The sequence below is a fragment of the Alphaproteobacteria bacterium genome (genome assembly GCA_016124955.1).
GTDB lineage: Bacteria > Pseudomonadota > Alphaproteobacteria > UBA9219 > RFNS01 > RI-461.
This window is the reverse complement of sequence record WGMR01000008.1, coordinates 1-115,343: the sequence shown is the minus strand read 5'-3', so window position 1 is coordinate 115,343 and position 115,343 is coordinate 1. Positions and strand designations below refer to the sequence as shown.

General features: G+C 59.2%; 102 protein-coding genes, 1 tRNA gene and 3 pseudogenes (1 of these 106 running past the window's edge). 57 read left to right on the top strand and 49 right to left on the bottom strand.

The annotated features are described in order from the left end of the window. Positions 1–1,288: the 5' portion of a M24 family metallopeptidase gene (locus GC131_08180; protein MBI1274045.1), read on the bottom strand. 539 nt of this gene lie to the left of the window's left edge; only the first 1,288 of its 1,827 coding nucleotides appear in the window; its start codon is at positions 1,286–1,288; the stop codon falls past the left edge of the window. A 7-nt stretch (positions 1,289–1,295) separates the two neighbouring features. Continuing rightward, a complete protein-coding gene (locus GC131_08175; GenBank protein ID MBI1274044.1) occupies positions 1,296–2,189 on the bottom strand; it encodes a methyltransferase in 894 nt (297 codons plus the stop codon). Positions 2,190–2,454: 265 nt separating this feature from the next. Here GC131_08175 and GC131_08170 point away from each other — a divergent pair, with 265 nt between their 5' ends. Then, a complete protein-coding gene (locus tag GC131_08170) occupies positions 2,455–3,174 on the top strand; it encodes a hypothetical protein (GenBank protein ID MBI1274043.1) in 720 nt (239 codons plus the stop codon). Continuing rightward, a complete protein-coding gene (locus tag GC131_08165) occupies positions 3,155–4,837 on the top strand; it encodes a hypothetical protein (GenBank protein MBI1274042.1) in 1,683 nt (560 codons plus the stop codon). The genes GC131_08170 and GC131_08165 overlap by 20 nt, the downstream gene beginning before the upstream one ends. Positions 4,838–4,862: 25 nt before the next feature. Here GC131_08165 and GC131_08160 read toward each other — a convergent pair whose 3' ends face one another. The 6 genes and pseudogenes from GC131_08160 to GC131_08135 all read right to left on the bottom strand — a co-directional run bounded on the left by GC131_08160 (position 4,863) and on the right by GC131_08135 (position 11,457). After that, complete coding sequence (locus GC131_08160) at positions 4,863–7,133, bottom strand: AAA family ATPase (GenBank protein MBI1274041.1); 2,271 nt, start codon at positions 7,131–7,133, stop codon at positions 4,863–4,865. Positions 7,134–7,181: 48 nt separating this feature from the next. Then, positions 7,182–8,267, bottom strand: a complete 1,086-nt coding sequence (locus GC131_08155; GenBank protein ID MBI1274040.1) for a diguanylate cyclase — start codon at positions 8,265–8,267, stop codon at positions 7,182–7,184. Positions 8,268–8,417: 150 nt separating this feature from the next. Continuing rightward, the gene (locus tag GC131_08150) at positions 8,418–10,001 is read right to left on the bottom strand and encodes a 2-isopropylmalate synthase (GenBank protein ID MBI1274039.1); all 1,584 of its coding nucleotides are present in this window, start codon (positions 9,999–10,001) and stop codon (positions 8,418–8,420) included. Between the two features lie 136 nt (positions 10,002–10,137). After that, the gene (locus GC131_08145; protein MBI1274038.1) at positions 10,138–10,320 is read right to left on the bottom strand and encodes a hypothetical protein; all 183 of its coding nucleotides are present in this window, start codon (positions 10,318–10,320) and stop codon (positions 10,138–10,140) included. Between the two features lie 197 nt (positions 10,321–10,517). After that, positions 10,518–10,751 carry a hypothetical protein gene (locus GC131_08140; GenBank protein ID MBI1274037.1) on the bottom strand — a complete coding sequence of 78 codons (234 nt, stop codon included), beginning with the start codon at positions 10,749–10,751 and terminating at the stop codon, positions 10,518–10,520. A gap of 334 nt (positions 10,752–11,085) precedes the next feature. Next, positions 11,086–11,457: pseudogene (locus GC131_08135) on the bottom strand (IS1595 family transposase). Positions 11,458–11,685: 228 nt separating this feature from the next. Between GC131_08135 and recA the strand changes: the two are divergent. From recA to GC131_08115, 4 genes are all read left to right on the top strand, one after another. Next, entirely contained in the window at positions 11,686–12,759 is a 1,074-nt protein-coding gene (recA, locus tag GC131_08130) for a recombinase RecA (protein MBI1274036.1), read from the top strand. Positions 12,760–12,867: 108 nt separating this feature from the next. Continuing rightward, the gene (locus GC131_08125) at positions 12,868–13,740 is read left to right on the top strand and encodes a branched-chain amino acid aminotransferase (GenBank protein MBI1274035.1); all 873 of its coding nucleotides are present in this window, start codon (positions 12,868–12,870) and stop codon (positions 13,738–13,740) included. Between the two features lie 191 nt (positions 13,741–13,931). Then, entirely contained in the window at positions 13,932–16,826 is a 2,895-nt protein-coding gene (locus GC131_08120; protein ID MBI1274034.1) for a DotA/TraY family protein, read from the top strand. A gap of 147 nt (positions 16,827–16,973) precedes the next feature. Further along, positions 16,974–18,650: a hypothetical protein gene (locus GC131_08115; protein MBI1274033.1), complete on the top strand. Its 1,677-nt coding sequence runs from the start codon at positions 16,974–16,976 to the stop codon at positions 18,648–18,650. On the opposite strand, the gene GC131_08110 is transcribed toward GC131_08115, so the two are convergent. The 16 genes from GC131_08110 to GC131_08035 form a co-directional block, all read right to left on the bottom strand. Then, complete coding sequence (locus GC131_08110) at positions 18,647–19,882, bottom strand: insulinase family protein (protein ID MBI1274032.1); 1,236 nt, start codon at positions 19,880–19,882, stop codon at positions 18,647–18,649. The genes GC131_08115 and GC131_08110 overlap by 4 nt on opposite strands. Further along, entirely contained in the window at positions 19,883–21,274 is a 1,392-nt protein-coding gene (locus GC131_08105) for a threonine synthase (protein ID MBI1274031.1), read from the bottom strand. It abuts the gene before it with no gap. A gap of 4 nt (positions 21,275–21,278) precedes the next feature. After that, entirely contained in the window at positions 21,279–22,001 is a 723-nt protein-coding gene (locus tag GC131_08100; protein ID MBI1274030.1) for an SURF1 family protein, read from the bottom strand. Between the two features lie 2 nt (positions 22,002–22,003). Then, entirely contained in the window at positions 22,004–22,369 is a 366-nt protein-coding gene (locus tag GC131_08095) for a DUF983 domain-containing protein (protein ID MBI1274029.1), read from the bottom strand. 3 nt (positions 22,370–22,372) lie between these two features. After that, the gene (locus GC131_08090) at positions 22,373–23,218 is read right to left on the bottom strand and encodes a cytochrome c oxidase subunit 3 (protein MBI1274028.1); all 846 of its coding nucleotides are present in this window, start codon (positions 23,216–23,218) and stop codon (positions 22,373–22,375) included. Between the two features lie 6 nt (positions 23,219–23,224). Continuing rightward, positions 23,225–23,836, bottom strand: coding sequence for a cytochrome c oxidase assembly protein (locus tag GC131_08085; protein MBI1274027.1), 612 nt, complete (start codon positions 23,834–23,836; stop codon positions 23,225–23,227). A gap of 121 nt (positions 23,837–23,957) precedes the next feature. Further along, on the bottom strand, positions 23,958–24,833 hold the full coding sequence (locus GC131_08080) for a protoheme IX farnesyltransferase (GenBank protein MBI1274026.1): 876 nt from the start codon (positions 24,831–24,833) through the stop codon (positions 23,958–23,960). 57 nt (positions 24,834–24,890) lie between these two features. Continuing rightward, positions 24,891–26,477: a cytochrome c oxidase subunit I gene (ctaD, locus tag GC131_08075; GenBank protein ID MBI1274025.1), complete on the bottom strand. Its 1,587-nt coding sequence runs from the start codon at positions 26,475–26,477 to the stop codon at positions 24,891–24,893. A 23-nt stretch (positions 26,478–26,500) separates the two neighbouring features. After that, the gene (coxB, locus tag GC131_08070) at positions 26,501–27,406 is read right to left on the bottom strand and encodes a cytochrome c oxidase subunit II (protein ID MBI1274024.1); all 906 of its coding nucleotides are present in this window, start codon (positions 27,404–27,406) and stop codon (positions 26,501–26,503) included. Between the two features lie 264 nt (positions 27,407–27,670). Then, positions 27,671–28,315 carry a hypothetical protein gene (locus GC131_08065; GenBank protein MBI1274023.1) on the bottom strand — a complete coding sequence of 215 codons (645 nt, stop codon included), beginning with the start codon at positions 28,313–28,315 and terminating at the stop codon, positions 27,671–27,673. A 292-nt stretch (positions 28,316–28,607) separates the two neighbouring features. After that, positions 28,608–29,183: a hypothetical protein gene (locus GC131_08060; protein ID MBI1274022.1), complete on the bottom strand. Its 576-nt coding sequence runs from the start codon at positions 29,181–29,183 to the stop codon at positions 28,608–28,610. Further along, a complete protein-coding gene (locus tag GC131_08055) occupies positions 29,180–30,235 on the bottom strand; it encodes a hypothetical protein (protein MBI1274021.1) in 1,056 nt (351 codons plus the stop codon). The genes GC131_08060 and GC131_08055 overlap by 4 nt, the downstream gene beginning before the upstream one ends. Position 30,236: 1 nt before the next feature. After that, positions 30,237–31,466, bottom strand: coding sequence for a hypothetical protein (locus tag GC131_08050; protein MBI1274020.1), 1,230 nt, complete (start codon positions 31,464–31,466; stop codon positions 30,237–30,239). A gap of 29 nt (positions 31,467–31,495) precedes the next feature. Then, positions 31,496–33,244 (bottom strand): type II/IV secretion system family protein, encoded by a 1,749-nt coding sequence (locus GC131_08045; GenBank protein MBI1274019.1) that lies wholly within the window; start codon positions 33,242–33,244, stop codon positions 31,496–31,498. Then, complete coding sequence (locus tag GC131_08040; protein ID MBI1274018.1) at positions 33,241–34,530, bottom strand: hypothetical protein; 1,290 nt, start codon at positions 34,528–34,530, stop codon at positions 33,241–33,243. Before GC131_08040 ends, GC131_08045 begins: the two co-directional genes overlap by 4 nt. Positions 34,531–34,556: 26 nt before the next feature. Beyond that, the gene (locus tag GC131_08035) at positions 34,557–36,395 is read right to left on the bottom strand and encodes a hypothetical protein (protein ID MBI1274017.1); all 1,839 of its coding nucleotides are present in this window, start codon (positions 36,393–36,395) and stop codon (positions 34,557–34,559) included. A gap of 397 nt (positions 36,396–36,792) precedes the next feature. On the opposite strand from GC131_08035, the gene GC131_08030 reads away from it, so the two are divergent. The 6 genes from GC131_08030 to GC131_08005 all read left to right on the top strand — a co-directional run bounded on the left by GC131_08030 (position 36,793) and on the right by GC131_08005 (position 43,231). Then, positions 36,793–37,830, top strand: coding sequence for an NAD-dependent epimerase/dehydratase family protein (locus tag GC131_08030; GenBank protein MBI1274016.1), 1,038 nt, complete (start codon positions 36,793–36,795; stop codon positions 37,828–37,830). Between the two features lie 27 nt (positions 37,831–37,857). Further along, the gene (locus tag GC131_08025) at positions 37,858–39,000 is read left to right on the top strand and encodes a glycosyltransferase (protein ID MBI1274015.1); all 1,143 of its coding nucleotides are present in this window, start codon (positions 37,858–37,860) and stop codon (positions 38,998–39,000) included. Positions 39,001–39,018: 18 nt separating this feature from the next. After that, positions 39,019–39,879 carry a squalene synthase HpnC gene (gene hpnC, locus GC131_08020; protein ID MBI1274014.1) on the top strand — a complete coding sequence of 287 codons (861 nt, stop codon included), beginning with the start codon at positions 39,019–39,021 and terminating at the stop codon, positions 39,877–39,879. Further along, entirely contained in the window at positions 39,876–40,730 is an 855-nt protein-coding gene (hpnD, locus tag GC131_08015) for a presqualene diphosphate synthase HpnD (GenBank protein ID MBI1274013.1), read from the top strand. Before hpnC ends, hpnD begins: the two co-directional genes overlap by 4 nt. Positions 40,731–40,745: 15 nt before the next feature. Then, positions 40,746–42,005, top strand: coding sequence for an NAD(P)-binding protein (locus GC131_08010; GenBank protein MBI1274012.1), 1,260 nt, complete (start codon positions 40,746–40,748; stop codon positions 42,003–42,005). Positions 42,006–42,106: 101 nt separating this feature from the next. Beyond that, entirely contained in the window at positions 42,107–43,231 is a 1,125-nt protein-coding gene (locus GC131_08005) for a TIGR03118 family protein (GenBank protein MBI1274011.1), read from the top strand. Between the two features lie 297 nt (positions 43,232–43,528). On the opposite strand, the gene GC131_08000 is transcribed toward GC131_08005, so the two are convergent. The 4 genes from GC131_08000 to GC131_07985 are packed head-to-tail and all read right to left on the bottom strand — an operon-like array spanning position 43,529 to position 47,423. After that, entirely contained in the window at positions 43,529–44,491 is a 963-nt protein-coding gene (locus GC131_08000; protein MBI1274010.1) for a ribonucleotide-diphosphate reductase subunit beta, read from the bottom strand. A 24-nt stretch (positions 44,492–44,515) separates the two neighbouring features. Next, positions 44,516–45,253 carry a hypothetical protein gene (locus tag GC131_07995; protein ID MBI1274009.1) on the bottom strand — a complete coding sequence of 246 codons (738 nt, stop codon included), beginning with the start codon at positions 45,251–45,253 and terminating at the stop codon, positions 44,516–44,518. A 9-nt stretch (positions 45,254–45,262) separates the two neighbouring features. Further along, entirely contained in the window at positions 45,263–45,571 is a 309-nt protein-coding gene (locus GC131_07990; GenBank protein ID MBI1274008.1) for a hypothetical protein, read from the bottom strand. Positions 45,572–45,584: 13 nt separating this feature from the next. After that, a complete protein-coding gene (locus tag GC131_07985; protein MBI1274007.1) occupies positions 45,585–47,423 on the bottom strand; it encodes a ribonucleoside-diphosphate reductase subunit alpha in 1,839 nt (612 codons plus the stop codon). 579 nt (positions 47,424–48,002) lie between these two features. Here GC131_07985 and ispH point away from each other — a divergent pair. The 5 genes and pseudogenes from ispH to GC131_07960 all read left to right on the top strand — a co-directional run bounded on the left by ispH (position 48,003) and on the right by GC131_07960 (position 51,892). Then, positions 48,003–48,953, top strand: a complete 951-nt coding sequence (ispH, locus tag GC131_07980) for a 4-hydroxy-3-methylbut-2-enyl diphosphate reductase (protein MBI1274006.1) — start codon at positions 48,003–48,005, stop codon at positions 48,951–48,953. Between the two features lie 202 nt (positions 48,954–49,155). After that, positions 49,156–50,352, top strand: a complete 1,197-nt coding sequence (gene hpnH / locus GC131_07975) for an adenosyl-hopene transferase HpnH (protein ID MBI1274005.1) — start codon at positions 49,156–49,158, stop codon at positions 50,350–50,352. 105 nt (positions 50,353–50,457) lie between these two features. Beyond that, the gene (locus GC131_07970; protein MBI1274004.1) at positions 50,458–50,910 is read left to right on the top strand and encodes a hypothetical protein; all 453 of its coding nucleotides are present in this window, start codon (positions 50,458–50,460) and stop codon (positions 50,908–50,910) included. 33 nt (positions 50,911–50,943) lie between these two features. Next, positions 50,944–51,456, top strand: a complete 513-nt coding sequence (locus tag GC131_07965; protein ID MBI1274003.1) for a hypothetical protein — start codon at positions 50,944–50,946, stop codon at positions 51,454–51,456. Positions 51,457–51,466: 10 nt separating this feature from the next. Beyond that, positions 51,467–51,892, top strand: a pseudogene (locus tag GC131_07960) (hypothetical protein). Here GC131_07960 and GC131_07955 read toward each other — a convergent pair. Next, positions 51,889–52,504 (bottom strand): annotated as a pseudogene (locus GC131_07955) (amino acid transporter). The pseudogenes GC131_07960 and GC131_07955 sit on opposite strands and share 4 nt — an antisense overlap. Before the next feature lie 183 nt (positions 52,505–52,687). On the opposite strand from GC131_07955, the gene GC131_07950 reads away from it, so the two are divergent. After that, positions 52,688–53,137 carry a hypothetical protein gene (locus GC131_07950; GenBank protein MBI1274002.1) on the top strand — a complete coding sequence of 150 codons (450 nt, stop codon included), beginning with the start codon at positions 52,688–52,690 and terminating at the stop codon, positions 53,135–53,137. Here the strand turns inward: GC131_07950 and GC131_07945 are convergent. Next, on the bottom strand, positions 53,134–53,826 hold the full coding sequence (locus tag GC131_07945; protein MBI1274001.1) for a phosphorylase: 693 nt from the start codon (positions 53,824–53,826) through the stop codon (positions 53,134–53,136). The two genes, GC131_07950 and GC131_07945, sit on opposite strands and share 4 nt — an antisense overlap. After that, positions 53,823–55,787 carry a squalene--hopene cyclase gene (gene shc / locus GC131_07940; protein MBI1274000.1) on the bottom strand — a complete coding sequence of 655 codons (1,965 nt, stop codon included), beginning with the start codon at positions 55,785–55,787 and terminating at the stop codon, positions 53,823–53,825. Before shc ends, GC131_07945 begins: the two co-directional genes overlap by 4 nt. A gap of 158 nt (positions 55,788–55,945) precedes the next feature. Here shc and GC131_07935 point away from each other — a divergent pair, with 158 nt between their 5' ends. After that, on the top strand, positions 55,946–57,013 hold the full coding sequence (locus tag GC131_07935; GenBank protein MBI1273999.1) for a hypothetical protein: 1,068 nt from the start codon (positions 55,946–55,948) through the stop codon (positions 57,011–57,013). Here GC131_07935 and ubiG read toward each other — a convergent pair. Further along, on the bottom strand, positions 57,010–57,771 hold the full coding sequence (gene ubiG / locus GC131_07930; protein ID MBI1273998.1) for a bifunctional 2-polyprenyl-6-hydroxyphenol methylase/3-demethylubiquinol 3-O-methyltransferase UbiG: 762 nt from the start codon (positions 57,769–57,771) through the stop codon (positions 57,010–57,012). The two genes, GC131_07935 and ubiG, sit on opposite strands and share 4 nt — an antisense overlap. A gap of 114 nt (positions 57,772–57,885) precedes the next feature. Between ubiG and GC131_07925 the strand changes: the two genes are divergently transcribed. The 7 genes from GC131_07925 (at position 57,886) to prmC (ending at position 66,832) form a co-directional block, all read left to right on the top strand. Beyond that, positions 57,886–59,121 (top strand): aspartate kinase, encoded by a 1,236-nt coding sequence (locus tag GC131_07925; GenBank protein MBI1273997.1) that lies wholly within the window; start codon positions 57,886–57,888, stop codon positions 59,119–59,121. After that, on the top strand, positions 59,066–60,169 hold the full coding sequence (locus tag GC131_07920) for a 2-nitropropane dioxygenase (GenBank protein ID MBI1273996.1): 1,104 nt from the start codon (positions 59,066–59,068) through the stop codon (positions 60,167–60,169). The genes GC131_07925 and GC131_07920 overlap by 56 nt, the downstream gene beginning before the upstream one ends. 71 nt (positions 60,170–60,240) lie before the next feature. After that, positions 60,241–62,451 (top strand): phosphoenolpyruvate--protein phosphotransferase, encoded by a 2,211-nt coding sequence (gene ptsP / locus GC131_07915; GenBank protein ID MBI1273995.1) that lies wholly within the window; start codon positions 60,241–60,243, stop codon positions 62,449–62,451. 101 nt (positions 62,452–62,552) lie between these two features. Further along, a complete protein-coding gene (locus GC131_07910; protein MBI1273994.1) occupies positions 62,553–63,623 on the top strand; it encodes a DUF4115 domain-containing protein in 1,071 nt (356 codons plus the stop codon). A gap of 87 nt (positions 63,624–63,710) precedes the next feature. Then, a complete protein-coding gene (gene ispG, locus GC131_07905) occupies positions 63,711–64,886 on the top strand; it encodes a flavodoxin-dependent (E)-4-hydroxy-3-methylbut-2-enyl-diphosphate synthase (GenBank protein ID MBI1273993.1) in 1,176 nt (391 codons plus the stop codon). A 39-nt stretch (positions 64,887–64,925) separates the two neighbouring features. After that, entirely contained in the window at positions 64,926–65,987 is a 1,062-nt protein-coding gene (prfA, locus tag GC131_07900; protein MBI1273992.1) for a peptide chain release factor 1, read from the top strand. After that, positions 65,987–66,832 carry a peptide chain release factor N(5)-glutamine methyltransferase gene (gene prmC / locus GC131_07895; GenBank protein MBI1273991.1) on the top strand — a complete coding sequence of 282 codons (846 nt, stop codon included), beginning with the start codon at positions 65,987–65,989 and terminating at the stop codon, positions 66,830–66,832. Before prfA ends, prmC begins: the two co-directional genes overlap by 1 nt. A gap of 252 nt (positions 66,833–67,084) precedes the next feature. Here prmC and GC131_07890 read toward each other — a convergent pair whose 3' ends face one another. Further along, complete coding sequence (locus tag GC131_07890; GenBank protein ID MBI1273990.1) at positions 67,085–68,698, bottom strand: FAD-binding protein; 1,614 nt, start codon at positions 68,696–68,698, stop codon at positions 67,085–67,087. Between the two features lie 113 nt (positions 68,699–68,811). Here GC131_07890 and GC131_07885 point away from each other — a divergent pair, with 113 nt between their 5' ends. The 7 genes from GC131_07885 (at position 68,812) to gyrB (ending at position 77,782) form a co-directional block, all read left to right on the top strand. Then, positions 68,812–69,615, top strand: a complete 804-nt coding sequence (locus GC131_07885) for a uracil-DNA glycosylase (protein ID MBI1273989.1) — start codon at positions 68,812–68,814, stop codon at positions 69,613–69,615. An 80-nt stretch (positions 69,616–69,695) separates the two neighbouring features. Beyond that, a complete protein-coding gene (locus tag GC131_07880) occupies positions 69,696–71,651 on the top strand; it encodes a transglycosylase SLT domain-containing protein (protein MBI1273988.1) in 1,956 nt (651 codons plus the stop codon). A gap of 203 nt (positions 71,652–71,854) precedes the next feature. Further along, positions 71,855–72,508, top strand: a complete 654-nt coding sequence (locus tag GC131_07875) for a hypothetical protein (protein MBI1273987.1) — start codon at positions 71,855–71,857, stop codon at positions 72,506–72,508. A 68-nt stretch (positions 72,509–72,576) separates the two neighbouring features. After that, positions 72,577–73,653 carry an EF-P lysine aminoacylase GenX gene (gene genX, locus GC131_07870; GenBank protein ID MBI1273986.1) on the top strand — a complete coding sequence of 359 codons (1,077 nt, stop codon included), beginning with the start codon at positions 72,577–72,579 and terminating at the stop codon, positions 73,651–73,653. A 15-nt stretch (positions 73,654–73,668) separates the two neighbouring features. Continuing rightward, positions 73,669–74,184, top strand: a complete 516-nt coding sequence (locus tag GC131_07865; GenBank protein ID MBI1273985.1) for a prolyl-tRNA synthetase associated domain-containing protein — start codon at positions 73,669–73,671, stop codon at positions 74,182–74,184. A 26-nt stretch (positions 74,185–74,210) separates the two neighbouring features. After that, positions 74,211–75,164: a hypothetical protein gene (locus GC131_07860; GenBank protein ID MBI1273984.1), complete on the top strand. Its 954-nt coding sequence runs from the start codon at positions 74,211–74,213 to the stop codon at positions 75,162–75,164. Positions 75,165–75,331: 167 nt separating this feature from the next. Further along, entirely contained in the window at positions 75,332–77,782 is a 2,451-nt protein-coding gene (gyrB, locus tag GC131_07855; GenBank protein MBI1273983.1) for a DNA topoisomerase (ATP-hydrolyzing) subunit B, read from the top strand. On the opposite strand, the gene apaG is transcribed toward gyrB, so the two are convergent. Continuing rightward, on the bottom strand, positions 77,783–78,175 hold the full coding sequence (apaG, locus tag GC131_07850; GenBank protein ID MBI1273982.1) for a Co2+/Mg2+ efflux protein ApaG: 393 nt from the start codon (positions 78,173–78,175) through the stop codon (positions 77,783–77,785). It abuts the gene before it with no gap. A 53-nt stretch (positions 78,176–78,228) separates the two neighbouring features. Between apaG and GC131_07845 the strand changes: the two genes are divergently transcribed. Continuing rightward, positions 78,229–78,302, top strand: a tRNA-Gly gene (locus GC131_07845). 1 nt (position 78,303) lies between these two features. Here the strand turns inward: GC131_07845 and GC131_07840 are convergent. Then, a complete protein-coding gene (locus tag GC131_07840) occupies positions 78,304–79,050 on the bottom strand; it encodes a helix-turn-helix domain-containing protein (GenBank protein MBI1273981.1) in 747 nt (248 codons plus the stop codon). 186 nt (positions 79,051–79,236) lie between these two features. Between GC131_07840 and GC131_07835 the strand changes: the two genes are divergently transcribed. Next, a complete protein-coding gene (locus GC131_07835) occupies positions 79,237–79,440 on the top strand; it encodes a hypothetical protein (protein MBI1273980.1) in 204 nt (67 codons plus the stop codon). A gap of 192 nt (positions 79,441–79,632) precedes the next feature. On the opposite strand, the gene GC131_07830 is transcribed toward GC131_07835, so the two are convergent. Next, complete coding sequence (locus GC131_07830; GenBank protein MBI1273979.1) at positions 79,633–79,971, bottom strand: hypothetical protein; 339 nt, start codon at positions 79,969–79,971, stop codon at positions 79,633–79,635. A 292-nt stretch (positions 79,972–80,263) separates the two neighbouring features. On the opposite strand from GC131_07830, the gene GC131_07825 reads away from it, so the two are divergent. Then, entirely contained in the window at positions 80,264–80,905 is a 642-nt protein-coding gene (locus GC131_07825) for a helix-turn-helix domain-containing protein (protein MBI1273978.1), read from the top strand. Positions 80,906–80,917: 12 nt separating this feature from the next. Here GC131_07825 and GC131_07820 read toward each other — a convergent pair whose 3' ends face one another. The 10 genes from GC131_07820 to GC131_07775 form a co-directional block, all read right to left on the bottom strand. Further along, entirely contained in the window at positions 80,918–82,012 is a 1,095-nt protein-coding gene (locus GC131_07820; protein MBI1273977.1) for a hypothetical protein, read from the bottom strand. A 249-nt stretch (positions 82,013–82,261) separates the two neighbouring features. Beyond that, positions 82,262–83,578: a nucleotide sugar dehydrogenase gene (locus tag GC131_07815; protein MBI1273976.1), complete on the bottom strand. Its 1,317-nt coding sequence runs from the start codon at positions 83,576–83,578 to the stop codon at positions 82,262–82,264. A 14-nt stretch (positions 83,579–83,592) separates the two neighbouring features. Further along, positions 83,593–84,060: a dUTP diphosphatase gene (locus GC131_07810; GenBank protein ID MBI1273975.1), complete on the bottom strand. Its 468-nt coding sequence runs from the start codon at positions 84,058–84,060 to the stop codon at positions 83,593–83,595. Between the two features lie 12 nt (positions 84,061–84,072). Further along, positions 84,073–85,302: a bifunctional phosphopantothenoylcysteine decarboxylase/phosphopantothenate--cysteine ligase CoaBC gene (coaBC, locus tag GC131_07805; protein MBI1273974.1), complete on the bottom strand. Its 1,230-nt coding sequence runs from the start codon at positions 85,300–85,302 to the stop codon at positions 84,073–84,075. A gap of 85 nt (positions 85,303–85,387) precedes the next feature. Beyond that, entirely contained in the window at positions 85,388–87,151 is a 1,764-nt protein-coding gene (locus tag GC131_07800) for an SLC13 family permease (protein ID MBI1273973.1), read from the bottom strand. A gap of 114 nt (positions 87,152–87,265) precedes the next feature. After that, positions 87,266–88,150 (bottom strand): transporter substrate-binding domain-containing protein, encoded by an 885-nt coding sequence (locus tag GC131_07795; protein MBI1273972.1) that lies wholly within the window; start codon positions 88,148–88,150, stop codon positions 87,266–87,268. 112 nt (positions 88,151–88,262) lie between these two features. Beyond that, positions 88,263–88,778, bottom strand: coding sequence for a hypothetical protein (locus GC131_07790; protein MBI1273971.1), 516 nt, complete (start codon positions 88,776–88,778; stop codon positions 88,263–88,265). Between the two features lie 35 nt (positions 88,779–88,813). Further along, entirely contained in the window at positions 88,814–89,965 is a 1,152-nt protein-coding gene (gene tgt, locus GC131_07785; protein MBI1273970.1) for a tRNA guanosine(34) transglycosylase Tgt, read from the bottom strand. Beyond that, the gene (queA, locus tag GC131_07780; GenBank protein ID MBI1273969.1) at positions 89,962–90,999 is read right to left on the bottom strand and encodes a tRNA preQ1(34) S-adenosylmethionine ribosyltransferase-isomerase QueA; all 1,038 of its coding nucleotides are present in this window, start codon (positions 90,997–90,999) and stop codon (positions 89,962–89,964) included. The genes tgt and queA overlap by 4 nt, the downstream gene beginning before the upstream one ends. A 170-nt stretch (positions 91,000–91,169) precedes the next feature. Next, a complete protein-coding gene (locus tag GC131_07775) occupies positions 91,170–91,697 on the bottom strand; it encodes a glycine zipper 2TM domain-containing protein (GenBank protein ID MBI1273968.1) in 528 nt (175 codons plus the stop codon). Between the two features lie 199 nt (positions 91,698–91,896). Between GC131_07775 and GC131_07770 the strand changes: the two genes are divergently transcribed. The 18 genes from GC131_07770 to GC131_07685 all read left to right on the top strand — a co-directional run bounded on the left by GC131_07770 (position 91,897) and on the right by GC131_07685 (position 110,741). Further along, positions 91,897–92,316: a YjbQ family protein gene (locus GC131_07770; GenBank protein MBI1273967.1), complete on the top strand. Its 420-nt coding sequence runs from the start codon at positions 91,897–91,899 to the stop codon at positions 92,314–92,316. Positions 92,317–92,334: 18 nt separating this feature from the next. After that, positions 92,335–92,580 carry an acyl carrier protein gene (locus GC131_07765; GenBank protein MBI1273966.1) on the top strand — a complete coding sequence of 82 codons (246 nt, stop codon included), beginning with the start codon at positions 92,335–92,337 and terminating at the stop codon, positions 92,578–92,580. Positions 92,581–92,586: 6 nt separating this feature from the next. Then, positions 92,587–94,023 carry an AMP-binding protein gene (locus GC131_07760; protein ID MBI1273965.1) on the top strand — a complete coding sequence of 479 codons (1,437 nt, stop codon included), beginning with the start codon at positions 92,587–92,589 and terminating at the stop codon, positions 94,021–94,023. Positions 94,024–94,025: 2 nt separating this feature from the next. Next, positions 94,026–95,096 carry an acyl-protein synthetase gene (locus tag GC131_07755; GenBank protein ID MBI1273964.1) on the top strand — a complete coding sequence of 357 codons (1,071 nt, stop codon included), beginning with the start codon at positions 94,026–94,028 and terminating at the stop codon, positions 95,094–95,096. After that, on the top strand, positions 95,093–96,352 hold the full coding sequence (locus GC131_07750) for a gamma-glutamyl phosphate reductase (protein ID MBI1273963.1): 1,260 nt from the start codon (positions 95,093–95,095) through the stop codon (positions 96,350–96,352). Before GC131_07755 ends, GC131_07750 begins: the two co-directional genes overlap by 4 nt. Beyond that, on the top strand, positions 96,349–96,987 hold the full coding sequence (locus tag GC131_07745; protein ID MBI1273962.1) for an acetyltransferase: 639 nt from the start codon (positions 96,349–96,351) through the stop codon (positions 96,985–96,987). Before GC131_07750 ends, GC131_07745 begins: the two co-directional genes overlap by 4 nt. Before the next feature lie 187 nt (positions 96,988–97,174). Continuing rightward, entirely contained in the window at positions 97,175–97,777 is a 603-nt protein-coding gene (locus GC131_07740; protein ID MBI1273961.1) for a pilus assembly protein, read from the top strand. Next, positions 97,764–98,348, top strand: a complete 585-nt coding sequence (locus GC131_07735; GenBank protein ID MBI1273960.1) for a hypothetical protein — start codon at positions 97,764–97,766, stop codon at positions 98,346–98,348. Before GC131_07740 ends, GC131_07735 begins: the two co-directional genes overlap by 14 nt. An 87-nt stretch (positions 98,349–98,435) precedes the next feature. Continuing rightward, the gene (locus tag GC131_07730; GenBank protein MBI1273959.1) at positions 98,436–99,737 is read left to right on the top strand and encodes a pilus assembly protein; all 1,302 of its coding nucleotides are present in this window, start codon (positions 98,436–98,438) and stop codon (positions 99,735–99,737) included. A 335-nt stretch (positions 99,738–100,072) separates the two neighbouring features. Beyond that, entirely contained in the window at positions 100,073–101,185 is a 1,113-nt protein-coding gene (locus GC131_07725) for a hypothetical protein (protein MBI1273958.1), read from the top strand. A gap of 86 nt (positions 101,186–101,271) precedes the next feature. Further along, positions 101,272–101,628 carry a hypothetical protein gene (locus GC131_07720; protein ID MBI1273957.1) on the top strand — a complete coding sequence of 119 codons (357 nt, stop codon included), beginning with the start codon at positions 101,272–101,274 and terminating at the stop codon, positions 101,626–101,628. Between the two features lie 30 nt (positions 101,629–101,658). Next, positions 101,659–102,471: a peptidase C39 gene (locus GC131_07715; GenBank protein ID MBI1273956.1), complete on the top strand. Its 813-nt coding sequence runs from the start codon at positions 101,659–101,661 to the stop codon at positions 102,469–102,471. Continuing rightward, the gene (locus GC131_07710) at positions 102,468–103,046 is read left to right on the top strand and encodes a hypothetical protein (protein MBI1273955.1); all 579 of its coding nucleotides are present in this window, start codon (positions 102,468–102,470) and stop codon (positions 103,044–103,046) included. The genes GC131_07715 and GC131_07710 overlap by 4 nt, the downstream gene beginning before the upstream one ends. Before the next feature lie 145 nt (positions 103,047–103,191). Beyond that, the gene (locus GC131_07705) at positions 103,192–104,574 is read left to right on the top strand and encodes a hypothetical protein (GenBank protein MBI1273954.1); all 1,383 of its coding nucleotides are present in this window, start codon (positions 103,192–103,194) and stop codon (positions 104,572–104,574) included. Between the two features lies 1 nt (position 104,575). Further along, positions 104,576–105,421 carry a 5'-methylthioadenosine phosphorylase gene (locus tag GC131_07700; GenBank protein ID MBI1273953.1) on the top strand — a complete coding sequence of 282 codons (846 nt, stop codon included), beginning with the start codon at positions 104,576–104,578 and terminating at the stop codon, positions 105,419–105,421. Between the two features lie 53 nt (positions 105,422–105,474). Beyond that, entirely contained in the window at positions 105,475–106,137 is a 663-nt protein-coding gene (locus GC131_07695; GenBank protein ID MBI1273952.1) for a TetR family transcriptional regulator, read from the top strand. Positions 106,138–106,150: 13 nt separating this feature from the next. Then, a complete protein-coding gene (locus GC131_07690) occupies positions 106,151–107,572 on the top strand; it encodes an efflux RND transporter periplasmic adaptor subunit (GenBank protein ID MBI1273951.1) in 1,422 nt (473 codons plus the stop codon). 13 nt (positions 107,573–107,585) lie between these two features. After that, positions 107,586–110,741 (top strand): multidrug efflux RND transporter permease subunit, encoded by a 3,156-nt coding sequence (locus GC131_07685; protein MBI1273950.1) that lies wholly within the window; start codon positions 107,586–107,588, stop codon positions 110,739–110,741. Here the strand turns inward: GC131_07685 and GC131_07680 are convergent. Next, the gene (locus GC131_07680; GenBank protein MBI1273949.1) at positions 110,738–111,655 is read right to left on the bottom strand and encodes a metal ABC transporter substrate-binding protein; all 918 of its coding nucleotides are present in this window, start codon (positions 111,653–111,655) and stop codon (positions 110,738–110,740) included. The genes GC131_07685 and GC131_07680 overlap by 4 nt on opposite strands. 156 nt (positions 111,656–111,811) lie before the next feature. Here GC131_07680 and GC131_07675 point away from each other — a divergent pair, with 156 nt between their 5' ends. The 3 genes from GC131_07675 (at position 111,812) to GC131_07665 (ending at position 113,945) form a co-directional block, all read left to right on the top strand. Further along, positions 111,812–112,234 carry a transcriptional repressor gene (locus GC131_07675; protein ID MBI1273948.1) on the top strand — a complete coding sequence of 141 codons (423 nt, stop codon included), beginning with the start codon at positions 111,812–111,814 and terminating at the stop codon, positions 112,232–112,234. Between the two features lie 90 nt (positions 112,235–112,324). Continuing rightward, positions 112,325–113,104, top strand: coding sequence for an ATP-binding cassette domain-containing protein (locus GC131_07670; GenBank protein ID MBI1273947.1), 780 nt, complete (start codon positions 112,325–112,327; stop codon positions 113,102–113,104). Further along, on the top strand, positions 113,091–113,945 hold the full coding sequence (locus tag GC131_07665) for a metal ABC transporter permease (protein ID MBI1273946.1): 855 nt from the start codon (positions 113,091–113,093) through the stop codon (positions 113,943–113,945). The genes GC131_07670 and GC131_07665 overlap by 14 nt, the downstream gene beginning before the upstream one ends. Here the strand turns inward: GC131_07665 and GC131_07660 are convergent. Next, a complete protein-coding gene (locus GC131_07660; GenBank protein MBI1273945.1) occupies positions 113,942–114,886 on the bottom strand; it encodes a hypothetical protein in 945 nt (314 codons plus the stop codon). The two genes, GC131_07665 and GC131_07660, sit on opposite strands and share 4 nt — an antisense overlap. Before the next feature lie 13 nt (positions 114,887–114,899). Then, a partial coding sequence (locus GC131_07655) for a DUF1007 family protein (protein ID MBI1273944.1) occupies positions 114,900–115,343 on the bottom strand: 444 nt, incomplete at its 5' end.

Sequence of the window (115,343 nt, the reverse complement as noted above, 5' to 3'; positions counted from 1 at the left end):
CCGGCTCGTCGCCCGGCGCAGCGATAAAAACCGTGCGCGTTACGTCCGTGGTGCCGTCAAGATATTGCCCGCCGCTATCCACCAGATAAAGTGTGCCCGGCTCCAGCTTGCGCGCGGTTTCGGCGGTGGTGCGATAATGCACAATCGCGCCGTTCGGCCCCGCGCCCGAAATGGTATCAAAGCTTGTGCCGCGGAAATGTTCGCCGTTTGCGCGAAAATCCAGCAGCGTTTTCTCGGCGTCAAGCTCGCTGATCTGCCCGGCAGCGGCATTCGTATCGATCCAGTGCAGGAATTTGCAAAGCGCCGCGCCGTCACGCCGGTGCGCCGCGCGCATGCCCGCGATCTCGGTTTCGTTCTTGCAGGCGCGCGGCAGTTCGCATAAATCCGGACCGCGATCGATACGCGCGCCCGCGGCGCGCAGGCGCTCCACGATCCAGCTCGCGCTGCCCTGCGGGTCGATCCGCACCGCCGCCTTCTGCGCGCCCAGCTCATCGAGCTTGGCGGCGAAGCTTTCGGGCGCATTGATCCGCACCTCCGCGCCCAGCGCGGTGTTCACGCCATCCGCCAGCTTGCGGGGGCTGACGAACCAATCCACGCTGGCGTCCCTGTGCAAAATAGCGAAACTGAGCGGCAGCGGCGTGTGCGGCACATCGGCGCCGCGCACGTTCAAAAGCCAGGCGACCGAGGCCGGGTCGGTGATCACGGCAGCGGCAAGCCGGCCGCGCTCCATTTCCGCCGCAAGCATGCTGCGTTTTTCGGCCGGGGCCACGCCCGCGAACTGCTGCGGGTGCACGGCAATCGGCGCGGCGGTCGGCGGCGGGCGGTCCTTCCAGATGGCATCGACCGGGTTTTTCTCGGTCGCCGCAAGATAGGCGTCGGCCTTCACCGCCGCCATGCGATAACGCTCGACCGTCGCGGCGGTATGCAACCAAGGGTCATAGCCCAGCTTGTTGCCTTCTTTTAAATTCTGCCGGATCCAGTCCGACGGCGGCGTCTGCAAGCTATCATGCTGCTCGAACAGCCCATGCGGCAATTGCCGCGCGGCCTGCAACGTATAGCGCCCGTCGGTAAAAAAAGCGGCCTTCTGTTTCATGACAATCAGCATCCCGGCCGAGCCGGTGAAACCCGTCATAAATTCGATGCGCCGGGCCGAAGGCGGCACATATTCGTTCATATATTCGTCCGTCATCGGCACGATAAAGCCGTCAAGTCCGCCTTCCGCCAGAACGGCGCGCAGCGCCTGCAAACGGGCAGCGTAATCGGAAGTGCCGGGTTTCTTTTCGCTCATGCGCGCATTATGCCCGGCTTGCCCGCCGCAGCACAAGCACCGCCCAGTCACCGCCTATGCCGGCGGAACGCCAGCGCGCAGCGCAGGCAAGCCCCTGCGCCCGGTGCGCCGCCAGCACCATGTTTTCCTGCGCCGTCAACAGGCCGGAAAGAATGGCCGTGCCGCCGGGCACGAGGTTTGCGCGCAAATCCTTCGCCATCAACGCCAGCGGGCGGGCAAATATGTTGGCGAGGATAAGGTCATATGGCCCGCCCGCCCGCACGCCCGGCGCGCGGTAGCCATCGCCGTGCGCCACACGCACATAACCTTGCAGATGATTGGCGCGCGCATTATGCCGCGCCATGCGGACGGATTCGCGCTCGCAATCGACCGCCAGCACAGGCCGCCGTGCCAGCCGCGCGACCGCCAGCGCAAGAATGCCGGAGCCGCACCCGATATCGAGCGTACGGCGCGGCTTGCCGCGCTTCAGAACGTTTTGCAAAGCCAGAAGGCAACCGAATGTCGTCGGGTGTTCGCCGGTGCCGAAGGCAGTCGCGGCTTCGATCAAAAGCGCGGGCCGGTGAGGCGGCACGCGCGCGCGGTCAGCGCCGCAATGGATCGTCAACCGCCCGGCGGGCAGCGGCGGGTGTTCGCGCGCCACCTTCGCCAGCCAATCGGTTTGCGGCACGCGCTCGATCACGATCGGCGGCGCCTTCGCGCCGCACGTGGCCGCGATCACCGAAAGCCTTGCGGCAAAATCCGCTTTTGCGGGCAGGTAATCGAACAGCGCTTCAAGCATGGCAATATGCGTGCGCGGTTCATGCACGCTGGTGGTCGCAAGCGCCTCGTCCGCCAGCGCCGCTTCAATTGCTGTTGCGGCGGCTGGCGTGGTGCGAACGGCAAGGCGGTAAAGCGGGGGCATAAGGTTTTCTCTGGAAAAAGCGCGGATTCGGGCTGCTCGAACCAAAAACAGCCCTTTCCCTCACACGCTCATTTCAGCACAAAAATACAAACAAAAACAGTATGTTATGATCATGCTTTTATGGTTAGCAACTATTGAAAATAATGAAATAGAAATCTTATATGGTATAATTCCCAAGCAGTTAACGTTATTTATGGCAGTCAGCGGCGCCCGGGCCGGGCTAGGCGCTGGCTGTATTTTTTATTGATAGAACAGAAGCGATTTTATGAGCGCAGTAGCTTTTGATGAAACGAGAGAAACGGGCAGCGAACCGCGCACCGGTTGGGGCACGCTGTTTCGCGGCGCCGGCGCATGGCTGACCGCGCATCGTGGAACCATCATCAAGGTTGCACTATTGGCAGCCGCTATCACGCTTTTGATGTTGACCGGCGGCGCGCTGGCGGCGGTGCATAGTGCTGGCGTCGCAGCGGTCATGAGCAACGCGCCAGCGGCCTTAATGCTTGGCATGTTTGGTACACTAATTCTCGGATCAGGCCTCATGGCCGTTCGTCAGGGGCGGGAAAACCATCTGGCCACCGCTGGAAGCGCCCCGCTACGCAGGTTCCACGCAGAACCCGCAGTTACCATCAAAGCGACCCCGGATCCGCAAATACAGCCCATCGTTGAACAAGAACCTCAGCGGTCGCTTGCATGGCGAAACGGCTGGACGTGGATGATGGGCCCTGCTGAACGCGCCACATACAACAATGACGCCCGGGTCGCGGACATGGTGCGCGAACTCAAGGTTAGATATTACGAAGAACAAATTCTTCCCAGAGCCGCCGCCGCGGGAACCATGGATAGTTCTGCATTCGGCAGCCTGCATGAAGATGTGCTTGCCGCTCCGCCTGCATCAGGAAACCTCGTTGTTGCGCCCGTAGCATTGACGAATGACGCAGGAAAACCGTTGAAGGGCATGGCGCTGCTTGAAGCGCGCGCGCAATGAATTTGCGGCATGGCAGCAGGAACGCTTCGCGCGCGGCCAAGAAACCAGGGCTATGGTCGATCAAGCTGCCGTAACCGCAGGCGACAGAGTTGTGGATTACAGCGCCGCTGCCGCAACGCCCGACGAAAAACCCGGGAGCGCGCCGCCAACAGAACTCGCCGCCGGCTTCGCGGCCTTTGGCGATCCGCTTGTCACAGAAGCAGCAAAACCGCCGGCTGATGCGCAGGTCGAACAAACCGCGATACCGGATATGGCCAAGCCCATCCCGCGCGACCGCGCGCTGGTCGTGCTTGATGGCCGCCGTGCGCTCGCGCCATTCCGTGCGCAAGATCCGCAAGCCATCGGCGCGGCGGAACAAGTCGCGGGCGATAAAGTTGTTGCGCAAGGCCACGATGCGCCGGTGCAGGGCATCGACATAACCGCAGGCAGCCCGCCCCCCATTCCGGAAGCGGCCGAACATCCAACAGGCGGCCTGCCCGCGCTTGTCGGCGTTCCGGTGCTGAAAGCCCAGCTAGCCGAGCCCAACAGCGATGGCGTTAGCGTCCGGGTCATTGATGCAGACGTAAAAGTGATCAAGGGCCGCAATCTCGGCGCCCGGCTTGGCACGTTCGCGATGGACAGCACCCCCTATCTCCGCGCCGTGCTACCCACTATGGCCGTCAGCATGGCTGTCGGCATGGGCATCAGAACGGCGTTCCACCTTGGGGCTCTCGCCATGCTTGGCACCACGCTCACCAGCCTGCCTGCGCTTATGGCGGTTGGCGCCGTGGCCGGCGTGGGCATCGCGCTGGTCAAACACTTTATTTTCGATAAGCGTCAGGGCAATTTGCTGGCCAAGCTTGGCGTGGGCGCCCTGTCTGGCGCCGCGGGCGGCGCAATTGGTTTTGGCATTGCCGAAACGCTCGATAGCGTCATCCATCATAGCGCGCAAATCGCGGTCGATCAGGTTGGCGCGCAGGTTTCCGGCCCCGATGTTCCGTTGCACGCCAATGTGGCGCCGGGCGATCTCACGGGCGGCGTCAATGATGCTTTACCTCCGGCCGATCTGCAGGCGGGCGCGCAGGGCGTTGGACCGCAAATTGATGCGGCAGCGCCCGTTGATGCAACAACATCGCTTGGCGCTGAAACGCTGGCACAGGGCGCTTCCGGCTTCAGCCCCGAAGCGCTGGCGCACATTAACGCCTTGCCGGAAGGATCGGTCCGTGATGCGCTGCTGGCTGGCCCCGGCACCACGCCCGATGAAGCTCTGCGCTTCATGGCGGCGGCGAAGGAAGCTTCGTTCTCGCTGATCAACCACCCGGCGGTCACGGCCAGCGGCGCTGAATACTTTACCTTCGGCAGCCCCGAAGATCTGCGCGCCGGCAACAGCCTGATCGACCAGGCATTGCAAGCCGCGCGGGATGCCGGTGTCCCCGCCGACAATCCCGTGCTGCAGCAGCTGCAAGCCGACAAGGCTTACATCCTTTCGCTGAACAATGTCGGCGAAACCGGCGTGAACCGCTTCGGCGTGGCACAGAATATTTCCGGCACGGGCGGCACGCCCGCCGCCCCGGCGGAAGGCAGCGCGCTGTGGTACGCGGCGCCTGAACGTTCGGGCAACGCCATCAACGATTTCGGCAGCCGCCTGCTCCGGTTGTTCGGCATCACCCCGGCACCGCGCTAACGGGCACAGCCACCGGCGGGCAACTTTAGCTTGCGCCCCTGACGAATTCGGCCAAAACTTTCTTCACGCCCGCCTTGTCGAAAGCGATTTCCAGCTTGCCGTGGTCATAGCGCTTGATGGTGCCGTGGCCGAATTTTTCATGGAACACGCGCGCGCCGGGCTGGAAGGCGAAATCGGCGTCTTCCTGCACCACATCGTAATCCACATCAATGATATCGCGCGGCGCGCGGACGGGCGGGCGTGAAAGCCGTGCGGGCTTGCCGCCCATCTGTTTCTGCATCTGCTGCCATAGCGGTGCGGCGCGTTCGCGCCGCCCGTAATTTTCGCCGCCGCCAAAAGCGGCACGGCCCGCAAGCGCATGCATCTGCACATGATCCGAAGGCAATTCGGCGATAAAGCGCGAAGGAATGGCATTGATCCAGCTGCCGAACATGTTGCGGCTGGCAACGAAGCTGATGCAGGCCCGCTGCCGCGCGCGCGTGATGCCGACGTAAGCGAGCCGCCGCTCTTCTTCCAGCCCGGCATTACCGTTTTCTTCAAGCGTTCTGCGGCTCGGGAAAATTTCTTCCTCCCAGCCGGGTAGAAACACGTGATCGAATTCGAGCCCCTTGGCACCATGCAAGGTCATAATGCTGACCTGGTCCGCGCCCGCCTGCTCGGTTTGTTCAAGCACAAGGCTGACATGCTCAAGGAATGCGGGCAGCGTATCGAATTCCGCCATCGCGCTCACAAGTTCCTTCAGATTCTCGAGCCGCCCGGGCGCTTCGGGCGATTTATCGGCTTGCCACATCGCCGTATAGCCGCTTTCATCGAGCGCGATTTGCGCCACTTCGGTATGCGGCAGCGTTTCCAGCAAGCCGCGCCAGCGTGCAAAACCGGCCAGAAGCTCGCGCAGGCTGGCACGCAATTTGGGCTTCAGCTCGTCGGTTTCGCAAAGGCGCAAAGCGGCTTCAGCCAGCGGGATGCGCGCTTCGCGCGACGCCATATGCAGCTGCTGCATCGCGGCGGGGCCGATGCCGCGCTTGGGCACGTTGATGATGCGCTCGAACGCGAGATCGTCCGCGGGGCTGTTGATCAGGCGCATATAAGCCATCGCGTCACGGATTTCGGCGCGTTCATAGAAACGCGCGCCCACCAGCACGCGGTAAGGGATACCGAGCGTCATAAAGCGTTCTTCGAACGATCGCGTCTGGAAACCGGCGCGCACCATCACGGCCATGTCGGCCAGCGCGACGCGGCGGCGTTGCAACGTTTCGATTTCCTCCGCCACCCAGCGCGCTTCTTCCTCGCCGTCCCACAGGCCGCGCACCAGAACCTTGTCGCCCTGTTCGGCCGCCGTCCACAGCGTTTTACCGAGCCGGGCGCGGTTATGCGTGATCAGCCCGGCGGCGGCGCCAAGGATATGGCCGGTAGAACGGTAGTTTTCCTCAAGCCGCACCACCTTGGCGCCCGGGAAATCCTCCTCGAACCGTAAAATATTGCCGATCTCGGCGCCGCGCCACCCATAGATGGATTGGTCTTCGTCGCCCACCACGCAAATATTGTTGTGCCCCTGCGCCAGCAACCGCAGCCACAGATATTGCGCCACGTTGGTATCCTGATATTCGTCAACCAGAAGGTAGCGAAAACGGTTGTGATAGCCTAGCAGAATATCCGGGTTTTCCTGCAGCAAGGTAAGCTGGTGCATCATCAGATCGCCGAAGTCGCAAGCGTTCAGCGTCCGCAACCTTTCCTGATACAAATGATAAATCTTCAAAATCTTGCCGTTCGCCATCTCGCCCGGCTTCTCGTTCACGCGCTCCGGCGGCAAGCCCCGGTCTTTCCAGCGCTCGATCACACTCAGCACCATGCGCGCGGGCGATTTCTTTTCATCGATATTCTCGGCCTGCAGCAATTGCTTGATCAGCCGCAGCTGATCGTCGGTATCCAGAATGGTGAAATCGGGCCGAAGGCCGACACGTTCGGCATGCGGGCGCAGTAGCCGCGCCGCCAGCGCATGAAAGGTGCCCAGATACCAACCCTCGGTCGAACGGCCGAGCATGGCCGAAACCCGCTCCCGCACTTCGCGCGCCGCCTTGTTGGTGAAAGTGACGGCCATGATCTGCCCCGGCACCGCGCGGCCTGTATATAAAAGCCATGCCAGCCGCGCGGTCAGCACACGCGTCTTTCCGGTGCCCGCGCCGGCCAGTACAAGCACGGGCCCATCCTGCGCCAGCACGGCATCGCGCTGCGCGGCGTTGAGCGTGCGCATGAAATCGGGTTCGCTGGCTTGAACGGGTAGAGCCGCTTCGGTCATAGGATTAAATAAACCGGGAAGCGCAAAAGGGCAAGAACGAAAGGGGAACTATTCCTTTGTTTCGGTCAGTCCCGGCGTCGCAACTTCCTCATGTTCCGCCTGGGGCTCATCCGCGCCGCGGGGCAACGGTGCAATCATCACCTTGTTGCGGCCGGTTTGCTTGGCCTTGTACAGCGCGCCGTCGGCGCGCTCGACCATCACGGTCGCCGGCTCGCCGCCCACATACTGCGTCACGCCGATCGAAAGCGTGATGGTTCCGAGCGATTCGTTGCTTGGTTTGCGGGTGATCTTCTTGGTGCCCACGGTCACGCGCAGCTGGTCGGCCACGCGCCCGGCCGCTTCAAGCGGCGTGGCGGGTAACATGATCGCGAATTCCTCTCCGCCATAACGGCAGATCACGTCGCGGCCCTTCACGTTTTCCGTCAACGTATGGCCGACAAGGCGCAAGACCTGGTCGCCCACAAGATGTCCGTGCGTATCGTTGAACTTCTTGAAGTAATCGATATCGATCATCAGCAGGCAAAGCGATTCGTGCGTTTCGGTCGCTTCGGCGGTCAGGCGGGCGATTTCGTCCTGGAAGAATTTGCGATTGCCGACCTTGGTCAGCGCGTCGATCAGCGATTCCTGCCGCACCTTGTCAAGGTTGGTGCGCATCTCCGCCATTTGCTCGGTCGATTCCGAAAGCTGTTTTTGCAGCTTCACATTCTGGTCGGAAATCACCTTGGTTTCCGTGGCGACGCGCTTCACCACCGCACGCAGCTGGTCGATGCTGCGCGGCGCCTGCAGTTCGCCGGAAAAGTTGGTCAGGGTTTTGTCGAAACTTCTGGTGCCGGTATTGGCCTGGTCCAGAAGGCTCATGACCTTGCGCAGCTCAACGTCCAGCGCGGTATTGGTTTCTTCCAGCACCTGCTGTTCTTTTTCCATACCCAGATGGGCGGTGTACAAATCGCCGCACTGTTCCTGGCTGAGACTGCCGTGGCGGGCCGTCAGCTTGTCGATCGCCTGGTTCAGCCCGGGCATCCGCCCGCTGTAATAGGCAAAAAACAGCGAATAGTTTTCGGGTGTCGGTTGCAGCTCTTCCTGCTCCAATCGCGCGACGGTCGCGCGCGCCCATTCAAACTGTTTTTCTTTCATGTGTTCAACCGGTTGATTCACGTGAAGGCCTGACAGAAATTAAAAACAGCGATGGATTGGCTGGATGGATGAGGAATCCCGACCCCAACATTAACGCGCGCACGTTAACGAAGTGTTATCAAGGCGTTAATACTGCGATAAAGATGGTGTTCAGGCGCTCGCGGCCGCCATGGCGGGCGGCTCGGTGCGCTGGCGCTTGACCGAAAGCTTGTTGACCGCATGCACATAGGCGCGTGCCGATGCCACCAGCGTATCGTGGTCGGCGCCCTGCCCGTTCACGGTGCGACCGCCTTCTTCAAGCCGCACGGAAACTTCCGCCTGCGCATCGGTGCCTTCTGTCACGGCACCGACTTGATAAAGCAAAAGCTTGCCTTTGTGCGGCATCAACTCGGTGATGGCGTTGAAGATCGCGTCCACCGGGCCGTTGCCGGTCGCCTTCGCGGTCTTCAGCGTGCCTTCGACCTCAAGCTCGATTGTAGCCTGCTGCGGGCCCTTGCTGCCCGCACGCACTTCAAGCCCGACAAATTTTACCTTGTCATATTCGCGCGCGACTTCGTCGTCCACCAGCGCGATAATATCTTCGTCCCAGATATCGCGCTTGCCGTCCGCGAGCGCCTTGAAGCGCCGGAACGCTTCTTCAAGCGCGTTGTCGCCAAGATCGTAGCCAAGATCCTTCAACTTGGTGCGGAAAGCGTTGCGGCCGGAAAGCTTGCCGAGCTTGAGCGAAGAACGGCTGAGCCCGACCGATTCCGGCGTCATGATTTCATAGGTCTGGCTGTTCTTGATCATGCCGTCCTGATGAATTCCGCTTTCATGGGCGAAAGCATTGGTGCCCACGATCGCCTTGTTCGGCTGCACCACGAAACCGGTGATCGAGGAAACGAGCCGCGATGTTTTGGTGATCAGCTCGGTCTTGATGCCGGTGGTATAAGGCATGGCGTCGCTGCGCGTGCGCAGCGCCATCACAACCTCCTCAAGCGCGGTGTTGCCTGCGCGCTCGCCAAGCCCGTTGATGGTGCATTCGATCTGCCGCGCGCCGGAAATCACCGCCGAAAGCGCGTTGGCAACCGCGAGCCCGAGATCGTTGTGGCAATGCGTCGATATCACGGCCTTGTCGATGTTCGGCACGCGATCGACCAGCATCTTGATCAAGGCGGCATATTCCTGCGGCACGGTGTAGCCTACCGTGTCGGGAATGTTGATGGTGGTGGCGCCGGCCTTGATCGCGGCCTCGACGCAGCGGCACAGAAAATCATGCTCGGTGCGCGTGCCGTCTTCGGGCGACCATTCCACGTCATCGGTAAAGCGGCGGGCATAGGTGACGCTTTCCCACACCTTTTCCAGGACCTTGTCCGGCTCCATCTGCAACTTATGCTTCATATGCAGCGGCGAGGTGCTGATGAAGGTATGAATGCGGCCGCTGGCGGCAGGCTTGATCGCCTCGGCGGCGCGTTCGATATCGGTGCGGTTGGCGCGCGCAAGCCCGCAAACGGTCGCTTGCTTCGTCTGCTTGGCGATAGCGTTCACGGCTTCGAAATCGCCGGGGCTGGCGATGGGAAAACCGGCTTCAATCACATCCACGCCCAGATCTTCGAGCGCGGCGGCAATGCGCAGCTTTTCATCAAGGTTCATGGAAGCGCCGGGGGATTGTTCCCCGTCGCGCAAGGTGGTGTCGAAAATAATAACGCGGTTGCCGTCCTGTGCCGCCGTAATCTCCGGTTCCTTGTCGTTCATGGCCACCCGATCTTTCATGAAAATACGCCGCTCTGCCCGGGGCTTTTGCCGTCGGGTAGAGCTATGCTCGTTATTTGTAATTATTCCAGATAGGGGCCCGCGAAAGCAACCGCCAAAAACGGTTGTTTTTCATAGACTAATTGGCCGCACGCGCGCCGAAGCTGGCGTCGTTGAGGCGCGTGATCGCAAGTTGCAACCGCTCGTCCTCCGTCATCGTTGCACCTATTTCGCCCTTCAGGCGCGCGAGTTTCTCGATAATGACCAGCATGTCAAAGGCGCCTTCCGGCCCATAGCGCTGGACAAGGTAATCATACGTCATTGGTGCCCCTCCCCCGTAATCACAGGCCCTACCGCAGTTAATTACTTACTAAAATATGTACTTTCCCGAACCTTGCCTCAGATTGATTAACAGGCCGTTAAGACGAAATACCCATGTGCCTCCAATACAACAAATAATCCTGCGGAAGAAAAAGAACAAAAATCCCAATTATATACTTGACAAACCACAGTCTGTATTTAGGGGGTTTTGCTGGTCTTAACCTTTTTAAGCCCTCGATCTATTACGAACCACAGAATTAAGGGGATTATGGCCCTTCCCATCAGTCTAGACGGGTCATCAAATGGGCCGAACTGTAATAGCTGCCTGCCTTTTTCCGCCCAGAAATCGGAGCCATCTACAACAGGCATCATAACCTGACTAAGCCAGAGATATAACCAAACGGCAGCATTGATGATGCGGGCTGTTTTCATTTTTTCACCTTTTTTGGTTTGGGCTTCGGCTTGGCTTTGGCCACACGATTGAGCTGCATGGCGAACACGGCTTCGGATTCATCGCAGCCAGATTTCTGGGCTGCCTCAATAAACTTTCTGCCCTGCGCTTTAAGCTTCTTCATTTTGTGACAAGGCGAAGCTTGGGCTGCGCCACGCTCGGCTTTTCAATGATAAGTGGAGGGTTGCCGATCTTACCGCTTTTATTCAGCAGTCCGACATCGAAAGTGTGAAAGCGCACCAATCCGGCTTCTAAAGCCGAGGCAACGTGCAAAGAGTCTTTGGCCTCGATGCCGCTATCCCAAACCAAATCTCTGGCTAAGCGGATACGATGCGCTAAAAACCACGCGCTCTTGTAAGTGATTTCCAAAACACGGTGCAGTTGATGGGCGCTAAAGCCCTTCTTGCTGGACGTAAGCAAGAAAACCGCTTGCAACATTTTATGCAGCGGAATATGAGCACTCTCGAACACGGTATTTACGCGCACAGTGAATTGCTTGCGGCAATGACCGCACTTCTTGAGGCCCGGACGTACCCGGCCCTTCTTGTCCTTAACACCCTCTAGGACGTAGATACGCTCGTGCTGGCCGCAGTGCGGGCAGACGGGGCCATTAGGCCACAAAATGCTTTCCAAGTGCTGGAAGGCCGCTTTTTCTTTGTGGAAAAAGTCCTTATTTAACAGGCTCATAGTGGTAACTCCGTTGTTTCTACCCCCATACTACCAGTAGCGTTGGGTTTGTCAAGTATATAATTGGGACAAAAATAGAACTTGCATACGGTACGAATCCGGCATAAAAGAACAAAACAGAAACACTTCCATGCTGTCGCAGCCGCGCCGGCCCTGCTAAAGACAAAGGAGGAACCAATGCCCGCCCCCGCCCGTAGCCCCAAACTGCAAGTGGTCAAGGAACAAGCCATGCAATCTTCCCCCCGCGATAACGCAGAACGCCAAAAGGCGCTCGATGCCGCGCTGGGGCAGATCGAGCGTGCCTTCGGCAAGGGCTCTGTCATGAAGCTGGGCGATGACCGCGCGACGGAAACCGAAACCATCTCCACCGGCTCGCTCGGGCTTGATATCGGCCTTGGCATCGGCGGCCTGCCGCGCGGACGCATCATTGAAATCTACGGCCCGGAAAGCTCCGGTAAAACCACTCTCGCCTTGCATGTTCTGGCACAAGCCCAAAAAGCTGGCGGCACCTGCGCCTTCATCGATGCCGAACACGCGCTCGACCCGGCCTATGCCCGCAAGCTTGGTGTCAATGTCGATGAGCTGCTGATCTCGCAGCCCGATGCCGGCGAACAGGCGCTCGAAATTACCGATACGCTGGTCCGCTCCGGCGCGATCGATGTTCTGGTGGTAGATTCGGTCGCCGCGCTGGTGCCGCGCGCCGAACTTGAAGGCGAAATGGGCGACAGCCACATGGGCCTGCACGCCCGGCTCATGAGCCAGGCGCTGCGCAAACTCACGGGCTCGATCTCCCGCTCGCGCTGCATGGTCATTTTCATCAATCAGATACGCATGAAAATCGGCGTCATGTTTGGCAACCCCGAAACCACGACCGGCGGCAACGCGCTTAAGTTCTACGCCTCGGTCCGCATGGATATCCGCCGTATTGGCGCCATCAAGAACGGTGATACCGTCGTCGGCAACCAGACGCGGGTGAAGATCGTCAAAAACAAAATGGCGCCTCCCTTCCGCGTGGTCGAATTCGATATCATGTACGGCGAAGGCATATCCAAGCTCGGCGAACTGCTCGATCTCGGCCTGCAAGCCGGCGTGGTCGAAAAATCGGGCGCCTGGTTTTCCTATGACGGCACCCGCATAGGTCAGGGCCGCGAAAACGCCAAGCAGTATTTGCGCGAAAATACGGAAGCCGCCGAAGCGATTGAGGCCAAGGTGCGCGAAAATGCCGGGCTCGTCGCCAACGTCATGATGGTCGGCCCCGAAAACGGAGAAGAAGGCGGCGAACAGGGCGGCGGCGAAGAGTAATCCGCCGCTCCGTCCCCTCGCCCAGGCACCGACAGCGGCGCTGGCATTTCCCGGCAGGCCTTGGCATAATCCCCCGAAAGACAGGGAAAAACGGGGGGACGATAAGAAATGGCTTTGCAACCTTTCGGCGATCGCGACGGCTATATCTGGTACAATGGCAGCCTGATGCCGTGGCGGGAAGCCAACTTCCACGTCCTTTCTCACGGCCTGCATTACGCTTCCTGCGTTTTTGAAGGCGAGCGCGCCTATGGCGGCAAAATCTTCAAGATGCGCGAACACAGCGACCGGTTGATCAATTCCGGTAAAATTCTTGGCTTCGATATCCCCTATACCGCCGATCAGCTCGATGCCGCCAAGATGGAAGTTGTGAAAGCCAACAATCTTGTCGATTGCTATGTCCGCCCCGTGTCATGGCGCGGGGGCGAACAGATGGGCGTTTCGGCCCCCCTCACCAAGATCCACACCGCCATCGCTGCGTGGGAATGGCCTTCCTATTTTTCGCCCGAAATCAAGGCGAACGGCATTAAGCTGACGCAGGGCCGCTGGGCACGCCCTGCCCCCAACACCGCGCCGGTCCATGCCAAGGCTTCCGGCCTCTATATGATCTGCACCGTCGGCAAATCGGAAGCGGAAGCCAAAGGCTTCCATGATTGCCTGATGCTCGATTACCGCGGCAATGTGGCCGAGGCCACGGGCGCGAACTTCTTTATGCTGCAGGCGGGCAAACTGCACACACCCACGCCCGATTGTTTCCTGAACGGCATCACCCGCCAAACCGTGATCGAACTTGCGGGCCTGCGCCAGATCCCGGTCGTCGAGCGCTTTATCAAACCGGATGAGCTGAAGGATGCGGAAGAAATCTTCGTCACCGGCACGGCGGCCGAAATCACGCCGGTCGGCCAGATAGACGATCTGAGCTTCAAAGTCGGCCCCACGACCCGGCAACTGATGGAAGATTACGCAAAATTGGTAAGGGCCTAGGTATTTTTCCCGCACACCGGAAGCCGCATCGCGCTAACGCCCGCCAATGCTTAAAACTTTCTTAAAATACTCCTAAAGCACTATTAAACGCTTGTTAACCGCCCTCTGTTCCAATGGATATATAGGTAGAAGAAGGATTCGCAGGCGTTCAATGGTTCCGGGCTGGCCCACAGGGCGCTCAGGCACCTGATATGCATGCGGTTTTTGGTTTTCGGATGACGATAACTAAGGTGCGGGTGATGGGATCTCAAGGCTGGCAGCGCGACGACGAAAATCGGCAAAACGCCGCCACGAACGATTCCGGCCATGAGCACGCCCACAAGAAGCCGGGCGTGAAGCAGACGTTGAATTTTCTTTTCAACCCCGAATTTGGGAAAAGCGTAACCCCGCTCAAGGGCGCGGGCAACATGTTCACGCATATGCTCGCGCTTGTGTTCTCTCAGCACGGGTTGTTTCCACGTAATCATCCCGGCCTTGCGATCGATGCACGCCTGAGCCTCTCCGAAGTTATCGGCACCGCATGGCAAAGCCTGCGCTGGAGCAAGGATAATGTTCCGCAAATATTCCTGTTTTTCTCGATCACCGGCTTTCTCGTATTCGCCACGCTGACCCTTATCTTTATGCTGCTTGGCATGCTGACAGGCACGGCGCACGCCGCCGAGGGCGATGGTGGTGGCGGCTTCTTCGAATTCGCATCCGACGATATCAGCAAACAGATGATCGATTATCTGTTCTTTGCACAAGGCAGCAGCGCATTCCCCGCCAACCCCGCCCTGCAAACGGCGGTGCGCAGCATGTTCGGCTTTTATTCCAGCGCTATGCTGGTTTTTGCTGCCTTTATCCTGCTCTACATCCTCGTATCCATGGTCGCGGAAACGGCGCATCATGGCGTCGTCATGGGCAAACGCGCCAGCCAAATATGGGCGCCCGTTCGTCTTGTCATAGCCGTCGGCATGTTGGTCCCGCTTGGCGGCACACTCAGTTCCGGCCAATTAATCGTACTCCAGGTCGCCAGCTGGGGTGCGGGGCTCGGCAGCCAGGTATGGAATATAGCCATCGAAGGCTTGCGCTCGATGCAATTTCAGATAAGAGGCCCCGACCAGATCAGAGGCTACGGCGCGCTAGTGCGCGGTATGGTTGAAAACTATGCCTGTTGGCACGCATATGACGTAGCGCTGGAAGCAGGCGCGGCGGGTGGCGGACTTGACGCATCGTTCTTTGAAACTTCCGCAATCACCGAACAACCAACCTTAAACGGCAATGGTATGATGTTCGGGAACCGTCAGGCGCGCGGGTTCCAGATGTGCGGCGGCTATGAATTGCCTGCGACGCCCGCTGGTGCGGGCAGTGAGAACGCAGGCGGGAATGCCGTCCGCGCATTCATTGACAGCAGCCGCTCGACCTTCACGGAGTCTCTCGGACTTCAAGGGGATTTTGGCACGCTGGCCGAGAAAATAGTCAAGGCATACCATCCTGATATCCCGGCCGATGAGCGAGGTGAGGTTCCGGGCAATGGGCAAGATGGTGAGAATGAATTTATGGATCTGGTTGTTTCGTACCAGCAAAAGGTTAATCAGGCCACGACACAAGCCTTTCAGGCTCAGCAGGCCGATATCATGAGCACTCTGCTCGATGAAGCCAGTGCCAAAGGCTGGGCAGGCGCAGGGCGTTTCCTTTACGACCTATCGGTAACACAAAACACCATCCTCGATGTCAGCAGCCAGGCCTTACCAAAGGCAATCAAGGCATCTCTTATGTACACGCCAAGCGATGGGTGGGTGGAAAGCAGCGCTCGTGGCTTTGCCCACTGGTGGGAAAGACTTACAGGCGATGATGCGGCAGACAGCCGCGCTGATAGCCGCGACGCCATATTCAGACAAGTAACCACGATAAACGGGGATGTACAGCAATGGCTGACGGCCGCCTCCACCCTTGGCCCAACAAGGACGGCCGGGGAAATATTGGCTAATGCAGGACAAGGTGTTTCTGATTTTGTAACAGGCTCTATTGATTATTTGAATGAACACGGCAGTCAGGTCGTTGACGGCATCCTCAACGAAATGGGTGATATGGTTGGTGACTTTGGTGGCTATGTCACCAGCAAGGGCATTGCCACCGGCTTCTGGGCATTTGATACGATACTTTGGATAGCGGAAAAGGCTTTCTCCTATGCCGGCGTATGGGATGGAAACGGCAACCTGGGCCTCAGCATCGAACAAGGAAACACAAATCCCTTTATGGAGCTGATTGCGCTTGGCCAAAAGTGGATCCATGCCAATATGGGCATCGCTGGCCTTGGCATAATGTGTAACCTTATTCCTTATTGCCCGAACGGTGGCGGCATGTTGCTGATATGGGCCGGTCTCATTGGCATGACCCCGGGTATTTTTATTGCCTTTATGTTGCCACTGCTGCCATTTATAAAGTTTTTCTTTCTTGTCATTACATGGATCATAGGCGTGTTTGAAGCTGTGCTTATGATCCCCATTATGGCCATCGCACATCTTAGCCCCGAAGGCGAAGGCCTGCCTGGCAAGTATGCCGAACATTCGTACTTTCTTATTCTCAATGTGTTTTTGCGCCCAGTGCTGATGGTATTCGGCCTTGTGGCAGGCCTTCTTATCTTTGGCGTATCCATTTCCCTGCTCAACAGCCTGTTTTTGGGTGCAACTACGGGAACGGGTTCAGGCGCAATTGGGTCAACAACGCTTTCAAAAATTATGTTCACCGTGATTTATATGACCTTGGCCTACACAGCAGCCAACAGTGCATTCAAGTGTATCGACTTCTTCCCCTCGCAGGCTCTGCTTTGGGTCAGCAAATCCGCAGTCACACAGAGAACCGGCGACCCCGGTGTTATGGAGAAAGTGGTCAGCGGTGCTGGCGCACTCGCACTTGTGGGTCTTGCTAAAGGCACACCCGCTATTGGCGGTGGCGGGGCGGCAGCGGCTGGTGGTGGTGGTGGCGATAGCGGAGGCGGTCGGAGCGCAGGCAGCCTCAGGGAAGGCGAAGATCGTGGCCCAAGAACGCGCGACGCCATTGCCAAGGGAGACGGTGATCCAAATACCGAATCCACAAAAACCTAAATTACAAGAAAGGTTCTATGTATTTGATACAGCTTGATTTATTGTATCGGTCCATTATTTTCACCACTTTGTGGTAAATTCATTTGTGATATTTCGTGTAGTTGCATGCGCAGGCAAAATTAACCAACTTTTTTACGTGATGAATAGATGAAAGCTATATTGAGACTTTTCCGAAGAGGCATTGGCCTAGTAGGCGGCATCATTATGGTGCCGGTCCGGCTTGCTATTGGCGCGACAGCTAAGCGACCGTATATTGTGCCGCTCATTCCCATTGCACTTCTGCTCTTCTTCCCAGCCGGCAGTCTGATTGCCATGTTGGGGCAGGCGGGTGCATTGGCACTGACCACTCGATGGGTAGGACGCACCCTTGGCAATGCCGTCGATAAAATGCTTGGCGGCAGTATCTTCGGAAAAACAGGGGGCCGGTTGGGCCTTGGCATTGGGTTATCCATCCTTATGCTTTCTCCCTATGGGATTGCGCTTAGGGCAGGTATAGCCGCCAAGTTTGGTGCTATTTTCTCAGGTCTCGGCCTAACAATGCCGTCATTAGGCACTTTGGGCGCTGCCGGCGGCACAGGCGGTCTCCTTGGCACCGCAACAGGGGTTTTGGGAACCGCCTTCTCACTTCTACTGACCGCGGCACCTTGGTTGATCGGCGGTGCATTGATTTTACACTTTGGACCGAGAACACTAAGATTTCTTCATCGTCACCTTTTCATGTCCCGCAAGGACCGTGAGAAGACTATCAGGAATATGAAGAACCAGAAGCTGGACCGCCAAAAGCGCCGCGACCTTGCCAATAAACTGGCGCTTGAATCAGAACCGCAAGATCCCAACAAAACGCGTCTGATAGCCCTGATGAAAATTGCCGGCGTTGGTATTTGTGCCGCCGCTGTTCCGCTTGGTGCTGGCGCGGTCGCCTACTTCGCTTTAGTTGGTGCTCTCGGCACCGGTATGGGTGCGGCCATATTGGCAGGGGTTATAGGCACAGCACTTGGGGTTGCGCTCGGCTATGCAATTCTGCGTTTTGGCGGGTCACATTTAAAGAACTTCATAAATGGTGCATGGAAAGCCGCGAATGAGCAAAGCAATGGCGAACAAATTGCCGCCGGGGTTTCAGCGCCATCGGAACAGGAGCTGAGGAACCTCAAGGGCGAAGAATGGTTTAAGAAGAACGGTGAAACTCATCGAACAGCTAGCCAGATAGCTGACGAGTGGGCGAATAAATGGAAACAACCAAACACACCTATTACGAATGTTACGCGCAATGGCGACACAGTTACCATAGAGATGCGCGATAGTTCTGGGCGGGACATGACGATTACCGATGGCCCGAATGGCATGACCATTCAAAGCCATTCAAGCAACGGGGTTCCTCCGGATGAAGTTGTCAAAATGCTGATCGACCGTGCCGACAAAGATTTTGGCGGCGTAGTCAAGTTCACGGAGGGAATGAACGAAGCCACCAAGTATGCCCTGTATTCTGAATGCATGAAGCGCGGTGGCGATAAATACCATTTCATCGGCCTAGATCAGGATATGGAAAATAAGTTCCGCGAGCGTTTTGCGAACGAGCAGAAGGCCAAAGACGAAATGACCGCTAAAACTTCTTTGTTCGGTATGGCCTCGCGCTGGACAACCGGACGAAGCAATGGCGAGACTGTTTACAAAAGAACCATGTATGGGTTTATGTTAAATGCGTTATACAACATACCCTTTATCGGCGGTGCTACGTGGGGCGGCAAACTCGGTCTTGGTGAGCGGGTTGAAAAACCGAAAGGCCTGCGCGTTGTACCACAAGCACAACCTGCCCCAACCGGCTAACCCCCAACCGGCCCCAGCGTCACCATCGTTTGTTTTTCCGCCTGCGTGAAGCGCGCGGCGGCGGCGCGCACATCATCCACGCTTACGCTCTCTATCTTCGCCAAACGTTCGCTCAGCGGCACGGGCTGGCCGTAGGTCAGCATCTGGTGCGCCAGCTGGTCGCAGCGCGTCTGGCTGCTTTCCTGGCTCATCAGGATGCCCGCGCGCATCTGCGCCTTGGCGCGGGCCAGCTCTTCGGGCGTGATGCCGCCTGCCCCTGTCTTTGCGGCCTTGCCAAGCTCGTCCCGCAGCACATCCGTCAGCTCGGCTTCCCGCGCGGGGTCGGTGCCCGCATAAACCGTCACCATGCCGGTATCGGCCCATGCCTGATTGAAGGCACTGATGGTATAGGCAAGTCCGCGCTTTTCGCGCACTTCCTGAAACAGCCTCGATGACATCCCCCCGCCCAGAACGGCCATCAGCGTTTTGACCGCATGGTAATCCGGGTCATGGAAACCGGCGCCGGGAAAAGCCATGGTCAGGTGCAATTGCTCCAGCTTGCGCGTTTCCTTCACCTGCCCCGCGCGATAGGCGGCAGGGGCAAGCCTGGGCGCTTTGCCGCGCGGCAGGCTGCCGAGATGTTCTTCGGCCAAGGCCACAAGCGCCGCATGGCCGATTTTTCCGGCGGCAATAAGCATCATATTGCCGGCAACATAATGATCTTTCACGTATTTCATAAGCGTTTCACGTGAAACATCACGCACGGTTTCGGCGGTGCCCAATATGGGGCGGCCGAGATTATGGCCGGGATAGGCCGAAGCCTGCAGAATATCGAAGATGTAATCGTCCGGCGTATCGAACGTTTGGCCGATCTCCTGCACGATCACTTCGCGTTCGCGTGCCAATTCGTCGGGCGGAAAAGTGGCGGCTTTCACCATGTCGGAAAGAATATCGCAACCGAGCCCCGCATCTTCGGGCAGAACGCGGCAATGGTAGGCGGTTTCTTCGCGCGTCGTGTAGGCGTTGAGATAGCCGCCCACATCTTCCATTTCGGCCGATATGCGAAAGGCATCGCGCCGTTCGGTACCCTTGAATAGCATATGTTCGACGACATGCGCGATGCCGTTGGCGTTTTCCGGCTCGTTGCGCGTGCCAACCCCGGCCCAGATACCGAGCGCAACGCTTTCGCTTTCCGCCATCGTATCGCTGGCGACGCGCAGGCCGTTCGGCAGCGTGGTGACTTGTACCGCCATCTAGGCCCGGCTTTCTATATAATCGGCCACCGCCTTGGTATCGGGCGGCAGGGTGATGGCGCGTTCCGCCTTTTGATCGAGCCCCTCGAGATGCGGCGAGGATGGCGGTTCGCGGCCCAGCGCGCGGCGGATCGTTTCCGGGAACTTGGCGGGGTGCGCGGTCGCAAGATGGATAATGGGCACCGGCAGCTCCGCCGCGAGCTTTTTGCCCACCGCGACACCGACTGCGGTGTGCGGATCAACCACGTAATCGTGGCGCTTGTACACATCGGCGATCGCGACCAGCGTTTCTTCATCGTCCAGCGAGGCGGAGGTGAAATATTGCCGCGCCATACCGAGCTGTTGCGGCGTAATCGCGAGGCCTTGCGGTGTCTTTATTGTTTCCACCAGCGCACAAAGCTTGGCGTGATCGCGGCCGCACAAATCGAACAAAAGACGTTCAAGGTTGCTGGGAAGCTGGATATCCATGCTGGGGCTAAGCGTGCTGACGGGGGCCTGTGGCACGATTTTACCGCTTGTAAAAAAACGGTTCACGGCATCGTTGCTGTTGGTAGCGGCCGCAAGCTTGGCGATGGGCAGGCCCATTTGCCCTGCGGCGTAGGCTGCGAACATGCTGCCGAAATTCCCCGTCGGCACCACGAAGCTTACCGCGCGTTCCGGCGCGCCCGCACGCAGCGCGCCATAAAAATAATAGACCACCTGCGCCATGATGCGTGCCCAGTTGATGGAATTGACGGCGGTGAAGTTATGCTTTGCGTTCAGCGCCTTGTCGGCAAACAGATTCTTCACGATAGCCTGGCAATCATCGAAGCTGCCGTCGATCGCAAGCGCGTGCACGTTGTTCGCGTTCACGGTCGTCATCTGGCGGCGTTGCACTTCGCTTGGCCCTACCTTGGGAAACAGAACAAAGATGGAAAGATTTTCGCAGCCCGCGCAGCCGGCGATGGCAGCCGGGCCGGTATCGCCGGAAGTGGCGCCGATCACGGTTGCGCGGCGTTCGCTTTTCTTCAAAAACACATCGAACAAACGGCCAAGGAATTGCAGCGCAACATCCTTGAAGGCCAGCGTAGGGCCGTGGAACAGTTCGAGCACCATGTGGTTTTCGTCGCCCAGCGGCACGAGCGGGGTCACGGCATCGGTATCGAAGCATTCATACGCCGCCGCGATCAGCCACTTCAGTTCGTGCAGCGTCAGCGTATCGCCAACCAACGGCTGCATGATACGCAGCGCGAGATAGGAATAGGGAAGATCGCGCATGCCTTCGAGATCGGCCTGCGAGAAAACCGGCATTCTGGCGGGCAGATACAGCCCGCCATCGGGCGCAAGCCCGTTCAGAACTGCGCCGGAAAAATCGACGGCAGGCGATTGCCCGCGGGTGCTTATATATTCCATCGCTTCAGGTTTCGCGTCTCAGATGGGCATAAAAATACATGACGAGCAGCACAATCGCCAGCGAAAACCAGGTTATTGCATAGACGAAGTGGTTATCCGGGAAATCGAGCCGCGTTTGCCCGCCAACCGGTAAGCCGCCGGGGTTTCCGGTTGCATCTGCTTCCAGAATGACGGGTGCGAGCCCGGCGATACTTGCATGCTGTTCGATCGCGGGCATATCGAGCCAAAACCAGAAATTATCGGCCGGGCGGTTATCGGCCTGGAACCAGCTGCGCGGACGCGGCAGGCGCACGACGCCGGTGACGGTTGCAGGGCCCACAATCTGCCCTTCCGCCCGCGAAGCGGGTTGCATGGCATCAAGCGGGACCCAGCCGCGATTGATCAGGATATAGTGGTTATCGAGCGTTTGCATCGGCGTGACGACTTGATAGCCGATCTGGCCGCGCAGACTGCGGGCGGCGAGGAATATCTCACGGTCATGCATGAAAACCCCGGAAACCGTGGCGCGGCGATATTCCAGCGCATGCAGATCGCCCGCGAGCGGAAACCGCAGTTCATGCGGCGCTTCCTGCATTTGCACGGCGATGCGGGCGACAAGATCGTGCTTCCATTGCATGCGCTGCAATTGCCAGAACCCAAGCACCAGCAGAACCGCGAGCGCGCCCGCAACCGCGATGGCGGGAATGAGCCGCGGGGCAAAGGAACGTCCAAAGATGCGCAAAATCATGGCTATTTCCCGCGCGTTTCGCCGAAGGTTTCCGGCCGGTAGCGGTATTGCAGCGCCAGCATCAGCGCCTTGGCCGGGCGCGCGAGGCCGAGCGTGGCACCCAGCACGACAACCGACCACATGACCGCATGCAGCCACAAAGGCAGGTCATAGCGCATGGAAATCAGCAAAATCGGCGGCACGAGGATGAACCCGAGCAGGAAGATAAGCATCACCGCCGGGCCATCGCCCGCATCGGCCCCGGCAAGCGGCAAGCCACAGCGATCACAGCGCTCTTCAAGGCCAAGAAAGGTTGAAAATAACCGCCCTTCCCCGCAGCGCGGGCAGCGGCAGCGCAAAGCGGCAGAAAAAACGGGGGGTGCTTGCATCCGTTAGTGCGAACCGTACCAGTAAACCGATACGAACAGGAATAGCCACACGACGTCAACGAAATGCCAGTACCATGCCGCGGCTTCGAGCCCGAAATGGCTTTGCGGCGTGAAATGCCCCTTGGCCGCGCGCCACCAGCAAACCGCGAGGAAAATAGTGCCGATGATCACATGCGCGCCATGGAAGCCGGTCGCCATGAAGAAGGTGGAACCGAAGATGCCGCTATCGAGCCCGAAGGTGGCGTGGTGATATTCGTATGCCTGAAAGCAGCTGAACAGAAAGCCGAGCGCCACGGTGATGCCGAGCGCCTTGACCGCTTCCTTCTTATGGCCTTCCAGAATGGCGTGATGCGCCCATGTAACCGTGGTGCCGGAAAGCAGAAGGATTAATGTCATCGTGAAGGGCATTTCGAACGGATCGAAAGTTTCAATGCTGGCCGGGGGCCAGATGAAACCGATCGCTTCCTTGGGATAGAGCGCGGCATCGTAATAGGCCCAGAAGAAAGCCGAGAAGAACATGACTTCGGAGGCGATAAACAGCGCCATGCCGTAACGCAGGCTGACCTTCACGATCGGGGAATGGGCATGTTCGATCACCGATTCCCTGATGATATCGCGCCACCACACCCACATCACGGTCGCGACCGCGAAGAAACCGAGCACAACGCCCTTAAGGCCGAATTCCATCTCCCCGAGCTTGATCTTGTGCATAAACAGCACAAGGCCAACCGCCAGAAGCCCCGCCGAGAAAGCGCCGACAAGCGGCCAAACCGAAGGCTTTACGAGGTGATAGGGCTGCGACAGGCCGCTATCTTCATATTGGGGGGTGGAATGGTCGTGCGCGCTCATGGGGCCTCACTGCAGGGTTGTGGGTGGTATTGTGCCCTTCCCCGTGCCTTCATGCAAAGCCAAAGCAGCCGCACGGGCCTTGCTTTGATCCTTGGCGCGGTAAAAGGTGTAGGAAAGTGTTATATCGGTCACGTCCGCCATGTCCGGATCGTCCATAATGGCCGGGTCGATGAAAAAGGTTACCGGGAATTCGGCCGCCTCGCCCGGGGCCAGCAATTGCTCGGTGAAGCAGAAACATTCGATCTTGTTGAAATAAGGCCCGGCCTTATCCGGCTGCACATTGAAAACCGCGGTGCCGACAACGGGAACCGCAGATTTGTTGCGGGCACTATACTTGGCGATCCCCACTTCCCCCACCCGAAACCGCACCGCCGTTTGCATCGGGTGGAATTCCCACGCCAGATCGCGGTTTACATCGGCATTGAAGCTGACCGTTATAACGCGGCCCGCCACGGCTTCCGGCGCGGCGGCGGCGCGCCGGGTCGTGCCGCCAAAGCCGGTCGTGCTGCAAAACAGGTTATAGAGCGGCACGGACGCGAAAGACAAACCGATCATGGCCGCGACCACAGCCAGAAGCTTGACGATCAGCTTGCGGTTCTTGTTGCTTGCCGCCGTCATCCGCCCAGCCCCAGCCTGACCATGGTAACGGCATAAATAAGAGCGGCGAAAAAGATCAGCACCGTAAACACGGCCCAGTTGCGCGATTTGCGGCGTTTTTCTTCGCTATCCGGCTTCTTCGTCAAGACACACCCCATAGCGCGGCGATATGTTCGACCATCAGCACGCCGAACAGCGCGAACAGGTAAAAAATAGAAAAGGCGAACATCTGCCGCGCGCTGCCGTGTGTTTTATCGAACAAGACGCGCACCGCACAGGCAACGAACAGCGCGCCGAGAACGGCCGCGGTCGCGAGATAGCCGGGCCCGGCAAAGCCCATGAAATAAGGCGCCAGCGCCAGCGGCAACAGCAAAAGGGTATAAACCAGCATCTGTATCTTCGTGCTGGCTTCGCCCGCGACCACCGGCATCATGGGAATGCCTGCACGGCGATAATCATCGTTGCGGTACAGCGCCAGCGCCCAGAAATGCGGCGGGGTCCAGAAGAAGATAAGCGCGAACAAAACAATGGCAGGCCAGCCCACTTCCCCCGTCGCGGCGGCCCAGCCGATCATGGGCGGAAAGGCGCCCGCGGCACCGCCGATCACGATGTTTTGCGGGGTCATGCGCTTCAGCCACATGGTATAGACAAACACATAAAAAAGCGCCGCCGCCAGCAGCAGCCCGGCCGCGAGCCAGTTGGCGGCAAGCCCCATAAGCGCGAAGGAACCAAGAACGAGCATGACGCCGATTTCGGCCGCTTCATGCGGCGCGACGCGGCCCTGCGGGATCGGACGCGTGCGGGTACGATGCATCACCGCATCGATATCGCGGTCGAACCACATATTGATGGCGCCGCAGCCGCCGGCGCTGAGCGCGATGCAAAGCACGGCAACCGCCGCCAGCACCGGATGCATATGGCCGGGCGCGATTACCACACCCGCAAGGCCGCTAAACACCACAAGCGACATCACGCGCGGCTTGAGCAGCGCGGCATAATCGCGCACGGCGGCATTCATGCCATGCGTCACGAGCGGTTGGGTTAATCCGGCTTCAGCAGTCATAGTTTCGGGCGCCTAGCGCATGCGCGGCAGCGTTTCAAAGGTGTGGAACGGCGGCGGGGACGATACGGTCCATTCCAGCGTTTCGCCGCTTTCCCAATAGTTCGCGCTAACCTTCTTCCCGGCCAGCAGCGTGTAGAAAGCGATGAACACAAAAAGCACGGTCGCGCCGCCGGAAATATAGGAGCCTATCGAGGCGACTTCGTTCCAGCCCGCAAAAGCGTCCGGGTAATCGGGGATGCGGCGCGGCATGCCCTGCAGCCCCAGGAAATGCATGGGAAAGAAGGTCAGATTGACGCCGATGAAGGTCAGCCAGAAATGAATTTGCCCAAGCCATTCCGGATACTGGCGGCCCGACATCTTGCCGATCCAGTAGTACCAGCCCGCAAAAATCGCGAATACCGCGCCGAGCGACAGCACATAATGGAAATGCCCGACCACGTAATAGGTGTCGTGCAACGCGGTATCGATCCCCGCATTCGCAAGCACCACGCCCGTTACGCCGCCGACAGTGAAAAGGAAGATGAACCCGACCGCCCATAGCATCGGCGTTTTAAAGCTGATCGAACCGCCCCACATGGTCGCGATCCAGGAAAAGATTTTGACGCCGGTAGGCACCGCGATGATCAGCGTCGCGGCCGTGAAATAGGCGCGCGTATCGACATCGAGGCCCACGGTGTACATATGGTGCGCCCATACGATAAAGCCGATGAAGCCGATCGAGAGCATCGCGTAGGCCATACCGAGATAGCCAAAGATCGGCTTGCGCGAAAATGTGGAAACCACGTGGCTGATGATACCGAAAGCGGGCAGGATCATGATATAAACTTCGGGGTGGCCGAAGAACCAGAACAGATGCTGGAACAGCAGCGGATCGCCGCCGCCTGCCGGATCGAAGAAGCTGCCGCCGAAGTTGCGGTCAACCAGCAGCATGGTGATCGCGCCGCCAAGCACCGGCACCGCAAGCAGCAGCAGGAACGCCGTGATCAACATAGCCCAGATAAACAGCGGCATTTTATGGAAGGTCATGCCCGGAGCGCGCATGTTGAAAATGGTGGTGATGAAGTTGAGCGCGCCGAGGATGGAGGATGCGCCGGCCAGATGCAGCGCGAAGATGCCCATATCGACCGAGGGGCCGGAATGGCCGAGCGCCGAGGAAAGCGGGGGATAGACTGTCCAGCCCGTGCCCGCGCCGCCGCCGACAAAGGCCGATCCGAGCAGCAGCAGGAAGGCCGGAACCAAAAGCCAGAAGCTGATATTGTTGAGGCGCGGGAAGGCCATATCGGGCGCGCCGATCATCAGCGGGATGAACCAGTTGCCGAAACCGCCGATCAGCGCGGGCATGACGACAAAGAACACCATGATCAGGCCGTGCGCGGTGATCATGACGTTCCACCACTGGCCGTCCGTCACATGCTGCATGCCCGGTTCCTGCAGCTCGAGACGCATCCAGATCGAAAAGGCGCCGCCTATCAACCCGGCGATGACCGAGAAGATCAGATAGAGCGTGCCGATATCCTTATGGTTGGTCGAGCAGAACCAGCGCGCAAAGAAAGCCGGCTTGTGATCGTGGTGCGCGTCGGAAGCGTGCGAGGCATTCATGAAATTCTCTCCGGTCCTGTTGCTCAGCGGGCCTTGGCCAGCTGCTTGGCGTTGTCACCCGCGGGGGCTTCGGCGACATCCTGTTTCGATTTGATCCATGCTGCGAAGCGTTCGGGCGAAACCGCTTCGATCACGATCGGCATAAAGCCGTGGCCGGTGCCGCACAGTTCCGAACACTGGCCGTAGAAAATGCCTTCGTGGTCGATCTTGAGCCAGGTTTCGTTCAAACGGCCGGGGACCGAATCCCGCTTCACGCCCAGCGCCGGCATGGCCCATGAATGCAGCACATCGGTCGCGGTGGTTTGAACGCGCACATTCTGACCAACCGGCAGCACGATGCGGTTATCAACTTCGAGCAAGCGGAGCGGCTTTTCGGTCGGGATCAGCCAGCCCGGCGCATATTCATGCGCCAGTTCAAGCGCCTGTTGATCGCTGGTGGCAGGGCCATCCCATAGCGGACGGCTGTCGAAGGTGACATCGCCGTGATCCGGATATTCATACGACCAGTACCATTGGTGCCCGACCGCCTTGATCGTAAGATCGGGCGTGGGGATCGTATCGCCGTAGTACAGCAGCTTGAATGAAGGAATGGCGATCACGATCAAAATGATGACAGGAACAACCGTCCAGACGATTTCGATCATCGTGTTATGCGCCGTTTTGCTCGGCACCGGGTTGGCGCGCGCATTGAAGCGGACGATCACATAAACGAGAAGCCCCAGCACAAAGACAACAATGACCGTGATAATCACGAGCAGCATGTTATGGAATTCTTCGATATGTTCCTTATATGGCGAGGCCGGCGCCTGAAACCCAAGGCCCCACGGTTCGGGCGCACCGCCGGCAGCTTGCGCGGCGGCAGAAAGCGCCAGCGCGGCGATAGCCATGATGGCGGCTGCGGAAAACACACGACGGCAGAAACGGAACATGCTGTAACTCCAGCCCTGTAAGACCAAGTGCGCGCAATAAACGCACGATTCATTCAGTCGGATCCCGCCGCAATGTGCGCCGCCATCCGTAAGTTTGCAATGCCGATAACACACACAAAACCAAACCAGTTTTGTACGGTTAACTCATTGATCAGGAAAGGTATAAGCGCGCGCCGCGCGCTTGCCAAGGGCCGCGTGGTCCGGGCAAGCGAAACAACCCGTAAAAACGGTCTTACGTGGCCATAAAGCTACAGGGAAACGGGCTTATTGGAGGTTCAGCACCTGGTAGAACCAGTAACCGCCGGAAGCCGCATCGGTGTTATAAACGCAGGCGGTCGGCTTGCCCTTAAGCGCGGTGGGCCAGTTGCTGACATCGGTGCCAAGCGTGTTCGAGATCACGTTGCCGATATCGGCCCCCGAAGGCGTGGCGCTGAGGCCGACGGCCTTAAGATTGATTTGATCGCAAACCGCGCTGGCAACTTCGATCATCGCAAGCTTTTCGGTGCCCGAGGTGCCGAGTTGCGGCACGGCGCCATCGACATAGAACCAAGCATCGTTCGGCGGATCGTTCGCCATAGTGGTCGAGGGCGGGTTAATACCGCCTCCGGTGGGCGAGAACAGATCGTCGCTGTTGCCGGTTTGCGCAGGATCGATCACCACACTCGCGACATCGGTGCCAAGGCCTGTGATGCGGTCCATACCGATTTTCAGGTTCTGGCCGATTTCGATAAGCGCGGAAGCCTTGGTGCGCGATGCTTCGCCTGAAGTGCTTGTGGTGAAAGAACCGCTGCCGGCGGCGATGGCGGCGGCGAGAATCCCAAGAATAGCGACCACGAAGAGAATGGGGCCAATGGCGATACCAGCTTCACTATGAAAGCGAGCCATTTTCGGCGCCACGCTTGTTTTCATATCAGTCTCCCTGAAACTTGTGGCGGGCATGCGCCCTGCGGATTGCTTGCAAAACTTGTATGACATTTAGGTGCCAACGCAAAGCGGAATAGATTTCCACTGACTTTTGGCCCCAGACTCCCATTAAGAAGTTGATTCATTTTGTCTTTTCTGTCAACTGGTCACGGGCATTGCAGCCTTCTAGGCCTTTTGTTGTGACTATTTAGCCCCTTGATGTGGCCACGCATCATTTGCCCAACCATATCCATAATTGTTTTGATTGCGAATCGAAGGCCTGTGGCGGCCCGGCGAACTATTCGGCCGGCTTGTAGCTGATACGCCGGCCAAGAATGGTTGCGGCCATCAGGTGATTCTCCTGACATTCGGCGCCGATGCACATAGCCGCAAGCGACCATCGGACATCGGGCGCAACGGTATCGAGATAGCTGAGGCTGGCCATCCATGTGCTGAAGCTGTCTGCGTTGGTCGCCTTGATGAGCAGCTCGCCGTTCTTGCCCGTTTCATAGACGATACCTTCGTAGCGCTTCTTGAGGCGCTCCACGATTTTGTTGGTGTCCTCGAACTCCATGCTGGTTTGTTCAAGCCGGGGCAGGCTCGGTTCCGCCGCAAGCGCCATATCCAGATCGGCCGAGGCGTCTTTCGCGAGCGATACGGTATAAAGAGCAATAGCCACCATCACCATGGCCGCACCCCACGTGCTGCCGACGATCACAAGCGCCGCACGATCGAGCGACATGAGTGCGCGCTGCACCATATCGGCGCTAAGCCCTTCAAGGATGGACGGCCCCTTCTTCGCATTGCCGCCCTTGTCCTTCTTGGTTGCCGGGGCTTTATCCGGCTTCTTGGCCAGAAAATCGCTGAGCTTCATCGCCTGCCCCTCTTTTCCTTCATGGCGGCCACGGCGGCATCGTTGCCGATGAGCACGCCCTGCTCGTTGGTTTCAATGGTCTTGCCGCCCAGTTCGCGGATACGGTCGCCCGTAAGGCTCGATGGCACGATCGCCTTCCACATGACCTTGTTGCCGGTCTTGAGATCATAGATTTTCAGCCAGCCGCCGACCTCCACCAAACCATCGTTGAGATCGGAGAAGCGCGCGAGCTGTTCGCGCAGCTCGCTGGTGCGCATGCGCGTCACGAGCGTTAACAGATCCTGCGATTTTTGGGCCGAGCGTTCCTGCGCCGACGAAACCTCGGCCTTGGCGGCCAAGAGCGCCATGGAAGCGACCATCCAGACAAGGAACGATATGGTGACAATAACCACGCCGGTCATGACGATAGCGGCCGTCATCATGCGCCGCACCCTGTCTTCGAACAGCGAAACCGAATGCCACGCCTGCGGCGCGAGGCTTGCGATCTTGTCCGGCGACAAATCGACGATCTTGGCGCCGCCAAGTTCGCGCGCCACACGTTCGACCTTGGCGCGAATAACGGAAGACGTGCCGCGGTGGATCTGAATTAAATCCTTCGTCACCGTCATCATGGTTGCGGCTTCGTCGGAATAATATGTATAGCAAATCGGCGGCGGCTCGGATGCCTTCATGCCCGGCAGCAGCGAGGCGAATGGGCACCAGGTGTGCGGATGCGCCGCAAGATCGGATGCACGAGACGCCACATACCAGACGCGATCTTCGGTCGTGCTCCATATAAGGTGGATGCGTTCGCTGTCGCAAGCTTCGGCCGCCGCGTTCCACGCGATTTCGCGCTCCTGCCCGGCAACGCGCGGCGCGACGCCGCCGATCAGTTCGGGCGGAAAGTAATATTCGGCCGCGACCGCGATGCCGCCAAACGCGCCGCCCGCGATATCCTGCACCACGCCGCTCATGCCGTCGCCGTGGGTTCCACCGCGATCATCCTGCGCGCCGGGATCGCCTTCGGCGATCTTCCCTGTGCCGGAGAAGGATTTGATGAAATTCTGGAGCATCCTATGCGCCCCCTTCGCGCAGGCCAGTGAGGCTGTCCATAAACCCTTGATTCTGGATCATGAGCAGCCAGACCATGGTAAGCACAATAACACCCGATAGCGCCATCATGGTAATAACGCCGGTCAGGACGATTTTACGCTGCATGGTCTTGGCCATCAGCGAACGTTCGGCCGCCAAAGCTTCATATACTTCGACCAGCTGATCGACCGATTGCACGGTGGCGATCTGGTTGCGTTCGGCGCGTGTCAGCGGCCAACGGCCCAGCGCCTTGGCCGGCTCGACACCCGCCATGATGCGCTGGCGGCATTCGGTCCAATATGCCCGCGCCGACGGCTCGATCGTAGTTTCGATGATGATCTTGAGCGCGTCATCCAGCGGCACCTTACCGCGCAGCAGGCGTGCGATCAGTTTGCAGGTATCGTGCAGCGCGGCGTGGGCGAGATACTGGCCGAACATCGGCATCCTGATCACCATCTGCGCCGACCAATGGTTGGGGCGATGGCGGTTTTTCCAATAGCTGCCGCCGAATATGACGATGAAGGCGATGATCGCCGACGTGATAAAGATCAGTGAGCCGTTGACCCACGTGACGGTGACAATTGCGCTTTCGAACTTTGCGAGCTGTTCGGGCGTGGCGTTTTTGGGGGCGTTATCCTTCAGATAAGGAATAAAGCCGAATTGCGCGCCCCACAGCGAAGAGATGATCGAGAAGATATCGAATGCCAGCCAGCCCATGGCCGCCATGACCGCCTTGAACTGGCCGCCTTTTTCCTCGACATGCTTGATCGCATGCGCGATCACGCCCTTAAGATCGCCGGCACGCTCGCCCGCCATGATGATCGCCATCGTGGCCGCATCCATCAGCTTAAGTTCGCGCAAGGCTTCGGCGAACGAACCGCCGCCCTTCAGCACCGTGCGCGTGGGCAAAAAGGCGATACGGCGGCGGGGGTCGGCTTCGGCTTCGATAATGTTTAGCAGCGCAGTACCGGCGGACGCCGTGGCGGTCTGGAAGCGCAGCGCGCGCAGAAGCTGCAATTGCCAATCGCGCGAGCGTACATCGAACCATTCGAACAGCGCGGGCTTTTGTTCGTTGATATGAATGGGCCACAAACCGCGTTGCCGCAGCTGGCGGCGCACCGTGGTCGCATCGGGAAGGTAAAAATCCTCCTCATGCACCGCGACGCTGCCGCCGGGCAGCGGCTGGGCGTATTTGGCATGGAACAGTTTCATGCGCTATGCCTCGTTCCGCTTGTCATCCTTTAATGGCCGCGCGCCTGCCGCGTCGCGGCTTCTTCGACCAGCAGCGCGGCGCCCATATGGGCGTCGATCGCGCGGCGCGTGATCAGATCGCGGATTGAATCGCGGCGCGGAATATAGATCGTGCCCGGGATTTCGGCGATGGAGTTGGTGACATTCGACACCATCATTTCCGTAATGGCGCGGCGGCTTGCCTGATCTTCGGGCGGGAACAGCGCTTCGAGCGCCAGCGTCCGGCCGAGGAACCCGCGATGGTTGCACAAATCGCAGCCTTCCTTGCTGGCCAGCGCCACGCGCGCATCGGGCGGAATTTCAAGTTCGCGGCAACGCTCTTCATCGCCCATGGCCTCTATTGCGTTCACGGTTTTATGGCAGGCGGGGCATACGGTTTTGACGAGGCGCTGCGAGAGCGAGCCCACCAGCGCGTGACCGAGGATGTAAAGACCGCTGGTGCGGTAGGCGGAGCTGAGAAAGCCGTCAACGCGATCAAGCGTGTGCAGCGCGTCAACCGCGTGCACCGTCGTGATAACCAAATGGCCCGATTCCGTGGCGCGCAGCGCGGCTTCCACCGTATCGCTATCGCGCATTTCGCCGACGATGATAACGTCCGGATCGTGCCGCATCAGCGCGCGGATGATCGAGGCGATGTCGTTGGCGGAATTATCGGTCACCGAAGTTTGATCGACCAGCGGCATATCGTATTCGACCGGCGCTTCGACCGAATAGACGGCGCGGGCGGCGCGGTCGATTTCCTGAATGATGCCGTATAGCGTTGTCGATTTACCAGAACCCGTAGGACCGGACACGATAATCAAGCCGCCGTCCTTGGTATGGCCGTGCACCGTGCGGCGCAAACGATCGGCCACCATCGGCGCGTGCATGAAGAGTTCGTCGAACGAACGCAGGTTTTCACGATCGAGCAAACGGAGCGTGAGCTTTTCGCCGCCTGGCGCGACAGGCAAGCACGCGACACGAACGTCGATCATACGGCCCTGCCATTCGAAACCGAGACGTCCGTCCTGCGGATGCTGGCGGTCGGCGGCGTCCATTTTAGAATCGGTTTTGATACGCGTGACGATCGGCGCCATCACATGCGACGGGATCAGATGCTTATAGATGATATCGCCGTCAACCCGGTACCGGATCCAGCAGCGCGTATCGTCTTCCTGCAACGTAAGATGGATATCCGACGTGCGGCTTTGCAACGCTTCGGCAAGAATATCGTTGACCGATTGTTCGACCGAAACCGCGTTATCCGGATCGCGCGTCAGCGCGGCGAACAGACGCAGCAGGCGTTCGCCCGCCATTTCCGATTGTTCGCGCATCAGGCGCGAAAGTTCGGCGCGGTCCCACGGCTCGACATCCACCTTCTCGACCGCGCGGTTGGCGCGCTTCAGCGCATTGGTGATGCGGGCCACATCGGCATCGTCGATCCTGTCGCCCACGGCGATGCGCAGCACGCCATCGCGCAATTCAAGCAGCACAACCCCCATCGCCGCTTGCTGCGCCGCCGGAACATAAAGACGCAGCGCCTGCGCGGTGAGGTTTTCGCGCGTCGCCTTGCCTTCTATCTGTGTCGGGCGAACGTCCGACTTGAATCCGTTGCGGCGGAGGATATCGTCGATCGAAAGATAACGGCCGCGCATGCGGTGCACGGCCTGTTCGGCCACCGCAAGTTCATAATGCCGCGGCGTGACCTGTTCATCGGTGTTGCCTTCGGCTTCTTCGGGAGGACGCGTGGTTTCGTTCATTTTGCCCCCTCTTCCACCGGGGTGCTTTGTGCCGGCTTGCTTATGGGGGCAATGACGGCAGGCGTCGCCTGCGACACACTTGAGGGTGCGGCTTCCTTCTGGCTCGGACGGTAGGGCGAACCGCCAAGCTTCAATTCATGCGTCTCGCCGTTCATTTCTACCGATGCGGCGCGCGGGTTTACGCTGATAACCCGGACCGAAACGCCGCCAACATTGCCTTCGCTGCCTTCGGCAACGACTTTGGTGGCGCCGCCGCCGCGTTGCAGGATCGCGCGCTTGCCGACCGTGCCGACAAGATAGATATCGGCATGCACGGGCGCGGAAGAGGATTGCGAAGCCATCGGCGGCGGGCCGGAAAGCGCGCCGGCGTTTACGGGCGGGACATTGTTCATAAGATTGCCAAGCTCGGCCGCCGAGGGCGGCGGCGGCGGTAAACCCGGTATCCGGGTCATATTGCCTTCGGCGCCTTCGCCTTCAGCGCCCGCCATGGCTTCGCCCGTGGTCTTGCCGCGCACCTGCACGACCATGAAACCGACACGGCCGCTATGCCGCACGATCAGATCGGTCGATATCGTGTTGCGGCGGAACGGGGTCCATTGCAGCGTGATCGGGCATGACTCGCCGGGACGCAGGGTCATATCGACCTCGCAGCCCTGATTGAGGCGCGCGAGGCCGTTGCTGGCCGCGATCAGATCGATGGAAATGATAGTGATGTCTTCGTTGCTATCGTTATAGATCAGCGCCGAGCGCACCGGCTTGCCGACGCCGATTTCAACTTCGCCGAAATCGATCGGATCGGTCTTTTGGTTGTTGAGCGCGAGGCCCATCTTTTTTTCCTGCGATTCCTTGCGTTCGCCCAGCGTCATGCCGTTGACGGTCGCACGCGCGATGCGCCCGAGCCCGTCATGCGTGACAAGGATTTCCACCGTCCACGGGCCCGGACTTGATGGCGTGATCGACATGACCACGGCGCAGCGGGTGAAGGCCGGGATTTTGCCGACCTTTTTGCAATCGTCACTGGTAATTTCGGTCGTGACGTTGCCATCGCCGTTGACCGTCATGTCACGGATCGTAACCCCGGTGTTGCTTTGGTTTGAAAAGAACAGCGTGATGCGGCGCGCCACGCCGACGACGGATTCGCCCGTATCCACTTCTTTTGGTTCGGCCACCAGCGCTTCGTTGGTGGCGCCCTTGCCGACCGATGTGCCCGGCTCGATAAACGACGCATCGCGCGCGAACGCCGCGGACGGCAACAACAGCGCGGCCAGAAGCATAACCGCGGCCACCGGCAAAGCTGAGCGGCGGCGGCCTATCATGGCTGCGCCTCCACATCCTGCGACGGGGTCAGCAGTTCATCGAAGGCGTAGGAAAACCCGCGCTGCAGCATGCCGCGATCGACCAGCGAAACATCCGGCCCCGGTTCGCCCACCGGCGTGCCGCCAACCTGGCCGAACAGGACCTGCTGATTGCCGCTGGCGATTGCCGCCGTTACTGGCGTTTCGCCGGGTACGGCTTCGGTCTCGGAGCTAAGCGTGGCATAAGCCGCCGCTTCGTCGGCCGCATCGCTGAGCGTGCGCGGCTTTTCTTCATACACGATCGGGCGGGTGCCGGCGCTGTCGATCACCACCGGTTCGGGCAGCGGGCGGCGGCGCTCTTCCTTGCGGGCCTGTTCGATTTGTTCGTCGTCCGCGAACAGGACGATCGAGGGTTTGAGCAGGATCACGAGTTCGCGGTTCTGCTTGATGTCGGATGTCCCGAGCGGGAGCCGGCCGAGCAGCGGGAGCGGAATATTGTCGCGGCCCAGTTCGTCGCGCGACGAGTTCATGCCCGCAAGCAGAAGGTTATCGCCCGGGCGGACGCGCAGCACGGTTTCAAGCTTGCGTTCGCTGGTTTCGGGAAGCTGCAGCTGGGTCGAGCCGGTATCAACCGATTCAACCTTGATGATATCGGTGGTCGCGAGGCTCATTTTCGCGAAAATCACGCCGCCTTCATAGCTGCCGCGCACATCAATCGTGAGCCCGACATCGATATCGTCGGTCGATACCGTGTTGGTGCCGATGCCGCTGGTGCCCGTGCTGGAGCCGGACACGGTGTTCGATACCAGCTGACCGACCTGCGAGATGAAGCGGCGCGTACCGCCGATCACGAAGTTGGCGCTGGAGCCGGACACGAAGGTCATTTGCGGGTTACTGACCGTCTGCACCACGCCCTGGGTGGAGAGGAACTTGGCCACCAGGTTGGCATCCACCTTGCCGCGCAGCACGGCACCGAGGCTCATGCCGCCGGTGATCGCCGAGATGGCGGAGTTGGACAGGCTGGAGGTGATGTTATCGACGGATTGCAGGTGGCCGCCGAGGCCGCTTTGGTCGAAGCTGGTCCAGCTGATGCCGGAATTGTTGTTGGCATCGAGCGAAACTTCCCAGATATACATCTGCATCACGATCAAGGGACGGCCGTTGCGCAGCTGCGACAGATACTGGTTGACGCGGTGATAGCCTTCATAATCGGCGGAATAGATCAGATTGCCGCCGGCGGTATCGACCTGCACATCGCCGCCGGAAAGCTGCTTGATCGCATCCGCGATCGTGCTGCTGGCGGCGTTTTCATCTTCGACCGGCGGAAGTTCGATGATGAAGGTGTCTTGCGCCACCAGTTCAAGGCTGCCGCTGCGGTTGTTGCAGAACACGCGCGCGGCGTTGCAGATACGTTCCACGACCTGCGGCAACGGGCCGCTGAGGTTCAGCAGGTTGATGATGCGGTCGTCGAAGGCCGCGGTTTCGTAGGAAAGCGCGATATCGGTACCGGCCAGCACGGCTTCAAGCGCGGCCGTAACCGGCACGCCCTGCAAATTGGTGGTGGGCAAGATGACATCTTCGGGTAATTCATCGCCGGACGAAAGGCGACGGTCGCGCAGCGAGCTGCCGATCTTCAACGTCACCACCGGCGGATCGTCTGCGCCGCGAACGGTTTCAGAAGGATCGGGAACTTCGGGTAATTCCGGTTGCCGCGAATAGTTGCTTTGCGCTTCCTTCACATCGACCGGGCTGCAAGCGGGCAGCACCAGAAGCGAGGCCAGCGCGCAGAGCGCGAGTATCATCGGCAGGCGAAGCGAAACGAGCACTTTTGTATCCCCCAATACAGCTAGCCGCATGACCCGTAAGTCACGGACGGACAAAGCGCTTTGAGCCAAACGCTGGATGCCCAATTCATCAGTTAAGACCCCACCGATTGAGATTTCGTTAACCTAATTTACCGGTGTTTTTTGTGGCAGAATGATGCTTTGGCTATTGTCTGTGGATATCTTTGCCATGGCAATGTATTTATTATTTGAATCAATGGGTAAGCGATTTATATTCGTGTGGAAAAGCATGGTTTTTTGAACCGGGTCCGGAACGGTTTCAGGGACACGAAAAACAGCCCATGGCTAAGCCATTGATCCGGATTCTTTTTGTCAGCCGCCCTGCCCGCCTGGCACGCCTTGTTGCAGAATTACAACGTGGCCTAAATCTCGATAGCCCACCGGTTTCAGGATGGTATAAACGGCCCCCATGACAACCGAGCAGACCCCAAACCAGCCAGCCCCGCCGCAGCAAACCGTCCCGCAGCAAACCCTTGTGACCGGCGCGACCGGCTTCATCGGCGCGGCCGTGACGCGCGCGCTTCTGGCCGCAGGGCACCGGGTCCGGATCCTGACCCGGCCGGACAACGACAGGCGCAACCTGGCGGGGCTTGATATCGAGATCGCGGAAGGCAACCTGCTGGATCACGATTCCCTGACCCGCGCGCTGGCAGGATGCGACGCGCTGTTTCATATCGCCGCCGATTACCGCATCTGGGTGCCTAACCCCGCCGCTATGTACCAGGCCAATGTGGAAGGCACGCAGGCGCTGATGAACGCCGCGCTTTTGATGGGCGTTAAGCGCATCGTGTACACCAGTTCCGTTGCCGTGCTGGGCAGCAACGCCGATGGCACGTCGGCTGACGAAACCACGCCTTCGCATGTTGGCGGCATGATCGGGCATTACAAGCGATCCAAATTCCTGGCCGAGGAAACGGTGAAAGCGATGATCGCGGAAAAGGGCTTGCCCGCCGTGATCGTCAACCCTTCCGCCCCGATCGGCCCACGCGATATCAAGCCGACGCCGACCGGGCGCATGATCGTCGAGGCCATGCATGGCCGCATGCCCGCCTTCGTCGATACCGGTTTGAACGTGGTTCATGTGGACGATGTCGCGATCGGCCACGTTCTGGCTTATGACCGCGGCGAGGTGGGCGAGCGATACATTCTTGGCGGCGAGAATCTTCTGCTGCGCGATATTCTGCGCCACGTGGCCGAGATCACCGGGCGCAAACCGCCCACGCTGGCGCTGCCGCGCGGGCTTATCTACCCCATTGCCTTCGGGGCCGAGCTGGCCGCGCGCATCACGGGCCGCGACCCGTTCGTGACCATTGATGGCCTGAATATGGCCAGAAAGAAGATGTTTTTCAGCATCAAGAAGGCGGAAAGCCGGCTTGGTTATCGCGCCCGCGCGGCGTATGATGCCATCCTTGATGCCGTAAACTGGTTCAAGCAAAACAATTACTGACCCGGCAACCAACGACTGGCACGCCCGATGACATCCCTCGCACTCCTGAGCCTGATCGGCTGGCTATACCTTACATTTCTCCACGGACGCCGGTTCTGGCAGCCCTTCTTCCTGCCGGAAACCGCGCCGCGCGGTTACTGGCCTTCCGTCACCGTGATCGTGCCCGCGCGCGACGAGGCACAGGAACTGCCCAAGACGCTGCCTTCCCTTTTGCAGCAGGATTACCCCGGCACATGGCGCGTGCTTTTGCTTGACGACCACAGCAGCGACGGCACGGCGGACGTGGCGCGCAAGATCGCGAACGAACTCGGGCTCGCGAAGCGGCTTGAAGTTATTGCGGCATCCGAACCCAAGGATGGCTGGACCGGCAAGGTCAGCGCCATGCAGGCAGGGCAGGAACACGCCGACAGCGATTTTGTGTTGTTCACCGATGCCGATATCAGGCACCCAGCACATAATATCCGCCGCCTTGTGACGCAGGCGGAAACGCAAAGCGCCGATCTTGTTTCGCTGATGGTCAAGCTGCATTGCGCCAGCCGGGCGGAAAAAATCCTGATCCCCGCTTTCGTATATTTTTTCCAGATGCTGTATCCCTTCCGGCTCGCGAACGACCACGATAGCGCGATCGCCGCGGCGGCGGGCGGCGTGATGCTGGTGCGCAAGAGCGCGCTTGACAAGGTCGAAGGCTTGATCGCGATCCGCCGCGCGCTGATCGACGATTGTGAACTGGCGAAACTGATCAAGCACAAAAGCCTGCCCGGCGCGTATGCACGCACATTGCTGGCGCTGAGCAACGATACGGAAAGCGTACGCGCATACGGCGAAACCGGCCCGATCTGGCAAATGATCGCGCGCACCGCCTTCACACAGCTTAAACATTCGGTCTTTCTTTTGCTCGCTTGCGTGCTCGGGATGGCGATTTTGTTCATCGCGCCGCTGGCGGCGATTTTGTTCGCAGGGCTTTGGGGCAAGCTGTTCGCGTTGCTGGCCATCGCGGCGATGGCCTTCACCTATCTGCCGATGATCCGGCTTTACGGGTTGCCGCCTGCCTGGACGCTGGCGCTGCCCGCGGCGGGCGCAGTTTATATCGGCGCGACGTGCGATTCCGCTCGCCTGACATGGGCGGGTGCGGGCGGCGAATGGAAGGGCCGCACCGAGGCGCGCCGGTAAATGGAACCGGCAAGAGACATGACGGCGCATGCGCCGGACGCGCCGCGCGCGACCGAAACGCCGAGCGGCAAGGGCGCGGGCGATGAAAACTTTCCTGTCGGATCCTGGCTGATCCGCCCCGATGCCCGCCGCCACGTGCACGCCTTTTACGGCTTCGCCCGCGCATCGGACGATGTGGCGGATAACCCGATGCTGGAAGCCAAGGAAAAAATTTCGCGCCTTGATCGCTTCGCCGCCGTGCTGTGCGACAAGGCGGATGCGGGCGACGATGTGCCTTCGGCCGTGCACATGCGCGAAAGTCTGCGCGAAACCGGCATCACACCGCAGCATTGCCTCGATCTCCTGACCGCCTTCCGCCGCGACGCCATCAAGTTGCGCTACAAGGATTGGGACGATCTGGTCGATTATTGCCGCTATTCCGCCGCACCGGTCGGGCGCTTTGTGCTGGCGCTGCACGGCACCGGCGAAGAAGCATGGCCCGCCAACGACGCGCTTTGCAGCACGCTGCAGATCATCAACCACATGCAGGATTGCACCAAGGATTACGCCGCGCTCGACCGCGTTTATATTCCGCAGGATATGCTGGCGGCCCGCGGGGCGGCAATCGGCGATATTGCCGCCGAACAATCGAGCGCTGCGCTGCGCGCCACGTTCGACGATATGCTCGGCCTGCTCGGCCCGATGCTGAAACAGGCGCGCATGCTGCCGCGCCAGGCCGGCGACATGCGGTTGCGGATCGAAACTTCGATCATCTGCGTGCTGGCGGACGATCTTGTGAAGCTTCTGGCGCGCCGCGACCCGCTGGCGGATAACGTAAAGCTGGGCAAGCCCGCCGCCGCCTTGGCGGCGCTGCGCGGTTTGCTGACGGCATGGCTATGACGGCGGCGGCAATAAACATAAACAACCCCGCAGCGGCGATGCGGGCGCGCGTGCGCGCATCGCGCTCATCCTTTACCGCCGGCATGATGGCGCTGCCCCGCGCGCGGCGCGACGCCATGTATGCCTTGTATGGATTTTGCCGCGAGGTGGACGATATCGCGGACGACGGCCCGAACGAGCAGGCGCGCCGCGCCGGGCTCGCGCTCTGGCGCACGCGCATCGCGCGCCTGTTCCGGGAAAACACGGCCGAAGACGCGATCACGCAGGCGCTGCAACCCGCCGTCGCCGCCTACGGGCTGGCGGAGGAGGATTTTCAGGCGATCATCGACGGCATGGAGATGGATGCGGGCGCACCCATCTGCAAACCGAGCATGGCCAAGCTCGATACCTATTGCGACCGGGTTGCGAGCGCGGTCGGGCGCGCTTCGGTCCGGATTTTCGGCGACAGCAGCGCACAGGCGATGCGGGTTGCGCACCATTTGGGGCGCGCGCTGCAGCTTACCAACATTTTGCGCGATCTGAACGAAGATGCGCGGCGCGGCAGGCTGTATTTGCCGCACGAACTTTTGTATAAACACGGCATGGCCGATGCGACCCCGCGCATGGTGCTGGCGCATGTGGATTTGCCGCGCGTGTGCCGCGACCTTGCCGAAGTCGCACTCGGTCATTTCCGCGAGGCGCGCGACGCCATGCGGCAATGCGACCGGCGCGCCATGCGCCCCGCGCGCATCATGGGCGCCTATTACCGTGCCATCCTTGACCGCCTGATCGAACAGGATTGGCAGGAAACCCGCAAACGCGTGGAATTGCCGCTGTGGCGGAAAATTTGGCTGGCGCTTTCGAGCCTATAGTTTAAAAACGCCCGCATGCATAAAGAACATCATATTCACGTCGTTGGCGCCGGTCTGGCCGGGCTCTCTACCGCACTGCACCTGGCCATGAGCGGCTTCAGGGTTTCGCTTTATGAAGCCAGCCTGTTGGCGGGCGGGCGCTGCCGTTCCTATTTCGATCGCGAGCTCGGTTGCCGGATCGATAACGGCAACCATCTCGTGCTTTCCGGCAACATGGTGATGATGGATTATCTGTTTTTCACCGGCGCCGAAGATACGCTGGCGGGACCGGACGAGCCGGTTTTCCCGTTCGCCGACGTCGCGCATGGCGGGCGATGGGTCGTGCGCATGAACAAGGGCATGGTGCCGTGGTGGATTTTCTCCCCCCGCCATCGCGTGCCGGAAACCAGAACGGCCGACTACGCCTCGATCGTCAAGCTGTTCACCGCGCGCGACGACGACACGATCGAAGGGCTGCTGGGCGGCTATGGCACGCTGTATAAACGTTTCTGGGAGCCATTGACGGTCGCGGTGCTGAACACGGAACCCGCCAACGCCGCCGCGAAGCTGATGACCAACGTGTTCGCGCAAACCTTCGGCGCGGGCGGCAAGGCTTGCATGCCGCGCATTCCCAAAATCGGGCTTTCCGAAACATTCGTCGATCCGTGTTTGAAAAAGCTGCAGGCGATGAAGGTTTCCGTGCATCTGGGGCAGCGGCTGCGCGCGGTCGAGATGGATGCCGAACGCGTGAACGGGCTGAATTTCGGCGGCGCGACGCTGAAGATGGGCCCGAAGGATTGGGTCGTGCTGGCGACACCGGCATGGGTAACGGGCGAACTGGTGCCCGCGCTTACGGTGCCGAACGATTTCCGCGCGATCGTCAACGCGCATTACCGCATCGATGTGCCGCGCACGCAGGCCGGGTTTTGCGGCATCATCGGCGGCGTAGCGGAATGGATTTTCGCCAAGCCGGGCGTGGTTTCGGTGACCGTGAGTGCGGCCGAACGTTATGTCGATCTGCCCGCTTCCACCTGCGCCGCAATGATCTGGGCTGATGTGGCGAAGCTTTACGGGCTCGACCCCGATACAATCCCGCCGCACCGGATCGTGAAAGAAAAACGCGCGACCTTCGCCGCCACGCCCGAACAGGTGAAGCGCCGCCCGCGCGCATGGACACAGTGGAAAAACCTCGTGCTCGCCGGCGACTGGACCGATACCAGCCTGCCTTCCACCATCGAAGGCTCGATCCGCAGCGGCCTGAAAGCGGCGCAGGTTCTAACAAGATGGGCCAGTTAGTCTATTTATAACAATAGTTTAAAATTGCTATTGATACCTATTATCATCTAGGCTATGAGGGGGCACTCGCTTAGCCCCTCCAGCCCACACAGGTGATACTCATGATTATCCGCCCCCTTATTCTTGCCGGCGTCGCCCTTGCCATTTCCGCCGCGCCTTCGCAGGCCGCAGGCTATAAGCTGATCAACCTTGTCGCGAACAAGCAGATCTATGAACCGCAATTGATCGACGAGCGCATGCTCAACGCGTGGGGCCTTGCTATCCGCCCCGCCGGCGCTGGCGGCCATTTCTGGATCAACAACACCGATAGCGGCACCAACAGCATGTATATCGGCGACGTGAACGGCGTCGCGCTGCATCAGGATAAAACGCCCTTCATCAACATCGCCGCACCCGCAGGGCAGACCGAACCTTCGCACCCCACGGGCGACGTGTTCAATGGCCGCGACGACGAATTTATCGTGACGCATGACGGCATCACGGGGCCGAGCAAGTTTATCTTCGCCACCGAGGAAGGCTCCATCGTCGGCTGGACCGAAAACAAGAAGGAAGACGGCAGCTTCATCCGCCCCGTCAACTCCATCACCATGGTCGATAACAGCAAGAAGGGCGCGATATACAAGGGCATGGCGATTTCCGAAGGGCTCGACCACAACCGGCTTTACCTCGCGGATTTCGGCAACAAGCGCATCGATGTGTTCGATAGCGCTTTCAAGCCCATGACGCTTGGCAAGGAAGCCTTTGCCGTACCCGCCGGGACCATCCCCGCCAATTATGCGCCTTTTAACATTCAGGCGCTGAACGGCACGCTTTACATTGTGTATGCCGAGCTTTCGAAGGAGCCGGGCGAGGAAACCAAGGGCGCAGGCAAAGGCTATGTGGCCGCGTTCGATTACAACGGGAAGTTCATTCGCGCACTTGAAGGCGCGGGCAAGCTCGATGCGCCCTGGGGCATCGCCGCCGCACCGGACGGCTTCGGTAAGCATAGCGGGCATTTGCTGGTCGGAAATTTCGGCGACGGCACCATCGTCGCGTTCGACCCGGACAGCGGCAAGCAGATCGATTACCTGCGCCGCCCGGATGGCAAGCCGATCATGATCGATGGGTTATGGGCCATGCTGTTCGGCAACGGCGTGCATTTGGGTGAAAAGAACCACCTTTACTTCACCGCCGGCCCGGCCGACGAAGCGGACGGCGTGTTCGGCAAGCTGGTCGCGGTGGAATAAGCGTTTTACGCCTTAACCATAACAAGCGTTTGAAAATGGCATAGCCTTGTGATATCCAGCCCCCCATTCAACGGAATATATATGGGGAGCATGGATATGAAAGCGCAACGCGGCGATAGCGACGAAACACATTGGCTTATAGAGCTTTTCAGGCGCATAGGCGAAACGATTGGCTTGAGCCCGCAAGAAAGAGCGGACGCTCAGCGCAGCATCGAAAGCAAAGTAGCTAAAAACCGCGGAACCAGCCCGACCGACCCGCAGTAACGCCGACCGGCGACTTGCGGGGCTTCGGATGTCTTATTCGAACGCCTCTTCCCAGCTGCCTTGCGTAGCGGCGCGGGAATATTCGGTGGCGCGGGCTTCGAAGAAGTTCGCGTGCTCCGCCCCGTTCAGCATTTCATCCATCCACGGCAGCGGGTTCTTGGCCACGCGATAGATCGGCTGCAGCCCGAGTTGGCCCAAACGCCTGTCGGCGATGTAGCGGATATAGGCCTTAACGTCGTCGCCCGTCAGCCCTTCGACGCCGCCCAGCTCGAACGCCAGGTCGATGAAGGCATCTTCGTGGTCCACGATCGTATCGCAGGCGAGGTACAGTTCGCGCTGGAAACCTTCGGTCCAGATGTATTTGTTTTCATCGATGAAGGCGCGGAACAGGCGAATGGCGGAAACGGTGTGCAGGCTTTCATCGCGCACCGACCACGTGACGATCTGACCCATGCCCTTCATCTTGTTGAAGCGCGGGAAGTTCATCAGCATCGCGAAAGAAGCGAACAGTTGCAATCCTTCGGTGAAGGCGCCGAACACGGCCAGCGTGCGCGCAATCTCGACCGGGTTTTCGACATTGAAGGCTTGCATGTAATCGTATTTGTCCTTCATTTCCTTGTAGCGGAGGAAGGCCGAATATTCGACTTCGGGCATGCCGATGGTATCGAGCAGATGCGAATAGGCCGCGATATGGATGGTTTCCATGTTCGAAAAGGCGGAAAGCATCATCTTGACTTCGGTCGGCTGGAACACCTGCGCGTAATGCTTCATGTAGCAGTTGTTCACTTCCACATCGGCTTGCGTGAAAAAACGGAAGATCTGGCTAAGCAAATTCCGTTCGGCCGCGTTGAGCTTGTGGCGCCAATCTTTCACATCGTCCGCCAGCGGCACTTCTTCCGGCAGCCAGTGAATTTGCTGCTGCTTCAACCATGCTTCATAGGCCCACGGATAGCGGAAGGGCTTATAGACGGGGTTCGGAGTGAGAAGACCGGACATTGCTTACCTCTTCGGATTCGGGGTTCAGGAAACTGTAACAGAAAAATCGGGTTTGGACAGGCCTGTGGCGGCAAGATAAGTATGGGCAAGATAGCCATAAGATAACAGGTTAAGCGCCATGACAGCCGTATAGAGTATGCCTGTAGCCAACCAACCCAACGAAGCTGGAATAAGCAAGCCAACCAGAACACCCAATAAAACACCCACGACGAGTTGTATCAGGGTAATAACGACAATGCCGCCGAGCAATCTGCGATACCACCCTTTACTTTGCCTCCATGCCAACGGCAAAGACGCTTGGTGGCCAAAAGCAAGGGCCGGAAAAACAAACAGAAATGGAACAACAAATAAGCCTGCAATGACTGCGAACAAAACTGACACCAGCATACTCCCGGCTTTTCCAACAAGAACAGTACCGACAAACCCTGAAAAAAAGATAAGCAAGAAAGCCAGCAGCGCATACCCGCCATATTTTAGCGAACTGTGCATAGAGGTTTGTTGATCCTTGCTGTTACCTTTCCTCCACAAAGCATCGCCAGAAAAACCCATAGCATAAAACCATGCCTGGCTCATGAAAACTTGGGCGATAAAAGGCATTGTCACATTTTCTGGTTTGCCATCTCCCTTCAGGAAATCAGAAAAAACAAGCGCGGTCGAAAAAAGCAAAGCCAAGATAACGGTTGATTGCGGCCTTGCCTTGATCTCCCCCCAACTGCGGCCGAGAAGCTCAAAAACGCCGGGCTTTGATGCGGAGCCTTCCACCACGCCCGCCTAGGCGCGGTAATGCCGGACGCCGCGTTCGCGGGCCGCCATTTCGATCAGTTCCATGCACCACGCGGCATCATAGGTCGCGACGCGCGCGCGGCTGTCGCTATCCAATGCCTTGCCCTGCGCGTGGTAGAAATCGCGGAAGTGCTTGAGGCTTTCGAGGCCGCGCACCAGATCTTCAGGCGCGTGGCGGTCATGCTCCATTTCCTGCAGAAGCTGGGCCAGATCGCCGAACATCAGCTTTTCTTCGAAATCCTCCAGCCTTGCGGGCTGGCGGCGGGGCATGATCTTGCGGGCATGGAGTAACGACATCAGAAACTTTTCCTTATTGGCACGCCAGACATTCTTCGTACTTGTTTTGCTCGGCCTCCGCCAGCTCGTGCTGGGCACGGCGCGCCTTGTCGTCGTTGGCGACGCTGGCTACCTGCGGCGCGGCTTTTTCGGCACGCTGCAGCGATTTGGAACGGCAGTAGTACAAGCTTTTCACGCCCTTCTTCCATGCCTGGAAGTGGATCTGGTGCAGATCGCGCTTGTGCACATCGGCCGGCAGGAAGACGTTGAGGCTTTGGGCCTGACAAACATATGGCGCGCGATCTGCCGCCAGTTCGATCAGCCAGCGCTGGTCAAGCTCGAACGCCGTCTTGAACACATCGCGTTCGTGGTCGGTCAGGAAATCGAGATGGCGGACCGAACCTTCGTTGGTCGTGATCGATGACCATGTATCATCGTCGTTGCGGCCATAGCGTTCCAGCGTTTGCGCGAGGTACTTGTTGCGCACGCCGAAGCTGCCCGAAAGGGTTTTGTGCGTGAAGGAATTGGCCGCGTTCGGTTCGATGCCCGGGCTGGCGCCGCCGCAGATAATGGATATGGACGCCGTGGGCGCGATCGCGATCTTGTTCGAAAAACGCTCCATGATGCCGTAATCGGCGGCATCGGGGCACGGACCGCGTTCTTCCGCCAGCTTGACCGAGGCGGCATCGGATTGTTTTTTGATATGCTGGAACATGCGCTTGTTCCACACCTTCGCCATCACGCTTTCGATCGGCACGTTCTGGCTTTGGAAGAAGGAATGCATGCCCATGACGCCGAGACCGACCGAGCGTTCCCGTTCCGCCGCATAGGCGGCGCGCGACATGCTGTCGGGCGCCTTGGCGATGAAATCGGTCAGCACGTTATCGAGGAAGCGCAGGCAATCTTCGATGAAGGTCGGATGGTTTTCCCATTCCGTAAAATATTCGAGATTGAGCGAAGACAGGCAGCAGACCGCCGTGCGTTCCTTGCCGTATTTGTCGATGCCGGTGGGCAGCGTGATTTCGCTGCACAGGTTGGACATCTTGACCTGCAGGCCCGCGAGCTTGTGATGTTCGGGGATCGCGCGGTTTACGGTATCGATGAACAGCAGATAGGGTTCGCCGGTTTCGACGCGGGCGGTGAGGATGCGGATCCAGAGCGCGCGGGCGCTGATGCGGCGCACGATCGTGCCGTCCTTCGGGCTGGTGAGCGCCCATTCTTCGTCGCGTTCCACCGCGCGCATGAAAGCATCGGAAACCACGATGCCGTGATGCAGGTTGAGCGCCTTGCGGTTCGGATCGCCGCCGGTGGGGCGGCGCATTTCGACGAATTCCTCGATCTCCGGATGACTGACCGGCAGATAGGTCGCGGCCGAACCACGGCGCAAGCTGCCCTGGCTGATCGCCAGCGTCAGGCTGTCCATCACGCGGATGAAGGGAATGATGCCGGATGTCTTGCCGTTGTCGCGCACCTTTTCGCCGATCGAGCGCAGGTTGCCCCAGTAGGAACCGATGCCGCCGCCGCGCGAAGCCAGCCATACATTTTCGTTCCACAGGCCGACGATGCCTTCGAGGCTGTCGGACGCTTCATTGAGGAAGCAGGAAATGGGCAGACCGCGATCCGTGCCGCCGTTCGACAGAACCGGGGTCGCGGGCATGAACCAGAGCTTGCTTATATAGTCATACATACGCTGGGCGTGGGCGCTGTCATCCGCGTAAGCCATTGAAACGCGGGCAAAAAGATCCTGGAAGCCTTCCCCCTTCAGAAGATAGCGATCTTCAAGGGTGGCTTTGCCAAAAACGGTGATCATGGAATCGCGGGACCGATCGAGCTTTACCTGGGGGCCGCGCTCTACTTGCATTACGTCAAACATTAAAACCTCCTGCCACCGGTTGCTGACCGATCTTCATCCAAGTTATCAACAACTGTGGATAACTATAACTGAGAAATGGGGATATTTGTACCAGATATTGATCTTAGGACCGAGGATGCTACCACATCTCGGCTCGCTGTCACCTTTCAAACACAGGCCTTAACACCCTATCCAAAGGCCCGGTTAATTTCAGTTAGTTGTTGATTTTGTTATTAGAAAACTACCTGTAGGACCTGATAATTTTATTGCTTTTTTGTTAAAAACGGGCCGTCTTTTGACCAGGCACCTAGATATTGATCGTAGCAGCTAAAAAATACCCTTGTGGGCAATTTTGAGTCCGTCCATGACGTTATCGATACGATCCAAACATGGTTTCATTGTGCCCGGCAGCGGACCGTTTGCCTCCGCAAAACAGAAAACGAATCACCCGAAAACCCGATGCATGAGCCGCGCGGACCAGCCTAACGCATTGGAAAATTATGGTTTTTGCTATGGGCACGCGCAACAGTTTTCGTTTACTTACAAGCCTGCTTCCTTTAAGTTCCGGGCCTGCAAAGATTTTAGAAAAGGGATTGATGGATGAAGGTAGTTCTGGCCCAGCCCCGCGGTTTCTGCGCCGGTGTCGAGCGCGCAATCGCCATCGTCGAGATGGCGCTGGAGAAATTCGGCCGCCCGGTCTATGTGCGGCACGAAATCGTGCACAACCCGCATGTGGTCGAACGGCTGCGCGCCAAGGGCGCCGTGTTCGTCGAGGAAACCGACCAGATCCCCGAAGGCGCCGTCACTATCTTTTCCGCCCACGGCGTTTCCGAAAAAGTTGAAAAGCACGGGATCGAGCGCGGGCTCGATATCATCGACGCTACCTGCCCGCTCGTGGAAAAGGTGCACAAGGAAGGCCAGCGCTACGCCAAGCAAGGCTATGAAATCATCATGATCGGCCATGACGGCCACCCGGAAGTGGAAGGCACGCTCGGCCGCGTGCCCGGCCGCGTGCATCTGGTTTCCGAAGTGGAAGATGTGGGAACGCTGCAGGTCGCCGACCCGGACAAGCTCGCTTATATTACGCAAACCACGCTTTCGCTCGATGACACCAAGGAAATGATCGAAGCGCTGAAGAAGCGCTTCCCGAACATCATCGGCCCGGCCACCAAGGATATTTGCTACGCCACGCAGAACCGCCAGGAAGCGGTGCGCGAACTGGCCAAGCATGTGGATGTTGTGCTGGTGATTGGCGCGCGCAACAGCTCGAATTCCAGCCGGCTTGAAGAATGCGCGCGCGAAGAAGGCGTGGACGCCTATCTGATCGAAGACGCCAGCAAGCTGGACCCGGCATGGCTGGCGGGCAAAAAGGTTGTGGGTATCACCGCCGGCGCTTCGGCCCCCGAAGACCTTGTACAGGGATTGATCGAGCGGCTACGCCAGATCGAGGCCGTGGAAATCTCGCTGCTGCCCGGCAAGGAAGAAAGCGTCCATTTCCGTCTGCCGATGAAGCTGACCAAGGCCGAGCCGCGCACGACCACCGCCGCTTGACCCTTGCCGCAGGCGGCAGCACAAAAACCCGCCGCTGTTGCAGGGAGCCGGTAAGCCCTTGAAGCCCCTTATATTATGGCCCGGCACCGGAAGCACGGGCCGAACGGCCGGCTTGCAAAAAACCTAGACAATACAAAGCCGTATGCGGTAGAAACGCGGCTTGCTTTTTCGCTTATTACGACTCCGGGAAGGATAGGATCAAGTGTCGGTTCCGTTGCGACAAGTTTTCGATGTCGGCTCCTACATCATCAAGCAGAAGATTGCGGGAAATAAATACTACCCGCTCGTGCTGATGCTCGAGCCGTTGTTCCGTTGCAACCTCGCTTGCGCCGGTTGCGGCAAGATCGATTACCCCGACGAGATTCTCAACAAGCGCCTGAGCGTCGAGGAGTGCCTTGAGGCGGTCGATGAATGCGGCGCGCCCGTGGTTTCGATCCCCGGCGGCGAGCCGCTGCTGCACAAGGAAATGCCGCAGATCGTGGCCGGCATCATCGCGCGCAAGAAGTATGTCTATCTTTGCACCAACGCCCTGTTGATGGAAAAGAAGATGGACCAGTACCAGCCTTCGCCCTATTTCACCTGGTCGGTGCATCTGGACGGGCTGAAGACGGAGCACGACAAATCGGTCTGCCAGGACGGCGTCTATGACAAGGCCGTAAGCGCGATCAAGAAAGCGATCGCACGCGGCTTCCGCGTCAACATCAATTGCACGCTGTTCAACAATGCGGTGCCGGAACGCGTGGCCGCGTTCTTCGACAGCGTCATGGACATGGGCATCAACGCGATCACGGTTTCGCCCGGCTATGCGTATGAACGCGCGCCGGATCAGGAGCATTTCCTGAGCCGCAAGGCGACCAAGGAACTGTTCCGCGACGTGCTGCGCCGCGGCCAGCAAAGCGAAAAGCAGGGCAAGCAGAAGTGGCGTTTCAGCGTTTCTTCGAACTATGTCGATTTCCTTGCCGGCAACCAGGAATATCATTGCACGCCATGGGGCCTGCCCACGCGCAACGTGTTCGGCTGGCAACGTCCTTGCTACCTGCTCGGTGAAGGCTTCGCCAAGACCTATAAGGAATTGCTCGAAACCACCGAATGGGAAAAATACGGCACCGGTAATTATGAAAAGTGCGCCAACTGCATGGTGCATTCGGGCTACGAACCCACTGCGGCCGAAGCGGCGATGAACCACCCGGTGCGGTCTTTCATGCTCAGCATCCGCGGCCCGCGCACCGAAGGCCCGATGGCGCCCGAAATCGACCTGACCAAACAGCGCAAGGCCGAATGGATGTTCGACAAGCAGGTGGCCGATGCCATGGGCGCGATCCATGCCGACAAAATGAAGCGCGAGGAAAAAGCGGCGGCCCCCGGCACCTCCAAAGCCTTTACGCACGCGGCGGAATAAGCAGTCACCGCATACATTAATGTGTTGTGATTTCAGGGTTTTCCTATAATTGACGACTTGCATACTGATAGCTACGGTTAAGCCCTCACACTAGGGGGAAATCCTATGAAGCATCGGTTTCTTGCAATTATGTTGTCCATTGCGCTTTCGGCTTGCACCACGGCACAAGAACATCGCGCCGCCGTTGCCAACAACGATACAGACAGGCTGACGGTTGGAACCGTTCAAAGAGAAATCAGTGTCGGCATGAGTTCTTCCGATGTCGTGACCGTGCTTGGCTCCCCGAACATGGTGACGACGGACGATCAACGGCGCGAAACCTGGGTGTATGACAAAATCTCTACCGAAAAGGCCTACTCGGCATCGTCGGGTGGCGTGAACACCCTATTCCTCGGTGGCGGACTTGCGGGCGGCGCGCTGCTGGGCGGGGGGCTTGGTGGCAACTATGGCTCTACCGCTGGCGCAACATCCACAAGTCAGCGCACACTTACAATCATCATCAAATTTGATAATCAAAGCAAAGTACGTGACTTCGCCTACCGCTCCTCCAGCTTTTAGAACAACATGAGAAAGAAACGTTTTAGCGCGAAAATGGTAGCAGCCGTTATCGCGGCAATATCCCTGTCTGCCTGCCAGCCCGTTATTCCGAAAGACGCCTTACTGCTGAAGGAAGAAAGCCTTGAAGACAGGCAACTACAAACTCGCCTGTTCGACACCAAGCATGAAACCAAGCTGTTAACCGCAAGCGCTCAGGTTCTGCAAGACCTTGGCTTTACGCTTGAAGAAAGCGAAACCAAGCTAGGGCTGATTGTCGGGTCAAAAGACCGTGATGCAACTGAAACCGGTCAGGTTGTAGGCGCAGTGGTGATGGCGGTGCTGTTTGGCGTAGCCGTGCCAATTGATAAGAACCAGAAAATCCGCGTTAGCCTTGTGTCCAAACCCTCCGGCACAAAACAAACTGCCGTACGCGTTACCTTCCAACGCATTGTTTGGAATACCCAGAACCAAGTAAGCAAAACCGAATTCTTGAATGATCCTGAAATGTACCAGAAGTTTTTTGACCAACTCTCTGAATCGGTGTTTCTCACCGCCCATGAAATATAACGAGGTCGCTATGCCCAAGCTGCTCACCACGACCTGCTGCCTTGTTGCCTTGCTATCGCTTAGCGCATGTCAGACAGATAGTCGTAACCAAGTACTTGCCACATCGGAATCGCAGGTCCAGCTTCGCAGCATCCAAAGCAGGTCGTTTGATACAACCGACCAGTAAAAGATGCTACGCACCATTATTGCGACGCTCCAGGATCTTGGCTTTGTGATCGACAAGGCTGATGCCGTTCTCGGTTCTGTCAGCGGAACAAAACTGGATGGCTACCAGATGCGTATGACGGTTACGGTCAGAGACAAAGACAAGAAACAATGCCTTGTCAGAGCCAACGCACAATATAACGTGGTCGCCGTAGAAGACCCGGAACCGTATCAGCAGTTTTTTGCCGCGCTTGAGAAATCCTTGTTCTTGACAGCACACGAAGTCGACTAAGCCGCCAGCGCCAGCCCATCCAATATCAGTGAAACGGAAAGCGCGAGCATCATCGCGCCGATGATGCTGTCAATCGCGCGCCATGTTTTCGGCTTCGCCAGCGCGGGCGCCATAGGCAAGGCCAAAAAACCATGTAGCCGAAGCTGTAAGCGCGCCCGCCGCATAAGCGAAACGTTCCAGCCCCGCATAGTGCCCCGAAACGCCACCCACCAGCACAACGGTATCGAGCAGGGAGTGCGGGTTGAGCCAGCTGACGGCCAGCGCGGTGAAGATAACAGCGCGGCGGCTGAAGGCCTTCACCGCGCCCGCCTCAAGCGCCTGCGGGCGCAGCGCGCTGCGAAACGAGCGAACCGCATACCACGCCAGAAACGCCGCCCCGCCCCATGTGAACAGGCTGATGAGGAAATTGTTGTGCGAGATCAGTTCGCCCAAACCAAGACAACCGATGGTAACGAGCACGATATCGCCGAGCAGGCTGACGAAGGCGGCAAGGAAGACATGTTCGCCCCTTATGCCTTGCCGCAAAAGAAAGGCGTTCTGCGCGCCAATCGCGACGATCAGCGAAGCGAGGAAGACGAATCCCTTGGCGTAGATGAGAAGCAGCGCGGTCATACGGGAGCGGTCCTTTCGGGGCCGCACGAGCCACCCCATGCAGCCGTTCCGGCAAGTGTTTGTTTTATATAAACTTAAAAATAATGGTAAAGACCTTTTTATGGTCGAAAAACCGGCACGATTGGCTATATTGCGCGCATTCCAGACTTGCAGCGTAATTAAAAACAAGGATTTTTGTTGCCCATGAGACCCGCAAACCAACCCGTTATGGAGCCTGTGATTGTCACCGGAGCCAGCAACAAGCCTTTCTGGCGTTCGTCGGGCGCATGGCTGGCCGCCTTTGCTTTTACCTTCGCCTTCTTGGGCGATATGAGGCCTGCGCGCCATGATACCACTGCCCCGGTCCGCAGGGCGGGGAGCGAACTGACCCTGCCACCCGATACCGTGCGCGCCGCGCCGCTGCCGCCGAGACAAGAAGCGACCGCTACCACCATAAGCGTCACCGCCGAAACGCCGCAGGCCGATTTGCTCCGCATTCCCGGCGCGCCGATGTTCGACCCCGTCTCCGGCAAGGTGGTCAGCACGCTGGGGATTGGCGGTGAACGTGGCCTGAGCTTTATGAGATCCGACGCGCCCTATATGGGCCCGCATCGCGAACCCGGCACCAGCCTTAGCGGCGGCCCCGGCAGCTAAATCGACGTTAAAGTCCCGAGCGCCTTGAACGCCCGGTTGCTGGCGCGCGCGAGCGCGATCAGCGCACGCAGCTGCCCCGGGCGGCGCAGCAAATCACGGAAAATTCCCGGCAGATCCGGCGCGCCATCGGCGCGCAGCGGCACCAGCGCGGCCGAAGGCAGCGGCTGTTCCGCCGTATCGCACACCGCACGCACGACCGCGAACGGTACGCGCGCTTCCTGCGCCGCCTGCGCCACGCAATGGCTTTCGGTATCGACCGCGAGGCATTGGGTGCTTTGATAAAGGTGGCGCTTGGCCGCCAGCGTGCCCGCAATGCGCTCCGCGCCCCAGACGGGGCCGATATGCGCGGCGGGCAGCTTTTCCATCAGTTCGCGCAGCCATGTGGCATCGGCGTCCCATTTGCCGGTGCGCGCCACCACCTGGCTGCCGATGATCAGCGAGCCCGGCGGCAAGCCGGGTTCAAGCGCGCCGCAGATGCCGAAGCTTAGAAGGCGGGTCGCGCCTTCGTCCGCGATCAGCTTGCGCGAAAGCCAGCGCGCGTTTTGCGGCACGGCAGCGGCGCAGGCGACCTTGCCGCCCGCCAGCTTGCGCGCGATCACGGATTCCTTCGCGAGGCCGGTGACAATGCCGACCGTAACCGTGGCCGGTTTTTGCGCGCCTTTGTCGGCAAGCCCGGCCATGGCGATCACATGCCGTGCATGATTTTAGGCATATTGGTTTGCTGCAGGTTGCGGTAACGCGCCAGCGCCCACAGCGGGAAGAAAGCCTTGTAGCCGTGGTAGCTTAGGTAAAAGACGCGCGGAAACCCGACCGCGTTGTAATATTTTTCATCCCACTGGCCCTTGGCGTTCTGGGTAGCGAGCAGGTGATCGACGCCGCGCGCGAGCGCAGGGGTTTCACGTTCGCCCGCCGCCATGAGACCGAGCAGCGCCCATGCGGTTTGCGAAGGCGTGCTGGCCTTGCCTTCGCCCTTGGGCTGGCCGGGCATATAGCTGGCGCCGTCTTCGCCCCAGCCGCCATCGGGCCGCTGCTTGGCGATAAGCCAGCGCACGGCCTTGCGCACCATCGGGTCGCTTGGCGCGACGCCGGCGGCGTTCAGCGCGCACAGCACCGACCATGTGCCATAGATATAGTTGGTGCCCCAGCGGCCGAACCAGCAGCCTTCCGGTTCCTGTTCGCGGCGCAGATAATCAAGCGCGCGAACCATCTGCGGATGTTCCTTGGGGTAACCGAGCTGCGCCATCATGCTCACGCAACGCGCGGTCACGTCGGCGGTGGGCGGATCGAGCAGCGCGCCGTGATCGGCGAACGGAATATGGTTCAAATAATAACAGGTGTTGTCGGCATCGAATGCGCCCCAGCCACCGTTCTTCGATTGCATGCCCATGACCCATTCTTCGGCCAGGGTCAGCTGCGGGCGGTAGGTGCGCCAATCGAAGCGATCAAGCGCCATGGCGACCACCGCGGTATCATCGAGATCGGGATAATGCGGGTTTTCATACTGGAAGGCCCAGCCGCCCGGCGTGGCATCGGGGCGCATGACGGCCCAATCGCCCTTCAATTCCGTCACCTGCTTGCCTTTCATCCATTCGCACGCGCGCGCGGCGGCGCCCGTGGCATCGCCGCCGGTTTCAAGCAGCGCATGGACAGCCAGCGCCGTATCCCACACCGGCGAAAGGCAAGGCTGGCAATAGGCGCTGCCCTCTTCTTCCACAATCAGCTTTTGCACGGCTTTCCAGGCGATGGCCGCATCTTCATGGTCATCGGCATAACCAAGCAGGCGGAACATCATCACCGCATTGGCCATGGCGGGGTAAATCGCGCCGAGGCCGTCATCGCCGTTCAACCGTTCGCGCACCCAAGCGACGCAGCTATCGATCGCCTTCTGGCGCAGACGGCGCGGCATCAGCGGTTCGGCGAAGCGCAGCACCGCATCAATCGCACGGAACACGGGCACCAGCGCCGATTTGTTGTTGTTGCTGTGCCAGTTGCGCACCTGGTCCGGCGGGGTGATGAACAGTTCGTCCACGCGCACGCCACGGGGGTTGATCGCTTGCGGCTTGCGCGCCATCAGCACCAGCAACGGCACGATCACGGTGCGCGACCAGTAGGAAACCTTGCTGAGGTGGAACGGGAACCAGCGCGGCAGGAACATAATTTCAACCGGCATCACCGGCACGGCCTTCCACGGCACCGCGCCGAACAGCGCGAGCTGAATGCGGGTGAACACATTGCTGGTTTCGGCGCCGCCATGTTGCAGGATCGCTTCACGCGCCGCGCGCATATGCGGTGCATCGATATCGTCGCCCACGCATTTCAGCGCGTAATAGGCCTTCACGCTGGCGCTGATGTTGAAATCGCCGCCATGGAACAGCGGCCAGCCGCCATGCTTGCCCTGTATGCCGCGCAGATAGACCGCCATCTTTTCTTCAAGCGGGCTGTTGATGCGGTTCAGGAAGTGTTCAAGCAGGATATATTCGGCCGGGATGGTGGCATCGGCTTCAAGTTCGAAGGCAAAATGACCATCGGCATGCTGCACGGCCATGAGCGCGCCCGTGCCTGCATCGATCGCTTCTTCCAGCTTCGATGCGGTTTCGCCAAGGAACGGCTTGGCGAAAGATGTGGGGTGGCGATAGGCTGCGCTGCGCATGGCGAATTCCTTATAATAAGGCCCGGTTCGGCGAAGCGCGTAACATACAGAGAATCATGGTGTGGATAAAAGTATAAAGTTACTTTCTTAACCTTAAATTCTTTGGCAAAAAGCCTTTTAATCCTTAATCTTAACTATCCTGCGCTGAAAACGGCACCATGTTTTCCCATACGCCCGCCCTTGAAGCGCATACAATCCGGGGTCTGCTTACCGTGATTGATGCGCGCAAACAGCAAATCGCCGAGATGGCATCGGCGGAGCGCACACGCGTGTTGGCGCGGTACGGCGACTATGAAAACTATTACAGCAAGTTGCGCTTCATGTCCGTGACCGGGCCCGGGCCGGAATTCGATCGCGCATATGAATTATATACCGAGCTGTTTGATTCCGCGCGCGCGCTGGAAAAAGAAACCTTTTACCGCTGGCTAAGCCGCGCGAACGAATCTGCGGTGCGCGAACGATACGGCACCTTTACCTATCGCTGGTTCGTGGCCGAAGATCCGGCGGAAAAAACCCAACTTGGCATGCTGAGCTATCTGATCGTGCCGATTCCGCCCGCAATCAGCACCGAATACGACGCCGCGATATATGGAACCATGGCGCAGATACGCCCGCGTTCGCGCATGCCCCGCCTGTTCGATCGCCTGCATGCCGAAGCGCAGCGCGACATACGCAATTACCTTGCCGGAATTGGGCATATAAAGCCGAATGCGCGGCCACGACTTGCCATTTTTACAAACCATCTGCACCCTATGGCGGTGACACCGCGCGAATATCTGCTTGATCACCATGCCAGCGGCATTGATTGTTTCGAGCGGATCGCATGGTCCGGTGTATTGGGACTGCGCGCGCTCGATATCGAATACGAACGCGCGCCGCCGGAAGCTCATTGGCCTTCGCTGCCGGGTTTTAAATATGTCGCGCAAATACCGGGCCGCAGCACCATACCGGCCGAGCTTTTCATTCATATGCACGAACGTTTCTGCGTGATGCGCCAACATGCCTTCGACCCGGCCAACGATCTCTATTTCCAGCGCGTGTGTCGCAGCGCCCGGTCGCACGGCCAAATACCGCTGCATGAAAAGCAACCCTTTGCCATGCAGCGCATGCGGCGGCTCGTGCGGGAATGGCTGCAAACAAACCATACCTTACCGGTTCACGCGGGAATCACGGCAGAACGCAAATTTGGTGAAATTTTCGGGCTTGGCAGCGAAAAGGTGACTTAGGCGCCGCGCACGGGCTTTGCCGCGCATAAAAGGTAGTTAACATCGACGTCTTGCGGCGAAAGGCGGAATTCCTGCGCCAGCGGATCGAACACGAGCCCGCAGACATCGCCTACACGCAGCCCCTGCGCTTCGGCCATCGCCGCCAGTTCGGACGGGCGAATGAATTTCTGCCACTGATGCGTGCCGCGCGGCACCCAGCGCACAAGATATTCCGCCGCCACGATACCGAGCAGGAACCCTTTCGCCGTGCGATTGATGGTGGACATAACCAGCAAGCCGCCGGGCCGCACCAGTTGCGCAAGATCTGCGACAAATTCAGCCGGGTCGGCCACATGTTCGGCCACTTCGAGCGCGCAAACCAGATCATAGCTTTGCCGCTTGCGGACGAGATCCGTGGTTTCGGCGGCACGGTAATTGATATCGAGATCGCCGCCCAGCGCATGCGCGCTTGCGGCGGCAATGGCACCCGGTGCGGCGTCAATCCCCGTCACAGCGGCACCGAGCCGGGCCAGCGGTTCGCACAAAAGCCCGCCGCCGCAACCGACATCGAGCGCGGAAAGCCCCGCCAGCGGCACCCTTGCATCGGCACCTTCGAGGCCGAAATGTGCAACCGCAGCATCACGGATATAGCGCATGCGAACGGGGTTCAGCCGGTGCAGCGGCCGGAACGGGCCGGCCTCATCCCACCAATCGCCCGCATGGGCTTCAAAACGGGCAATTTCTTCCTTCGCAACGGTGGTTTTTGCTGCTGATTTCATGCTAGTTTCCTGCCCGGCCCGGGTGCCCCCGAACATGCTTGCGGCGCCGGGGCCCGCCAAGTATGGATAGGGCGCCTTTATATAGCAAGCACGGTCATTCAGGCACGGATTCCCATGGCGCTTCTGGTTCTTAAGTTCGGCGGTACATCGGTCGGCGATATCGAACGCATCAAGCATGCTGCCGGTAAGGTCGCGGCCGAGGTCAAGGCGGGGCACCATGTGGCCGTGAACGTATCGGCGATGGCCGGACAAACCGACCAGCTGGTCGCCTATTGCCGCGCGATCAGCCCGCTCTATGACATGCGCGAATACGATGCCGTGGTATCGACCGGCGAACAGATCACAAGTGGCCTGATGGCGCTGGCGTTGCAGCAACGCGGATTGCGCGCCCGTTCGTGGCAAGGCTGGCAGGTGCCGATGCACACAGACCGCGCGCACGGCAAGGCACGCGTCACCGACATAGATATCGAGGCCATGCGTACCCAGATCATGGGCGGCGAGGTTGCCGTGCTGGCCGGCTTTCAGGGCATTTCGGACGAAGGCCGCATCACCACGCTCGGCCGCGGCGGCTCCGACACGTCGGCGGTCGCGCTCGCGGCTGCGCTGAAGGCGGACCGCTGCGATATCTATACCGACGTGGACGGTGTCTATACCACCGACCCGCGGATCGTGCCGCGCGCGCGCAAGCTGCAGTTCGTTGCTTACGAAGAAATGCTGGAGATGGCATCACTCGGCGCGAAGGTGCTGCAGACCCGCTCGGTTGAGCTGGCGATGAAGCACAATGTGCCGCTGCAGGTTCTGTCCACCTTCGACAACGCCCTCGGGAGCGAGCACCCCGGTACACTGGTCAAACATGAGGATGAGAGCATGGAACAGAATGTCGTAACCGGCGTGACCTACAGCCGCGATGAAGCCAAGATTACCGTTTCCCATCTTGCCGACCGGCCGGGCATCGCCGCCGCCGTGTTCGGGCCGCTGGCCGATGCGAACGTCAATGTCGATATGATCGTGCAAAGCGCGTCGCATGACGGCAAGTTCGCCGATATCACTTTTTCGGTCGGGCGCGGCGACGTTGAGCGCACGCTGGAAACGCTGACCAAGCACAAGAAGGATCTGGGCTTCGAGGAAATCTTGACCGACAAGAAGGTGATCAAGGTTTCCGTGGTTGGCGTCGGCATGCGCAGCCATGCGGGCGTGGCCGCCGCCATGTTCAAGGCGCTGGCTTCCAAGGGCATCAATATCGACGTTATCAGCACGTCCGAGATCAAGGTCAGCGTGCTGGTGGCGGAGGAATATGCCGAGCTGGCGGTGCGCACGCTGCACACCACATACGGACTGGATGCGGAATGAGATTGTTGCCATGCTAAACGCGGCGTCACAGGAAAATACATTGCAACGCTTATGGCAGCGCGGCCGCGATTTTCTTGGAACCGAGCTCGCCATCATGGGCGGGGCGATGACATGGATTTCCGAACGCAACCTTGTGGCCGCCATATCGAACGGCGGCGGCTTCGGTGTGATCGCTTCCGGCGCGATGCCGGCCGAAATATTGCGCGCCGAGATACGCGGCACGCGCGAACTTACGAAAAAACCTTTCGGCGTCAACCTGATCACGCTGCACCCGCAACTTGAAGACCTTATTGATGTGTGCGCACAGGAAAAGGTGACGCATGTCGTGCTGGCAGGCGGCATTCCGCCCGTGCCCGCGATCAAGAAGGTCAAGGACAGCGGCGCGAAGCTGATGTGTTTCACGCCTGCGCTTTCCCTTGGCAAAAAGCTGGTGAAAATGGGCGCCGACGCGCTGGTGATCGAAGGCATGGAAGCGGGCGGGCATATCGGCCCGGTCAGCACTTCGGTCCTGGCGCAGGAAATCTTGCCCAACATCCGCGACGTGCCGGTGTTCGTGGCGGGCGGTATCGGCCGGGGCGAGGCGATCGTTTCCTACCTTGAAATGGGCGCGGCTGGCGCGCAGCTCGGCACACGCTTTGTCTGCGCCGCCGAATGTATTGCGCACGAAAAATTCAAGAAGGCCTTCATCCGCGCCGCGGCGCGCGACGCCACGCCTTCGGTCCAGCTTGATGCGCGCTTCCCCGTCATTCCCGTGCGCGCCATCGCCAACGAAGGCGTAAAGAAATTCATGGAAAAGCAGCGCGAGGTGATCGCGCTGTTCGATGCGGGCAAGCTGACCAAGGAAGAAGCGCAGCTTGAGATCGAGCATTTCTGGGCGGGCGCGCTGCGCCGGGCCGTGATTGACGGCGACGTGGAGAACGGTTCGCTGATGGCCGGGCAGAGCGTCGGCATGGTCAAGGATATCCAGCCAACCGCCGCGATATTGGCCGAGCTGGTGGCGCAGGCCGGGGCCGCGCTGCAACAACGCAACGGCGGGGCACGGGCATGAACCTGCTGACCGCAGCCTTCCAGGGGGCGGTCCTGACCGCAAGGCGCCTGATGCGCCGGCTGCGGGACGTGATGGCGGGCAGCGGCAGCGCCGAGGTGCGGCTCAATAAAATTGTGCATCTGATCGCGGCCGAGCTGCATGCCGATGTTTGTTCCTGTTACGTCATGCGCGCGGGCGAAGTGCTTGAATTGTTCGCCACGCACGGTCTGCGGCAGGAAGCGGTGCACAAAACCCGGCTGCGCAGCGGCGAAGGTATCGTCGGCGATATCGCGGCCAAAATGCAGCCGCTTGCGCTCGCGAACGCGCAAGCGCATCCGCACTTCGCCTACCGCCCGGAAACGGGCGAAGAACCGTTCCAATCCATGATGGGCGTGCCGATCTTGCGCGGCGGGCGCGTGCGCGGCGTTCTGACGATCCAGCACAAGGAAAGACGGCAGTACCGCGAGGACGAGATCGAATTGCTGGAAACCATCGGCATGGTGGTGGCCGAGCTGATCGCGGCGGGTGAGCTTGTCAGCGCCGGCGAAATTTCACCCGCCGGCGACCCGCTTTTGCTGCCGCAGCGGCTTGAAGGCCTTAGCCTAAGCCCCGGCATGGCGGCGGGCCGCGCCGTTTTGCACAAACCCCAGATCACGATCCGCGAAATGGTTTCGGACAACGCGGATGCCGAACTCACACGCTTGCACGAAGCGATTGCGGCGCTGCTGAATGAACTTGATAAAATTCTGGGCACTTCCAGCGGCGGCATCCAGGGCGAGAGCCGGGAAATTCTAGAGACCTACAAAGTGTTCGCCAGCGACCATGGCTGGCTCACCAAGCACGAAGACGCGATCAAGCAAGGCCTGACCGCCGAAGCAGCGGTGCAGAAGGTGCAGAACGATTACAGCGCCCGGTTTTCGCAAATCAACGACCCGATGATCAAGGAAAAGGCCGCCGATCTCGACGACCTTGCGACGCGCATGCTGCAGCATCTGACCGGCCGTCACACCACGGCGGCTTCTACGCTGCCGGAAGACGCGATCCTGATTGCGCGCACGCTGGGCCCGGCCGAACTGCTGGATTACGACACGCGGAAAATCAGGGGCCTGATCCTTGAAAGCGGCACATCGGCCAGCCATGTGGCGATTGTCGCCAAGGCGCTGGATATACCCGTGATCGGGCAATGCGGCGGGATTCTTTCGCGGCTCGAGCCGCTCGACCCGCTTATCATCGACGGCACGCGCGGCATCGTTTATGTGCGCCCGAACGAAGACGTGCAGGAACAGTTTGTGCACAGCATGGCGTTGAAGCAGGAGCGCGCCTTCATGCTGAACGAGCTGCGCGATTTGCCCGGCACGACGCGCGACGCAGTGGATATTTCGCTGATGCTGAATTGCGGGCTGGCGGTCGATTTCGATCATCTGCAACCCACCGGGGCGGATGGCGTCGGGCTTTACCGCACCGAAATTCCTTTCATGGTGCGCGGCAGTTTTCCCAATGTCGAACAACAGGCGCAAATATACCGCTATGCCTTCGCGCGCACCGAAGGCAAGGCGCTGACGATCCGCACGCTTGATGTCGGCGGCGACAAGATGCTGCCTTATCAGACGGATCAGGGCGAGGAAAACCCCGCGCTCGGCTGGCGCGCGATCCGCATCGGGCTCGACCGACCCTCAATGCTGCGCCAGCAATTGCGCGCGATCCTTGAAGCGGCCGACGGGCGCCCCTTCAACCTGATGTTCCCGATGATCGCCACCATCGCCGAGCTGATCGAATCCAAGAAAATCTTGCAGCTCGAGATCGACCGGCGCACGGCGTGCGGCAAGGTCGTGCCCGAAAAATTGCGTATCGGCCTGATGATGGAGGTTCCCTCGCTGATCTGGCAGGTGCCCGGCCTTTTGCCGCATGTCGATTTTCTTTCAATCGGCTCGAATGATCTGTTGCAGTATTTCTTCGCCGCCGACCGCACCAACCCGCTTGTCAGCCGCCGCTATGACCCGCTGTCGCCCGCGTTCCTGCTTTTGATCCGCGAAATGGCGGCCATGTGCAACACCGCCGGCAAATCGCTGAGCGTGTGCGGTGAAATGGCGAGCCGCCCGCTTGAAGCCATGACGCTTGTCGGGCTTGGGGTGCGCATGCTTTCGATATCGCCGAGCGCGTTCGTGCCGATCAAGGCGATGGTCCGCAGCATGGATGTGAAGCCGCTCAGCGATTACCTTACCACGCAATTGCTGCGCCCGGATGCAAGCCTGCGCCAGAAATTGACCGATTTTGCAAGGGATCACGGGGTTTTATTGACATAACCGCCGTATTTTCCGGCGCGCGGGCTGCGTAAAATACCCTAGCCATCGCGGCCTTTTTTCTGCTATTTGTGGCGCCCGGAAAGGTTTCAAGGAACAGCCAAATGGCGCAAACCAAACGCCGCCGTCCGCCGCACAATACGCAGGGACAGGGGCAACAGGAAGAACAGGTCACGACCACGACGTCGCTTGCGGAAAATATCCCGCAGGCGCCCGCCGTGCCTGGTTCCTACCGCCGGATCAGCGAACGGCTGCGCACGGCGCGCGACGCGCGCGGCGAAACGATCAAGGATATTGCCGCGCGACTTTGCATCAAAGCCGCTTTCCTTGCCGCGCTTGAGAACGGCCAGTATGACGAGCTGCCCGCGAACGCCTATACGGTCGGTTTCCTGCGCACCTATGCCAACTATCTCGGGCTCGACGGCGAAGCCATCCTCGACGATTACCGCATGGAAATGCAGGGTCGCAACCGCGCGCCGCAGCTCGTGCCGCCGCAACCGATTGCCGAAGGCAAGACGCCGAGCATGCCGATTTTGATCGGCAGCGCCGTTTTCGCGCTTCTGATTTACGGCACGTGGCACTTCTTTTCATCCGACGACCGCAGCACGATTGCGCCGCCCACACTTCCCGAAATCGCCGAGACCGGCGAAGCCGGCGAACAGGAATCCGCGCTTGACGGCCTTGCCGCCATCGCCGCCGCAACCGATATGGAAGGCGCGAATGAAGAGGGAACAACCGCATCGGAAACCGGCGAAGAGACCGAACAGGTGCAAGGCATCACCATCGGCGAACCTTCGGACGCGGTAAAGAAGACCGAAACGGCGCAGGCACAAACGGCGCAGGCGCAAGAACAGACCGCCGCACAAAAACCTGCCGCGCCGACAGGCGAGATGTACGGCGATCCGAAAGCCAAGGTGCGGCTTGTGATCCGGGCCGAGCGCGACGCGTGGCTTGTCGTGCAAAACGGCGAAGGCGACAAGCTGTTCAGCCGCATGCTGAAGAGCGGCGACAGCTACCGGGTGCCGAATGAACCGGGCCTGCGCCTGACCACCGGCAATGCGGGCGGGATTGTGCTCAGCTTTGATGGCAACGAGCTGCCCCGGCTTGGCAAACCCAACCAGATCGCCCGGAACATCAGCCTCGATTCCGTTGTCGGTGAGGCTGGCAACCGCTAGAAATTCCCCCGCATAAGGGCTATAACAGCGGCAATAGCGGCCCGGAACGCGCCGCGTGAAATTCTAACATGTTGAAAACGTTGTAATATGTCTGCAAGCCATGAAGATATCGCCCATGTCCGCCCCTGGCGGCTGATCCAGCGCCGCAAGAGCCGCCAGATCATGGTCGGCAACGTGCCCGTGGGCGGAGACGCGCCGATTACCGTCCAATCCATGACCAACACGCTGACGTCGGACGTCAAGGGGACGGTCGAGCAGATTCGCCAGATGGAAGAAGCCGGCGCCGATATCGTGCGCGTTTCGTGCCCCGACGAAGCTTCGACCGCCGGGCTCAAGGATATCGTGAAACAGGTGAATGTTCCGATCGTCGCCGATATCCACTTCCATTACAAACGCGGGATCGAAGCGGCCAAGGCCGGCGCCGCGTGCCTGCGCATCAACCCGGGCAACATCGGTTCGGCCGAACGCGTGCGCGAAGTTGTGCAAGCGGCAAAGGACCATGGCTGCGCCATGCGCATCGGCGTCAATGCCGGTTCGCTCGAGCAGGATTTGCTTGAGAAGTATGGCGAGCCCTGCCCCGATGCGATGGTCGAAAGCGCGCTGAACCACGCCAAAATTCTCGAAGACCACGATTTCCGCAACTTCAAGATTTCCTGCAAGGCCTCCGACGTTTTCCTCGCCATCGCCGCCTATCAGGGCATCGCCGAGGCGTGCGACTACCCGCTGCATATCGGCATCACCGAAGCAGGCGGATTGCGTGCCGGCACGGTAAAGAGCGCGATCGGGCTCGGCTCCCTTTTGTGGGCCGGGATCGGCGATACGCTTCGGGTTTCGCTTTCGGCCGACCCGGTTGAGGAAGTCCGCGTCGGCTATGAGATGCTGAAATCGCTCGGTCTGCGGACCCGCGGCGTGACCGTTATTTCATGCCCGTCCTGCGCGCGGCAGAATTTCAACGTGATCGAGACTGTGCGCATCCTTGAAGAGCGGCTCGCGCACATCACGACGCCGATGACGCTTTCGGTGATCGGCTGCGTCGTGAACGGCCCCGGCGAAGCAATGATGACCGATATCGGTTTCACCGGCGGCGGTAAAGGTACGCACCAGGTTTATTTGAACGGCGCGACTGCGCACCGGCTCAAGAACGAGGATATCGTTGCCCACCTTGTAAAGCTGGTGGAAGAAAAGGCCGCTTCGCTGGAAGCCGAAAAGGCGCAAGAGGCCGAAAAGGCACAGATACCGCAAGCGGTCCACGCAGCCGAGTAGCAGCTTGCCAGCGCTGCGGGCATCGGCATAATCGCCCCCATGATATCGCAAGACACCCTCAACCGCCTGCTGACCCGCTATGACGAGCTGCGCGACACGCTCGGCCAGCCGGGGCTGGCGGCCGAGAAAATCACCAAGCTTTCCAAGGAATATGCCGATCTGACCCCCGTGGCCGAGGCTATCGGTGCGCTGCGCGCCGCGGGCAAGGAGCGGGAAGATTTGCGCGCGCTCCTGAAAGACCCGGATATGAAGGCGATGGCGGCGGGCGAGCTTGAGACGCTTGAGGAAAAGTTGCCCGCACTCGAAAAGCAGGTGCAGCGCATGCTTTTGCCCAAGGATGCGGACGACGAGAAAAGCGCGATCCTTGAAGTGCGCGCCGGGACCGGCGGCGACGAAGCTGCGCTGTTTGCCGCCACGCTATTCGAAATGTACCGGCGCTATGCCGCCGTGCGCGGCTGGCGGTTCGAGGTATTGACGCTTTCCGAATCCGATCTCGGCGGCTTGAAGGAAGGTTCGGCTTCGATCACCGGGCGCGGCGTGTTCGCACGGCTGAAGTTCGAAAGCGGCGTGCACCGCGTGCAGCGCGTGCCGCAGACCGAGGCTTCGGGCCGCGTGCATACATCGGCCGCCACCGTCGCCGTGCTGCCGGAAGCCGAAGATGTTGACATCAAGATCGATGAAAAAGACCTGCGGATCGACACCTACCGTTCTTCCGGCGCAGGCGGGCAGCATGTGAATACGACCGACAGCGCCGTCCGCATCACGCATATTCCTACCGGCGTTGTAGCGGAATGCCAGGCCGAACGTTCGCAGCACAAGAACAAAGCCAAGGCGATGACGCTGCTGCGCAGCCGCATCTATGAGGCCGAGCGCAGCAAGCGCGACACCGAGCGCGCCGCCAGCCGCAAAAGCCAGGTGGGCAGCGGCGACCGTTCGGAGCGCATACGCACCTATAACTTCCCGCAAGGGCGCGTGAGCGACCACCGCATCAATTTGACGCTGTACAGGATTGATGAGATTATTGTCGGCGAAGCGCTGGACGAGGTTATCGAGGCGCTGATTACGCATGACGAAGCCGAACGGCTTGCCGAGCTGACCTGATGGCGACACTGACCAAAACCCTTTGCACTGCCGTGCGCGTTCTGCATGAAGCCGGGATCGAGGATGCCGAGCTGGATGCCAAGCTGCTCGCTTCCTTCAGCCTGAAGACCGACCGGCTCGCGCTGCTTACACAGGGCGCACGCGAACTGACACCGGAAGAACGCGCGGGCTATGCCGCGCTGATCGAGAGGCGGGCGATGCATGAGCCTGTCGGCCGCATCATGGGGCACAGCGAATTCTGGGGCCTGCCGATCGGGCTTAACCGCGCAACGCTCGAGCCCCGGCAGGACAGCGAAACGCTGATCGATGCCGCGCTCGGGCTGTTTCCGGACCACCGGCGGGAATTGCGCATGCTCGATCTCGGGACCGGCAGCGGGTGTTTGTTGCTCGCGCTTTTAAGCGAGTTTCCGCGCGCAACCGGCCTCGGCACTGATACGGCGCCGGACGCGGTCGAACAGGCGATCGACAATGCCGAAGCGCTTGGCTTGCATGTGCGTGCCAAATTCATCGAAACCGCATGGGCGAGCGGCGTGCCAGAACAGTTCGATCTTGTCGTCAGCAACCCGCCCTATATTCGCAGCGATGAAATTGCTTCGCTGATGCCGGAAGTCAGCATGCACGACCCGCGCGCCGCGCTCGATGGCGGGGCGGACGGGCTCGATGCCTATCGCGCTATCGCGCAAACCCTGCCCCGGCTGCTGAAGCCGGAAGGTTGTGCGGTGCTGGAGGTGGGCCACGACCAGGCCGCCTTGGTCGTGGAAATCATGGCCGCCGCGGGGCTGAAAAACACACGCACGCGGCGCGATTTGAGCGGCATCGAACGTTGCGTAATAGCTAACATTTAAAGGAACATATTATGCCCCTGTCTGCGGGAAGAAAAATCGGCATTGGGTTGTTATTCGGCGTCGCCGCCGTAGCGGCGGTGGGCGCCCTTGCCCTTGGCGGATTATCAGCTGCCGCCTTTCTGGCCATATCCAAAGCGGGGCCAACTGCATTCTTGTGGGGAATAGAGTTTGCGGTTGGCGCCATGCTAAGCGCAACCATTAGCGGTGGCGCCTTTATCGGGGCCCGCAGAATGTCACATACGCCGGCGCCGGCTACATAATCTGGTAATTCGGGCCGCCGCCGCCTTCGGGCACCGTCCAGTTGATGTTCTGATCCGGGTCCTTGATATCGCAGCTTTTGCAATGCACGCAGTTTTGCGCATTGATCACGAATTTCGGCGCGCCCGCTTCCTCAACCACTTCATAAACGCCCGCCGGGCAATAACGCGTTTCGGGCGAACCGTATTTTTGGTGATTGAGCGCAATCGCCTTGCTGTGTTCGATCAATTTCAGATGTGCGGGCTGATCTTCTTCATGATTGGTCCCGGAAAGAAACACGGACGAAAGCCTGTCGAAGCTTAGCGTGCCGTCAGGCTTGGGGTAATCGATGCGGCTGCATTCCGACGCCGGGCGCAGTTGCTTATGGTCGGCATGGTTGCGCAACGTCCACGGCCCCCGGCCGCGCAAAAGGAAAAGTTCCAGCCCCGAATAGATAAGCCCGGGCAACAAGCCGCATGCGAAAGCCGGGCGTATGTTGCGCACGCCGTGCAATTCATCCCACAGCCAGCTGTTTTGCAGGCGGTGCGGGTAATCCGTTACCTCCGTCTGGTCGCTGGCATGGCCGAAATGGTCGGCCAGTGCTTCGCCCGCCAGCATGCCCGATTTCATAGCGGTGTGATTGCCCTTGATCTTGGGAACATTAACGAAGCCGGCGGCATCGCCGATCAGCAACCCGCCCGGGAAGGTAAGCTTGGGCAGCGATTGCAGCCCCCCTTCGCTGATGGCGCGCGCACCATAGGCGATGCGCTTGCCGCCCGCCAGCACGGCGGCAATGGCGGGGTGATGCTTGAAGCGCTGGAATTCTTCGAACGGCGAAAGATAGGGGTTGGCGTAATCGAGCCCGACAACGAACCCGACCGAGACCATGTTGTTATCCCAGTGATAGAGCCACGAGCCGCCATAGGTCCGGCTATCGAGCGGCCAGCCGACGGTGTGCATCACCGCGCCTTGCTTATGTTTGGCGGGATCGATCTCCCACACTTCCTTGATACCGAGGCCGTAGGTTTGCGGATCGGATTTTTCGCGCAGCTTGAAACGTTCGAATAGCATCTTGGTGAGCGAGCCGCGGCAACCTTCGGCGAACACGGTTTGTTTTGCGCGCAATTCCATGCCGCGCGTGAAACGTTCGGTCGGCTGGCCGTTCTTGCCGATGCCCTGATCGCCCGTGGCCACGCCGCAAACCGCACCGGCTTCGTTATAGAGAATTTCGGCGGCTGCAAAGCCGGGATAGATTTCCACGCCCAGCTCTTCCGCCTGCGCCGCGAGCCATTTGGCGAGCTGAACCAGGCTGATGATATAGTTGCCGCGGTTGTGCAGCACGGGCGGCGTCGGCATGGGAAACGCGTTTTTCGCGGTCAGGAAATAAAAACTGTCGCTTTTCACCGGAACGCGCAGCGGCGCGCCCTTTTCGCGCCAGTTCGGAAACAGCTCGTTCAGCGCGCGCGGCTCGAACACTGCGCCGGAAAGCAAATGGGCGCCAACCTCGGCGCCCTTTTCGATCACGCATACGCTGATATCCTTGCCCTGCGCCGCGGCGGCCTGCTTGATGCGAATGGCACAGGAAAGCCCGGCAGGCCCGGCGCCAACAACCACCACATCATAATCCATCGCTTCGCGCGCTTGTTGTTCGGACACCCTGCCTCCCTGATTTGTTGGAACAAGTGTATGGCAAAATTCGCAACTCTGCAAAATCGCGCCGGGTGTGCTAAGGAATCGGTATGATGGCGAACATGCAATATCTGAAGGCCGCGCTGGATTGGCAGATCGAAGCCGGGGCCGACGAAGCGATAGACGGGGAAGCCGGGCTGCAGAACTGGAAGCGGCCAGATACCGCCCCTGCCCCCTCTGCGTTAGCCCCGACCCCTGCTGCGACCGCGCGCGCGGCACAAAGCGCGCCGCCCGTGCTGTTCCGGCCCGCCGCACCGGATGCCGCCATCAAGGCGCAGACGATCGAAGCTTTGCGTGAAGAAGTGGCCGCCTTTGACGGCTGCGCGCTGAAACAAACGGCAATGAACCTTGTATTTGCGGACGGCAACCCGCAGGCCGAAATCATGCTTGTAGGCGAAGCGCCGGGCGAGGATGAAGACAGGCAGGGCTTGCCCTTCGTGGGGGTAAGCGGTCAGTTGCTTGACCGCATGCTGGAAAGCATCGGACTCAGCCGCAAAAAGAATGTCTATATAAGCAACATCCTGTTCTGGCGCCCGCCGGGCAACCGTTCACCTACCGACACCGAGATCGCATCCTGCCTGCCGTTCGCGGAACGGCATATCGCGCTGAAGCAGCCGAAGCTTCTGGTGCTGCTTGGCGGCGTAGCGGTGAAGACTTTGCTGCGCACGCAAACCGGCATCACCAAGATACGCGGACAGTGGGCCGAATATTTGCCGCCCGGCGCGGAAAAACCGATCCCGACTCTGCCGGTTTTTCACCCGGCCTATTTGCTGCGCCAAGCGCCCGCAAAGCGCCAAGCATGGGCCGATATGGTTAAGATCAAAAAATTTATTTCAGAGCACAACATATTGATTTAGGCTAAAGGTTAACGCTTAACCATGCATGACAGTATTTTCAGCCTTGCCTGCCGGGTCCCGCCCCGGTAGTCACTTGCTCCATGAAATTAGTGAAGTTTAACTTCTCTCGTTTCGGAGCCATCACGGGTTTTATTTGCGCGCTAGGTTTGCCGCTGCTCCAAACGGGTTCTTCGATCAACACCGCCACACAAAATGCACCGCTGCCGGAACGGCACGCGGGCATCGAGGCAGGAACGGTGAGCGAAGGCGCGCGCAGTTTTTCCGTGCGGGCGCACGATCTGCTCAAGCTGGTTTCGCTACACCTGCCTTCCTTCGAAAGCGACGAGAGCCTTCCGCGCAATGCCCGCCAGCTGAGCAGCGGCGACACCGCGAAATACCGTGCGCTGTTTGAAGCCGTACGCAACGGCGACGACGACGCAATCAAGGATCTGGCCGGCGAGGTTGATAACCGCGGGCTTGTGGGCGTTGCGCTCGGGGAACGCTATGTAAGCGCCCATTGCTGTGTCGATTACAAGCATTTGCGCCAGTGGCTGAAGCATTACAGCGGCCTGCCGCAGGCGCTTACCATCTATACAAGGGCGCTGGCGCTGCGCGGCAACGCCGACCCGCTGCCGCCCGAACCGACTACCGGAAACACGATCAGGGCCCGCTTCCCCGAACGCGAGCCCAGCTTCTCCGCCACCGTGCCGCTGGCATACGAAAATGTGAAGCTGCGCAGCGACGACAAGCAACTGGCCGAGCGCGTGAACGAACTGATCCGCCTGACGCGGCCGAGCCAGGCGCTGCGCACGCTTGAAGCGGCGCTGAAGCAGCGCCGGCTCGCGCCCGCATTCGAAGCGCATGTACGCGCCGCCATCGCCGCCAGCTATTACTTCGAAGGGATCGACGATAAGGCCGTAACCACCCTGGAAGGCCGGACGGAAATTATTCCGTTAGCGCAGTGGATCAGCGGGCTGGTCGCGTGGCGGCAACAGGATTACGCGCGCGCGGACCGGATGTTCAGCGCGCTTTCGGCCAACGACGATATTGCAAGCTGGGATAGCGCCGCCGCAGGTTTCTGGGCCGCGCGGGCGCGGACCGTGCTGGGCGACGATAGCGGCGCGCGCGCCATGCTGGAAAAGGCGGCGGAGCAAAAGCGTACCTTCTACGGCATGCTGGCGCAGCAGGCGCTGGGCCACGACATAGCACTTAGCTTCGATCTGCCGCGCCTTGGCAGCAGGCAGCTGCGCGCGCTTGCGGCCAAGCCCGCGGGCTGGCGCGCGCTCGCGCTGCTGCAGGTGGGGGAAAAGGATCTCGCGGAGGCCGAACTTCGCCGCCTGCACCCGGGCAATGACGATGCGCTACAGGAAGCGATGCTGGCGGTCGCGCACGAAAGCGGCATGCCCGCGCTGCTGATGCAGCTGGGCAGCAGCATCCGCCCGGCGATGGGTGAATTTTATGACGCCGCGCTCTATCCGGTGCCGCCATGGCAGCCGGCGCAGGGCTTCGTGGGCGACCAGGCACTTTTGTATGCCATGATGCGGCATGAATCCCGCTTCGAGCCCGGCGCGAAAAGCTACCGCGGCGCGCGCGGCCTGATGCAGCTTATGCCGCGCACCGCCAGCGTCATGGCCGGCAGCAAGCTGCAAGCGGACGAAAGCCACCTGTTCGACCCGGTGATCAATATCTCGCTCGGGCAACGCTATGTCGGCCACCTCGCCGCGCGCCCGCAGATCAACAACAACCTTCTGATGCTGCTGACGGCATATAACAGCGGCCCTTCGAAGCTGGCACGCTGGATGCGCGACACGAATTACGGCGACGACCCGCTTTTGTTCGTTGAAAGCCTGCCGGTGCGCGAAACCCGCGACTATATCGAACATGTGCTGGCCAACTACTGGATCTATCGCGCACAGCTTGAACAGCCTCTGACCTCGCTGGCCGAGCTGGCGCAGGGCGAATGGCCCCGCGCCCAGTTCATGCCGGCCGTGGTCAAGAAAACCCGCGAAGTCATGGCCGCCAGCAATATCAAGCTGGCCAGCTCCATCGCCCATTAACATTCGTTACGCGCATGGTGTTTTTGTTGCGAAAACGCAACAACAGGCCGCGCAGGCACAATACATAGGCCCCGCTAACCATAGAAGCCTGCAAATAGCGGGCTTTTTCATGCATGCATGAAACACGTTGTTAACCCATATGGTTTATTGTGATTAACCATAATAGGCGTTATTATGCCCGATACGACAGCCAAGGCATTGAAATGAATCGCGTTATTGCACATTGCCTCACTGCGCGCCGCGCCCTTGCCGTTCTCGGCTTGGCGGGAATGTGTTTTGTGCTACCCGCGCCCGCACAAGCGGCGATCAGCTCAGATAGTGACGCGCTTAGTCAGGCTTTGACCAGCGGCGCAGCAACCGTTCTGTTCGCACGCGAAGACCAATCCAGCCACGGCTTCAGCCTTTCCAGCAGCTTCTTTTCCGGCCGCGCTTCGGGCAACGATACATCGGCCAACCGCGGCGTCGGCGGCCTTGGCGTGATCGGCGATTTCAGCACCGACCGTTTGGCGGAGCTGGAAGGCGATCAGCGCGTTTATGCGCTGCTGATCGATGGCAGCTATGACTTCAACTATGATTTCGGCACCGGCCTCCCGATTTCGCCTTATGTCGGCGGCGGCGTCGGCATGGCAATGGCCGATGCCCCAGTGGGCAGCCGCACCAATCTGCGCGGCGGGGATATGGTCCCGCTGTTCCGCGTCGGCGGCGGCGTGGTTTACCGCCTCGGCAAGGATTGGGACCTTTCGCTCAACTACAAGGCCGGTTTTTCGGGTGGCGATACCACCACCTTTACCGGCCGCAACCAGAACGACCAGGTCGATCTGCAAGTGCTCGATCTCGGCATGAAGTTCAAGTTCTAACCGGCCTTGCCCGGCGCGCGCGCCCGGCCTAACTTCCCCAAGACATAAATCCCCGAAGGATCACCCGCATGGCAGCGCCGACCGCACCATGGTGGCGGCCGGACGCATTCGCCCGCCGCCTGCCCTACTTGCAAACCCGCGAACGCATCGTGCAAACCACGCGTGCCTTTTTCGCGGGCGAAAAGTTCCATGAGGCGGAAACGCCCTATCTGCAGATATCGCCGGGCATGGAGGTTCATCTGCACGCCTTCGCGACCACGCTGCTAGGCGCGCAGGGCGGCCAAAAGCAGCTTTACCTGCATACCAGCCCTGAATTCGCGATGAAGAAGCTGCTGGTGGCCGGGATGCCGCGTATTTTCCAAATGGCGCGGGTGTGGCGCAACCGCGAACGGTCCGCCACGCACCACCCGGAATTCACGATGCTTGAGTGGTACCGCGCAAACGCCGGCTACCGCGATTTGATGCGGGATTGTGTGCAGCTCGTGCGCGGCTGCGCCGCCGCCGCAGGGCGGACGCGCATGCAGTTTCGCGGCATGTCATGCGACGTGACGGCGGAGTGGGAGACGCTTGGCGTGGCCGAAGCTTTTGCAAGCATGGCCGGGATCGATCTGCTTGCGACCGCCCCCGACCCGGCCAGCCCCGACCGCACGCTGCTGGCGCGCGAAGCGGAACGCACCGGCGTGCGCGTGGCGGAAACCGACACATGGGATGATATTTTCTTCCGCATCATGTTCGAGAAAATCGAACCCAGACTCGGGAACGGCAGGCCGACCTTTTTGTGCGATTACCCCGTCAGCATGGCAGCGCTGGCGCGGCCGAAGCCGGAAAACCCGCGGCTTGCCGAACGGTTCGAACTTTACATCTGCGGGCTCGAGCTCGCCAACGCCTTTGGCGAGCTGACCGACCCGGTAGAACAGCGCGCACGCTTCATCGCCGATATGGCGCTTAAGGAAAAATTTTACGGCGAGCGGCACCCGATCGACGAAGATTTTATCGCCGCGCTCGAACACGGCATGCCGCCTTCGGCCGGAATTGCGCTTGGATTCGATAGGCTTGCGATGCTTTGCGCGGGCACCGAGATTATCGATGACGTTTTGTGGGCACCTGTGGTAAATTGTGCGGGCGACGATCCTGCCTGCTCATAACCTTCGGGATGTCCCATGCCGACCACAAAAGATGAGCTGTTCGCCTTTCTCGATCAGCTCGGCATCACGCATAAAACGATTTCCCACCGCCCGGTTTTTACGGTGGAGGATGGCAAGGACGTCTGGCCGCTGGTGGACGGGCTGCATTGCAAGAATCTTTTCCTGAAAGACAAAAAGGGCAAAATCTGGCTTGTTGTGATGCCCGCCGCAGCACGCGCCGATCTTGGCCAGATCGAAAAAATCATCGGGGCCGCGCGGTTATCGTTCGGGAAGCCCGATTTGCTGATGGAAGTTCTGGGGGTCACGCCCGGCTCGGTGCCGCCTTTCGCGCTCATCAACGACCAATCGCGCAGAGTCACGCCCGTGCTTGATCAAAGCATGCTGCAAAGCCCCTATGTCAACTATCACCCGCTGCGGAACGACCATTCCACGACGATAGCCAGCGCCGATCTGCTCAGATTCGTAAATGCGTTGCATTATCAACCGCTGATCGTCAATTGTTCCGCCGTTGCGCAGAGCACCGCCGCCTGATATGACTGCTGCGAAAGTGGCAGAGCATGACCATCCGGAAAATATATTTTATTCATGAAAGCAAGGTTTTTCACCCCAGCGTCGGGCTGAATTGCACTTACTTCGAAAAACGTTTTCAGTGCGAGGAAACGAACTTCGCCGCCGCCGCACAAAAGCCCGACCTGCATGAGGCGGTTTGCTGGTACATGATGGGCTATTACCCGAAGAAGCTGCCCGCCGCACTGACCGTTCACGATTATAAATCGCTTTCCGTGCCGCCTTTCAGGCACATTAAAAACTTCATCAAACGCATCAGCAATGCCCGGCCCGATTTGCGCATCGTCACGCCCTACATCCACGACCTTGGTTATTTCAAAGACGGCGTTCCCTTCGCCTTGCAGGATATCGGCGTGCCAGACTATGTGCCCGCGCTACGCGACAAATCGCACGACACCGCAAAACCTGCGCCGGATTTCTTCTATGCCGGCGTGCTTACGCGCGAGCGCAAATCGCACCTGATGCTCGATAGCTTCGTGCGCCGTTTTGGCGCGCACAAAACTTTCTTGCTGGCCGGCAAGCAAGAACCTTGGCTGACCGAACGTTATGCGGCGTATAAAAATATCACCTTCGCCGGGCGCATGCCGCAAGACGAGGTGTTCGAGAACCTGCGTCATGCACGCGTCGCCGTTTGTTACTTCCCAACCCATTACCCGCATATCGTGCAGGTGCCAACCAAGATGCTGGATGCCGCCGCGGTGGGACAGCGTATCCTCGCCAACGATCAGGTTATGAACCGTAAAACGGCGGCAAAGTACGGGATCAACGCCTTATGGGCGCCGGCAGACGGCGCACGCATGTTCGATACCGTGCCCGAAACGCTCGATTGGCCGGATAACCGTACGGTCGATCCCACGCCGTTTTTGTGGTCGCACATGGTCGATAAAAGCGGCTTGCCGGGGCTGCTGGATAAGGCGCTTGGCGCGCGCGCAACGGCCACCTGAAAAGCGCGTTTCCTTCGGCATTTTCATATTGAAAATCAAATAGTTAGTGCAAGAAAAAGCCTTGGTATTATCGGCCGGATGGGCTACTTTACGCGCTGGTTTTCAGGGCCGATTCGCGGCCCCCAAAACAACCCGGAACCCCGATGAGCAAAGCGACCGCAAAGACCATGGCAACCGCCCCCAAGGAAACAGCCGAATCCATTGCCGAGAAAGAACAGTATGGCGCCGACGCCATCACCGTGTTGCGCGGGCTTGAAGCCGTGCGCAAGCGCCCCGGCATGTATATCGGCGATACCGACGACGGTTCGGGCTTGCACCACATGGTGTATGAAGTGGTCGATAACGCGGTCGATGAAGCGCTGGCCGGTCATTGCACCAATGTCGAAGTGACGCTGAACGCCGATGGCTCATGCACCATCCATGACGACGGGCGCGGCATTCCGGTCGATATCCATGCCGAAGAAGGCGTTTCCGCCGCCGAGGTTGTGATGACCCAGCTGCATGCGGGCGGCAAGTTCAACCAGAATTCCTATAAAGTTTCGGGCGGTTTGCACGGCGTGGGCGTTTCGGTTGTCAACGCGCTTTCCGAACATCTCGATCTGCGCATCTGGCGCCAGGGTTCGGAATGGTTCATGCGCTTCCGCGATGGCGTAGCCGAAGCGCCGCTGAAAGCCGTCGGCAAATCCGACCGCCACGGCACCGAGGTGAGCTTTCTGCCCTCCCCCAAGATTTTCACCAAGACCGTGTTCGATTTTGCCACGCTTGAGCACCGTCTGCGCGAACTTGCCTTCCTTAATTCCGGCGTCAAACTGACGTTGACGGATGCACGCGGGGTCGAACCCAAAAGCGTGCAGATGCAGTATGACGGCGGCATCCGCGAATTCGTGAAATGGCTCGATCGCGCCAAGGTCGCGGTCGTGAGCGAACCGATCACGTCTTCGAAAGAACAGGACGCCATCACGGTCGAATTCGCGCTGCAATGGAACGACAGCTACCACGAAAACATGCTGTGTTTCACCAACAACATCCCGCAGCGCGACGGCGGCACTCATTTGGCAGGGTTCCGCGCCGCGCTGACGCGTTGCATCAACCACTATGCCGAAACATCCGGCCTGGCGAAGAAGGAAAAGGTCACGCTTTCGGGCGAAGACGCGCGCGAAGGCATGACATGCGTGCTTTCGGTCAAGGTGCCGGACCCCAAATTTTCCTCCCAAACAAAAGACAAACTGGTTTCTTCGGAAGTGCAGCCGGTCGTGGCGAGCGTCATCAACGCCGCGCTCGGCACCTGGTTTGAAGAACACCCGGCGGAAGCCAAGCGCATTGTCGGCAAGGTCGTGGAAGCCGCCGCCGCGCGCGAAGCGGCGCGCAAGGCGCGCGAGCTTACGCGCCGCAAGGGCGCGCTCGATCCCACTTCGCTGCCCGGCAAGCTGGCCGATTGCCAGGAACGCGACCCCGCGCTTTCCGAATTGTTCATCGTTGAGGGCGACAGCGCCGGCGGTTCCGCCAAGCAGGGCCGCCACCGCAAGTTCCAGGCAATTTTGCCGCTACGCGGCAAGATTCTGAATGTCGAGCGCGCGCGGCTCGACAAAATGCTTTCTTCGGCCGAAATCGGCACGCTCATTACCGCCATCGGCGGCGGCGTGGGGCGCGAGGAATTCGATGTAGCCAAGATGCGCTATCACAAAATCATCATCATGACCGACGCCGACGTGGACGGCAGCCATATCCGCACGCTTTTGCTGACCTTCTTCTTCCGCCAGATGCCGGAAATGATCGACAAGGGCTATCTGTATATCGCGCAGCCGCCGCTTTACCGCATCAAGCGCGGCAACGCCAAGGAACGCTACCTGAAGGATGAACGGGCGCTTGAAGCCTATCTGACCGTCGAAGGCGTGCAGGATGTGACGGTCAAGCTGCATGACGGCAAGGCGATAACCGGCGACCCGTTGCAAAAAATGGTGGAGAAGGCGCGCAGCATGAAGGCCGCCGTGAATGCGCTGAACCAGAAGGTCGGCAACCTTGCGGTCGTGGAACAGGCGGCGATCGCGGGCGCGCTTGCCGCCGAACTGGCGGGCGATCCCAAAAAAGCGGTTGCTGCCGCAGAATATGTCGCCAAGCGGCTTGATACGCTATCGCCCGCCCGCGAACGCGGCTGGAAGGGCAGCAGCGGCCCCGAAGGCGGGCTGCAGTTTTCGCGCACCCGCCGCGGCGTGACACACAACTATGTGCTGGACGCGGCGCTGCTGCGCTCGGCCGAGGCGCGGCGGCTCGATGGCATGGCGGCCGAGCTGCAAGCATGGTTCCAGGCGCCGGGCACCCTTGGCTACAAAGACAAACCCGCAGCGACGTTGACCGGCCCGCTTTCGCTGGTCGATCAGGTGATGGAGCTTGGAAAAACCGGCGTGACGGTCCAGCGCTATAAGGGCCTTGGCGAGATGAACCCCGAACAGCTTTGGGAAACAACGCTGGACCCCGCCGCGCGCACGCTGATGCAGGTTAGAATCCACCATGCCGATACGGCGGAGCAAATCTTCTCGACCCTGATGGGGGATGTGGTGGAGCCGCGCCGCGAATTCATCCAGGAAAACGCGCTGAGCGCCGGGAACATCGATACCTGATCAGTTCAACCGCACCAGCTGATAGGGGCTATCGAGCGAAAAGGCGGGGATGACGACATCGAACGCCTCGCCGCGTTCATTTTCCATCTGGTACGTGCCGCCCATAATGCCCGAAGGCGTGGCGAGCGGCGTGCCGCTTGTATATTCGAAATAATCGCCGGGCTCGAGCGTCGGCTGTTCGCCCACCACGCCGGGGCCGCGCACCTCGTTCACCTCGCCCTTGCTGTCGGTGATGCGCCATACGCGGCTGCGAAGCTGCACCGTTTCCTGCCCCATATTCTCGATCTTCACGTGATAGGCCCACACGAAATGGTTGTCGGCCGGGGCAGACTGATCCTCCAGGTAAACGGGCCTGACGGTAATTTTGATATCGCGCGTTGTGGCGGTGTACATGGAAACAGCTTATTGCCTTGGCCGGAAAAAGATAGTGTATTATGCGCCAAGTTGCGGGTGTAGCTCAATGGTAGAGCTCCAGCTTCCCAAGCTGGCTACGCGGGTTCGATTCCCGTCACCCGCTCCAATTACCTCTTCCTTTTGTCCCCCGCAGTCTGCCAGACTGGCGCGGCACCCTTGTTTTCGTCCCCCGGCCGGGGGCGACGGAATTTGTAGCCGGGCGGGACAACGGCGTCCTTCCACAACGCTTCAAACTGCCTGCGATAAGATTGTGCGATGGACGGAATTTTATGCGTCACGACAATCGGCGACGGTTCGCCCACGAACGACATGATTGCCAGCCGGTCGCCATAGAGATAATAGGCGACATCGTCATAGCTGCCTCTGGCCTGCCAACGGTACTCCGTATAATCGCTGCCGAAAAATGCATCTCCCTCACAAAGAATGGCGCGTACATTCACATCATCACGTTCGGCCGCAATATCCATCATACGGCCAACATGCACTCTCGAGAACTCGTACCTAATGTGGTTATATAACTGCATTTCGTTCATACCGACATGCTGAACCAGCCCCCCGTGCTTGGACATATATTCATAGACATTGTCGAAATGCCGGCGCAGGCCTTCGTCGCCTGTCAGCACTTCCACGCCCTGCGGCTTGAAACGCACACCCGAATTGCCGCTGAACTCTATGCCCTGCTCGTCAAGCACGCGCATAATGTCGGCCAGTGTTCCTTCGCGCGGGCGCACCGCGCCATCCTCGATGCGTTTGATCGCCTGACGCGTCAGACCGGTTCGCTCGGCAAGATGCTCAGCGCTCCAACCCAACAGTCCGCGTGCGCCCCGTATTTGCCGCCCTTCGATTTTTTCCATAAAATTAATTCTCCTGATGACAAAAATTCCGTTTCATGTATTATTACATTACGTAATGTGAATTAACAAGCGATAAAAATAACAAAATGTTATCTTAATACCGGTTTTCAGTTACCGCAGGCAACAGGACAAGAGGTGGCACGCAGGCTAAAGCGATTGAATCTTCATAGAAAAATGGAGGGACATATGACGTACGGACAGATGTGTAAAAAATTCGGCAAGGTCATGGCGATGGATATCCTCATGTCGCTTGAGAAAATGGCGCAAATACAGACCGATGCCGCACGGCTAGCAATGCGGGAAGAAGAACGGCTGCAAACCGCACTGATCCGGCTTGACGATGTGTGCCCGATCGACGAGGCAGAAACGATCAAGCATGCAGCGGGGTAACCAGCCCATGCGTTATGCGGATATGATCGCGCGTTACGGCGCCGATGGCGCCTTCGATATGCTTGTCATCATCGAGAAGCTGGCGCGCACAGGAAATACCGCCGCCGTTCATATGACCGAGGAAGAACGGTTGCAAACGGCTTTTGCAAGAATAGGAGAAACAGGGCCCGCTACCGGCCCCCAACAAGGAGCCTAGCCGGAGCCTGTCGCGTCTTCCGGCACCTGATCGACCAGGAAGCGCACCGCATCGTCATAAGCGGCAGGCGCAAGGCTTTCGATTTCGCCTACGCCGAAACGTTCGAACAGGCCATTGCGGACATCGTCTTCCTTCTTGCCGCGTGTATGCGCCACATAGCTGACAAGCGCGGTGATGGAAATAATCTCCGACTCTGAAAGGCCGCGCGGTTTATGCCCTTCCCATTCACCGGCCATGACGGCATCGCTCATCTGCTTCAGATCAGCAAGGTCGCGCGCCAGCGCATCGCGTGCGCTGTCCATATCCGTTTTTGGTTTGCGGCTGTTGTCGTTCATGATCTTTTTGCTTCTAACATTCATTTCTTAACCATAGCTGAGTAAGTGCAAGCTGTTTTTTATAGATAACGATTCGCCAACTATGATGGCCTTTATACATGCCAATATTGGTCAATTAAATAACATAAATAGTTTCATGCTGCGTTAGACAGATGATCTAAGGCATTATTTTTTAAGGTTAATATGATTTAACGCAGTGCAAAAAACTCGAAACTATTACTTTACTTGCCAAATACCCTAAAATGGTAGTTAATCGAGCAGATACAGGCCAAATAGAGCAAGAGAAACCGCCATGCCCTCACCCGCACAACTTCGCGCTGCACGAGGTCTGCTGGACTGGACGAGGGCCGATCTCGCCAAAGCCGCCAGCATATCCCCCGAAACCATCAAGAATATTGAGCACGGCACCTTCCGCCCGCAGGAATCAACCGCCGAAGCAATCGTGCGGGCCTTCAGGGCACGCGATGTGGAGTTTACCGAAAACGAAGGCGTGCAAAAGCACAAAGAGCTGGTCAAAACCTACATCGGGCACGAAGGGTACAAGCAAGTCCTTGATGACATCTTTGACGCCATGAAGACCGAAGGCGGGATTACGCGTCACTTCAACTTCAGCGACAATCTGATGGAGAACTTCACTTCCGCCTATTCGAAAGCCCATCTTGATCGCATGGGAACCATCAAGAATCTCGATGCGAAGTGCCTTATTCCTTATGGCGACACCAACTTCGCCGCAAAATACGGTGAATACCGCTGGCTAAGGAAAGACCACACGCACGCCCTGCCATACTATCTTTTCGGCAATCACGTCATCTTCTACATGAAAGCGTCGGCCGAGGATGTCATGATCGTTTCGATATATTCGGAACAGCTTATCAAATCGCTGATACAACAGTTCGATGCTTTCTGGCAGGAAGCGGTCGTCCCGACCAAATAGCGCCCGGCCTTATTAGCCAAAATTAAGCGCGCTTGCCTTGAGCTTGATCTTATCCCTGAACCTGTCGGCATCGGCAACGACATGGACGAAATCCTTGTCTTCTTGCAGCCCGGCGCGTTCCAGAATCGGCCATATATGCCGATTGCTTGACCAGTAGGGCATTTCAACGTCACGGAGCTGGCTACCATAACGATCCTGCGCGGCATGATCGGCGGCCTTGACCCCTTCGACCAGCAAGGCGGTTATGCTTTGTTCCGACATTTTTTCGTTGTCGGCGAACACCAGCGTATCGGTCATGTGCGGACCACTACGGCCCAAAACCGTGTCACCGAAAAAGCAGCCGATAACTTCGCCGCGCTTTCCGTACGCAACACGGATGATCGATGGATTGTATCTGGCCATATAGGCCAGATATTTTTTCGCGCGTTCCGGCGACCAGTTTCGTCCATCCTGGTCCGGGCCGGTGGATTTCCTTGCCATGAACTCGGATACTTTTTTCATAGCCCTGTGATTTGAGACATCCAATGGCTTGATAGCGACATTTGCATCAGGCAAATTCGGCAGGCATGTGATGCTTGCGGCGGCAATATGGAACAGGGATTTCGGCTCGTAATCCATGGCCATCCACCATTCATATGGATGCTTCCCTGCAAGCTTTTTATATGTCTGGCCTTCCCAGACGGCCAAATCCTCCCCGAATTCCTGCCGGCTAGCCGTATTGGCGGCGATCATGCCTTCGTGCAGAAGCCTCGTGCCCAACCTTGCTTCCGGGTTATTACGATGTTCGGGCAGCACCACGATATCGAAGGAAGAAACGCGCATGCCGTCTTTGCCGGGCATGATATCGGCAAAAAACCCGGCGCAGAGTTTGCCGGTTTTTTTGTCGCGTACCGCAAGGATTGCAGAAGGTCTTTGCAAGCGTTGCTTCAGAAGCTTGAGCGCCCCTTCCAGATCCCATTCCGGCTGGACTTCTTTGACCGTGTTGAAGCCGGCCGCGTACACGCCCGCCAATTCGGCAACAAAATCCTTATCGCTATTCTGGTCAATGGCGACCAGTTCATAGCTCTCGTCTTCCGAAAACAGGTTCTTGGGTGAACTACTAGCCATGTCGCTTATAGCCCAGCACGCGCAACGGGAATCTCATCAATTTCGCTTTCCGCAAAATAGTAATTTATTGCCAATAATATGTATATAAATATTCAAGCAATCTTAGGGTTTAGCCCAAATAAGGCGAAAATAAAAACGTTCGTTTTGATTTTTTTTGGCCCGCTTTTCTTTACCCTAATTGCAATATAACATATTGATATTGCTATGATATACAATAGCATTATTAACCAGATTTATAGTGAAAATAAACTATCTGCGGCCTATCGATGCATAGGCGATTCCCGCTTCCCGCATCTCGTCGCCCTTATAGACATTCCGTAAATCCACCACCACCGGCGCCCGCATCAGGCTGCGCAGGCGGGCAAGATCGAGCGCGCGAAATTCGTTCCATTCGGTAAGAATGGCGGCGCAATCGGCGCCCGCAAGCGCATCATAGGCATCCTTGCACAAGGTCACGCCCGGCAGAACGCGTGCGGCATATTCCATCCCGGCGGGATCGAAGGCGCGCACAACCGCGCCAGCTTTCTGCAATGCCGGGACGATTTCGAGGCTGACGCTATCGCGCATATCGTCGGTGTTGGGTTTGAAGGTAAGCCCGAGAATGGCGATGGTCTTGCCCTTCACGCCGCCGCCCTTCGGCCCGCCGCAAGCATCCATGATGCGCGTGGCCATGCTGGCCTTGCGCCTGTCGTTCACATCCACAACGGTTTCGACGATACGCATGGGCGAACCCGCTTCCTGTGCCGTGCGCACAAGCGCAAGCGTATCTTTGGGGAAACACGAACCGCCGAAACCCGGCCCGGCATGCAAAAACTTGCGGCCGATGCGGCCATCAAGCCCGATGCCGCGCGCGACATCCTGCACATCCGCGCCAACACGCTCGCACAAATCCGCAATCTCGTTGATAAAGGTGATCTTGGTGGCAAGGAAAGCGTTGGCGGCATATTTGATCAGCTCGGCGGTTTCCAGACCGGTCTGCACCACCGGTGTTTCGTTGATATAGAGCGGCCGGTAGAGCGCACGCATCACATCGCCCGCGCGGGTATTTTCAGCGCCAATCACCACGCGGTCCGGGCGCATGAAATCACCGATCGCGGATCCTTCGCGCAAAAATTCCGGGTTGGAGCACACATCGAAATCGGCAGCCGGGTTGGCTTCGCGGATGATTTTCTGCACCTCCCGCCCGGTGCCGACCGGCACGGTGGATTTGGTCACGACCACGGTATAGCCATCAAGCCGCCCGGCGATATCCTTCGCGGCCGCGTAAACATAGGAAAGATCGGCATGCCCGTCGCCGCGGCGGCTGGGCGTTCCGACGGCAATAAAAATCGCGTCGGCATCGGCCGCCGCGCCATCGAGCGTATCTGCGAACTTCAGATTGCCTTTGGCGGCGTTGCGTTCGACCAGGTCATCGAGACCGGGTTCATAAATGGGAATCTGGCCCTTTTGCAGGCGCGCGATTTTTTCCTTGTTGGAATCGATACAGACAACGGTATGGCCGAATTCGGCGAAGCATGCCGCAGATACAAGCCCGACATAACCGGCACCAAGAATCGCAATATTCATAAATTAATCCCGTTTCAATTCGCCGTGCGCCGCATCGTACCCGTGGAACCGAATCCGCCTTCGCCGCGGGCGGACGCCGGCAGTTCCCGCACTTCGGACCAGCCGATACGGGTATAGGAGGCGATAACCATCTGCGCAATGCGCATGCCGCGCGTAATGGTGAAAGGCTCGGTGCCCGTATTGGCGAGAATGACGCCAACCTCGCCCCTGTAATCGGCATCGACCGTGCCGGGCGCATTGAGCACCGTCACGCCATGTTTGAGCGCAAGGCCGGAACGCGGCCGCACCTGCGCTTCATAGCCTTCCGGCAGCGCGATGCACAGCCCCGTAGGCACCAGGGCACGTGCCTGCGGCGCGATCACCAAATCTTGCGCCACCGCCGCTTGCAGATCCATGCCGGCGGCCTGTTCGGTTGCATAGGCGGGAAGATCGAGCCCTTCGGCGTGCGGAAGGCGGGTAACGGCGATCTTGATCTGGCTCATGCTTTTCTATTCCTAGGCTGCCTTGAAATGATCGGAGACGCGGGCCGCCAACAAACGCGCCACATCGTCCTTCGGCATGGCGTCCCATGATTCTGTCACAACCTTACCCGCGCTATCGCGCGCAAGCAACGTGACCTTGTTTTCATCGGCATCGAAAACCGCGCCGCCGGAAACATCGTTCACAACAATCCAGTCGCAATTCTTACCCGCAAGCTTGCGCCGGGCGTTTTCATCCGCCTTTTCGGTTTCAGCGGCAAAGCCAACCACAAGGCGGGGGCGAATGTTCCCTTCGCGCGCTATCATGGCCAGAATATCCGGGTTTTCAACCAGCCGCAGCGCGGGTTCGGCGGCGCCCTTCTTCAGTTTTTGCGCGCTTTCCTCAGCCGGGCGCCAATCGGCCACCGCGGCGGCGCACACGGCGATATCGGCCGGCAACGCGGCTTCGCACGCTTCAAGCATTTCGCGCGCGGTTTGAACATGTATGGTGCGGATGCCCGCAGGGTCGGGTAACGCAACGGGGCCGGTAACAAGCGTCACGGCCGCCCCTTCGCGCGCCAGCGCGGCGGCGATGGCATGGCCTTGCTTGCCCGAAGACCGGTTGCCAATGAACCGCACGGGATCGAGCGGTTCATGCGTTGGCCCGCTTGTAACAAGCGCGCGGCGGCCGCTAAGCGGGCCGGGCTGCGCAAAATATTTTTCGATGTCCGCTACAATCTCGGCGACTTCGGCCATGCGGCCTTCGCCCACTTCACCGCACGCCATTTCACCCGTGCCCGGCCGCACCAGCATGGTGCCACGCGCCGCAAGCACGGCAATGTTCGCCTGCACCGCTTCGCTTTGCCACATCTTGGCGTTCATGGCGGGGACAACAAGGATGGGTTTGTCGGACGCGAGTAAAGTCGTGCTGGCAAGATCATCCGCGCGCCCTTGCGCCAGCCGCGCGATCAGGTTCGCGCTTGCGGGCGCGACAACGGCAAGATCGGCTGTTCGCGTAAGGCGGATATGCCCCATTTCATGTTCGTCCGTGAGCGAGAACAGATCGTCATAGACCTTTTCGCCGGAGAGCGAGGAAACCGAAAGCGGCGTGACGAATTCCGCCCCGCCTTTGGTGAGGATGCAGCGCACCGTGGCGCCGCGTTCCTTCAGGCGGCGAATGAGATCGAGGCTTTTATAGGCCGCGATCCCGCCCGATATAACAAGCAGGATGCGCCTTCCCTGCAAACTGAAACTGCTGTTTTCCATGCAGATTTTATAGCCCAATCGGGCGGCGCAGGCACGCGCTATATGCCCGCCTAAGTCATTGATCGGCCGCAAAACACGGCCGCGCCTACATCCATACCAGCTCGATCATGAGCGTACCGCCAATAAGGACGAAAATGCTGAGCGGCAGACCGAGCTTCCAGTAATCGCTGAAACGGTAGCCGCCGGGCCCCATTACCAGCGTGTTCGATTGATGCCCGATCGGCGTGAGAAAATCGCACGAAGCGCCGATCGCAACCGCCATCAAAAGCGGATCGACCGCGAGCCCGATCTGCTGCCCCAAATTGACCGCCAGCGGCGCCATAAGCAGAACGGTGGCCGCGTTATTGAGCATCGGCGTTATCGCCATGGTTGCAAACATCACAAGGCCCACAACCCACAAATCGCCAAGGCCGGGCGCAAGCCCGGCGATGGTTCCCGCGATCAGTTGCGCCGCGCCCGTGGTTTCAAGCGCGCCCGTTACCGGGATCATGGCACCCAGAAGTATGATGATGGGCCAATCGACCGCCTTATATATGTCGCCCGCAGAAAGGCGCTTGAGCACAATGAGCGCCAGCACGCCCGCAAGGAAGGCGACGGCGACCGGGAAAATCTTGAGCACGCTTAGCGTGATAACAGCCGCCATCACAAGACCGACAAGCCACGGCTTGCGGCTTTGACCGAGCTTGAGATCGCGCCGTGCCAGCGGCAGACATTGCAGCCATTGCAACACGGCCGTGAGGTTGCCGGCATAGCCTTGCACCACGATGACATCGCCTTCTTCAAACGTGATGCTGCCGAGCCTTTGCCGTATATTACGGCCGCGCCGGCGGATCGCCAGCAAATTAACCTGGTAGCGTGTGCGCAACTGGAACGATTTGCTGTTGTGGCCAATCAGGGAAGAAGCTTCGGTGATGATCGCTTCGGCAATTTCGGTTTCTTTTTTGGTCGCATCCCCTTTCTTGTCGCCGCCCACAAGTTCGAGCTTCATGCGAACAACAAAATCATTCAGCGTTTCCGGATCGCCTTCCAGCACCAGCACATCGCCCGCGAAAACCACCGTTTTCGTGCCGGTTATAATGCGATGGAAGCTGCCGCGCGTAAGACCGACCACCGCGATACTGTCCTCCGCCATCTTTTCAATTTCGGCTATGGTTTTGCCGACAATCAGCGATTTTTCTCCGACCACAACCTCGGTCAAATAATCTTCGATATTAAACTGTTCGTTCTGCGCCGCACCCGCCCGCTGCATCGGCAGCTTGCGCCATGCATACACAAGATAAAGCAGGCCGATCACTACAAGCACGATGCCGACGGGCCCGAAATCGAACATTTCATAGGGCTTGCCCGTGATCTTTTCGCGAATGGCGGAAATCATAAGATTGGGCGGCGTGCCTATTAACGTCGTCAGCCCGCCAAGCAGGGAAGCGAAGGCCATCGGCATCAACAGCGCGCTGGGCGATTGCTTGGCCGTTTTTGCGCTTCCGATCGCGGCGGGCAGAAACAGCGCCAGCGCCGCCACGTTATTGATGAAGGCAGAGCATACCGCCACCAGCAGCGAAAAAATCAGCACGCGCAGCGTAGGTGTTTGCATCAAACCCTGAAAACGATCGAGCACGATGATAGGAAGACCGGATTGCGCAACGCCGTAGCTGAGGATAAGCGCGCATGCGACCGTAGTGACGACCGGGTCGGCAAAGCCGGAAAAGGCTTCAGCGGCGGGCACAAGCCCCAACGCCACCGCCGCGAACAACGCCGCCGCTGCGACAATATCGTAGCGCCAGCGGTTGCAGATAAAGAGCGCCAGCGTAACGGCCAGCAGGGCGATGATCTGGGATTGTTCTAAGGTCATGCGATACCGGCAAACGCGGGCGGGGCAGACAGGTTAACCCGTCAGCACGGTATTTGTAAGACATTTTCATGGTGCCGGGCCATGCGCAGGACACAAGCCCAAACGCCACGAGGCCTAGGAAGCGCGTTGTTCCCGGTAGCTTTTCGCGACCCGCAGATAATCGCCGGGCAGTTTTTCATACCGTTCAATGTATTCATCCACCGTACCACGATTCAACAGCTCCGCGACCGACTGATCGACAACGGATTTCAGCTTGGCGTGATCGTGGTTCATGGCGAAGCAGTTTGCGAACACCTGCAAGGGGTGGCCGGGGAACAGTTCTGTCAGGCTGCCGGGATTTTGCTTGATATAGCTGTTGGCGAAACCGATGTCGGCCAGCACGATATCGGCCTTGCCCATGCCGACATTCAGCAGCATCTGGGCGTAATCCGTGTTCAGCGGCATGGAAGTAACCTTGGCGCTGCTGAAACGGTCTTCGATCACATAGGCGGAAATATCGCCGTCGATCGTGCTGATGGTCACGCCAGGATCGTTGATATCGCGCACAGTCTTGAAGCGCGCTGCGTTGCCGGGGCGGGCATAGATGCCAAGCCCGCTGTAGAACATGGGCTGACAGAAACCGGCGGCGCGAATACGGGGGCCGGTGGGCCACAGATTGGCAAACACAACGTCATAACGGCCCGTGTTGAGCCCTTCGAAGGCGTTGCCAAAATAAACTTCTTCGCTCCATTCGATTTCGACGCCGATATTCTTCGCGGCCTTCTGCGCCACGTCATGGACAAGGCCGCCGAGCCGGCCGGTGGCCGGGTCGCGCTTCACCATCACGTCATAAAGAATATAGCCGGCGCGCAGCTTGTTGGTGCGCAGCACACGCTCGATCGGATCGGCGTCGCGCTCGATCGCCGTGTTTTCGCGGCCGCATGAAGCCAGCCCGGCCGCCGAAGCGCCAAGACCTGCCGCGCCCACAACTTTCAGAAAATCACGCTTTTTGCCGTCCATCGCCAGCCCCTGTCGCTTATTGAATCGGATGCGCGGGAGTGTCTCAGAAAAGCCCGGGCGCGACAACGCAAACAATACTTTCCGTATTGGTTTATGCAGTTATATCAATATGTTAATCGAATGTTTCGGGTGCCGCCGCGCCCCAGAAATCCGCCTTGCGCAGCCAGCCTTCGGCGCCGCCCGCTTCGAGCATGCACCATTCGCTTTCGCAAGATTCCAGACGGGCGATCACGCCGCCTTCCAGCTGCGCCACTACCGGCGCGGCGGCATCGGGCTTGAGATGCAGCTTGCGCTGCTTGCCGGTAATGATGGCGGTGCGGCGATAACGCAGCATGGTTTTGTGCACCCAGCCTTCCGAACCCTCCCAATCGCGCACCCGGCGCCAAACATCGAATGTCGCGGTAATTTCAACCGGCATGCCTTCGCGCCGGTAAACCCATTCGACCGGGTAGCGCTTGCCGGGGCCCGTGCGCAGGTTCACTTCGTTGAAGCGCAGCGCCGCGAACTGCGGATACTGGGTTTGCGTGGTGGCGGTTTTTTCTTCCTGATCGGCGCGCAGGCCGATCGCGGCCACAACGGCGGCCACGAACAGGCAGAAAACGAATATGACGGCTTGGCGGAAATACATACGTATCTTCTAAACCAGCCGCGCGCCCCCGGCAACTATCCGGCGGCGGGTTTGCCGGCCTTTTCCGGCGGATCGATATCGCCGCGCGTATAGCCGGCATAAAAGGCTTCGGCGAAGGCGGCGAAGGCGCCGGCTTCAATGGCGGCCCGGATGCCGCGCATCAAATCTTGATAGTAATGCATGTTGTGCCAGCTTAGCAGCATCGGACCCAGCATCTCATCGGCCCGGAACAGGTGGTGCAGATAGGCGCGGCTGTGGTTCGCGCAGGCCGGGCAGCCGCAATTTTCATCGAGCGGACGTTTATCGGCCGCATGACGGGCGTTGCGAATGTTCAACACGCCGCGGCTTGTAAAACCTTGCCCGGTACGGCCCGAACGCGTGGGGATTACGCAATCGAACATATCGACCCCACGCGCCACGGCACCGACCATATCATCGGGCCGCCCGACCCCCATGAGATAGCGCGGCTTACCGGCCGGGAGCACCGCTTTGGTGACATCAAGCATGGCGAACATGCTTTCCTGCCCTTCGCCCACGGCAAGGCCGCCGATACCGTAACCATCGAAACCGATCTTGCGCAGCGCTTCGACCGATTCAAGCCGCAGATGCGGGTGCACGCCGCCTTGCACGATCCCGAACAGGCCGTAGCCTGTGCGCGCCTTGAAGGCATCGCGCGAACGCTGCGCCCAGCGCATCGACATGCGCATGGATTGCGCCGCCACATCCGGTTCAGCCGGGAACGGCGTGCATTCATCGAACGCCATTGCGATATCGCTATCGAGCAAATGCTGGATTTCGATCGAGCGTTCGGGCGTCAGGTTATATTGCGTGCCATCGACGTGGGAGCGAAAGACCACGCCCTGTTCGGTCAGCTTGCGCAACCCCGTCAGCGACATCACCTGAAAACCGCCGGAATCCGTCAAAATCGGGCCCTGCCAGCCGGTGAAGGCGTGCAGCCCGCCCAGCGCCGCGATCTGTTCCGCCCCGGGACGCAGCATCAGATGATAGGTGTTGCAGATGGCAAGTTCGGCTCCGGCGGCAGCGACATCGCGCCAGTGCATGCCCTTTACGCTCGCGGCCGTGGCCGTGGCCATGAAGCATGGCGTTTCAAAACTGCCATGCGCGGTGGTGACGCGACCGCGCCGCGCATCGCCATCATATGCCAGAAGATCGAATTGCGTGCTCATGCGCGTTCCAGCAAGGTTGCATCGCCGTAGGAAAAGAAACGGTAGCGACGCTCTATAGCATGGCGGTAGGCGGCTTGCATACGATCCCGCCCCGCGAAAGCGGACACCAGCATGAAAAGCGTGGATTCCGGCAAATGGAAATTGGTCATCAGCGCATCGACCGCCCTGAAGGCAAAACCGGGATAAATAAATATATCGGTTTCACCCGCAAACGGCGCAATGGCCCCGCCGCGCGCGGCGGTTTCCAGCAGCCGTGCCGCCGTGGTGCCGACGGCAACGATGCGGCGACCTTCCTGCTTCGCGCGCAAAAGCCTTGCGGCATTTTCGGGCGTTACCTCCCCCCATTCGGCATGCATCACATGATCGGCGATGCGCGCAGCCTTGACCGGCAGGAACGTGCCCGCCCCGACATGCAGCGTCACATGCATGCGCTCAATGCCCTTTGCATCAAGCGCGGCAAGCAGTTCGGGCGTAAAATGCAGCCCCGCCGTGGGCGCGGCCACCGCGCCGTCACGCGCGGCATAAACGGTTTGATAATCGGCGCGGTCTTCCGCGGTATCGCCAGCCGCGCGTTTGATATAGGGCGGCAGCGGCATATGGCCATGCGCCTGCATGAAGGCGAGCAGACCGGCATGGCTGCATGAAAATTCCAGCGCCAGTTCGCCCCCTTCCCACTTTTCCATAATTTTTGCACGAATATCGGGGGCGAAGATTATGTCGTCGCCCGCGCGCAAGCGCTTGCCGGGCCGGGCAAAGGCCAGCCAGAGCCCCCCGCCCGCATGTTTGTGCAAAAGCGTTTCCACGCGCACATCGCCGCGCCACCCGATCAGGCGGGATGGGATCACGCGCGTATCGTTGAACACCATCAGATCGCCCGCACGCAGCAGGCCGGGCAAATCATGCACCTGCCTATCGGCCAGCGCCGCGGGGGTAACGTGCAAAAGCCGCGCGGCATCGCGCGGACGCGCGGGCGCGGGCGCGATCAGTTCGGGCGGCAGGTCGAAGGCAAAATCACTGGTGAGCAGATCGGTCATGGCGCTTTCCTGTTCCCCGGCGGGGAAGAAGGCCATTATTACGGCGGCGGCGGGCAAAAGAAAACCCGGAACCGCTTACATCCAGCGGTTCCGGGCGCCTCTCTCACGCGCTGCTCAATCACGTGAGACCTATAATCCACCACAGATTCGTGGCGGAAATTTGACCTTATCTAGTCATTTATCTGCCAGCTGCCGTCGGGCTGCATGCAGGCGGTGCCGTAGCTTTCGCGCAACTGGTTGCCGATCTGCACGCTGCTGGTGTATTCGCGGCAATAGCTGCCATTGGAGGATGTGGGCGAAACATAGCCTTGCTGCACATAGACCGGTTGCGGTTGCGGCACGTATATCACTTGTGTCGTGTGATAGGCCGGGGCCACATAGTTGGGCCGGTAATGCGCACGGTGGCGCTGCGGCGCGTAGTAGCTGGTGGTTTGGCCCCTGTAATAGGTATGGTCTGCACGATCGAGCGAACGGCCGACCGAGCTGCCTACCAGGCCGCCCGCGAACACGCCGACGCTGGTCGCGATCACCTTGCCGGTACCGTGACCGAACTGGTTGCCGAGCAGGCCGCCAAGCCCGGCGCCAAGCAACAGGCCGGCGGTATCCTTGCCCGCATGGGCGGGGGCTGCGGCCAGCGGCATCGCAAGCGCGATCACCGCGGCGGTTAAAGCGAAGTTCGAGAAAAGCCTGCTGCGCATATCTTCCTCCGAGCAGTTGTGACGGCGTGTGCCGTCTTACATCAAAAAGTTAGGGTCAGCTTATGGCAAGAATGGGGCGCAATCCGCGCGAATTCAGGGTTTCTTGCACTGGGGATAAATTGTATCTTATTGATATAACTTGATAAGAGCAGAAAAGCGTTAAATTGACCGGCAGCACAATGTCTTTAGGATCAAGCCCATGAAGTCTTACCGCAAGGAACTGGTTTTCAACATCCCTTCACGCCGCGCCTATATCAATATTACGCCGCAGGTCGAAGAGGCGCTGGCCGAAAGCGGCATCCGTGAAGGGTTTCTGCTTTGCAATTCTATGCATATAAGCTCGAGCGTTTTTATCAACGACGACGAGCGCGGGTTGCACAACGACTTCGAAGAATGGCTGGAAAAACTGGCGCCGGAAAAGCCGCACGACCGGTACCGCCACAACGACACCGGCGAGGATAATGCCGACGCGCATTTGAAACGGCAGGTGATGGGCCGCGAAGTGACCGTGGCCATAACCGGCGGCAAGCTGGATTTCGGCACATGGGAACAGATATTTTACGGCGAATATGACGGCAAGCGCCGCAAACGCGTGCTTGTGAAGATAATCGGCGAATAGCCGCCCTTGAAAGGAACAATGCCCGTGACCAATGCCGACCGACTGGCCGAATGTTTTCGCAGCGCCCTTGCGCTTGATGGCAAGGAGCCGGTCGAGCGGCTGGCCTACCAGGATACCGCCGCGTGGGATTCGATCGCGCATATGCGGCTGGTGGCCTCCATCGAAGGGGCGTTCGAAGTTATGTTCACAACCGAGCAGATACTGGATATGAGCGATTACGCCAAGGCGCGCTCCATCCTCGCGCTGCACGGCGTCACCGTGTAACGGACCATGCGCGCGCTCGATCTTCCGCAAGACCTGATTGCGCCCGACGCGCCGGACGACGCCCCCGCTCTATTCGATCAGAGTTTGCAGGACTGGATCAGCTACGGCGCGCTACGCGAACGCGTAGCCGAAATGGCCAAAACCTTTGCCGGCGATCACAAACATCTGGTTTTCCTGCTCGCGCGTAACAGCGCGGCGTGCGCGGTCGCCTATCTCGCGATTGCCGCCGCCGGGCACGCAATCATGATGCTCGATCACGATTGCGAGGAAAGCACGCTTAGCAGCCTGCGCAAGGCTTACCGGCCCGACTGGATCGTGGCGCCCGCGCCGCTCGCAAACCCGACCGGGCTGCGCCGGCTGCAAGCGGGGGCCGACGGCATGCAGATTTATGAAGCGGACAAGCACGATACGGCCGGGATCAACCCGCAATTATTTTTGCTGCTTTCGACATCAGGCAGCACGGGAAGCAAGAAATTCGTGCGGCTTGCTTACCGCAACCTCGCGCATAATATCGCCGCGGTTATTGACGCGCTTGCGCTGGACCCGGCACAACGGGCGGTGCTGCATTTGCCGCTTTCCTATTCCTTCGGGCTTTCCGTTCTGCACACGCTGCTTGCCTGCGGCGGCAGCGTCGTGCTGACCGAAGCGAGCGTTGTGCAAAACGATTTCTGGAAACTGGTGCAAAACCGGCAATGCACGCTGTTTGCCGGCGTGCCTTCGCATTTTACCATGGTGCAGCGGCTTGGGCTTGCGCGGTTGCACGCGCCGACGCTCAACACCTGGCTGCAGGCGGGCGGCAAGGCCGACGCCGGATTGCTGCAGGATTTCGCCGACAAGCTTGGCACGCGCGGCGGCAAGCTTGTCGTGATGTACGGGCAAACCGAGGCATCACCGCGCATGACCACGCTGCGTTTTGAAGATTTTGCGCGCAAATCCGGCACGGTCGGGCAAGCGCTTGAAGGGGGCACGCTTGAGGTCATCAGCAAGGATGGCTATCCCTGCCCGCCGGGCACGGAGGGCGAGGTTGTGTATCGCGGGCCGAACGTGATGTTCGGCTATGCCGACGACCGCGCCGATCTTTCGCGCGGCGACGACATGCGCACCACACTGATCACCGGCGATTACGGCGTGCTGGACGAGGAAGGCTTTCTCACCATCACCGGGCGCAAGCAGCGCATGGCAAAGATCCACGGTTTGCGCGTGATGCTGGATGAGGTTGAGGCGATTGGCCGTTCCGTTACGCCCTGCGCGGCGATGGATTGCGGCGATCATATTGTCATCGCCACCGATCAGCGCGACCAGAGCGTGCAAAAACAGCTTGAGCAGGTATTGCAGGAACGCATGCAACTGCCTTCGCAGAGCATAAAGCTGAAATACCTGCCTTCGCTGCCGCTGACCGGACAGGGCAAAATTGATTACGTAAGATTGCGGGGGCTTTTGTGACGCTGGAAAAGCTTTTGCATGTACCGCCCTTCAGCCTTGGCCAGGCGATCAAGGAAACGCACCTGCTTCCGCTTTTGCGCATGCTGACAGCCGAGCACGCGGCGCATTGCCCGGCTTATGCAAAAATCCTTTCCCTCAGCGCCCCCGATTATCAAGGCGCGGATACGCTGGCGGCGCTGCCCTTTATACCGGTTTCGCTGTTCAAGCACCGGCTGCTTTCAAGCGTGCCCGAACGCATGGTGCGCACCACGCTGACATCCAGCGGGACAAGCGGGCCCGTAAGCCGCATCCCGCTCGATGCCGCAACGGCGAAGCTGCAGGCGCGCGCGCTCGCGATCATCATGCAAGACGTGATCGGCACGGAACGCCTGCCCATGCTGATCATCGACAAACCTTCCAGCGTCGGCGGCGCGGAGCAGATTAATGCGCGCGCGGCCGGGATCCTCGGGCTCATGCCGCTCGGGCGCAACCACGCTTTCGCGCTGAGCGAGGATATGGAACCAAACCGCGCCGCGATCGGGCAATTCCTGCTTGAACACGGCACCGCGCCGTTCCTTATGTTCGGCTTCACCTTTATGGTCTGGCAGCATTTCCGGCAGCCGCTGCGCGAACGCGGCTACGATATGCAGAACGGCATTTTGTTGCACAGCGGCGGGTGGAAACAATTGCAGGCACAGGCGGTCGATAACAAAGCCTTCCGCTCGGGGCTTGAAAAATCCTTCGGGTTGCGGCGTATCCATAATTTTTACGGCATGGCCGAACAGGTCGGCAGCATCTTTGTAGAAAACAGTGACGGGTTGCTTTACCCGCCGGTTTTCGCCGACGTTATCATTCGCGACCCGCTGACCTTGGCGCCCGCGCCGCGCGGCGAAGCCGGGCTGATACAGGTGCTTTCCCCGCTGCCGCGCAGCTATCCCGGTCATTCGCTGCTGACCGAGGATATCGGGCGCATTATCGCGGTCGATAGCGGCGTTGACGGCCGCATGGGCAAGGGCTTCGTGGTTGAAGGACGGGTTCCGCGCGCGCCGCTGCGCGGCTGCGGCGATGTACACGGCGCGGGGCTGGCGGCATGACAATACAGGTTATCGCCCCCCGGGGAACGGAAACCGATGCGGCCGCGCTGATCGCGCAGCAGGAACAGGCGCGTCGCGACCACCCGCTGCAACCCTTTGCCGAAGAAACAAAAAATTTCCTTGCCGCTTTTTCCGAACTGCTGTTGCACGACACGGGAGCGCGCAAATATCCGGAACTGCAGGCGCTCGGGTTCTGGTTGCGCCCGGCTTCGCTGCAACGGGTGGAAGCGCACTTTAAAATGACGCAACCCGCAGGCAGCCGCAGCGCGCCGCGCGGTCTTGTGCTGCATTTTCCGCCCGCGAATGTCGATACCATCTTCGTCTATACGCTGGCGCTGGCGCTCCTTGCCGGCAATGCCAGTATCACACGCCTTTCCGGGCGCGCCGGCGCGGCGGGACAATTGCTGGCGGCGTTGCTGCGGCAAGCCTGCGCGCAGGCCGGGCCCGCCATCGCCGCACACATATATATAGTGCGCTATGCGCACGATGCCGCCACGACCGGGCTTCTGAGCCGCGCGGCGGACGTGCGCATGATCTGGGGGGGCGATGAAGCGGTGGCCGCCGTACGCGCCATTGCCGCCGGGCCGCTGACCAAAGACCTCGCTTTCGCTGATAAATTTTCATGGGCGGCGTTCGATGCCAAACAATACGCGGCCATGCCCGAAGACGCGCGCGAAAAAATGGCGGGGCAGTTTGCCAACGATTTATTCTGGTACGAGCAAATGGCCTGTTCCAGCCCGCGCGCGATTGCGTGGGTAGGCACGGAAGATGCCGCGACCGGCGCGGGGGATGATTTTTACAGGCGCGTAAGTGCCGCCGCCGGGTATAAGGCCATGCGCATTGATGCTGGCGCGCATATGGCACGGCTGGGCGCCGATTACCTCGCGCAAGTCGATCTGCCGATTACGCTGCGCCGCACCTTCGGTCCGCGGCTTGCGGTTTTGCGCATCATAGCGCCCGAAGCGCTGTTGCCGTTCAAGCGGGTGGGTTACGGGCACGGGCTTTTGATCGAATGCGTGCTGCCCGGCCTCGCGGCACTGGCGGACATGGCCGAGCGCCGCGACCAGACGCTGGTGCATGCGGGTTTTTCGCCCGCCATATTGCAGGAATTTGCCGCCCGCTGCGGCGGGCGCGGCTTCGACCGGCTCGTGCCGCCCGGACAGGCGCTGGCTTTTCACCATATATGGGACGGGTATGATATAGTCCGCGAATTGACGCGGTGCGTGCAAACAGGCTTTGAGGCGGGTGTGTCATGACCAAGAAAAATCTGGTGATTGTCGGTGCGGGCGGGCTCGGGCTCGAAGTGGCGGGCTACGCCGAAGATGCGATGGCGGCGGGCGCCGCTTTCCGGATTCGCGGCTTCCTTGACGATACCAAAGCGGTCGGCACGCCGCATGCCGGCGCCAAGGTAATTGGCGCGATCGACAATTACGTGCCCGAAGACGGCGATGCATGCGTGATTGCGATGGGCGAACCCGATCACCGCCGCACCGTAACCCACCGGCTTTTACGCCGCGGCGCGCAATTCACCACGCTCGTGCACCCGCGCGCCTATGTCGCATCCAGCGCGAAGCTGGGCGAAGGTTGCGTCATATCGCACCAGGCGACCGTGGCGGCGGAAGCCGTGCTGGGCGCGCAGGTTTTTCTGAATGTCGGCGCACTGGTCGGCCACGAAGCCGTGATCGGGGATTTTTCATGCCTTAGCCCCTATGCGCTGATGCTCGGGCGCGCGCAGCTGGCGGATAGCGTCTATCTTGGTTCCGCCACCATCATCACGCCCGGCATTAAGGTCGGCACGCGGGCGCGGATCAGTGCGGGCAGCGTCGTTTACAATATGGTCCCCCCGGGCGCGATTGCGCTTGGCAACCCGGCCCGCTTTAAAACCGCCTGATTCCTTAACTTTTGCCTTTGCCCGGATTATTTAAGAAATTTCAGGTTATTTTTTGCCTCGCACCGGTCCCGGGTGCACGAAACAATTGCTTTCAAGGCCAAAAAACCGGCAAAGTGCGTCGAAATTCGTATTAATTCTTTTTAATGATTAAGGGCATGGTTAACCATGTCATGGTAAGCTGACAAACATGCGAAATAGCCTTGGCATATTGCGCCTGATGCGGCGCGTCCGCCCCGCCGTTCCCGGCAGGCAGAACGGCGAGCGCGGCTCGACGGCCGTCGAATTCGCGTTCATCGCGCCCGTGCTGTTTTCCGTCATGCTCGGCACGATCGAAGTTTCGATGATCATGTTTGTGCAGCATCAATTGGAAGGCGCGGCCTATAACGCTTCACGCACCGGCAAGACCGGTTACAAGGAAGCCGGCAAGACGCAAACGGAAACCATCAAGGCCGCGCTTATCAAGCACCTGAGCAACGTGATCGATACGGACGAGATCACAATTTCGTCCGAGGCATACACAACGTTCAGCAAAGTCGGCCAGCCCGAACCCTATGTCGATGCCAACGGCAATGGCCACTGGGATACGGGTGAGAACTTCACGGATGTGAATGGCAACGGCACATACGATACGGACCAGGGCAAAACCGGCGCAGGCAGTTCGTCGGAAATCGTGGTCTATACCATCGGCTACCCCTGGAAGATCATGACGCCGCTTATGTCGGAAATTTTCGGCAATAACGGCGATTACCCGCTCGAAGCCAAGATCGTGGTGCGCAATGAACCTTATTAGTGCCATACGCCGCAGGTTGAACGGCCCGACACGGCGCGGCGAGCGCGGCATCGCGGCCGTGGAATTCGCCATGGCGATGCCGGTTTTGGTGACCATGCTTTACGGCGGGTTCGAGCTGACCCGTTTTATTATGATCGTGCAGAAATCGGAGCGCATCGCCCACACCGTGGCCGATATCGTGGCGCAATCCGAAAATTCGATCAGCGCTTCGCAAATGAACGACATTTTGCTCGCGGCCGCGGAAATGATGGAACCCTTTGCGTTCGGCACCGACGGAATCGTGATCGTTAGCTCGGTTTACCGCGACAACAGCGGCAACCCGGCCACCAAAGTACGCTGGCAATATTCCGGCGGCGGCACGCTAAGCAAAAGCAGCCAGATCGGCAGCACCGGCGGGGCGGCTTCGCTGCCCAACGGGCTGACGCTTAACGACAAGGATAATGTGGTGATAACGGAGGTGTATTACACATATACGCCCGCAATTGCCGACGACATCATTCCGGAAACCGAGATTTACAAGACCTCTATCTACAAACCGCGCCTCGGCACGCTTATCACGCCGCCCACATAAAGGATGGATGCCATGCGTAACATCGCCCGCAATATCGACGCCTTGCTGAAGCGCTTCTGGCGCAACGAAGCCGGCGTGGCCGCGCCCATGATCGCTTTTGCTTTCCTTGCATTGACCGGCGCGGTTGGGCTCGCAGTCGATGCCGGACGAGCGGAAATGGTGCAGGCCAAGCTTTCAAGCGCGCTCGATGCCGCCGGTCTCGCCGCCGGTTCGACCATCAGCACCGCAAACGTGCAAAGCGAGGTCACGAAATACCTGAACGCCAATTTCCCCAGCGATTATCTGGGCGCGACCATCACGAATGTTACCGTTTCGGTCAATTCCGACGCCACCACGATCACGCTTTCGGCCACCGCGACGATGCCGACGACTTTCATGCAAATTTTTGACAATAATTCGGTCACCGTCTCCGCCGAAAGCGAGATCACGCGCTCCAGCCGCGGGCTTGAACTTGTGATGGCGCTCGATAACACAACCTCGATGCAGGGCTCCGATCTGACCAGCCTGAAAACTGCGGCCAATCTTCTGGTCACCACCCTGTTCGGCAGCAATTCGACGGTCGATAATCTGTGGGTCGGGCTCGTGCCATTTTCGCAGGCCGTGAATATCGGCAACAGCCACACAAGCTGGGTCTATGCCGGCTCTTTCAATTGGGGCAATCCGACCATTGCCTGGGGCGGATGCACCGAAGCGCGCGTGGCCAGCGGCCGCGACATCACCGACGATCCGCCAAGCGTGGAGAAATTCACAAAGTATTATTGGGGCGACGACAGCAACAACGATTGGCTTAAAAGCAATGGCCATAACAAGGACGGGATCGGCTCCACCAAAGGCCCAAATAAATATTGCCCGCAAGAAGTCACGCGTATGACCAATGTAAAAGCAACCATTACGACCGCTATCAACAGCATGGAAGCCGTAGGTTACACGCATATCAACCTCGGCGCCGTATGGGCGTGGCGCATGCTTTCGCCGCGCTGGCGCGGGCTTTGGGGCGGCACGATGGACGCCAACAGCCTGCCGCTCGATTACAATACCGAGTTGATGGACAAAGCCGCGATCATCATGACCGACGGCGAAAACACCATGAGCAATAGCGGCGATGGCGCCTACGGCTACCTGAATGACGGTTTGCTTGGCACCACCAACAGCTCTACTGCCGAATCGCGGCTCGATAGCCGGCTTTCATCAGTTTGCACTTCGATGAAGAACAACAACATCATTATCTACACAATCACGTTCGGCAGCGTTTCGAGCGGCGTCAGAACCTTGATGAAAAACTGCGCCACGCAGGCAGATTATTATTTTAACGCGCCATCGAGCGCGACGCTGCAATCGGCATTTCAGGCGATCGGCGATTCGCTGGCAAATTTGCGCGTCAGCAAATAATTCCGCCGCCTCTACATAAAATATTGCTCATACGAATCGTTGTGCACAAAATTTGTGCACAATTCTGTTGATGGTTCGATACCGAAATTTAACGATAAATTCTGAAATCTTGTACTATCACAGTTATACTTATCCACAATCGTGCACACGTGCGGATTTCATCGCACGCGATATGAGCAACAATCTTGCAGGTTGCTTGTTAACCATAATAATGCATTGACTCGAAAATTTGGCCGCTTCATATAACGGGCACCGATTGCGGATTCGCAACGCGGCCCGCCTCGGGATGGCTGACAATTTTGTCTGTCATGCTCATAACCTTGAGGGAATAGATCATGAAACATGTGCTCCTGAGTTCTGTTGCTGCGATCGCACTCACGATTGCCGCACCAGCATTCGCCGACGCCATCGACGCCGATGACGGCGATAACACGGTAAAGGCCGAACAAACGCTTTCGGGCGGCCTCAACAACTCCGATTCCAGTGTGTTCAACACCACGCAGGACGGCAACCTCGACCAGCGCACCGGCGATATCGATTACGATAACCAGACCTTCGACGCCGAAGGCGTGTTCACGATCCAGAACCAGACCGGTCTGAACAATGTCGGCAACAACGGCGCCAACATTGCCGCACAGGTCAACATCGACGATGTCGAGCTTGATGACTATGCCGACAATGTGGTCAAGGCCAAGCAGACCGGCACCGCGAAGATCGAGAACAACAGCGATGTTCTGATCCAGAGCAACAACGACAGCAGCGAACAGCCCGGCGATATCGGCAACACCGATACCCGCACCGGCGATATCGACTATGATGACGAAACCTTCAACGAGGAAGGCGTCTTCACGCTGCAGAACCAGACCGGCCTGAACGATGCAGGCAACAACCTGACCAACGTTGCGGCGCAGGTCAGCGACGATCTGGAGCTGGACGACGACTCCGAAAACTATGTTTTCGCGACCCAGTCGGGCACGGCAACCATCAGCAACAGCGACAGCACGGTCCAGAACGACGTCTTTGAAGACGGCGAGCTGACCAACCGTACGGGCGACATTGAATACGGCGGCGACACGTTCAACGCCGAAGGCCTGTACACGCTGCAGAACCAGACCGGCCAGAACGGTGCGACCAACAACGCAACGAACATCGCCGCTCAGGTCAACAACGACGTCAACGATTCGATCACGATCGAAGACGATTCGGTGAACGCCGTTGTAGCGACGCAGACGCTGACCTCTACCATCAGTGGCTCGAACGCGCTGGTTGACAACAACTTCCAGCCGAACAGCTATGGTGATGTGAGCAACCGCACGGGCGACGTTGTCTATAGTTCGGACACGTTCAACGCTTCGGGCGTCTATACGCTCAGCAACACCACCGGCCTGAACAATGCCGGCAACAATGCGACCAACATTTCGGCGCAGGTGAACGGTCTGGCTCCGTAAGCCAGCCGATGAGTAAAGCCGCACGGGCCCGGGGCAACCCGGCCCGTGCGGTTCTTCACCCAGCCCCGAATAGTGGAGCAAGTGTTATGAAAATTACAGGTTTTACCGCCCTTTTCCTGGCCGCCGCCCTTGCAGCCGCGCCGGCATGGGCGATGCTGGATGACGAAATCATCATCGAAGATGAAGCGGCAATGGATCTCGATACCATGGGCGCCGCCCGCGGCGCGGCTGCCGAGAACAGCGCGGTTTCAACGCAAACACTGGCGGCCACCGCAACCGGCAACACGGTTTCGGTGACGGGCGATCTTGTCACAGGCAGCATCAATATCGGCGACAACTTCGGCGGCAGCGGCTTCGGCAGCTACGTCAACAACACCGGTAACAACACAGCTATCAATTCGGCCGTATCGGTCAATATTCAAATGCTTCCCGGCACGCCATAAGGCGGCAGGGTGATTTTTAGAGAGAACGCAATGTTGCGAACCGCGGTTCTGGGCGTACTTCTGGCGACGGTTCCGGCCCTGCTGCCGGCCCCGTCTGCATTCGCGGCCGAAGCCGACCCGTTTGCGGCAAGCGATAATTTGCAAACCACCGTTCCCGTCGGCAACGGCCCGCGCGATACAACGAACATCGCGGTCGTGAGCTGGCGCGACTGGCCGTTCCAGACAACCAAGCGGCAGGCTTATGATTTCAGCTGCGGTTCCGCCACAGTGGCGACGATGATGTCTTATGTCTATGACGTGCCGACATCGGAACGTGATGTTTTCAAATCCATGTTCGATCAGGGCGATCAGGAAAAAATCAGGCGCGAAGGTTTTTCGATGCTCGATATGGTCAATTATATGCGCCGCAAGGGCATGAACGCTAACGGTTATAAGCTTTCGCTTGCCGCCATCGAAAAAAAGCGCGTGCCGTTTATCGCCTTGATCAACAAGGAAGGTTATAACCATTTTGTGGTGGTTAAGGGTATCGCCGGGCCGTTCGTTCTGGTGGGAGACCCCAACAACGGCAATGTCGTTTATCACCGCAAGCATTTCGAGCAAATGTGGAACGGCATCGCGCTTCTGGTGACCAACCATGCCAGCAAGGCACACACCGTGTTCAACAGCCCGCGCGAATGGAAACTTGTGCGCTCGCTCGCGACCTTGCGCGAAAACAACCTTGAGCAGCTGATCGACAGCGACGTTCTCGAACCCATGCCGTGGCAAGCTGCGCCTGCGGGCACCGATCTTTTCACCACGACCATGGACACGATTGAAAGCGTGCGGCTTGGAGGCGGGTTATGAAGCGCATTGCCCTCCTTATCCTTGCCGCCGCGCTTGTTTTTCCGATGCACGCGTTTGCGCGTACGGCAGCCGATGAAATTTCCATGGCGGATGCACGCGCAGTCGCGGTCAGGGATCTTGACGGGTTGCGCGGCGGGTTCGGCGCGGGCAATCTGATTTACCGCTTCGCGGTTAATGTGCATGCCATGTTCAACGGCTCTTCGCTGTTTGAGCGCTCGGTCGTCATGGAAAACAACAACGGCAGCCTTGAAACCACCGTCAACACATCAAGCCTGAACACGCAAAGTCTGCCATCCAACCTGCAGGCGGCTTTGGTGGGCAACAATGCCGGCGTTGTCGTCACCCACGAAGATGGAACCAGCACGACCTTCCTGAACGAAACGGCGAACGGCACGCCTTCCAGTATCATCAACAACACTGCCAGCGGCATCGACGCTTCGCAGACCGTCAATATCGATCTGACGCTTCAAAACATGCAGCAGGTTATCAGCGATATTGATCTCGCAAAGCAAAATACGGCGATCTCCAATATTGCCGAAAGCGTTAACATGCAGCCCCTCGGCTACGGTTTTTAAGGCTCACTTCATGACTTTTTCAGCAAATCCGGCCTGATTGTGCGGTTTTTGGCTGGCCTCGCATGAAAAATATGCTTAGTTTGTTGGACTTTCCCGGTGAATCGGTGTGACGTTTTGCCCGTATTTCGTTTTCAAGGTCATTCTGATGCTCCCTCCTCTGCGCCGCGCTCTTTTGCTTACCGCCGCCATGAGTGCCGTTGCCTTTGCCGCACCGGCGCAGGCAAGCGTACAGGACGATATTGCGCAGCTGAAGGCCAGCCTTGCCGCGCAGGAAAAATTGATCGATCAGCAGCGCCGCGCGCTGCAGCACCAGCAAGCGAAGCTGGAAGCGCAGGCGCGGGAAATCGGCGCGCATCGCAGGAAGCTTGAAGCATTGGGCCCGCTTACAGCCGAGGCGATGGCGACGGAGCGCGGCGCCGGCACACAGATCAGCAGAAATAACGCGCAGCGCCCACCCAGCGCCGCCCCGGTTTCAACGGCGCAGAACGAAGCGTACAGCCGCAACAAGCAAGGCAATCGGCCGCAGCTGGCCGCGACGGCACCGGAAGAGAAGGTGCAAGCTTCCTTCGCACGGCAGGAAGAGGAAACCGCCCGGCCCGAAATCAACGCACTGCCCGATACCGGGGGCGTGCTGACACCCAAGGGCGTGCTGATGTATGAAAACAGCACCGATTATACGAACACCAGCAGCAACGTTTTCACCTTCCAGGGCGTGCAGGTGGCCGAAGTCGTGCTTGTGGGCGTCATCAACGCAACATCTTCGCGCCGGCAGGTTCTGCAAAACTCGTCCCGCGTGCGCCTCGGTCTCACAAACCGGCTCGAAACCGACATACGCGTGCCCTATGCCTACCGCAACGATGCGACCACGACCAGCAGCGGCGGCAGCACGACCAAGAACGTAATCGAAGGCCATGGCTTCGGCGATATCGATATGGGTCTTTCCTATCAGATCAACAGCGGCCGCGACGATTGGCCCTTCCTCATCGGCAACCTGCGCTACAAGCACGATAACGCCGACGGCCCGTTCGACGTACCCTATAATTCTTCCAACATCGCAACGCGCCTGCCTACCGGCAGCGGCTTCAAATCGCTTGAAGCCAGCGTAACCGCTATCAAGGTCACCGACCCGGCCGTGTTGTTCGCCAATCTCGGCTATGTCTTCAACCTGTGCGAAGACATCAACAAAACTTTCGGCACCACACGCATCACCAGCGTTGACCCGGGCGATGCGATTAACGCCAGCGTCGGGCTCGGTTTCTCGATCAACCCCGAAACCTCGTTCACACTCGGCTATAAGCACAGCCATGTGTTCAACACCATGCAACATTCGGTCGATACCGGCACGCTGGCCAAGAGCAGCGCGCGCACGGATTCGCTTGAGGTCGGCGCCATGACTTTCGGCATCAGCCATCGCTTCAACCCCATCACCAGCGTCAGCCTGAATATGGAAGTCGGCGCGACCGAGGATGCGCCGGATGTGCGTGTTGGTGTGCGCGTGCCGGTACGCCTTGGGAAGGTATTCGACTAACATGCTCGGCATCGTCGGCGGGACAGGGTTCTACAACATAGACGGGCTTGACGTGGTGGAGGAGATTGATGTTCCCACCCCGTTCGGCGCGCCTTCGGCGCCGCTGGCACGGGCGCGGCACGGTGATAAGGAAATTTTCTTCCTGCCGCGTCACGGCAAGAACCATCAGTTTCTGCCGCATGAAATCAATTATCGCGCCAACATCTTCGCCTTCAAGCATGTCGGCGTGAAGCAGATGATCAGCTTTTCCGCCGTCGGCAGCCTGCGGCAGGAAATCCCGCCCGGAGATTTCGCCATTCCTTCCCAGTATTTCGACTGGATCAAGGGGCCGCGCGTACGCAGCTTTTTCGGCGAAGGGCTTGTCGCGCATATATCGATGGCCGAGCCCACCTGCCCCAACCTGAGCACCTGGATCGCGGAAACCGCGCCCGCGCTCGGCATCAAGATGCATACCGGGAAAACCTATGCCTGCGTGGACGGTCCGCGCTTCGGCACGCGCGCCGAAAGTTTCTTTTTGCGCCAGATCAATTGCGACCTTGTCGGCATGACCAACGTGCCCGAAGTGTTTTTGGCGCGCGAAGCGCAAATTTGTTATGCGCCCGTTGCTATCTCCACCGATTTCGATTGCTGGCTCGATGACCCGGCGCAGCATGTCAGCGTTGCCGCGCTGATCGCCCGCTACGGCAAAAGCCTTGAAGAGGCGCGCAAATTACTCAAAGCCCTGCTTGAAAAACCGTTGCCGGCACCATCAGCCCTGTGCCGCGAGAGTCTGAAGGACGGCGTCCTGAGCAAGGAAGATGCCTTGCTGCCGGAAAAAAAGAAGCTGCTGGCGGTTCTAAGGTCTTGATAATACTGTAGTATAAATTTGACTGATCAGTCAAATTTTCCGTTGACCGAAAAATGGCAATGGCGTACGAAACGGGCACGAACTGTCCCTTTTTCCATACGCGCATCATGGCCAAGGATACCCGCGAAAAACTTATCAACGCCGCGATCGAGCTGTTCTGGCTGCAAGGCTACGGCATGGTGAGCGTCGATGATATCTGCAAGGCCGCAGGCGTGCAGAAGGGCAGCTTTTATCATTATTTCCGTTCCAAAATCGATCTGACCGTCGCCACCTTCGAAGCCATGCGCGATCTTATGCGCACCCATATGGACGAGATTTTCGCCGCCGGCACCAGCCCGGCCGAAAAGATAAGCGCCTATTGCGCCATGACGCTCGAACGCCAGAAGGAAAAACAAAAACAGTATGGCCGGGTTATCGGCTGCCCCTTCATGACCTACGGCGCGGAATTGTGCACACAGGATGAAACGGTGCATAGCAAGGTAAGCGAGATTTTCAACGGCTACGCCGGCTATTTCGAACGGCTAATGCGCGAAGCGGCGGAGGCCGGTTTATGCGCGGTGGACGACCCGGCCGCGGCCGCGCAAGAAATGGTGGCCTATATCGGCGGCGTGCTGGTGCAGGCCCGCATTATGAACGACATTGAAGTCATCAGGCAAAACCTTGAAACCGGCCTGATGCGTTATCTGAAAACCGAACCCCGAAGCCGGGCCGCCTGAACGGAGCGAACTTATGATCAAGAAAATTATCCTTACGCTGGTTATCGTGGCGGCCGCCGGTCTGCTTGCCGCGCGCTTTCTTGGCGGCGCGCCGCAAGGCGCGGCGCAAGCGGGCGCAGACGGCATGCAAATGCCCCCGCCGCCGCAGGTGAATGTCGCGGCCGCGATCAGCAAGGAAATCCAGGAATTCCGGGAATTTTCCGGCCATCTTGAAGCCGTGCAGAAGGCCGAGATTCGCCCGCGCGTCGGCGGCACCATTGTCGGCGTGCATTTCCAGGACGGCGCGTTCGTAAAAAAAGGCGCATTGCTTTACACGATTGACCCGCGTCCGTTCGAAGCCGAAGCGGCACGGAGCGAAGCCGCGCTGGCCGCCGCGCAAAGCGCCGCTTCGCTGGCCGCGACCGAACTCGAGCGCGCGCAAAGCCTGATCAAGAACAACACGATATCGCAACTGACGCTGGACCGCCGCGCCAGCGATGCGCGCGTGGCCGATGCCAACGTCAAGGCCGCCGAAGCGGCGCTGCGGACCGCGCGGCTGAACCTTGAATATACGCATGTAACCGCGCCGATCGCCGGCAAGGCGGGGCGCGCCGAAATTACCGTCGGCAACCTTGTCGAATCCGGCTTCATGAACGCGCCCGTGCTGACCACCATCGTCACCGCCGACCCGATTTACGCGAATATCGAGATGGACGAACAATCGTTCCTTAGCTATGTGCGCGACCGCGCTGTGGAAAACAGCAAGGCACAGCAGATCCCGGTCTTTATCAGCCTCGGCGATAACGATCCTGCGCCGCGCACCGGCTTCATCAAGGCGTTCGACAACCAGCTCGATACCTCGTCCGGCACCATACGCGTACGTGCGGAACTCGATAACCCGGACGGCAACCTCGTGCCCGGCATGTTCGTGAAGGTGCGCATGGGCGCGGCCATGCCGCGCGAAGCGGTGCTGATCACCGACCGCGCTATCAGCACAGACCAGAGCAAGAAATTCGTGCTCGTGCTCGGTGAAGGCAACAAGGCGATGTACCGCGAAGTAACGCTTGGCGGCACCGCCGACGGCATGCGCATCATTGAAAGCGGCCTGGCGGCGGGCGAGAAAATTATCGTCAACGGCTTGCAGCGCGTGCAGCCGGGCATGCCGGTCGTGCCGGAAACCGTAACGATGGAAGCAGCGGATACCACCCCCGTGAGCGGGCCCGTGCCGCAAGCGGCGCAACCCGAACAAACCGAAGCGCCGCCGGCCGAAGCGCCGCCAGACGCCCAGCCGGATGAAAAACCGGCGCCGGAAAGCGGCACCGCCACAGGCAAGGCCGGCGAAATGCCGGATATGGCCGATGACGTCGCGCCAACCACCGAAACCGGCATCACGCTCCATGAAGGCGAAACGAATGCCGGCGCGGACGATCTTGCGCCCGTGATCCCCGAGCCATAACAGCGGTGCCCGCATGAATTTCTCGCGCTTCTTCATCGACCGCCCGCTGTTCGCAGGCGTTCTTTCGCTGTTCATCTTCATTGCCGGTTTCATGGCGATGTGGAGCATGCCGATTTCGGAATATCCGGATGTGGTGCCGCCTTCGGTTGTAGTGCAAGCGCGCTATCCGGGCGCCAACCCGGAAGTGATCGCCACCACCGTGGCTGCGCCGCTTGAGGAACAAATCAACGGCGTCGAGAACATGCTTTACATGTTCTCCCAAGGCACGTCGGACGGGTTGATGAACCTGACCATCACCTTCAAGATCGGCACCGACCCCGACCTTGCGCAGCAATTGGTGCAAAACCGCGTCAGCCAGGCCCTGCCCCGGCTGCCCGATACCGTGCGGCAATTCGGCGTGACGGTGACCAAGCGTTCGTCCGATCTGACCATGGTCGTTCACTTGCTTTCGCCCAACGAACGGTACGACAAGCTGTATCTGGGCAACTACGCGACCCTGAATGTGAAAGACAGGCTTTCGCGCCTTCCCGGTGTCGGGCAGGCGATGGTGTTCGGCGGTTCCGATTATGCCATGCGCATATGGCTCGATCCCGAAAAGGTGGCGGCGCGCGGGTTGAACGCGGGCGACGTCGTGAACGCGATCCGGGAACAGAATGCGCAGGTGGCAGCGGGCGTGATCGGCGCCGAGCCAGCGCCCAAGGGCACCGAATTGCAGCTGAATATCAACGCCAAAGGCCGACTGGATACCGAGGAAGAATTCGCCAACATCATCATCAAGACGGAGCCGGGCGGCGCAGTGACGCGGCTGAGCGACGTGGCGCGCATACAGCTGGGCGGCGCCCTGTATTCGATGCGTTCACTGCTGAACAACAAGCCCGCGGTCGCTATGGGTATTTTCCAGGCGCCGGGTTCGAACTCGCTTGAGGTTTCCGACAGCGTGCGCAAAACGATGGAGGAGCTGAAAAAGAGTTTCCCCGAAGGCGTGGATTACACGATCGTTTACGATCCGACCACCTTCGTGCGCGATTCGATCAAAGCCGTGGTGCACACGTTGATCGAGGCGATCATACTTGTCGTGCTGGTTGTGATTTTGTTCCTGCAGACATGGCGCGCTTCCATCATCCCCTTGATCGCCGTTCCGGTTTCCATCGTCGGCACTTTCGCGCTTATGTACGCGTTCGGCTTTTCCATCAACGCGCTTTCGCTGTTCGGGCTTGTGCTGGCTATCGGCATCGTGGTGGATGACGCGATTATCGTGGTCGAAAACGTCGAGCGAAACATCCAGGAAGGGCTTGCGCCGCGCGACGCCGCCTATCAGGCCATGAAGGAAGTGAGCGGGCCGATCGTCGCCATCGCCTTCACGCTAATTTCGGTGTTCGTGCCGATCGCTTTCGTGAGCGGTCTTACGGGCCAGTTCTACCAGCAATTCGCGCTGACCATCGCAATTTCCACCGTCATTTCCGCCTTCAATTCCCTGACGCTCAGCCCCGCGCTGGCCGCCTTGCTGCTCAAGGGCCACGATGCGCCGCCCGACAGGCTCGCGCGTATTATGGATTTCCTGCTCGGCTGGCTGTTCAGGGGCTTTAACCGCATGTTCGATGGCGGGCGCAACCGCTATGTGAAGGTGCTTGGCTGGGTGCTGGGCCGCCGCCCGCTGGCCATGATTGTCTATGCCATTTTCTGTGCGCTGGCGGCATACCAGTTCACGCATGTGCCGACCGGCTACATCCCGGCACAGGATAAACAATATCTTGTCGGTTTCGCACAGCTCCCGGATGGCGCTTCGCTCGAGCGGACCGAACAGGTCGTGCGCCGCATGTCGGAAATCGGCATGAACACGCCGGGTGTCGCCAATTCGGTCGCCTTCCCCGGCCTTTCGATCAACGGTTTCACCAATTCTTCGAATGCGGGCATTGTTTTCTTGCCGCTCAAGCCGTTCGATGAACGCAAATCGCCCGCGCTTTCGGCGGGCGCGATCGCCGGCTCGGTCAACAAACAGTTCGCCGAAATCAAGGACGCCTTCACGGCCGTGTTCCCGCCGCCTGCCATCATGGGGCTTGGCCAAATCGGCGGCTTCAAAATGCAGATCGAGGATCGCGCCGACCTTGGCAACAACGCGCTATTCAACGCCGTGCAGGCGATCCAGATGAAGGCGTGGCAGACGCCGGAGCTTGCCGGCGTCTTTTCCGGCTTCCAGATCAACGTGCCGCAGCTTTTCGTCGATATCGACCGCACGCGTGCCAAGCAGCTTGGCATCCCGCTCGCGAGCATTTTCGAGACGCTGCAAGTCTATCTTGGTTCGCTCTATGTCAACGACTTCAACAAATTCGGGCGCACCTACCAGGTTGTGGCGCAGGCCGAAGGGCAGTTCCGCGACCATGGCGAGGATATTCCCAACCTTAAGGTCCGCAACGCGGCGGGCGAGATGGTCCCGCTTGGCAGCGTGCTGAGCGTCAAGCAAAGCTATGGGCCGGACCGCGCCATGCGCTACAACGCCTTCCGTTCCGCTGATCTGAACGGCAACCCGGGACATGGCGTTTCAAGCGGGCAAGCGATGATGGCGATCGAGAAGATCGTTAAAGAAACTTTGCCCAAGGGCATGGCGTTCGAATGGACCGATCTGACCTTCCAGCAAATTCTTGCGGGCAATTCGGCCATATATGTGTTCCCGCTTTGCGTGCTGTTCGTGTTTCTTGTGCTTGTTGCCTTATATGAAAGCGTGGCGCTGCCTTTCGCCGTGATTTTGATTGTGCCGATGTCGATGCTGTGCGCCATCACCGGCGTGTGGCTGGACGGAAGCGACAATAACATCTTCACCCAGATCGGGTTGATGGTGCTGATCGCACTGGATTGCAAGAACGCGATTCTGATCGTCGAGTTCGCGCACGCCATCGAACAAAGCGGCAAAACGCCGCTGCAGGCGGCGATGGAAGCTTCGCGCATCAGACTCAGGCCGATTTTAATGACATCCTTCGCCTTTATCATGGGCGTGGTGCCGCTGGTATTTTCCAGCGGCGCGGGCGCGGAAATGCGCCACGCCATGGGCGTGGCCGTGTTCTACGGCATGCTGGGCGTTACCTTCCTTGGCCAGTTCCTGACCCCGGTTTTCTATGTGATCGTGCGTTCGATCGCCCTGAAGCGGGAGCAACGCAGGGCGGCGCAGATTTAGTCGGCCGGCATTGATGCGTTTTCCTGCATCGCCCGCTTCAGTTTCGGCACATTGTTACGGAACATGCCAAGGTAGGTCGGCGCAGAACCATCGGGGCCCGAAAGCGCATCGGAATACAATGTTCCGCCTATTTTCGCGCCCGTATCCTCGGCAAGTTGCTTGATTAAACGAGAATTCGTCATGTTCTCGACAAACACCGTTTTGATTCCTTCCCGTTTTATCTGGTCCGTCAACCGGGCGACCGCCGCCGCCGAGGGCTCGGTTTCCGTGCTCAGGCCTTCGGGCGCCATGAAAGCAACATCATAAGCGGCACCAAAATAGCCAAATGCGTCGTGGCTGGTGATGACACGCCTTTGCGCCACCGGGATGGCGGCAAAATCATGTTTTATCTGTTCGTCGAGCTGCTTCAGCCGTTGGTCATAATCCCGGGCGCGCGCGCGGATCGCCCCTGCCTGCTGCGGCAATGCCGCCATCAGCGCAGCCGCAATATTGTTGACGTAAATACGACCGTTGGCGAGATCCTGCCACGCGTGCGGGTCCGTATCTCCATGATCATGATCTCCGTGCCCTTCTTCGTTCGCGATGCGCGCCCGCACGCCTTCGCTTGCCACCACCATTCTGCTTTTTGCGCCGGACGTTTCGGCCAGCTTTTCCATCCAGCCTTCAAACCCAAGGCCGTTGACGAAAATAAGGCTCGCGGCTGCAAGCGCCCTGGCATCCTGTGCCGTGGGCTGGAAGCTGTGTGCGTCACCATCCGGCCCAACCAGGACCGTCACCGCCACGGCATCGCCGCCGACGGTCCTGACCATGTCACCCAGAATGCTGAAACTGGCCACGACAGGCAAAGGCGCAGCGTGCAGCGGTTGAATACACCCGAACAGAACGGACAGAAAAACGACAAGAATTTTACGCATGACGGCTCCGGCTTGGTTGATGCGGGATGCCTTTGTATGTTATGTTATAACATTAGTCAAGGACCCCGGATACGCAATGGTGGCTTGCGCGCGCCGGCAGGTTCAGGATATGTTAGGTTATACAATAACTTATGATTGCACACAGGATGCCTGGTTATGAAAACCGCCTTTACACCCAACAACCGCCGCGTGCTTGACGTTCTGCGCGCCGCAAGAACGCCGCTTTCCGCCTATGACATTCTGGGCAAGCTACGCCGCCATGGCTTTAAGTCGCCGCCGATTGTCTATCGTGCGCTGGGATGGCTGGTCGAGAATGGCCATGCACACAAGATCGAATCCATGAACAGTTACGTCGCCTGCAGTCACAAACACGATGAACACAGCCATGCAGCCCAGCTCGCGGTCTGCAACACCTGCGGCACCGTACAGGAAATCAACGATCCTGCGTTAGCCAGAATCATTGCACGCGTGCGCAAGCAGTTCCTTGCAGGCATTGATAAGGAAGTGTTCGAGCTTTCCGGCACCTGCCATAAATGCATCGATAGAGCGCCGGGTCAGCAACGCCGGGAAAATGCCTGATATGTTGTTTATGGGTTTTCCCGCACGTTTCGGTATCGCCGTAGTGCTTTGCGCCTGCGTTGTTGCTCTTGTACTTTTCGTGACCGGCATATGGGCACCATGACCGCCGCCATCACCATCAACAACCTTGCCGTGCATTATGGCAAACATGTTGCCCTGCACGACATACATGCCGTATTTGAAGCAGGATCGCTGACCGCCATGGCCGGGCCCAACGGCGCAGGCAAAAGCACGTTGCTGAAAACCATCGCCGGGATCGTACGGCCAAAACGCGGAAGCGTCACGATCAACCCCGCACTGGAAAGCAGCATCGCCTATATGCCGCAGTTGACCAGTATTCAAAGGGATTTCCCCATTTCGGTACTCAAGGCTACATGCACCGGCTTTTGGCCGCGCATCGGCAATACCGGAGCCATAACCCGCGCGATGCAGCAACAGGCACTTACAGCCCTTGCCGATGTCGGTCTGGCGGACTATGCCGAACGGCAGATCGATTGTCTTTCAGGCGGACAGTTCCAACGGCTTTTGTTCGCGCGCCTGATCATTCAGGACCCGCGCCTGATACTGCTTGACGAGCCCTTCACCGCCGTGGATGCCGGAACAACCGCCAGACTGATCCGCATTATGCTGCAATGGCATCAGGAAGGACGCACGATAATTTGCGTGCTGCACGATCTTCTGCTGATCAGGAAATATTTTCCTGAATCTTTCGTTCTTGCCGGCAAATGCCTCGGACGCGGACATACCCACAAATTGTTCGAGCAAAAACTGCTTTCCTTCGACCTCGACATGGCCGAACTACATACCGGCACGAACGACACACACGGCCACCAGCATGAAGGGCACGGACATCATTATGACCGCAGCTAGCCTGTTGATCGAACCCTTTGCCGATTACGCTTTCATGCGCCGCGCGCTAGTGGCCTGTATTATCCTTTCCATCAGCGGGGCGCCGCTTGGCGTATTCATGAACCTGCGGCGCATGACGCTTGTGGGTGACGCCATGTCACATGCCATTTTGCCGGGTGTTGCCGTTGCCTTCATTCTTTTCGGTGCGTCCGTGTGGCCGATGACATTGGGCGGCATGGCGACCGGCATTGTTATCGCCATCATCGCCACACTGCTGACGCGCTACGCACAATTGAAGGAAGACGCCAGTTTCGCCATGGTATTCCTGTTGTCGCTTGCGGGCGGCGCCGTGATCGTTTCGGCAAACGGCAATAATGTCGATCTTCTGCACCTTCTGTTCGGCAACATCCTCGGCATCGACCGCAATATGCTTCTGCTCGGCGCCGGGGTGTCCTGTGCTTCGGTGCTGACGCTCGGCCTGATATATCGTGGCCTGGTTATCGAATGTTTTGACCCCGATTTCATGCGCGCTTCGCGCAAAGGCGCGGGCGGGACCAGCCTGGTATTCTTTATATTGTTGATTGCCAATCTTGTCGCCGCCTTTCAGGCGCTCGGCACGCTGATGGCCTTGGGCCTGATGATACTGCCGGCCGTCGCCGCAAGGTTCTGGACCCGTAATATTGATAGCGCCGTGCCGCTAAGCATCGTGATCGGCATTGCGGCGTCGGTGGCGGGCTTGGTGATCTCGTTCCATGTGCATGTTCCGGCGGGCCCCGCAATCGTACTTACAACCGGCGCCATCGCATTGTTTTCCGTGCTGGCCGGACGTTATGGCAGCGTGCGCTGCTATATCTTTGACTAGGCCCCGATGCTGTAAAACGTTCCCGCACATAACAACCCGCCCGTGGCCATGACGACCAGTGCGGCAATAATAGTAATCATCCGCGTCAATCCGCGCCGCATGGGCGAGGGCTCCCCCTCCCCCGCGATAGCCCTGTGCAATAGTATGGAAAGCATGCCGATGGCCGTGATAGTGATCCACATGCCAAGCGCAATGGCCATAACCGCCAATATGCCCGCCCACAAAACACCGCCCGCGAGCGTGAAAAGCAGTATGATCATCGAACCCGTGCAAGGCACGGCGCTGGCTGCGGCGAACAGGCCAAATGCCTGCTTGTTTTTTAGCGCATGGCCATGATCGTGATGATCATGATCATGGTGGTCATGCGCATGATCGTGCCCGCAAACGCTGCAGCCCTGCCCGCCCTTCAAAGCCCGCACAAGCAACCAGACGCCTATGCACGCAATCATGCCGTAGCTAACCAGTTCGACGTAGCGCGCATTGGCAAGCACGCCGAACTGCCCCAGCCCGATCACGAGATAAAGCACGACCACGATCGCCACGGCAGAAACCGTGTGGCCGACCGCCATGACCAGACCCGCCAACATGCCATCGCGCCAGCGCGCCTTGTTGCCGATAAAATAGGAACCGACGATTACCTTGCCGTGACCGGGCGCCAGAACATGAAACACGCCATAAGCAAGGCTGATCAGCAGCAACAGCCAGAGCGGCGCAAGCGACTGGCCGTCTTTCAAGAGCTGGATTTGGTCCGTGATGGCTTCATGGATCTGTTTTTGCGCCAACATGATTTCCTGCATGAAAGGCGTGGCAAAGAAGCCCATGGCGGCAACATTCGCTTCCGATGGCTGGCCCGCCATGAACGGGTTTGCCGCAGCCGGTGTTGCCATGACAACACCCAAGCCAAGCAGCGCCAACGCGCAATATATTGCTCTACGCTTCATCGCAAGCCCCACCTTATTGTTTGACGGCGCAGTTGATCAAAAATACCGTGAACACACCCCACACTGCGCTTACATGCGGGTCACCCTTTTTATAGCCACATTCAGGCGGCGCGGCACCATCCGTCGCGCCGGCGGAAAGAAAATCCTTGGGCTCGTAGATGCCCGTCGTCATAACCGAAGCTGCTTTTTCCGGCGTCACCTGCTGCATCGGCGGACCGAGATCAACGTAGAATTCAGGGTCATAGATCGACAATTCAAGCTTCTTCGCAGGGTGCGGAAGAGTAACGGTAAACCGGTATTCAAGGTTGCGGCCATGCATGCGTGCCGTAAATTCGCTTGCTTCCTTCGGCTCAAAAACCTGCCCGTCCAGCAACAGATTGATATAGTAATGATAGTGCGTGAGATTGATGAAGGCTTTGTCGTGCAGTTTCTTTGTTTCTGCCTCGCCGATCTTCGT

Coding starts and splice junctions, on each gene's coding strand:
- GC131_08175 (MBI1274044.1), bottom strand. CDS start 2,189: ATGCCCCCGCTTTACCGCCTTGCCGTTCGCACCACGCCAGCCGCCGCA.
- GC131_08170 (MBI1274043.1), top strand. CDS start 2,455: ATGAGCGCAGTAGCTTTTGATGAAACGAGAGAAACGGGCAGCGAACCG.
- GC131_08160 (MBI1274041.1), bottom strand. CDS start 7,133: ATGACCGAAGCGGCTCTACCCGTTCAAGCCAGCGAACCCGATTTCATG.
- GC131_08155 (MBI1274040.1), bottom strand. CDS start 8,267: ATGAAAGAAAAACAGTTTGAATGGGCGCGCGCGACCGTCGCGCGATTG.
- GC131_08150 (MBI1274039.1), bottom strand. CDS start 10,001: ATGAACGACAAGGAACCGGAGATTACGGCGGCACAGGACGGCAACCGC.
- GC131_08145 (MBI1274038.1), bottom strand. CDS start 10,320: ATGACGTATGATTACCTTGTCCAGCGCTATGGGCCGGAAGGCGCCTTT.
- GC131_08140 (MBI1274037.1), bottom strand. CDS start 10,751: ATGAAAACAGCCCGCATCATCAATGCTGCCGTTTGGTTATATCTCTGG.
- recA (MBI1274036.1), top strand. CDS start 11,686: ATGCAATCTTCCCCCCGCGATAACGCAGAACGCCAAAAGGCGCTCGAT.
- GC131_08125 (MBI1274035.1), top strand. CDS start 12,868: ATGGCTTTGCAACCTTTCGGCGATCGCGACGGCTATATCTGGTACAAT.
- GC131_08120 (MBI1274034.1), top strand. CDS start 13,932: ATGCATGCGGTTTTTGGTTTTCGGATGACGATAACTAAGGTGCGGGTG.
- GC131_08115 (MBI1274033.1), top strand. CDS start 16,974: ATGAAAGCTATATTGAGACTTTTCCGAAGAGGCATTGGCCTAGTAGGC.
- GC131_08110 (MBI1274032.1), bottom strand. CDS start 19,882: ATGGCGGTACAAGTCACCACGCTGCCGAACGGCCTGCGCGTCGCCAGC.
- GC131_08105 (MBI1274031.1), bottom strand. CDS start 21,274: ATGGAATATATAAGCACCCGCGGGCAATCGCCTGCCGTCGATTTTTCC.
- GC131_08100 (MBI1274030.1), bottom strand. CDS start 22,001: ATGATTTTGCGCATCTTTGGACGTTCCTTTGCCCCGCGGCTCATTCCC.
- GC131_08095 (MBI1274029.1), bottom strand. CDS start 22,369: ATGCAAGCACCCCCCGTTTTTTCTGCCGCTTTGCGCTGCCGCTGCCCG.
- GC131_08090 (MBI1274028.1), bottom strand. CDS start 23,218: ATGAGCGCGCACGACCATTCCACCCCCCAATATGAAGATAGCGGCCTG.
- GC131_08085 (MBI1274027.1), bottom strand. CDS start 23,836: ATGACGGCGGCAAGCAACAAGAACCGCAAGCTGATCGTCAAGCTTCTG.
- GC131_08080 (MBI1274026.1), bottom strand. CDS start 24,833: ATGAATGCCGCCGTGCGCGATTATGCCGCGCTGCTCAAGCCGCGCGTG.
- ctaD (MBI1274025.1), bottom strand. CDS start 26,477: ATGAATGCCTCGCACGCTTCCGACGCGCACCACGATCACAAGCCGGCT.
- coxB (MBI1274024.1), bottom strand. CDS start 27,406: ATGTTCCGTTTCTGCCGTCGTGTGTTTTCCGCAGCCGCCATCATGGCT.
- GC131_08065 (MBI1274023.1), bottom strand. CDS start 28,315: ATGAAAACAAGCGTGGCGCCGAAAATGGCTCGCTTTCATAGTGAAGCT.
- GC131_08060 (MBI1274022.1), bottom strand. CDS start 29,183: ATGAAGCTCAGCGATTTTCTGGCCAAGAAGCCGGATAAAGCCCCGGCA.
- GC131_08055 (MBI1274021.1), bottom strand. CDS start 30,235: ATGCTCCAGAATTTCATCAAATCCTTCTCCGGCACAGGGAAGATCGCC.
- GC131_08050 (MBI1274020.1), bottom strand. CDS start 31,466: ATGAAACTGTTCCATGCCAAATACGCCCAGCCGCTGCCCGGCGGCAGC.
- GC131_08045 (MBI1274019.1), bottom strand. CDS start 33,244: ATGAACGAAACCACGCGTCCTCCCGAAGAAGCCGAAGGCAACACCGAT.
- GC131_08035 (MBI1274017.1), bottom strand. CDS start 36,395: ATGCGGCTAGCTGTATTGGGGGATACAAAAGTGCTCGTTTCGCTTCGC.
- GC131_08030 (MBI1274016.1), top strand. CDS start 36,793: ATGACAACCGAGCAGACCCCAAACCAGCCAGCCCCGCCGCAGCAAACC.
- GC131_08025 (MBI1274015.1), top strand. CDS start 37,858: ATGACATCCCTCGCACTCCTGAGCCTGATCGGCTGGCTATACCTTACA.
- hpnC (MBI1274014.1), top strand. CDS start 39,019: ATGACGGCGCATGCGCCGGACGCGCCGCGCGCGACCGAAACGCCGAGC.
- hpnD (MBI1274013.1), top strand. CDS start 39,876: ATGACGGCGGCGGCAATAAACATAAACAACCCCGCAGCGGCGATGCGG.
- GC131_08010 (MBI1274012.1), top strand. CDS start 40,746: ATGCATAAAGAACATCATATTCACGTCGTTGGCGCCGGTCTGGCCGGG.
- GC131_08005 (MBI1274011.1), top strand. CDS start 42,107: ATGATTATCCGCCCCCTTATTCTTGCCGGCGTCGCCCTTGCCATTTCC.
- GC131_08000 (MBI1274010.1), bottom strand. CDS start 44,491: ATGTCCGGTCTTCTCACTCCGAACCCCGTCTATAAGCCCTTCCGCTAT.
- GC131_07990 (MBI1274008.1), bottom strand. CDS start 45,571: ATGTCGTTACTCCATGCCCGCAAGATCATGCCCCGCCGCCAGCCCGCA.
- GC131_07985 (MBI1274007.1), bottom strand. CDS start 47,423: ATGTTTGACGTAATGCAAGTAGAGCGCGGCCCCCAGGTAAAGCTCGAT.
- ispH (MBI1274006.1), top strand. CDS start 48,003: ATGAAGGTAGTTCTGGCCCAGCCCCGCGGTTTCTGCGCCGGTGTCGAG.
- GC131_07970 (MBI1274004.1), top strand. CDS start 50,458: ATGAAGCATCGGTTTCTTGCAATTATGTTGTCCATTGCGCTTTCGGCT.
- GC131_07965 (MBI1274003.1), top strand. CDS start 50,944: ATGGTAGCAGCCGTTATCGCGGCAATATCCCTGTCTGCCTGCCAGCCC.
- GC131_07950 (MBI1274002.1), top strand. CDS start 52,688: ATGAGACCCGCAAACCAACCCGTTATGGAGCCTGTGATTGTCACCGGA.
- shc (MBI1274000.1), bottom strand. CDS start 55,787: ATGCGCAGCGCAGCCTATCGCCACCCCACATCTTTCGCCAAGCCGTTC.
- GC131_07935 (MBI1273999.1), top strand. CDS start 55,946: ATGTTTTCCCATACGCCCGCCCTTGAAGCGCATACAATCCGGGGTCTG.
- ubiG (MBI1273998.1), bottom strand. CDS start 57,771: ATGAAATCAGCAGCAAAAACCACCGTTGCGAAGGAAGAAATTGCCCGT.
- GC131_07925 (MBI1273997.1), top strand. CDS start 57,886: ATGGCGCTTCTGGTTCTTAAGTTCGGCGGTACATCGGTCGGCGATATC.
- GC131_07920 (MBI1273996.1), top strand. CDS start 59,066: ATGCCGAGCTGGCGGTGCGCACGCTGCACACCACATACGGACTGGATG.
- ptsP (MBI1273995.1), top strand. CDS start 60,241: ATGGCGGGCAGCGGCAGCGCCGAGGTGCGGCTCAATAAAATTGTGCAT.
- GC131_07910 (MBI1273994.1), top strand. CDS start 62,553: ATGGCGCAAACCAAACGCCGCCGTCCGCCGCACAATACGCAGGGACAG.
- ispG (MBI1273993.1), top strand. CDS start 63,711: ATGTCTGCAAGCCATGAAGATATCGCCCATGTCCGCCCCTGGCGGCTG.
- prfA (MBI1273992.1), top strand. CDS start 64,926: ATGATATCGCAAGACACCCTCAACCGCCTGCTGACCCGCTATGACGAG.
- prmC (MBI1273991.1), top strand. CDS start 65,987: ATGGCGACACTGACCAAAACCCTTTGCACTGCCGTGCGCGTTCTGCAT.
- GC131_07890 (MBI1273990.1), bottom strand. CDS start 68,698: ATGGATTATGATGTGGTGGTTGTTGGCGCCGGGCCTGCCGGGCTTTCC.
- GC131_07885 (MBI1273989.1), top strand. CDS start 68,812: ATGGCGAACATGCAATATCTGAAGGCCGCGCTGGATTGGCAGATCGAA.
- GC131_07880 (MBI1273988.1), top strand. CDS start 69,696: ATGAAATTAGTGAAGTTTAACTTCTCTCGTTTCGGAGCCATCACGGGT.
- GC131_07875 (MBI1273987.1), top strand. CDS start 71,855: ATGAATCGCGTTATTGCACATTGCCTCACTGCGCGCCGCGCCCTTGCC.
- genX (MBI1273986.1), top strand. CDS start 72,577: ATGGCAGCGCCGACCGCACCATGGTGGCGGCCGGACGCATTCGCCCGC.
- GC131_07865 (MBI1273985.1), top strand. CDS start 73,669: ATGCCGACCACAAAAGATGAGCTGTTCGCCTTTCTCGATCAGCTCGGC.
- GC131_07860 (MBI1273984.1), top strand. CDS start 74,211: ATGACCATCCGGAAAATATATTTTATTCATGAAAGCAAGGTTTTTCAC.
- gyrB (MBI1273983.1), top strand. CDS start 75,332: ATGGCAACCGCCCCCAAGGAAACAGCCGAATCCATTGCCGAGAAAGAA.
- apaG (MBI1273982.1), bottom strand. CDS start 78,175: ATGTACACCGCCACAACGCGCGATATCAAAATTACCGTCAGGCCCGTT.
- GC131_07840 (MBI1273981.1), bottom strand. CDS start 79,050: ATGGAAAAAATCGAAGGGCGGCAAATACGGGGCGCACGCGGACTGTTG.
- GC131_07835 (MBI1273980.1), top strand. CDS start 79,237: ATGACGTACGGACAGATGTGTAAAAAATTCGGCAAGGTCATGGCGATG.
- GC131_07830 (MBI1273979.1), bottom strand. CDS start 79,971: ATGAACGACAACAGCCGCAAACCAAAAACGGATATGGACAGCGCACGC.
- GC131_07825 (MBI1273978.1), top strand. CDS start 80,264: ATGCCCTCACCCGCACAACTTCGCGCTGCACGAGGTCTGCTGGACTGG.
- GC131_07820 (MBI1273977.1), bottom strand. CDS start 82,012: ATGGCTAGTAGTTCACCCAAGAACCTGTTTTCGGAAGACGAGAGCTAT.
- GC131_07815 (MBI1273976.1), bottom strand. CDS start 83,578: ATGAATATTGCGATTCTTGGTGCCGGTTATGTCGGGCTTGTATCTGCG.
- GC131_07810 (MBI1273975.1), bottom strand. CDS start 84,060: ATGAGCCAGATCAAGATCGCCGTTACCCGCCTTCCGCACGCCGAAGGG.
- coaBC (MBI1273974.1), bottom strand. CDS start 85,302: ATGGAAAACAGCAGTTTCAGTTTGCAGGGAAGGCGCATCCTGCTTGTT.
- GC131_07800 (MBI1273973.1), bottom strand. CDS start 87,151: ATGACCTTAGAACAATCCCAGATCATCGCCCTGCTGGCCGTTACGCTG.
- GC131_07795 (MBI1273972.1), bottom strand. CDS start 88,150: ATGGACGGCAAAAAGCGTGATTTTCTGAAAGTTGTGGGCGCGGCAGGT.
- GC131_07790 (MBI1273971.1), bottom strand. CDS start 88,778: ATGTATTTCCGCCAAGCCGTCATATTCGTTTTCTGCCTGTTCGTGGCC.
- tgt (MBI1273970.1), bottom strand. CDS start 89,965: ATGAGCACGCAATTCGATCTTCTGGCATATGATGGCGATGCGCGGCGC.
- queA (MBI1273969.1), bottom strand. CDS start 90,999: ATGACCGATCTGCTCACCAGTGATTTTGCCTTCGACCTGCCGCCCGAA.
- GC131_07775 (MBI1273968.1), bottom strand. CDS start 91,697: ATGCGCAGCAGGCTTTTCTCGAACTTCGCTTTAACCGCCGCGGTGATC.
- GC131_07770 (MBI1273967.1), top strand. CDS start 91,897: ATGAAGTCTTACCGCAAGGAACTGGTTTTCAACATCCCTTCACGCCGC.
- GC131_07765 (MBI1273966.1), top strand. CDS start 92,335: ATGCCCGTGACCAATGCCGACCGACTGGCCGAATGTTTTCGCAGCGCC.
- GC131_07760 (MBI1273965.1), top strand. CDS start 92,587: ATGCGCGCGCTCGATCTTCCGCAAGACCTGATTGCGCCCGACGCGCCG.
- GC131_07750 (MBI1273963.1), top strand. CDS start 95,093: ATGACAATACAGGTTATCGCCCCCCGGGGAACGGAAACCGATGCGGCC.
- GC131_07745 (MBI1273962.1), top strand. CDS start 96,349: ATGACCAAGAAAAATCTGGTGATTGTCGGTGCGGGCGGGCTCGGGCTC.
- GC131_07740 (MBI1273961.1), top strand. CDS start 97,175: ATGCGAAATAGCCTTGGCATATTGCGCCTGATGCGGCGCGTCCGCCCC.
- GC131_07735 (MBI1273960.1), top strand. CDS start 97,764: ATGAACCTTATTAGTGCCATACGCCGCAGGTTGAACGGCCCGACACGG.
- GC131_07730 (MBI1273959.1), top strand. CDS start 98,436: ATGATCGCTTTTGCTTTCCTTGCATTGACCGGCGCGGTTGGGCTCGCA.
- GC131_07725 (MBI1273958.1), top strand. CDS start 100,073: ATGAAACATGTGCTCCTGAGTTCTGTTGCTGCGATCGCACTCACGATT.
- GC131_07720 (MBI1273957.1), top strand. CDS start 101,272: ATGAAAATTACAGGTTTTACCGCCCTTTTCCTGGCCGCCGCCCTTGCA.
- GC131_07715 (MBI1273956.1), top strand. CDS start 101,659: ATGTTGCGAACCGCGGTTCTGGGCGTACTTCTGGCGACGGTTCCGGCC.
- GC131_07710 (MBI1273955.1), top strand. CDS start 102,468: ATGAAGCGCATTGCCCTCCTTATCCTTGCCGCCGCGCTTGTTTTTCCG.
- GC131_07705 (MBI1273954.1), top strand. CDS start 103,192: ATGCTCCCTCCTCTGCGCCGCGCTCTTTTGCTTACCGCCGCCATGAGT.
- GC131_07700 (MBI1273953.1), top strand. CDS start 104,576: ATGCTCGGCATCGTCGGCGGGACAGGGTTCTACAACATAGACGGGCTT.
- GC131_07695 (MBI1273952.1), top strand. CDS start 105,475: ATGGCAATGGCGTACGAAACGGGCACGAACTGTCCCTTTTTCCATACG.
- GC131_07690 (MBI1273951.1), top strand. CDS start 106,151: ATGATCAAGAAAATTATCCTTACGCTGGTTATCGTGGCGGCCGCCGGT.
- GC131_07685 (MBI1273950.1), top strand. CDS start 107,586: ATGAATTTCTCGCGCTTCTTCATCGACCGCCCGCTGTTCGCAGGCGTT.
- GC131_07680 (MBI1273949.1), bottom strand. CDS start 111,655: ATGCGTAAAATTCTTGTCGTTTTTCTGTCCGTTCTGTTCGGGTGTATT.
- GC131_07675 (MBI1273948.1), top strand. CDS start 111,812: ATGAAAACCGCCTTTACACCCAACAACCGCCGCGTGCTTGACGTTCTG.
- GC131_07670 (MBI1273947.1), top strand. CDS start 112,325: ATGGGCACCATGACCGCCGCCATCACCATCAACAACCTTGCCGTGCAT.
- GC131_07665 (MBI1273946.1), top strand. CDS start 113,091: ATGACCGCAGCTAGCCTGTTGATCGAACCCTTTGCCGATTACGCTTTC.
- GC131_07660 (MBI1273945.1), bottom strand. CDS start 114,886: ATGAAGCGTAGAGCAATATATTGCGCGTTGGCGCTGCTTGGCTTGGGT.